At 50.8% G+C, this 112,338-nt stretch carries 115 protein-coding genes, 3 tRNA genes and 8 pseudogenes (1 of these 126 running past the window's edge); 55 read left to right on the top strand and 71 right to left on the bottom strand.

Annotated features, from left to right (window positions below):
- A pseudogene (locus OGY68_RS10460) lies at nucleotides 1-76 on the bottom strand (DNA polymerase V); the annotation flags it as partial.
- A gap of 75 nt (nucleotides 77-151) precedes the next feature.
- On the opposite strand from OGY68_RS10460, the gene OGY68_RS10455 reads away from it, so the two are divergent.
- Entirely contained in the window at nucleotides 152-394 is a 243-nt protein-coding gene (locus tag OGY68_RS10455) for a DinI family protein (protein WP_057069142.1), read from the top strand.
- 128 nt (nucleotides 395-522) lie between these two features.
- Here the strand turns inward: OGY68_RS10455 and OGY68_RS10450 are convergent, their stop codons facing one another.
- Nucleotides 523-1,056, bottom strand: coding sequence for a tail fiber domain-containing protein (locus tag OGY68_RS10450; protein WP_057069144.1), 534 nt, complete (start codon nucleotides 1,054-1,056; stop codon nucleotides 523-525).
- 1,476 nt (nucleotides 1,057-2,532) lie between these two features.
- Here OGY68_RS10450 and OGY68_RS10445 point away from each other — a divergent pair.
- The 3 genes from OGY68_RS10445 to OGY68_RS10435 all read left to right on the top strand — a co-directional run bounded on the left by OGY68_RS10445 (nucleotide 2,533) and on the right by OGY68_RS10435 (nucleotide 5,189).
- Nucleotides 2,533-3,732, top strand: coding sequence for a hypothetical protein (locus OGY68_RS10445; protein WP_149617943.1), 1,200 nt, complete (start codon nucleotides 2,533-2,535; stop codon nucleotides 3,730-3,732).
- Between the two features lie 88 nt (nucleotides 3,733-3,820).
- Nucleotides 3,821-4,057: an excisionase gene (locus OGY68_RS10440; RefSeq protein ID WP_047497692.1), complete on the top strand. Its 237-nt coding sequence runs from the start codon at nucleotides 3,821-3,823 to the stop codon at nucleotides 4,055-4,057.
- Nucleotides 4,047-5,189, top strand: coding sequence for a phage integrase Arm DNA-binding domain-containing protein (locus OGY68_RS10435; RefSeq protein WP_057068994.1), 1,143 nt, complete (start codon nucleotides 4,047-4,049; stop codon nucleotides 5,187-5,189). The genes OGY68_RS10440 and OGY68_RS10435 overlap by 11 nt, the downstream gene beginning before the upstream one ends.
- A 111-nt stretch (nucleotides 5,190-5,300) precedes the next feature.
- On the opposite strand, the gene icd is transcribed toward OGY68_RS10435, so the two are convergent.
- Entirely contained in the window at nucleotides 5,301-6,551 is a 1,251-nt protein-coding gene (gene icd / locus OGY68_RS10430; protein WP_057068992.1) for an NADP-dependent isocitrate dehydrogenase, read from the bottom strand.
- Between the two features lie 202 nt (nucleotides 6,552-6,753).
- On the opposite strand from icd, the gene rluE reads away from it, so the two are divergent.
- The 7 genes and pseudogenes from rluE (at nucleotide 6,754) to OGY68_RS10395 (ending at nucleotide 13,172) form a co-directional block, all read left to right on the top strand.
- Entirely contained in the window at nucleotides 6,754-7,377 is a 624-nt protein-coding gene (rluE, locus tag OGY68_RS10425; protein ID WP_003832405.1) for a 23S rRNA pseudouridine(2457) synthase RluE, read from the top strand.
- A gap of 44 nt (nucleotides 7,378-7,421) precedes the next feature.
- Nucleotides 7,422-8,351, top strand: a complete 930-nt coding sequence (locus OGY68_RS10420; RefSeq protein ID WP_057068990.1) for a hypothetical protein — start codon at nucleotides 7,422-7,424, stop codon at nucleotides 8,349-8,351.
- Between the two features lie 9 nt (nucleotides 8,352-8,360).
- Entirely contained in the window at nucleotides 8,361-8,822 is a 462-nt protein-coding gene (locus tag OGY68_RS10415) for an NUDIX hydrolase (RefSeq protein ID WP_057068988.1), read from the top strand.
- A 53-nt stretch (nucleotides 8,823-8,875) separates the two neighbouring features.
- Complete coding sequence (gene mnmA / locus OGY68_RS10410) at nucleotides 8,876-9,982, top strand: tRNA 2-thiouridine(34) synthase MnmA (protein ID WP_057068986.1); 1,107 nt, start codon at nucleotides 8,876-8,878, stop codon at nucleotides 9,980-9,982.
- A gap of 34 nt (nucleotides 9,983-10,016) precedes the next feature.
- Nucleotides 10,017-10,658 (top strand): high frequency lysogenization protein HflD, encoded by a 642-nt coding sequence (gene hflD, locus OGY68_RS10405; RefSeq protein ID WP_003832401.1) that lies wholly within the window; start codon nucleotides 10,017-10,019, stop codon nucleotides 10,656-10,658.
- A 3-nt stretch (nucleotides 10,659-10,661) separates the two neighbouring features.
- On the top strand, nucleotides 10,662-12,032 hold the full coding sequence (purB, locus tag OGY68_RS10400; protein WP_032943086.1) for an adenylosuccinate lyase: 1,371 nt from the start codon (nucleotides 10,662-10,664) through the stop codon (nucleotides 12,030-12,032).
- A gap of 468 nt (nucleotides 12,033-12,500) precedes the next feature.
- Nucleotides 12,501-13,172 (top strand): annotated as a pseudogene (locus OGY68_RS10395) (SOS response-associated peptidase).
- Between the two features lie 458 nt (nucleotides 13,173-13,630).
- Here OGY68_RS10395 and OGY68_RS10390 read toward each other — a convergent pair.
- On the bottom strand, nucleotides 13,631-13,903 hold the full coding sequence (locus tag OGY68_RS10390) for a hypothetical protein (protein ID WP_193409898.1): 273 nt from the start codon (nucleotides 13,901-13,903) through the stop codon (nucleotides 13,631-13,633).
- 79 nt (nucleotides 13,904-13,982) lie between these two features.
- Nucleotides 13,983-14,159: a YnfU family zinc-binding protein gene (locus OGY68_RS10385; protein ID WP_213083733.1), complete on the bottom strand. Its 177-nt coding sequence runs from the start codon at nucleotides 14,157-14,159 to the stop codon at nucleotides 13,983-13,985.
- Between the two features lie 156 nt (nucleotides 14,160-14,315).
- On the opposite strand from OGY68_RS10385, the gene OGY68_RS10380 reads away from it, so the two are divergent.
- A complete protein-coding gene (locus OGY68_RS10380; protein ID WP_057068998.1) occupies nucleotides 14,316-14,549 on the top strand; it encodes a YnaE/YdfK family cold shock protein in 234 nt (77 codons plus the stop codon).
- Nucleotides 14,550-14,568: 19 nt separating this feature from the next.
- On the opposite strand, the pseudogene OGY68_RS10375 reads toward OGY68_RS10380, so the two are convergent.
- Together OGY68_RS10375 and OGY68_RS10370 are read right to left on the bottom strand one after the other, a co-directional pair.
- Nucleotides 14,569-15,655: pseudogene (locus OGY68_RS10375) on the bottom strand (GH36-type glycosyl hydrolase domain-containing protein); the annotation flags it as partial.
- A 5-nt stretch (nucleotides 15,656-15,660) separates the two neighbouring features.
- A pseudogene (locus tag OGY68_RS10370) lies at nucleotides 15,661-15,864 on the bottom strand (cold shock domain-containing protein); the annotation flags it as partial.
- Between the two features lie 279 nt (nucleotides 15,865-16,143).
- Between OGY68_RS10370 and OGY68_RS10365 the strand changes: the two are divergent.
- From OGY68_RS10365 to OGY68_RS10355, 3 genes and pseudogenes are all read left to right on the top strand, one after another.
- Nucleotides 16,144-16,362: a cold shock domain-containing protein gene (locus tag OGY68_RS10365; RefSeq protein ID WP_057069014.1), complete on the top strand. Its 219-nt coding sequence runs from the start codon at nucleotides 16,144-16,146 to the stop codon at nucleotides 16,360-16,362.
- A 301-nt stretch (nucleotides 16,363-16,663) separates the two neighbouring features.
- A pseudogene (locus OGY68_RS10360) lies at nucleotides 16,664-16,891 on the top strand (hypothetical protein).
- Nucleotides 16,892-17,171: 280 nt separating this feature from the next.
- A complete protein-coding gene (locus tag OGY68_RS10355) occupies nucleotides 17,172-17,555 on the top strand; it encodes a nitroreductase family protein (protein WP_275382977.1) in 384 nt (127 codons plus the stop codon).
- A gap of 176 nt (nucleotides 17,556-17,731) precedes the next feature.
- Here the strand turns inward: OGY68_RS10355 and arsC are convergent, their stop codons facing one another.
- The 3 genes from arsC to OGY68_RS10340 are packed head-to-tail and all read right to left on the bottom strand — an operon-like array spanning nucleotide 17,732 to nucleotide 19,823.
- On the bottom strand, nucleotides 17,732-18,157 hold the full coding sequence (arsC, locus tag OGY68_RS10350) for a glutaredoxin-dependent arsenate reductase (RefSeq protein WP_057069011.1): 426 nt from the start codon (nucleotides 18,155-18,157) through the stop codon (nucleotides 17,732-17,734).
- 12 nt (nucleotides 18,158-18,169) lie between these two features.
- Entirely contained in the window at nucleotides 18,170-19,459 is a 1,290-nt protein-coding gene (locus OGY68_RS10345; protein ID WP_286617025.1) for an arsenic transporter, read from the bottom strand.
- 43 nt (nucleotides 19,460-19,502) lie between these two features.
- Entirely contained in the window at nucleotides 19,503-19,823 is a 321-nt protein-coding gene (locus tag OGY68_RS10340; protein WP_043017910.1) for a transcriptional regulator, read from the bottom strand.
- 85 nt (nucleotides 19,824-19,908) lie between these two features.
- Here OGY68_RS10340 and arsH point away from each other — a divergent pair, with 85 nt between their 5' ends.
- The 3 genes from arsH to dgcJ all read left to right on the top strand — a co-directional run bounded on the left by arsH (nucleotide 19,909) and on the right by dgcJ (nucleotide 22,926).
- Nucleotides 19,909-20,607, top strand: a complete 699-nt coding sequence (arsH, locus tag OGY68_RS10335) for an arsenical resistance protein ArsH (RefSeq protein ID WP_286617021.1) — start codon at nucleotides 19,909-19,911, stop codon at nucleotides 20,605-20,607.
- A 184-nt stretch (nucleotides 20,608-20,791) separates the two neighbouring features.
- On the top strand, nucleotides 20,792-21,064 hold the full coding sequence (locus OGY68_RS10330) for a zinc-binding dehydrogenase (protein WP_308463916.1): 273 nt from the start codon (nucleotides 20,792-20,794) through the stop codon (nucleotides 21,062-21,064).
- 281 nt (nucleotides 21,065-21,345) lie between these two features.
- Nucleotides 21,346-22,926: a diguanylate cyclase DgcJ gene (gene dgcJ, locus OGY68_RS10325; protein ID WP_286617019.1), complete on the top strand. Its 1,581-nt coding sequence runs from the start codon at nucleotides 21,346-21,348 to the stop codon at nucleotides 22,924-22,926.
- A gap of 65 nt (nucleotides 22,927-22,991) precedes the next feature.
- Here the strand turns inward: dgcJ and OGY68_RS10320 are convergent, their stop codons facing one another.
- From OGY68_RS10320 to OGY68_RS10300, 5 genes and pseudogenes are all read right to left on the bottom strand, one after another.
- Nucleotides 22,992-23,561 carry a DUF4376 domain-containing protein gene (locus OGY68_RS10320; RefSeq protein WP_128611849.1) on the bottom strand — a complete coding sequence of 190 codons (570 nt, stop codon included), beginning with the start codon at nucleotides 23,559-23,561 and terminating at the stop codon, nucleotides 22,992-22,994.
- Nucleotides 23,562-23,572: 11 nt separating this feature from the next.
- Complete coding sequence (locus OGY68_RS10315; RefSeq protein ID WP_286617016.1) at nucleotides 23,573-25,444, bottom strand: prophage tail fiber N-terminal domain-containing protein; 1,872 nt, start codon at nucleotides 25,442-25,444, stop codon at nucleotides 23,573-23,575.
- A gap of 53 nt (nucleotides 25,445-25,497) precedes the next feature.
- Nucleotides 25,498-27,504, bottom strand: a pseudogene (locus tag OGY68_RS10310) (phage tail tip domain-containing protein); the annotation flags it as partial.
- A pseudogene (locus OGY68_RS10305) lies at nucleotides 27,450-27,968 on the bottom strand (terminase large subunit domain-containing protein); the annotation flags it as partial. The pseudogenes OGY68_RS10310 and OGY68_RS10305, both read right to left, overlap by 55 nt.
- Nucleotides 27,965-28,462, bottom strand: coding sequence for a phage terminase small subunit P27 family (locus tag OGY68_RS10300; protein ID WP_003832359.1), 498 nt, complete (start codon nucleotides 28,460-28,462; stop codon nucleotides 27,965-27,967). The gene OGY68_RS10300 and the pseudogene OGY68_RS10305, both read right to left, overlap by 4 nt.
- A gap of 215 nt (nucleotides 28,463-28,677) precedes the next feature.
- Between OGY68_RS10300 and OGY68_RS10295 the strand changes: the two genes are divergently transcribed.
- Nucleotides 28,678-29,193 (top strand): hypothetical protein, encoded by a 516-nt coding sequence (locus OGY68_RS10295; RefSeq protein WP_103771375.1) that lies wholly within the window; start codon nucleotides 28,678-28,680, stop codon nucleotides 29,191-29,193.
- 135 nt (nucleotides 29,194-29,328) lie between these two features.
- On the opposite strand, the gene OGY68_RS10290 is transcribed toward OGY68_RS10295, so the two are convergent.
- Nucleotides 29,329-29,691 (bottom strand): HNH endonuclease, encoded by a 363-nt coding sequence (locus tag OGY68_RS10290; RefSeq protein WP_079224593.1) that lies wholly within the window; start codon nucleotides 29,689-29,691, stop codon nucleotides 29,329-29,331.
- 275 nt (nucleotides 29,692-29,966) lie between these two features.
- Here OGY68_RS10290 and OGY68_RS10285 point away from each other — a divergent pair, with 275 nt between their 5' ends.
- Nucleotides 29,967-30,506, top strand: coding sequence for a cytochrome b (locus tag OGY68_RS10285; protein WP_191212891.1), 540 nt, complete (start codon nucleotides 29,967-29,969; stop codon nucleotides 30,504-30,506).
- Between the two features lie 372 nt (nucleotides 30,507-30,878).
- Here OGY68_RS10285 and OGY68_RS10280 read toward each other — a convergent pair whose 3' ends face one another.
- The 6 genes from OGY68_RS10280 to OGY68_RS10255 form a co-directional block, all read right to left on the bottom strand.
- Nucleotides 30,879-31,052 carry a GnsA/GnsB family addiction module toxin gene (locus OGY68_RS10280; RefSeq protein ID WP_001100119.1) on the bottom strand — a complete coding sequence of 58 codons (174 nt, stop codon included), beginning with the start codon at nucleotides 31,050-31,052 and terminating at the stop codon, nucleotides 30,879-30,881.
- Nucleotides 31,053-31,255: 203 nt separating this feature from the next.
- Nucleotides 31,256-31,486, bottom strand: a complete 231-nt coding sequence (locus tag OGY68_RS10275; protein WP_000756041.1) for a hypothetical protein — start codon at nucleotides 31,484-31,486, stop codon at nucleotides 31,256-31,258.
- 73 nt (nucleotides 31,487-31,559) lie between these two features.
- A complete protein-coding gene (gene ymcF / locus OGY68_RS10270) occupies nucleotides 31,560-31,748 on the bottom strand; it encodes a cold shock small protein YmcF (protein ID WP_057069020.1) in 189 nt (62 codons plus the stop codon).
- Between the two features lie 10 nt (nucleotides 31,749-31,758).
- Entirely contained in the window at nucleotides 31,759-31,971 is a 213-nt protein-coding gene (gene cspG / locus OGY68_RS10265; RefSeq protein ID WP_000066494.1) for a cold shock protein CspG, read from the bottom strand.
- Between the two features lie 378 nt (nucleotides 31,972-32,349).
- Nucleotides 32,350-32,505, bottom strand: a complete 156-nt coding sequence (locus OGY68_RS10260; protein ID WP_080625038.1) for a DUF2514 family protein — start codon at nucleotides 32,503-32,505, stop codon at nucleotides 32,350-32,352.
- Nucleotides 32,506-32,542: 37 nt separating this feature from the next.
- On the bottom strand, nucleotides 32,543-32,746 hold the full coding sequence (locus tag OGY68_RS10255; protein ID WP_137378220.1) for a hypothetical protein: 204 nt from the start codon (nucleotides 32,744-32,746) through the stop codon (nucleotides 32,543-32,545).
- Nucleotides 32,747-32,881: 135 nt separating this feature from the next.
- Here OGY68_RS10255 and OGY68_RS10250 point away from each other — a divergent pair, with 135 nt between their 5' ends.
- Nucleotides 32,882-33,055 carry a YnfU family zinc-binding protein gene (locus tag OGY68_RS10250; protein WP_218116983.1) on the top strand — a complete coding sequence of 58 codons (174 nt, stop codon included), beginning with the start codon at nucleotides 32,882-32,884 and terminating at the stop codon, nucleotides 33,053-33,055.
- A 75-nt stretch (nucleotides 33,056-33,130) separates the two neighbouring features.
- Here the strand turns inward: OGY68_RS10250 and OGY68_RS10245 are convergent, their stop codons facing one another.
- Genes OGY68_RS10245 through OGY68_RS10230 form a run of 4 tightly spaced genes read right to left on the bottom strand, consistent with a single transcriptional unit; the run spans nucleotide 33,131 to nucleotide 34,665 of the window.
- Nucleotides 33,131-33,358 (bottom strand): hypothetical protein, encoded by a 228-nt coding sequence (locus tag OGY68_RS10245; RefSeq protein WP_191212892.1) that lies wholly within the window; start codon nucleotides 33,356-33,358, stop codon nucleotides 33,131-33,133.
- Entirely contained in the window at nucleotides 33,355-33,870 is a 516-nt protein-coding gene (locus tag OGY68_RS10240; RefSeq protein ID WP_249417968.1) for a DUF2514 domain-containing protein, read from the bottom strand. Before OGY68_RS10240 ends, OGY68_RS10245 begins: the two co-directional genes overlap by 4 nt.
- Nucleotides 33,867-34,415, bottom strand: coding sequence for a lysozyme (locus OGY68_RS10235; protein ID WP_191212893.1), 549 nt, complete (start codon nucleotides 34,413-34,415; stop codon nucleotides 33,867-33,869). The genes OGY68_RS10240 and OGY68_RS10235 overlap by 4 nt, the downstream gene beginning before the upstream one ends.
- Nucleotides 34,387-34,665 (bottom strand): phage holin, encoded by a 279-nt coding sequence (locus OGY68_RS10230; protein ID WP_003832349.1) that lies wholly within the window; start codon nucleotides 34,663-34,665, stop codon nucleotides 34,387-34,389. The genes OGY68_RS10235 and OGY68_RS10230 overlap by 29 nt, the downstream gene beginning before the upstream one ends.
- A 1,133-nt stretch (nucleotides 34,666-35,798) precedes the next feature.
- Here OGY68_RS10230 and OGY68_RS10225 point away from each other — a divergent pair.
- A complete protein-coding gene (locus OGY68_RS10225) occupies nucleotides 35,799-36,884 on the top strand; it encodes an FUSC family protein (protein WP_103771380.1) in 1,086 nt (361 codons plus the stop codon).
- Between the two features lie 805 nt (nucleotides 36,885-37,689).
- Here the strand turns inward: OGY68_RS10225 and OGY68_RS10220 are convergent.
- The 14 genes and pseudogenes from OGY68_RS10220 to OGY68_RS10155 all read right to left on the bottom strand — a co-directional run bounded on the left by OGY68_RS10220 (nucleotide 37,690) and on the right by OGY68_RS10155 (nucleotide 45,765).
- Nucleotides 37,690-38,535 (bottom strand): hypothetical protein, encoded by an 846-nt coding sequence (locus OGY68_RS10220; RefSeq protein ID WP_286617009.1) that lies wholly within the window; start codon nucleotides 38,533-38,535, stop codon nucleotides 37,690-37,692.
- A gap of 879 nt (nucleotides 38,536-39,414) precedes the next feature.
- Nucleotides 39,415-40,029, bottom strand: coding sequence for a hypothetical protein (locus OGY68_RS10215; RefSeq protein WP_286617007.1), 615 nt, complete (start codon nucleotides 40,027-40,029; stop codon nucleotides 39,415-39,417).
- 94 nt (nucleotides 40,030-40,123) lie between these two features.
- A complete protein-coding gene (locus OGY68_RS10210) occupies nucleotides 40,124-40,426 on the bottom strand; it encodes a Ref family recombination enhancement nuclease (protein WP_286617005.1) in 303 nt (100 codons plus the stop codon).
- 148 nt (nucleotides 40,427-40,574) lie between these two features.
- The gene (locus tag OGY68_RS10205) at nucleotides 40,575-40,754 is read right to left on the bottom strand and encodes a hypothetical protein (protein WP_286502903.1); all 180 of its coding nucleotides are present in this window, start codon (nucleotides 40,752-40,754) and stop codon (nucleotides 40,575-40,577) included.
- A gap of 133 nt (nucleotides 40,755-40,887) precedes the next feature.
- Nucleotides 40,888-41,124, bottom strand: coding sequence for a DinI-like family protein (locus OGY68_RS10200; protein WP_286617003.1), 237 nt, complete (start codon nucleotides 41,122-41,124; stop codon nucleotides 40,888-40,890).
- 515 nt (nucleotides 41,125-41,639) lie between these two features.
- Entirely contained in the window at nucleotides 41,640-42,122 is a 483-nt protein-coding gene (locus OGY68_RS10195; protein WP_286617001.1) for an ImmA/IrrE family metallo-endopeptidase, read from the bottom strand.
- Between the two features lie 17 nt (nucleotides 42,123-42,139).
- Nucleotides 42,140-42,493 (bottom strand): helix-turn-helix domain-containing protein, encoded by a 354-nt coding sequence (locus OGY68_RS10190; RefSeq protein WP_286616999.1) that lies wholly within the window; start codon nucleotides 42,491-42,493, stop codon nucleotides 42,140-42,142.
- A gap of 243 nt (nucleotides 42,494-42,736) precedes the next feature.
- Nucleotides 42,737-42,916 (bottom strand): annotated as a pseudogene (locus OGY68_RS10185) (hypothetical protein); the annotation flags it as partial.
- A complete protein-coding gene (locus OGY68_RS10180) occupies nucleotides 42,913-43,137 on the bottom strand; it encodes a hypothetical protein (RefSeq protein WP_286616997.1) in 225 nt (74 codons plus the stop codon). The gene OGY68_RS10180 and the pseudogene OGY68_RS10185, both read right to left, overlap by 4 nt.
- A complete protein-coding gene (locus OGY68_RS10175) occupies nucleotides 43,134-43,796 on the bottom strand; it encodes a hypothetical protein (RefSeq protein WP_286616993.1) in 663 nt (220 codons plus the stop codon). Before OGY68_RS10175 ends, OGY68_RS10180 begins: the two co-directional genes overlap by 4 nt.
- Before the next feature lie 21 nt (nucleotides 43,797-43,817).
- On the bottom strand, nucleotides 43,818-44,825 hold the full coding sequence (locus OGY68_RS10170; protein WP_502873529.1) for a phage replication protein O: 1,008 nt from the start codon (nucleotides 44,823-44,825) through the stop codon (nucleotides 43,818-43,820).
- Entirely contained in the window at nucleotides 44,822-45,064 is a 243-nt protein-coding gene (locus OGY68_RS10165) for a DUF4222 domain-containing protein (protein ID WP_016152708.1), read from the bottom strand. The genes OGY68_RS10170 and OGY68_RS10165 overlap by 4 nt, the downstream gene beginning before the upstream one ends.
- Nucleotides 45,065-45,076: 12 nt before the next feature.
- Nucleotides 45,077-45,553, bottom strand: coding sequence for a toxin YdaT family protein (locus tag OGY68_RS10160; protein WP_286502895.1), 477 nt, complete (start codon nucleotides 45,551-45,553; stop codon nucleotides 45,077-45,079).
- On the bottom strand, nucleotides 45,553-45,765 hold the full coding sequence (locus OGY68_RS10155; RefSeq protein ID WP_087051043.1) for a Cro/CI family transcriptional regulator: 213 nt from the start codon (nucleotides 45,763-45,765) through the stop codon (nucleotides 45,553-45,555). Before OGY68_RS10155 ends, OGY68_RS10160 begins: the two co-directional genes overlap by 1 nt.
- Nucleotides 45,766-45,843: 78 nt before the next feature.
- Here OGY68_RS10155 and OGY68_RS10150 point away from each other — a divergent pair, with 78 nt between their 5' ends.
- The 9 genes from OGY68_RS10150 (at nucleotide 45,844) to roxA (ending at nucleotide 54,464) form a co-directional block, all read left to right on the top strand.
- Entirely contained in the window at nucleotides 45,844-46,260 is a 417-nt protein-coding gene (locus tag OGY68_RS10150) for a helix-turn-helix domain-containing protein (RefSeq protein ID WP_087051044.1), read from the top strand.
- A 494-nt stretch (nucleotides 46,261-46,754) separates the two neighbouring features.
- Nucleotides 46,755-46,949 carry a hypothetical protein gene (locus OGY68_RS10145; protein WP_286502893.1) on the top strand — a complete coding sequence of 65 codons (195 nt, stop codon included), beginning with the start codon at nucleotides 46,755-46,757 and terminating at the stop codon, nucleotides 46,947-46,949.
- The gene (locus OGY68_RS10140) at nucleotides 46,942-47,127 is read left to right on the top strand and encodes a hypothetical protein (protein WP_286616987.1); all 186 of its coding nucleotides are present in this window, start codon (nucleotides 46,942-46,944) and stop codon (nucleotides 47,125-47,127) included. Before OGY68_RS10145 ends, OGY68_RS10140 begins: the two co-directional genes overlap by 8 nt.
- A 333-nt stretch (nucleotides 47,128-47,460) precedes the next feature.
- Nucleotides 47,461-49,257, top strand: coding sequence for a RecE-related exodeoxyribonuclease (locus OGY68_RS10135; protein ID WP_286616985.1), 1,797 nt, complete (start codon nucleotides 47,461-47,463; stop codon nucleotides 49,255-49,257).
- A gap of 283 nt (nucleotides 49,258-49,540) precedes the next feature.
- Nucleotides 49,541-49,756 carry an excisionase family protein gene (gene xisR / locus OGY68_RS10130; RefSeq protein ID WP_057068670.1) on the top strand — a complete coding sequence of 72 codons (216 nt, stop codon included), beginning with the start codon at nucleotides 49,541-49,543 and terminating at the stop codon, nucleotides 49,754-49,756.
- Nucleotides 49,756-51,042, top strand: coding sequence for a site-specific integrase (locus tag OGY68_RS10125; RefSeq protein ID WP_286502544.1), 1,287 nt, complete (start codon nucleotides 49,756-49,758; stop codon nucleotides 51,040-51,042). The genes xisR and OGY68_RS10125 overlap by 1 nt, the downstream gene beginning before the upstream one ends.
- 73 nt (nucleotides 51,043-51,115) lie before the next feature.
- On the top strand, nucleotides 51,116-51,787 hold the full coding sequence (phoP, locus tag OGY68_RS10120; protein ID WP_003846709.1) for a two-component system response regulator PhoP: 672 nt from the start codon (nucleotides 51,116-51,118) through the stop codon (nucleotides 51,785-51,787).
- Nucleotides 51,787-53,250: a two-component system sensor histidine kinase PhoQ gene (phoQ, locus tag OGY68_RS10115; RefSeq protein ID WP_008784442.1), complete on the top strand. Its 1,464-nt coding sequence runs from the start codon at nucleotides 51,787-51,789 to the stop codon at nucleotides 53,248-53,250. The genes phoP and phoQ overlap by 1 nt, the downstream gene beginning before the upstream one ends.
- 92 nt (nucleotides 53,251-53,342) lie before the next feature.
- Nucleotides 53,343-54,464: a [50S ribosomal protein L16]-arginine 3-hydroxylase gene (roxA, locus tag OGY68_RS10110; RefSeq protein WP_003030786.1), complete on the top strand. Its 1,122-nt coding sequence runs from the start codon at nucleotides 53,343-53,345 to the stop codon at nucleotides 54,462-54,464.
- 102 nt (nucleotides 54,465-54,566) lie between these two features.
- Here roxA and pepT read toward each other — a convergent pair whose 3' ends face one another.
- Nucleotides 54,567-55,793, bottom strand: coding sequence for a peptidase T (gene pepT, locus OGY68_RS10105; protein ID WP_020996480.1), 1,227 nt, complete (start codon nucleotides 55,791-55,793; stop codon nucleotides 54,567-54,569).
- A gap of 250 nt (nucleotides 55,794-56,043) precedes the next feature.
- On the opposite strand from pepT, the gene potA reads away from it, so the two are divergent.
- The 5 genes from potA to OGY68_RS10080 all read left to right on the top strand — a co-directional run bounded on the left by potA (nucleotide 56,044) and on the right by OGY68_RS10080 (nucleotide 60,515).
- Nucleotides 56,044-57,180, top strand: coding sequence for a spermidine/putrescine ABC transporter ATP-binding protein PotA (gene potA / locus OGY68_RS10100; RefSeq protein WP_003832287.1), 1,137 nt, complete (start codon nucleotides 56,044-56,046; stop codon nucleotides 57,178-57,180).
- Nucleotides 57,164-58,021, top strand: coding sequence for a spermidine/putrescine ABC transporter permease PotB (gene potB / locus OGY68_RS10095; RefSeq protein ID WP_057068651.1), 858 nt, complete (start codon nucleotides 57,164-57,166; stop codon nucleotides 58,019-58,021). The genes potA and potB overlap by 17 nt, the downstream gene beginning before the upstream one ends.
- On the top strand, nucleotides 58,018-58,797 hold the full coding sequence (gene potC / locus OGY68_RS10090; RefSeq protein WP_003030794.1) for a spermidine/putrescine ABC transporter permease PotC: 780 nt from the start codon (nucleotides 58,018-58,020) through the stop codon (nucleotides 58,795-58,797). Before potB ends, potC begins: the two co-directional genes overlap by 4 nt.
- A 27-nt stretch (nucleotides 58,798-58,824) precedes the next feature.
- Nucleotides 58,825-59,871: a spermidine/putrescine ABC transporter substrate-binding protein PotD gene (gene potD / locus OGY68_RS10085; protein ID WP_003030797.1), complete on the top strand. Its 1,047-nt coding sequence runs from the start codon at nucleotides 58,825-58,827 to the stop codon at nucleotides 59,869-59,871.
- 137 nt (nucleotides 59,872-60,008) lie between these two features.
- Nucleotides 60,009-60,515: a methyltransferase family protein gene (locus OGY68_RS10080; protein WP_048226888.1), complete on the top strand. Its 507-nt coding sequence runs from the start codon at nucleotides 60,009-60,011 to the stop codon at nucleotides 60,513-60,515.
- A 21-nt stretch (nucleotides 60,516-60,536) separates the two neighbouring features.
- Here OGY68_RS10080 and cobB read toward each other — a convergent pair whose 3' ends face one another.
- The 5 genes from cobB to lolC all read right to left on the bottom strand — a co-directional run bounded on the left by cobB (nucleotide 60,537) and on the right by lolC (nucleotide 65,512).
- Nucleotides 60,537-61,358, bottom strand: coding sequence for a Sir2 family NAD+-dependent deacetylase (gene cobB, locus OGY68_RS10075; protein ID WP_003832281.1), 822 nt, complete (start codon nucleotides 61,356-61,358; stop codon nucleotides 60,537-60,539).
- Nucleotides 61,359-61,373: 15 nt separating this feature from the next.
- Nucleotides 61,374-62,285, bottom strand: coding sequence for an N-acetylglucosamine kinase (nagK, locus tag OGY68_RS10070; protein ID WP_020996481.1), 912 nt, complete (start codon nucleotides 62,283-62,285; stop codon nucleotides 61,374-61,376).
- Nucleotides 62,286-62,374: 89 nt separating this feature from the next.
- A complete protein-coding gene (gene lolE, locus OGY68_RS10065; RefSeq protein WP_003030804.1) occupies nucleotides 62,375-63,619 on the bottom strand; it encodes a lipoprotein-releasing ABC transporter permease subunit LolE in 1,245 nt (414 codons plus the stop codon).
- Complete coding sequence (lolD, locus tag OGY68_RS10060; RefSeq protein ID WP_286616983.1) at nucleotides 63,619-64,320, bottom strand: lipoprotein-releasing ABC transporter ATP-binding protein LolD; 702 nt, start codon at nucleotides 64,318-64,320, stop codon at nucleotides 63,619-63,621. The genes lolE and lolD overlap by 1 nt, the downstream gene beginning before the upstream one ends.
- Nucleotides 64,313-65,512 (bottom strand): lipoprotein-releasing ABC transporter permease subunit LolC, encoded by a 1,200-nt coding sequence (lolC, locus tag OGY68_RS10055; protein WP_032934420.1) that lies wholly within the window; start codon nucleotides 65,510-65,512, stop codon nucleotides 64,313-64,315. The genes lolD and lolC overlap by 8 nt, the downstream gene beginning before the upstream one ends.
- Nucleotides 65,513-65,773: 261 nt before the next feature.
- Between lolC and OGY68_RS10050 the strand changes: the two genes are divergently transcribed.
- From OGY68_RS10050 to ldtC, 3 genes are all read left to right on the top strand, one after another.
- Nucleotides 65,774-66,838: an acyltransferase family protein gene (locus OGY68_RS10050; RefSeq protein ID WP_057068649.1), complete on the top strand. Its 1,065-nt coding sequence runs from the start codon at nucleotides 65,774-65,776 to the stop codon at nucleotides 66,836-66,838.
- A gap of 118 nt (nucleotides 66,839-66,956) precedes the next feature.
- Entirely contained in the window at nucleotides 66,957-70,403 is a 3,447-nt protein-coding gene (gene mfd / locus OGY68_RS10045; RefSeq protein ID WP_286616980.1) for a transcription-repair coupling factor, read from the top strand.
- Nucleotides 70,404-70,552: 149 nt separating this feature from the next.
- Nucleotides 70,553-71,518, top strand: a complete 966-nt coding sequence (gene ldtC / locus OGY68_RS10040; protein WP_032944376.1) for a L,D-transpeptidase LdtC — start codon at nucleotides 70,553-70,555, stop codon at nucleotides 71,516-71,518.
- An 86-nt stretch (nucleotides 71,519-71,604) separates the two neighbouring features.
- On the opposite strand, the gene bhsA is transcribed toward ldtC, so the two are convergent.
- A complete protein-coding gene (bhsA, locus tag OGY68_RS10035) occupies nucleotides 71,605-71,862 on the bottom strand; it encodes a multiple stress resistance protein BhsA (RefSeq protein ID WP_003030810.1) in 258 nt (85 codons plus the stop codon).
- A gap of 243 nt (nucleotides 71,863-72,105) precedes the next feature.
- Between bhsA and comR the strand changes: the two genes are divergently transcribed.
- On the top strand, nucleotides 72,106-72,741 hold the full coding sequence (gene comR / locus OGY68_RS10030; protein ID WP_008784432.1) for a TetR family copper-responsive transcriptional repressor ComR: 636 nt from the start codon (nucleotides 72,106-72,108) through the stop codon (nucleotides 72,739-72,741).
- Between the two features lie 254 nt (nucleotides 72,742-72,995).
- Entirely contained in the window at nucleotides 72,996-75,176 is a 2,181-nt protein-coding gene (locus tag OGY68_RS10025; protein ID WP_048214422.1) for a TonB-dependent siderophore receptor, read from the top strand.
- Between the two features lie 57 nt (nucleotides 75,177-75,233).
- Here the strand turns inward: OGY68_RS10025 and OGY68_RS10020 are convergent, their stop codons facing one another.
- The 8 genes from OGY68_RS10020 to hinT all read right to left on the bottom strand — a co-directional run bounded on the left by OGY68_RS10020 (nucleotide 75,234) and on the right by hinT (nucleotide 81,279).
- Nucleotides 75,234-75,773: a glycine zipper 2TM domain-containing protein gene (locus OGY68_RS10020; RefSeq protein WP_003030814.1), complete on the bottom strand. Its 540-nt coding sequence runs from the start codon at nucleotides 75,771-75,773 to the stop codon at nucleotides 75,234-75,236.
- 168 nt (nucleotides 75,774-75,941) lie between these two features.
- Nucleotides 75,942-77,246 carry an NADH-quinone dehydrogenase gene (ndh, locus tag OGY68_RS10015; protein ID WP_003832263.1) on the bottom strand — a complete coding sequence of 435 codons (1,305 nt, stop codon included), beginning with the start codon at nucleotides 77,244-77,246 and terminating at the stop codon, nucleotides 75,942-75,944.
- A gap of 236 nt (nucleotides 77,247-77,482) precedes the next feature.
- The gene (gene ycfP, locus OGY68_RS10010) at nucleotides 77,483-78,025 is read right to left on the bottom strand and encodes an alpha/beta hydrolase YcfP (protein ID WP_003030817.1); all 543 of its coding nucleotides are present in this window, start codon (nucleotides 78,023-78,025) and stop codon (nucleotides 77,483-77,485) included.
- A 21-nt stretch (nucleotides 78,026-78,046) separates the two neighbouring features.
- Nucleotides 78,047-79,072: a beta-N-acetylhexosaminidase gene (gene nagZ, locus OGY68_RS10005; protein WP_032943019.1), complete on the bottom strand. Its 1,026-nt coding sequence runs from the start codon at nucleotides 79,070-79,072 to the stop codon at nucleotides 78,047-78,049.
- 10 nt (nucleotides 79,073-79,082) lie between these two features.
- On the bottom strand, nucleotides 79,083-79,907 hold the full coding sequence (gene thiK / locus OGY68_RS10000; RefSeq protein ID WP_057066441.1) for a thiamine kinase: 825 nt from the start codon (nucleotides 79,905-79,907) through the stop codon (nucleotides 79,083-79,085).
- On the bottom strand, nucleotides 79,888-80,529 hold the full coding sequence (lpoB, locus tag OGY68_RS09995; protein WP_057066440.1) for a penicillin-binding protein activator LpoB: 642 nt from the start codon (nucleotides 80,527-80,529) through the stop codon (nucleotides 79,888-79,890). Before lpoB ends, thiK begins: the two co-directional genes overlap by 20 nt.
- A gap of 13 nt (nucleotides 80,530-80,542) precedes the next feature.
- A complete protein-coding gene (locus OGY68_RS09990) occupies nucleotides 80,543-80,917 on the bottom strand; it encodes a YcfL family putative periplasmic lipoprotein (protein WP_057066439.1) in 375 nt (124 codons plus the stop codon).
- A gap of 2 nt (nucleotides 80,918-80,919) precedes the next feature.
- Nucleotides 80,920-81,279: a purine nucleoside phosphoramidase gene (gene hinT, locus OGY68_RS09985; protein WP_003030826.1), complete on the bottom strand. Its 360-nt coding sequence runs from the start codon at nucleotides 81,277-81,279 to the stop codon at nucleotides 80,920-80,922.
- 349 nt (nucleotides 81,280-81,628) lie between these two features.
- Here hinT and fhuE point away from each other — a divergent pair, with 349 nt between their 5' ends.
- On the top strand, nucleotides 81,629-83,815 hold the full coding sequence (gene fhuE / locus OGY68_RS09980; protein ID WP_057066438.1) for a ferric-rhodotorulic acid/ferric-coprogen receptor FhuE: 2,187 nt from the start codon (nucleotides 81,629-81,631) through the stop codon (nucleotides 83,813-83,815).
- Nucleotides 83,816-83,837: 22 nt separating this feature from the next.
- On the opposite strand, the gene paaY is transcribed toward fhuE, so the two are convergent.
- The 13 genes from paaY to paaA all read right to left on the bottom strand — a co-directional run bounded on the left by paaY (nucleotide 83,838) and on the right by paaA (nucleotide 95,053).
- Entirely contained in the window at nucleotides 83,838-84,434 is a 597-nt protein-coding gene (gene paaY / locus OGY68_RS09975; RefSeq protein WP_057066437.1) for a phenylacetic acid degradation protein PaaY, read from the bottom strand.
- An 11-nt stretch (nucleotides 84,435-84,445) separates the two neighbouring features.
- Nucleotides 84,446-85,372: a phenylacetic acid degradation operon negative regulatory protein PaaX gene (paaX, locus tag OGY68_RS09970; protein ID WP_172111175.1), complete on the bottom strand. Its 927-nt coding sequence runs from the start codon at nucleotides 85,370-85,372 to the stop codon at nucleotides 84,446-84,448.
- 157 nt (nucleotides 85,373-85,529) lie between these two features.
- Nucleotides 85,530-86,849 (bottom strand): phenylacetate--CoA ligase PaaK, encoded by a 1,320-nt coding sequence (paaK, locus tag OGY68_RS09965; RefSeq protein ID WP_057066436.1) that lies wholly within the window; start codon nucleotides 86,847-86,849, stop codon nucleotides 85,530-85,532.
- A 28-nt stretch (nucleotides 86,850-86,877) separates the two neighbouring features.
- Nucleotides 86,878-88,083 carry a 3-oxoadipyl-CoA thiolase gene (pcaF, locus tag OGY68_RS09960; protein ID WP_057066435.1) on the bottom strand — a complete coding sequence of 402 codons (1,206 nt, stop codon included), beginning with the start codon at nucleotides 88,081-88,083 and terminating at the stop codon, nucleotides 86,878-86,880.
- Nucleotides 88,083-88,505 (bottom strand): hydroxyphenylacetyl-CoA thioesterase PaaI, encoded by a 423-nt coding sequence (gene paaI, locus OGY68_RS09955; protein WP_003832239.1) that lies wholly within the window; start codon nucleotides 88,503-88,505, stop codon nucleotides 88,083-88,085. Before paaI ends, pcaF begins: the two co-directional genes overlap by 1 nt.
- A complete protein-coding gene (gene paaH / locus OGY68_RS09950) occupies nucleotides 88,498-89,916 on the bottom strand; it encodes a 3-hydroxyacyl-CoA dehydrogenase PaaH (protein ID WP_286580568.1) in 1,419 nt (472 codons plus the stop codon). The genes paaI and paaH overlap by 8 nt, the downstream gene beginning before the upstream one ends.
- 3 nt (nucleotides 89,917-89,919) lie before the next feature.
- Nucleotides 89,920-90,708, bottom strand: a complete 789-nt coding sequence (paaG, locus tag OGY68_RS09945; protein ID WP_071444749.1) for a 2-(1,2-epoxy-1,2-dihydrophenyl)acetyl-CoA isomerase PaaG — start codon at nucleotides 90,706-90,708, stop codon at nucleotides 89,920-89,922.
- Nucleotides 90,709-90,710: 2 nt separating this feature from the next.
- The gene (gene paaF, locus OGY68_RS09940) at nucleotides 90,711-91,478 is read right to left on the bottom strand and encodes a 2,3-dehydroadipyl-CoA hydratase PaaF (RefSeq protein ID WP_057066432.1); all 768 of its coding nucleotides are present in this window, start codon (nucleotides 91,476-91,478) and stop codon (nucleotides 90,711-90,713) included.
- Nucleotides 91,475-92,545: a 1,2-phenylacetyl-CoA epoxidase subunit PaaE gene (paaE, locus tag OGY68_RS09935; RefSeq protein WP_057066431.1), complete on the bottom strand. Its 1,071-nt coding sequence runs from the start codon at nucleotides 92,543-92,545 to the stop codon at nucleotides 91,475-91,477. Before paaE ends, paaF begins: the two co-directional genes overlap by 4 nt.
- 7 nt (nucleotides 92,546-92,552) lie before the next feature.
- Nucleotides 92,553-93,050, bottom strand: coding sequence for a 1,2-phenylacetyl-CoA epoxidase subunit PaaD (gene paaD / locus OGY68_RS09930; protein ID WP_032943004.1), 498 nt, complete (start codon nucleotides 93,048-93,050; stop codon nucleotides 92,553-92,555).
- Between the two features lie 12 nt (nucleotides 93,051-93,062).
- On the bottom strand, nucleotides 93,063-93,818 hold the full coding sequence (gene paaC / locus OGY68_RS09925; RefSeq protein ID WP_057066430.1) for a 1,2-phenylacetyl-CoA epoxidase subunit PaaC: 756 nt from the start codon (nucleotides 93,816-93,818) through the stop codon (nucleotides 93,063-93,065).
- A 7-nt stretch (nucleotides 93,819-93,825) separates the two neighbouring features.
- Complete coding sequence (gene paaB, locus OGY68_RS09920; RefSeq protein WP_032943000.1) at nucleotides 93,826-94,113, bottom strand: 1,2-phenylacetyl-CoA epoxidase subunit PaaB; 288 nt, start codon at nucleotides 94,111-94,113, stop codon at nucleotides 93,826-93,828.
- 10 nt (nucleotides 94,114-94,123) lie between these two features.
- A complete protein-coding gene (gene paaA, locus OGY68_RS09915) occupies nucleotides 94,124-95,053 on the bottom strand; it encodes a 1,2-phenylacetyl-CoA epoxidase subunit PaaA (RefSeq protein ID WP_057066429.1) in 930 nt (309 codons plus the stop codon).
- Nucleotides 95,054-95,338: 285 nt separating this feature from the next.
- On the opposite strand from paaA, the gene paaZ reads away from it, so the two are divergent.
- Complete coding sequence (paaZ, locus tag OGY68_RS09910) at nucleotides 95,339-97,384, top strand: phenylacetic acid degradation bifunctional protein PaaZ (protein WP_057066428.1); 2,046 nt, start codon at nucleotides 95,339-95,341, stop codon at nucleotides 97,382-97,384.
- Nucleotides 97,385-97,466: 82 nt separating this feature from the next.
- Here paaZ and OGY68_RS09905 read toward each other — a convergent pair.
- A tRNA-Asn gene (locus OGY68_RS09905) sits at nucleotides 97,467-97,542 on the bottom strand.
- A gap of 160 nt (nucleotides 97,543-97,702) precedes the next feature.
- On the opposite strand from OGY68_RS09905, the gene OGY68_RS09900 reads away from it, so the two are divergent.
- Entirely contained in the window at nucleotides 97,703-99,190 is a 1,488-nt protein-coding gene (locus OGY68_RS09900; protein WP_003846749.1) for an EmmdR/YeeO family multidrug/toxin efflux MATE transporter, read from the top strand.
- A gap of 99 nt (nucleotides 99,191-99,289) precedes the next feature.
- Nucleotides 99,290-99,365: transfer RNA gene (locus OGY68_RS09895), tRNA-Asn, on the top strand.
- Nucleotides 99,366-99,983: 618 nt separating this feature from the next.
- Here OGY68_RS09895 and cbl read toward each other — a convergent pair.
- Both cbl and nac read right to left on the bottom strand, forming a co-directional pair.
- A complete protein-coding gene (cbl, locus tag OGY68_RS09890) occupies nucleotides 99,984-100,934 on the bottom strand; it encodes an HTH-type transcriptional regulator Cbl (protein ID WP_020996493.1) in 951 nt (316 codons plus the stop codon).
- 101 nt (nucleotides 100,935-101,035) lie between these two features.
- Nucleotides 101,036-101,953 (bottom strand): nitrogen assimilation transcriptional regulator NAC, encoded by a 918-nt coding sequence (nac, locus tag OGY68_RS09885; protein WP_008784390.1) that lies wholly within the window; start codon nucleotides 101,951-101,953, stop codon nucleotides 101,036-101,038.
- A 326-nt stretch (nucleotides 101,954-102,279) separates the two neighbouring features.
- On the opposite strand from nac, the gene OGY68_RS09880 reads away from it, so the two are divergent.
- From OGY68_RS09880 to OGY68_RS09835, 10 genes are all read left to right on the top strand, one after another.
- A tRNA-Asn gene (locus OGY68_RS09880) sits at nucleotides 102,280-102,355 on the top strand.
- 346 nt (nucleotides 102,356-102,701) lie between these two features.
- A complete protein-coding gene (locus OGY68_RS09875; protein WP_057066427.1) occupies nucleotides 102,702-103,685 on the top strand; it encodes an alpha/beta hydrolase in 984 nt (327 codons plus the stop codon).
- A 290-nt stretch (nucleotides 103,686-103,975) separates the two neighbouring features.
- Entirely contained in the window at nucleotides 103,976-104,497 is a 522-nt protein-coding gene (gene fecI / locus OGY68_RS09870; RefSeq protein ID WP_008784388.1) for a ferric citrate uptake sigma factor FecI, read from the top strand.
- Nucleotides 104,494-105,447 (top strand): ferric citrate uptake sigma factor regulator FecR, encoded by a 954-nt coding sequence (fecR, locus tag OGY68_RS09865; RefSeq protein ID WP_057066426.1) that lies wholly within the window; start codon nucleotides 104,494-104,496, stop codon nucleotides 105,445-105,447. The genes fecI and fecR overlap by 4 nt, the downstream gene beginning before the upstream one ends.
- Nucleotides 105,448-105,533: 86 nt before the next feature.
- Nucleotides 105,534-107,858, top strand: a complete 2,325-nt coding sequence (gene fecA / locus OGY68_RS09860; RefSeq protein WP_057066425.1) for a TonB-dependent Fe(3+) dicitrate receptor FecA — start codon at nucleotides 105,534-105,536, stop codon at nucleotides 107,856-107,858.
- A 73-nt stretch (nucleotides 107,859-107,931) separates the two neighbouring features.
- Complete coding sequence (locus OGY68_RS09855) at nucleotides 107,932-108,831, top strand: Fe(3+) dicitrate ABC transporter substrate-binding protein FecB (RefSeq protein ID WP_057066424.1); 900 nt, start codon at nucleotides 107,932-107,934, stop codon at nucleotides 108,829-108,831.
- Entirely contained in the window at nucleotides 108,828-109,826 is a 999-nt protein-coding gene (gene fecC, locus OGY68_RS09850) for an iron-dicitrate ABC transporter permease FecC (RefSeq protein WP_057066423.1), read from the top strand. Before OGY68_RS09855 ends, fecC begins: the two co-directional genes overlap by 4 nt.
- Nucleotides 109,823-110,779 carry a Fe(3+) dicitrate ABC transporter permease subunit FecD gene (gene fecD / locus OGY68_RS09845; protein WP_267439972.1) on the top strand — a complete coding sequence of 319 codons (957 nt, stop codon included), beginning with the start codon at nucleotides 109,823-109,825 and terminating at the stop codon, nucleotides 110,777-110,779. Before fecC ends, fecD begins: the two co-directional genes overlap by 4 nt.
- A complete protein-coding gene (fecE, locus tag OGY68_RS09840) occupies nucleotides 110,780-111,547 on the top strand; it encodes a Fe(3+) dicitrate ABC transporter ATP-binding protein FecE (RefSeq protein ID WP_057066421.1) in 768 nt (255 codons plus the stop codon).
- Nucleotides 111,548-111,925: 378 nt separating this feature from the next.
- Nucleotides 111,926-112,338, top strand: the 5' portion of a protein-coding gene (locus OGY68_RS09835; RefSeq protein WP_008784381.1) for a TetR/AcrR family transcriptional regulator. 190 nt of this gene lie beyond the right edge of the window; only the first 413 of its 603 coding nucleotides appear in the window; the start codon lies at nucleotides 111,926-111,928; its stop codon lies beyond the right edge, outside the window.

Raw genomic sequence — 112,338 nt, 5'->3', positions numbered from 1 at the left:
CGGTCTTCCGGCCATTTGGTTCCTGCTGTATCGAAGCATACCAGGCTATTTCAATATCGCTGCGTCGTGGCATCATCACGCCCTCTCTTGAATACTGCATAAAAACACAGTACAAATACTGTATATCCATCCAGTGAAGAGGCAATGAGCAATGTTCGTGGAACTCGTTTATGACAAAAGGAATTTTGATGGTCTGCCCGGTGCAAAAGATATCATTCTGGGCGAGTTAACCAGGAGGGTTCACCGGATCTTCCCCGATGCTGATGTTCGGGTAAAACCGATGATGACGCTGCCGGCGATCAACACTGACGCCAGCAAGCATGAGAAGGAACAGATAAGCCGTACTGTTCAGGAAATGTTTGAAGAGTCTGATATGTGGCTGGTTCCAGATTAAACGCCTTGAACCGTCATATTGCTTAAGTACAATCCGCCGTGATTGGCAATCATTCAATACTCGCACTATCGAACGTTCGCCAGTCGGCCGCAATCATGCTCTTGCATACGACATGGTTGCGGCGACCATCAATTTTGCTGGCTACCTTTCAGCGTCTCAATGACATTCTTCAGAGAAATGAGCTCAGACATTTGTTCCTTCATAGCTCTGCCCATATAAACCATAGCGCAGGCCATATCGGCCATAATGACATTGTTATCAAGGGCAAGGGTATCGTCTTTGAGACCAACCTCAATCTGATGGTCAACATATTCGTTACCGGACTCATCCACCCCAATAACGTCCTCAAAAACAGGTCCACCAGGCACTATCTTTACGTACTGCGGATCAACTTTAGTCAGATCCTGGGCAATAAGGCCAAAGCGCTGTGTATCCGACCCCTTATACTTAAACATGGTGGGTAACCACTGCATGACACGGTCGAAACTGTCTTTCCCATCCCGGTACTGGATATCTTTTTTCAGATCACGGTCTGAGGTCGCATTCTTTGCGAACACATACGCTCCCAGCCAGTTTGACCCTGATTCGTTCCATACATCAGTAGTGATATCACCAGACTGAGGATTGAATCTGAACATCCTGTGAAATCTGGCATCGCCCATAAAAGTAAGACTCCGTGGGGCCAAGAGTTGGCCCCCGTGGCAATGATACCAAGCGACAATCGGGTGCTATATCCTCCTGTTGATGAAGAGCCCCCAGAAACAATTGGAGCCCACCCCCCATCGTTTCCACCAATAATGGACGACCAGTAACGTGCGGTCCAGGGGCCGTCAACATCCCCCCAGCCACCCTGTTTGCACGAACCCCAAAAACCGCGTGGTGATTGTACAACTCCGCCATAACCAGACAGGAAGTTGAAGCGGTATGTGTTCGCTCCTGCTCCAAAACTATTCGCGATTAGAGCAATGGCATCCAGATAATTACCCGCACCTCGTATCCCGCCAAACTGATAGAACGAATTCCCCATCCACCCCTGCAGCTGGTTCATCATCCAGCCCAGTTCACCATCAACGTTATTCGACGTCAGTAAAATATCCTTCTTGACGCCTGCAGTGCTTTTGACGCCTGTACCCGACCCACCCGCCACCGAATTGACGCCACGAGAGCCAAGAACACTACCGAACGTAACATCCTGAGAGTTTCCCAAAGTGAGATTATCGCGGGCTGCATTTTTATCAGGTAGATCGGCCAGGGCCTGGCTTTTCAACAACGCATTATTGACCTGCTCAATAATGCTTTTCCATGATGGTCCGGTAGGGGAATTTCACGATGAATGCAGCACAACGCCGCAAGGCTTATCGCAAACACCCGAAAGTTGGGGACACTGTAATTTTACGAGGCATCCCTCGCCTAGTATTGGGTCCGTGTACGTTCAACAGCCTTACTGGCGAAGAGCGCAGTAAACCTTCGGTAAGCCGTGTCTGGGTTCAAATGACTGGCGGCTCAACAGCTGCACCACTCGTACGTAATTTAAAGTTTTAGCGATAAACAGGTTTCTTCGGGAGGGGTTACGGGCTGGAGTGACTACCAGCATCGACAGCTCTATCCGACGAAACGGAACCGTCTAACCCGCGGTTGTCGGTGAAAAGTACCGTAGGGATGCCAGCTAGTCACTGGCCCCCGCCCGAAGATACCTACCACCGCGCCTGATGTGGTTAAAAGCAGGCCAAAGCAATAACAAGTACTTCCCTGTTCTGGCGGCCCGGTGTTTTCCCACTTGTCCGGTAACCGCTAGCCTTTTTCAGGGCACAACAGAAAAGGGCATCACCGGGCGAGGGGCTCATAACCCAATTCACCCGGGCAAAAAGAAAGCGGTCTCTGCAAGCCGCCGACCAATGCAGGTGCCCTTCTCTGTTGTGTATGGAGAAAGTTTGACGGTGAATCAGTGGAAATCTTTATCGGGATATTTTAACCATAAGAGATATTGATCCCCTTCCTTGCAAACAGAGGGGATTTTATGAAGCAAAACAGGAAAATTGATCGTAAAATACCTCATCACTAAATGAAATATAAAAACTTTAATTAAATTAGGTATCGAAATGGGATTGTATAGCGATAAAGAAATAGTCAAGTCAATAATGGAAACTAATTACGTAATTAATAGAGATATTGTTAGATTCGAAAATATTTCCAAAAAATATCCCAAGAAAAAAGATAAAAATGCAACTTTATTCTATTCCACACTGGAATCAGCCTGGTTGACTTTTATATCAATAATAAATAACAACCCTCAACATTTAGATGAGAATACAGGATTTAATCAAGATAACATTCTCTCACACATGGAGTTCAGCATTAACGATTACAAGAAAGACAAGCTTGATTTCTTATCTACACTGCTAAGAGTATTATACGAGTACTATTTTTGGACAGGGCATCGTTTTGTAATCACGTCTAACTTTATCACAGATAGCACATTGACATTATTAGAAAATGCTTTCGAGAAAGATGGTAATAATTTGCAATTTTCTTGGATTAGAGATAAATTATCCATTTCCATCATGAAGTGGCTTCTGAATAACGATAAACTAACTGATGCCAGACGCTTTATATCAGATCTTGACTCAAACAAACAAAAAATCATTGATGATATTTCGAGCAACTTAGATGCGGCGATTAATAAAATCAACAACGATACTGAAGCATCTATATTGTTAATCTCAACTAACTATGATGATATAAAAAAGGCTATTGTAGATGGTAAGCTAGAAGCAGACTCTAACTTAAAATACGTTAAAGAATCGATTAATGAAATTAAGGCACTCGAGGAGCGCGTTAGAAACTTAAAATCAGAATATAATTTCGTAGGGCTAAGCTCTGGATTTAACAGAATAAAGGAAAAGAAAGAGAAGGAGCTTTCGACTACTGAAATGAATTATAAAAATCTTTTTGGGACAATATTTATCGCTCCAGTTATAGCAGTGATAATTCATTTTACCCTTCCTGAACTATATCCTAAAGATTATTCAGCAATCTTTATTTTATTCCCATTCATCACTATAGAAATGGCAATAATTTATTTTTTCAGGCTTTCATACTTGGAAGCAAAAGCTTTGAGAACTCAACTTATGCAGATTGATTTGAGGCTCAGTTTATGTGCTTTCATTGATGGTTATGTTGAATATAGAAGAAAAAATGATATAGCTATTGAGAAAGTTTTAGATTCTTTTGATGCCTTGATTTTTAGTCCAATACAAACCAATGAAAATAATATACCTGCAATGTTTGACGGACTTGAGGCTATTGCTGGTGTTGCTGAAAAGGTGATGAAAAAGTAATTACCATATTGAGCCTATTCACATACAAGTATCATCATAATCGTTGTCTATTAAAGCCCGGGTGCAGCCGGGCTGTATGGAGAAAATAATGTCGCGAATGATCCCCTTACTTGATTGGGCAAAAGAGGAATTTGGAGAGCAAGCACCAAGTGAACGCGTATTGAAAAAATATGCAAAGGGAAAAATGATGGTACCTCCAGCAATTAAGGTTGGTCGCTGCTGGATGGTTGATCGTAATGCCCGATTTGTAGGGATGCTTGTAGAACCGAAAATTCCGACTTCGGCCAGCCCAAGATTACAACGGATAATTGCTGATGGCTGCTAGACCACGCACTCACAAAATCCCAATCCCAAACCTGTACTGCAAGCTGGATAAGCGCACCGGTAAGGTTTATTGGCAATATAAACACCCTATTTCAGGTCGTTTTCACAGCCTTGGAACCGATGAATCCGAGGCTAAACAAGTCGCCACAGAAGCTAACATAGTCATTGCCGAACAGCGAACCAGGCAGATCCTGAGCGTTAATGATCGCCTGGCACGGATGAAAGGCAGGCGCACTGATATTACGGTTACTGAGTGGCTCGATAAATACATAGGCATTCAGGAAGAAAGGCTTAAAAATAACGAGCTCAAACCAAACTCCTTTCTTCAAAAAGGTAAGCCTGTTCGTTTATTCAGAGAACACTGCGGCCTGCAACATCTAAAGGATATTTCAGCTCTTGATATTGCAGAAATAACTGATGCCATTAAAGCCGAAGGCCACAATCGCATGGCTCAGGTAGTCAGAATGGTGCTCATAGATGTTTTTAAGGAGGCACAACATGCCGGACACGTTGCCCCCGGATACAATCCGGCGCAAGCCACTAAACAACCGAGAAACCGAATAACAAGGCAGCGTCTTTCCTTTGAAGAATGGAGCGTTATTTATAATACGGCGGAACAGCAGCAGCCCTATCTTCAGTGCGGCATGTTATTAGCCCTAATCACTGGCCAGCGTCTGGGCGATATATGCAATATGAAGTTCACCGATGTATGGGATGACATGCTCCATATCGAACAGGAAAAAACAGGTTCTCGTCTCGCTATTCCGTTAGATCTTAAATGCGAGGTGCTGGGCCTCACTCTCAGGGATGTTATTTCAAAATGTAGGGATGCGGTTGTCAGTAAATATCTTGTTCATTTCAGGCACACCACATCCCAGGCCAATAGAGGTGATCGGGTGTCGAGCAGCTGTCTGACATCCACCTTTAAAAAAGCCAGAGACAAAAGCGGCCTAGAGTGGAAAAACGGTACTCCACCAACTTTCCATGAACAGCGTCCTTTATCGGAGCGACTGTATCGTGAACAAGGTCTGGATACTCAGAAACTGCTGGGGCACAAGTCCAGAAAAATGACTGATAAATACAATGACGATCGAGGAAAAGACTGGGTCGTTGTTGGAGTGAAAGCAGGGTAAAACGAGGGAGGTTTTGGGGAAGAGTTTTGGGGAAGTTTTGGGGAAGAATTTTCGAGGGCACAAAAAACGGGAACCACTCGGCTCCCGTTCTCATACAACCCAGTATCTTGATTACATGTTTTCGATGATTGCGTCACCAAACTCTGAACATTTCAGCAGCTTAGCGCCTTCCATCAGACGTTCGAAGTCATAGGTTACGGTCTTGGCGTTGATCGCGCCTTCCATACCTTTAACAATCAGGTCAGCCGCTTCTACCCAACCCATGTGGCGCAGCATCATTTCAGCAGACAGAATGATGGAACCTGGGTTCACTTTATCCTGACCTGCATACTTCGGTGCAGTACCGTGGGTTGCTTCGAACAGAGCGCATTCGTCACCGATGTTTGCACCCGGCGCGATACCAATACCACCAACCTGTGCGGCCAACGCATCGGAGATGTAGTCACCGTTCAGGTTCATACAGGCAATCACGTCATACTCAGCCGGGCGCAGCAGGATCTGTTGCAGGAACGCATCGGCGATAACGTCCTTAACCACGATCTCTTTACCGGTTTTCGGGTTCTTGATTTTCACCCATGGACCGCCGTCGATCAGTTCACCACCGAATTCTTCACGCGCTAACTGGTAACCCCAGTCTTTGAACGCGCCTTCGGTGAACTTCATGATGTTGCCTTTGTGTACCAGGGTAACTGAATCACGATCGTTGGCGATGGCGTATTCAATCGCTGCGCGTACCAGACGTTTAGTCCCTTCTTCAGAACACGGTTTGATACCAATGCCGCAATGTTCCGGGAAGCGGATTTTCTTCACGCACATCTCTTCGCGCAGGAATTTAATCACTTTCTCAGCATCGGCAGAGTCAGCTTTCCACTCAATACCCGCGTAGATGTCTTCGGAGTTTTCGCGGAAGATGACCATGTCGGTCAGTTCAGGGTGTTTAACCGGGCTTGGTGTGCCCTGATAATAACGCACCGGACGCAGGCAGACATACAGGTCAAGTTCCTGACGCAGAGCTACGTTCAGAGAGCGAATACCGCCGCCAACAGGGGTGGTCAGAGGGCCTTTAATGGCAACACGATATTCACGAATCAGATCTAAGGTTTCAGCAGGCAGCCAGACGTCCTGGCCATAAACCTGAGTGGATTTCTCGCCGGTGTAGATTTCCATCCAGGAGATTTTACGCTCGCCTTTATAGGCTTTCTCGACAGCAGCATCGACAACTTTGATCATCGGTGGGGTTACATCAACGCCGATACCGTCGCCTTCAATGAACGGGATAATCGGATTTTCAGGAACGTTGAGTTTGCCGTTTTGCAGGGTGATCTTCTTACCTTCCGCCGGAACAACTACTTTGCTTTCCATTCACCTCTCCTTCGAGCGCTTCTGGTTCTGCTCGTCTGTCATCACGCTGCATGTGCGTTTGCGTCCTGCTACACGGATGCGTTAGAGCAACTTTTTGTTAATGATTTGTAATGAGCGTGTCAATACTACCCTATTGTTCGCCGCCATGAAAGACACTCGTTCTTAGGCTATAATGCGGCAATTGATATAATCTGAAAATACCATGCAAAAAACTTCTTTTAGAAATCACCGGGTTGAGCGATTCAGCTCACGACAAGTCACTAAGCAGCGTAAAGAAAACCAGCCAAAACGCGTGGTTTTGTTCAATAAACCCTACGATGTTTTGCCACAATTTACTGACGAGGCTGGCAGAAGCACGTTAAAAGATTTTATTCCCGTGCCGGGAATTTATGCGGCGGGCCGACTCGACCGGGACAGCGAAGGGCTTTTGGTGCTGACCAATGACGGCGCTCTGCAGGCGCGGTTAACGCAACCCGGTAAGCGTACCGGGAAAATTTATTACGTCCAGGTTGAAGGTGAGCCGACAGCAGAAGCGCTGGACGCCCTGCGTAACGGAGTAACGCTCAATGATGGCCCCACTCTACCCGCAGGCATTGAAGTAGTGGAGGAACCCGTATGGCTGTGGCCGAGAAATCCACCGATTCGGGAACGGAAAAACATTCCCACCAGCTGGTTGAAAGTTACCTTATATGAAGGTCGCAACCGTCAGGTACGTCGTATGACAGCGCATGTTGGATTTCCTACGCTGCGCCTCATCCGCTATGCCATGGGGGATTACACGCTGGAAAATCTTGCTAACGGCGAGTGGCGGGAACTGAAATCGTAACCGTATGGTTTAACGTGAGTGTTAACAGGGAAGAATGAAAAAAAATGGATAAGCAGCTTTTTGCAGCATTCATCCTGCTCGGCGTGTCACCGTTTTGTTCAGCAAAACTGGACTGTGAGACAATTGCCGGAACAGCAGCAGGAGAGGCAAACTACCTTTATGAGTCTGCCAAAGTAAAAACCGACTCACGCCTGCATTTCTATTCTGCACCAGCAACAGAGTGTCAACTCCCCGCGTTCATGGTCAATGGCGACACCGTCGAGGTACTCAGGAGTTCACAGCGCTACAAAAGCACGGGCATGCTTTCCAAAGATGAGCCTTATCGTTACGTACGTTATCGGGACGCTAAAGGAGCCTTCGCCACCGGCTGGGTCTCGGTAGATGGATTAACGCCGTTATCCAGTCCGCTTGCAGTAAGCGCGTCTTGCCAGACATGGGCAAATAAAGCGATGTCGCAGCGCGGGTTCTTACCCTCCTCCTCCGCAAACCACTATCAGGTAACAGGAGACACCCGCGCATGGTTCTATGCGATGCCAACCGAACAGTGTCGCAGCCCGTCCTTATTTTTAGTGCCCGGCGACCTCATCTCTGTACAAGAACAATCCAACGATGATTTTATGGAAGCGGTCTATTACACCACCGATCGCCAAATCATACGCGGTTGGTTAAAAAAGTCGCAGTTACAGGCTATAAACAGCGGTGACCACTATCGCGACGACATCAACCCGCTGTCGACAGAAAAGGCAACGAGAGTCGCCACCCTTGGGCTACGTCACGACCACCAATGTATCTTTTATGAAAGCTGGAATGCTAAAAAGGCCATTGAGATTATCGTGCGCGAGGATCATCAAACCGCATTGTGCCGTGGAGGGGCCGACCCACAAACGTCACCTCCCGTGGCTTATATCAGTATCGACAAGGCCAGCGGTGAAATTAGCTGGCCAGATGTTACCGAAGGTTTTGCTGAGGAATAAGGGGAAAACATGTTCAAACCGCACGTCACGGTCGCCTGCATTGTGCATGCAGAAGATAAATTCTTAGTCGTTGAAGAAACGATCAATGGTAAAGCCTTGTGGAATCAACCCGCAGGACACCTGGAAGCCGATGAAACGCTGGTGCAAGCCGCAGCACGCGAACTGTGGGAAGAAACGGGCATTAAAGCGCAGCCGCAGCATTTCATTCGTATGCATCAATGGATTGCGCCGGACAGAACGCCCTTTTTGCGTTTTCTTTTCTCTATCGAGCTTGCCAATATGTGCGCTACAGAACCCCATGACAGCGATATAGATTGCTGTCGTTGGGTCAGCGCAGAAGAGATTTTCTCTGCGTCAAACCTGCGTTCGCCGTTGGTTGCGGAGAGTATTCGCTGTTATCAGAGCGGACAGCGCTACCCACTGGCCATGATCGGCGAATTTAACTGGCCGTTTACAGAGGGTGTCAAGTAAAGGGCTGCGTGCTAGAATATGCCGCCTTGAAGTTCAATGTCGTGAGTATTCCTATGTCTGAAAGCCCAAAAAAAGTGATCGTCGGCATGTCCGGCGGTGTCGATTCCTCCGTTTCTGCCTGGCTGTTACAACAACAGGGCTATCAGGTAGAAGGCCTGTTCATGAAGAACTGGGAAGAGGACGATGGCGAGGAATACTGCACAGCGGCCGCCGACCTTGCGGATGCGCAGGCTGTCTGTGACAAACTCGGCATTGAACTGCATACCGTCAACTTTGCCGCAGAATACTGGGACAACGTCTTTGAACTTTTCCTTGAAGAGTACAAAGCGGGCCGTACGCCAAACCCGGATATTCTTTGCAATAAAGAAATTAAGTTTAAAGCCTTCCTTGAGTTTGCCGCCGAAGATTTAGGTGCCGATTACATCGCCACCGGTCACTACGTGCGTCGCGCGGATGTCGACGGCAAAAGCCGCCTGCTGCGTGGGCTCGATAGCAATAAAGACCAGAGTTATTTCCTCTATACGCTCGGCCATGAGCAAATCGCACAAAGCCTGTTCCCGGTCGGCGAACTGGAAAAACCGCAGGTGCGTAAAATTGCCGAAGATCTTGGTCTGATTACGGCCAAGAAAAAAGACTCCACCGGCATCTGCTTCATCGGCGAACGTAAGTTCCGCGAGTTTCTTGGTCGTTACCTGCCGGCTCAGCCAGGCAAAATCATCACCGTTGACGGCGAAGATATTGGCCAGCATCAGGGGCTGATGTACCACACTCTGGGTCAGCGTAAAGGTCTGGGTATTGGCGGAACGAAAGAAGGGACAGAAGATCCATGGTATGTGGTGGATAAAGACGTTGAGAACAACATTCTGGTTGTCGCTCAGGGTCATGAACATCCACGTCTGATGTCCGTTGGCCTGGTGGCGCAACAGCTGCATTGGGTCGATCGCGAACCGTTCACCGGCACCATGCGCTGCACGGTGAAAACCCGCTATCGTCAGACCGACATTCCGTGCACCGTTAAGGCACTGGATGCTGAGCGTATTGAAGTCATTTTCGACGAGCCAGTCGCGGCGGTCACGCCGGGTCAGTCGGCTGTCTTTTACAATGGCGAAGTGTGCCTCGGCGGCGGCATTATCGAACAACGATTGCCTCTGCCGGTATAATTACTTACACATTTGATACAAGGAAGCAGTGAACGTGGCAAAGAATTATTATGACATCACCCTCGCCCTGGCAGGCATTTGTCAGTCGGCACGCCTGGTGCAGGAACTGGCGCACCAGGGGCATTGTGATGCCGATGCATTACACGTTTCACTGAACAGTGTCATCGACATGAATCCCAGCTCTACGCTGGGCGTGTTTGGCGGCAGCGAAGCCAACCTGCGTCTTGGCCTTGAAACGCTGCTTGGCGTGCTGAACGCCAGCAGTCGTCAGGGACTGAACGCGGAACTCACCCGCTATACGCTAAGCCTGATGGTGCTGGAGCGTAAGCTGTCAGCGGCCAAGGGCGCTATGGACACGCTGGGAGACCGTATCAGCGGCTTGCAGCGCCAGCTGGACCATTTTGATTTGCAGTCAGAAACGTTGATGAGTGCGATGGCTGGCATTTATGTTGACGTCATCAGCCCACTCGGCCCGCGTATTCAGGTCACGGGTTCCCCGGCCATCCTTCAGAGCCCACAAGTACAGGCTAAAGTACGCGCTTCGCTGCTGGCTGGCATCCGTGCTGCCGTGCTCTGGCATCAGGTTGGTGGAGGCCGTCTGCAACTCATGTTTTCTCGTAATCGCCTGACGACTCAGGCAAAACAAATTCTTGCTCATTTAACCCCGGAGTTGTGATCTATGGAATTATCCTCACTGACCGCCGTTTCCCCTGTCGATGGACGCTACGGCGATAAAGTCAGCGCGCTGCGCGGGATTTTCAGCGAATACGGTTTGCTGAAATTCCGTGTACAGGTTGAAGTACGCTGGCTGCAAAAACTGGCCGCGCACGCAGCGATCAAGGAAGTTCCTGCTTTTGCTGCCGACGCAATCGGTTTCCTTGATGCGATCGTCGCTAACTTCAATGAAGAAGATGCTGCGCGCATCAAAACCATTGAGCGTACGACCAACCATGATGTGAAGGCAGTTGAGTATTTCCTGAAAGAGAAAGTGGCGGATATCCCGGAACTGCATGCTGTTTCCGAATTTATCCACTTTGCGTGTACCTCAGAAGACATCAACAACCTGTCTCACGCGCTGATGCTGAAAACCGCACGCGACGAAGTGGTTCTGCCGTACTGGCGTAAGCTTATCGACGCGGTGAAAGATCTGTCTGTACAGTATCGCGATATTCCTCTGCTCTCCCGTACCCACGGTCAGCCAGCCACCCCGTCTACGCTAGGCAAAGAAATGGCTAACGTGGCTTACCGTATGGAGCGTCAGTATCGTCAGCTCAACCAGGTTGAAATTCTTGGTAAGATCAATGGTGCAGTCGGTAACTATAATGCCCACATCGCTGCTTACCCGGAAGTTGACTGGCATCAGTTCAGCGAAGAGTTTGTCACCTCGCTGGGCATCCAGTGGAACCCGTACACCACGCAGATTGAGCCGCACGACTACATTGCCGAGCTGTTTGACTGCATCGCCCGTTTCAACACTATCCTGATCGACTTTGACCGCGATGTCTGGGGTTACGTGGCGCTGAACCATTTCAAACAGAAAACCATCGCGGGTGAAATCGGCTCTTCCACCATGCCGCACAAAGTTAACCCCATTGATTTCGAAAACTCCGAGGGTAACCTGGGTCTGTCTAACGCGGTACTGCAGCATCTGGCAAGCAAACTGCCGGTCTCCCGCTGGCAGCGTGACCTGACTGACTCTACCGTTCTGCGTAACCTGGGCGTAGGTATTGGCTATGCGCTGATCGCGTATCAGTCCACGCTGAAGGGCGTGAGCAAACTGGAAGTGAACCGCGATCATCTGCTGGATGAACTGGATCATAACTGGGAAGTTCTGGCAGAGCCGATTCAGACCGTGATGCGTCGCTACGGTATTGAGAAGCCGTACGAGAAGCTGAAAGAACTGACCCGCGGTAAGCGCGTTGACGCCGAAGGTATGAAGCAGTTTATCGACAGTCTGGCGCTGCCGGAAGAAGAGAAAACTCGCCTGAAAGCAATGACGCCTGCCAATTATATTGGTCGCGCCATCACCATGGTTGATGAACTGAAGTAATCTGTTTGATGCCGGAGCGCGCTTGCGCCTGTTCCGGCCTTCCGTTCATATCGTAGTAAGCCGGAAAGCATCAGCGCCTCCGGCTTTTTTATTGCCTGCGAGATTATCCCTTCCCCCGGTTTATTAAATGTTTATCCCCACAGCCACATAATCAGCGTTAGACTATAAAATTGATTTTGTAAATTCAGAAAATACAGCTAATTATCATAAAATCAATTAGTTAATAAAAAACCATCTTGGACAATTGCGGGCAATATGAGTCATTTCATCGCCCCAAATCATGCCCCAAACTAATTTTTGCCCCCAAATTTGCCCCCAAAAAAGTAAAAATGGGTAGTGGTCTATCGGACATTTAGCAACCTCGAGAAGCTAAAAGCCACAATGGAATATTGGTGATGTGGAGCTTCAAATCCTATCGTTCTAGTCAATATCCTATACTTTCGGTCTGACAGTTGGCTGGAGGTTTCTATGTGTGGGCGCTTTTCACAGTCAATGACACGCGAGGACTATCTCGCTCTGCTCGCTGAAAAAGCTGAACGTAATATCCCATATGACCCTGAACCAATAGGTCGATTCAACGTGGCGCCAAGCACAAAAGTTCTGCTGCTTAGCGAACGTGATGAACAGTTGCACCTTGACCCTGTTCTATGGGGATATGCTCCAGGATGGTGGGATAAGCCGCCGCTAATTAATGCACGATTTGAAACTGCGGCCACCAGCAGAATGTTTAAACCACTCTGGCAGCATGGTCGCGCAATTTGCTTTGCTGATGGCTGGTTTGAATGGAAAAAGGAAGGTGACAAGAAGCAGCCCTACTTCATTCATCGGGCCGATGACTAGCCGATATTCATGGCTTCGTTCGGCAGCACACCATTCGAACGTGGAGATGAAGCAGAAGGATTCCTGATAGTAACGGCTGCTGCCTACAAAGGATCGGTAGATATTCACGACAGGCGACCGCTGGTCCTGTCACCAGAAGCCGCTCGCGAATGGCTTAGGCAAGATGTAGGAGGGAAAGAAGCAGAGGACATCGTAGCCGACGGTTCCGTGCCGGCTGATAAATTTATATGGCACGCCGTGACGCGTGCCGTCTGGAATATTAAGAATCAAGGTCCAGAGTTAATAGAACCTATGCGTTGATGTACGATGCGACAGGGAAAAAACGTCTGCTTTGAGCGAAAAGCGGATCTTCAAATCCGAACAGATTCAATTGATTAACCTTGGCTGTCAGTTCCGCCATCGTTAACATGAAGCAGAACGAATAATTCCAGACCCCATTTTTAACAAATACGCAGTGGCAATAAAGATAAATTCTGGCTTCCGACAAGTAGAGTGATTCATTTGTATAAAAAGGCTTTGCCTTCCGGACGCTTATGAGTAAAAGTCTGTGTCATAAATTTCCTTAATGCTAATGAAGGTTGTAACGCAATAGGAAAGTAATGAGACAATTCGTCTTTAGCGATACATTTTGTTTTAGACAGTTTAAATCTGTCTATATTCAGAAAAAAAATAATTTTGCAATTACTGGTAAAGGATTTGAAGATCCAAGAATGAATTGTAAACCAGCAAAGTTGTGCCGTCACAAATTCATGGGCTTATCATTGATATTCAAGAAATCGTCTTCTTGATTCATCATCCTCAAGGTACTCAAAAGAAAGAAGGCGTATTGGGGTAAGTTTATAAAACCACTCGCAATCGTTTCGTTGAATAATTTCGCCAGGTTTGAAACATGTGCCTGATGCTTCCCGGATAATCGCATATTTACCATTACTAAATCTGACCCTGTGGATACAAAAAGGTTGACCGGCCTGCCCATGACAGCTTTTAGAAAGGATATGTCCTTCAATAAAAACAGATTTTTTAGATTTCATCATCATGTCCTCGACAACTGCAGTACAGGAGAAATGTTGTCATTTCCCGGCATCACTTACGCTAAGTGGCGGAGGCTGATCAGCCTCCGATACACCAGCATTCTGATGGTCTGAACAATAGCCCGCAGGCAGGGCACTCCAGAACCGCATCTTTTCTTAGTTTACCTGCTTTCTGATCAGCTCTGTATGCACATACCGGGCAGGCAACATGAACTGGTCTTTCTTTAAAGTGCCTGAGTCCTTTTGTATAAGACATAAATAAAGCTCTCTGAGGAATACAATAATTATTATACGCTTTAATATAATAATAACTCGCTTAAGTTATGTTGATTTATGACTGAACCAGAAGAGGAAAATATTGAAAATTGAACGTCTGATTTATGATACAATGCCCTTCCGTGAGAAATTTATGATGAAATCAGAAGACACCCTTGACTGGTACCCGGCACAGCTACCGCCAGTGAAAATTATTCTTGGCGAAGCCGTGCTGGCTGTGGGTAAACAGGGACGGCCGATTAATACCCGCACCTTGCTCGAATACCTTCAGGTCATGCAGGACAAACAACAAAGGCGGGATGACAAAATCGCCATGCAGACTGCAATTAATGTTCTCAGGGATAATCAGCGCATTAACGGCAGACGTTAATGCGCCTCCGGAATCAGTGTCAGTTCTGAATGATCTCAACCGTATGGTTTTGTCCATCATCCTTCAGCGGTGTCCTGTCATCAGGGAGGAGAACACCATCCAGTGTCACGCGATATTCTATATCGCCGCGTGAGACACTAATCTGATAATGGCTTTCGCCATATTGATAGGCCATAGAAAAAGAGGGCCACTCATCCGGTAACCGGGCATGAACAGTAAAGTCAGCGCCGGTGCGTTTTATCCCCAGTAATTCCCCGGTAAGTAAACGCCAGGCCAATCCTGCAGAACCGGTATACCAGCTCCATCCTGCACGTCCGGTATGGGGAGTGACGCTGTAGACATCAGCACTCATGACATAAGGCTCAGCTTTATAAATCCCGACAGAGCCCGCATTCAGAGTATGATTTATAGGGTTGAGCATTGACCAGAGTTGCCAGGCTCGTTCGGCATTCCCCATCCGGGCAAATGCCATCACGGCCCAGATGGCGCTATGAGTATACTGCCCTCCGTTTTCCCGTACACCGGGCAGGTACCCCTGTATGTAACCCGGATTTGGACCGTGTCCATCGAAAGGAGGTGTTAACAGTTTAATCAGTCCCCCTTCGTTATCCACAAGGTGCTTATCCAGCGCCTGCATGGCCTTTGCACACCACCCCGCACTCGCGGCCCCGGACAATACAACCCGCTTTGTGCAATCGCATCAATCCGGCAGTCCTGTAAGGCTTTCGAACCAAGGGGAGTACCATCGTCAAAATACCCGCGCCGGTACCATTCACCATCCCAGGCGTAGGCTTCGAGATTGCTTTGCAGGCGCAGAGCCTGTGAACGACACATCGAGGCGACACTTTCATCCAGCTTGCGATCCGCCAGTGCAGCAAACCGCTGCAAAATGTCGTACAGGAAGAAGCCCAGCCAGATGCTTTCACCTTTGCCTTCGATACCCCCCGGTTCATCCCGTCATTCCAGTCACCAGCCCCCAACAGCGGCAGACCATGCTCCCCAAACCGCAGTCCATGGCGAATAGCTTTGACACAGTGTAACCAGAGAGTCTCTTCGGTGTCGTTGATGACCAGCGTGTCATAGACAGACTCTTCACCAGGCTGAAGCGGGGGTAGATGTTCGCAGCCACTGGTCCCCTGAGACCGTTTATCCGACAAAATTCAATGCGACCTCCTGGGATGAGTAATTCTGATTTGAGGGAGTTAACGGCTGAAATGTGAAGCTGAACGTCTTTTCGACTATCAGAAGGGATGATGAGGCCTTTAACTCTAAGAATGTCATAACTTTTGACAATTCCTGTCATTTTATGGGACAAGTCAATTCCTTATTGAAAACAAGTAAGGACTATACATTGAAAATAGCATCCTGCCATTGTTAATTTCTTTACAGGACATCTGGAGGGCTAAAATATAATTTGCTTATTATGATTTCCCGTGCCTTAATGAATCCCATCAGTTCGATGTACAAACGAACGTTAAAAATTTTCCGGACAGTCCTCATTACCAGGCGTTATCGCTGATATCCCTCCTTTTGAGTCCATACGTTTAATACTATACGTTTACTATCAATACAATCATGTGTGACAGGAATCAGTATGACCTCAAGAATTACAGGCCTAGTAAAATGGTTTAACGATGACAAAGGGTTTGGCTTCATCTCTCCTCTTGATGGCAGCAAAGATATCTTTGTCCATTTTTCTGCACTTAATGGCGATAACTTTAAAACTTTATTTGAAGGACAGAAAGTTGAATTCGCCATTCACAGCGGTGACAAAGGTCCTGCTGCTGCAAACGTAATACTTTGCGATAAATAAATAATTGTGGATCTGCGATAACGATGAAGGATTATTCCAGAGTAGACAGATCCATAACTTAAATCAGATGAAAGTCGTGTATTCTTAATATCAGGTCAGCATATTTTTTCGCAATTATGAGTGTGCTGACCGATATGATGAAGTGCAGGACTGCTGCATAAAAGTCTGAAATTAGAAGCTAACTGCTTGTTAAATAATAAAATGCGTAAGAGGCGAGACTGCCTCCGAAAGCATCACGTCTTTGCTTTTACCTTAATGCCATCTGCCAGTTAACATTCACGCGAGAACAAGGTAATAGAATATGATAAAAGTCCTTGTTTTCTTTAATGCTGAATCCTGTAAAGTCATGACAGTTCTGGAAGGTATATCATCTATAAGGCAGGAATATCCAAACGGTTAAGAAGCACATCTTCGGATTATGTCTGCAAGTTTTCCTTCCTTAACTGGCGATCATGGTATTGTTTACGTGGCTTCTGACAGAGAGCTAACGTCACAGGAGATACTTAATGCGGCCAGGAAATATTTATAGCATTTTCGTTATGCTCTCTGCTTCACGTTTAATTGCATACTTACCTTATTTATCAGAAGCGAACAAAAAATGAGTTAATAACATTTATGGCCTGCTAACAGCAGGCTTTTTTTCACATTCAACTTTTTAGAACTTCCCTCTGAAAAGAGAGAATAATTCACTTTCCTCTGACAAAATGCAGGCTCTCTCGCCCTACCTACCATCTTGCCTTTTGTGAGAAATCTTACTAAGCGGCAGGGCTAATTAACTTATTGACTCTTCTGCTTTAAGTTCATCAGGTATGACTGATGCAACAAGACATAAGGATAAATGCGAGGATTTTGAGCAGCGTCGCGATGATTCACGTCGTAACCTGGAATTCTTTGGCGCGCCCCATGTTGTGCTGCTTATTATGCCAGAAGTGGGCGATAACATTCGTGTTGCGGGTGACATAGGTATGTACGCTCAGACGCTTCTGCTGTCTCTCACCGCTCCCGGGTTAGGTGGCATTCCGCAGAACATGCTGGGCTTTTATGCCGAAACCATCCGCAAAGAACTGCGTGTGGACCCAGCGTTGAAATTACTGTTCGGCATCTCTCTGGGCTACCCGGACCGGGATTACCCTGCAAATCAAGACAGAATTAATAAAGCGCCCCTCGGTGAGGGTGTCATCTTCCATCAATAACTGAAATGCTTTATTAAATGTACTGGCTAAGTGTCAGCCAGGATACCTAGAACTGAATAACATTCACAGCCCAATGTCCGCTTCTGGCACGAAGCGGAAAAATTACATGAGGCAGCGAGCGAAAACCGGACGCCCGCATAGCGTGAACAGGCGTCCGATATTTTGAAGTGTGCAGATTACTTAATCTGCTTCCCCGTTTCGTCAATAACCTTCTCGCCATCCTCTTTGGTAAACGCTCCTTTCTGACCTTCCGGTAGAATATCCAGCACTATTTCTGAAGGGCGGCAAAGACGAGTGCCAAGCGGCGTAACGACTACAGGCCGATTAATCAGGATCGGATGTTGAAGCATGAAATCAATCAACTGCTCATCACTAAATTTATCTTGATCAAGACCCAGGTGTTCATAAGGCTCAACATTCTTACGCAGTAATGCACGCACCGTAATTCCCATATCTGAAATAAGTTTAATAAGCTCATCACGGGTCGGAGGAGTATCAAGATAATAAATTATTGTCGGTTCGTTGCCGCTGTTGCGGATCATCTCCAGTGTGTTGCGTGAGGTGCCACAGGCCGGGTTGTGATAGATAGTTATGTTGCTCATATCAGTATCTCATTACAAAGTGACAGAGAGCCGCCACGCCAGCGCGGCCAGAGTGACAAACAGTACGGGCACAGTCATGACAATGCCGGTACGGAAGTAATATCCCCAGGTAATCGTTATATTTTTCTGGGAAAGCACATGCAGCCAAAGCAGGGTTGCCAGACTGCCAATCGGGGTGATTTTCGGGCCTAAATCGCAGCCGATCACGTTGGCATAAATCATTGCCTCTTTGACGACGTCAGACGCCGTACTTCCGTCAATAGACAGTGCGCCAATCAGCACCGTCGGCATATTGTTCATCACCGACGACAGGAACGCGGTCAGGAAACCGGTGCCTAACGTTGCTGCCCATAACCCCTTTTCTGCCAGCAGGTTCAGCACGTCAGACAGATACTCCGTAAGCCCTGCATTGCGCAGGCCATAGACCACCAGGTACATACCCAACGAAAAAATAACGATCTGCCATGGCGCACCGCGGAGGACTTTTCCGGTGTTGATGGCATGACCTCTTTTCGCCACTATAAACAGTATTGCTGCGCCACTAGCCGCTATCGCACTGACCGGGATCCCCAGAGGCTCCAGAACAAAGAAACCGACAAGCAGCAATAACAGGACAATCCAGCCCGCCCTGAACGTTGCCGGATCCTTTATCACACTGGCAGGCCTCTTCAGCAGCGAAACGTCATACGTCGCCGGAATGTCCCTGCGGAAGAAGAGATGCAGCATGACCAGAGTGGCCGCAATCGCTGCCACATCTACGGGGATCATAACGGAGGCATACTGTGTAAAGCCCAGACCGAAAAAGTCCGCCGAGACGATATTCACCAGGTTAGAAACAATTAGCGGCAGGCTGGCCGTATCTGCAATAAATCCTGCAGCCATGACAAACGCCAATGTCGTGCCCTGGCTGAATCCCAGTGCGAGCAGCATCGCAATTACAATCGGCGTTAGGATCAGCGCAGCGCCGTCATTGGCAAACAACGCAGCAACAGCGGCACCAAGCAAGACTATCCAGGTAAACAAAAGGCGGCCACGTCCGTTACCCCAACTGGAGACGTGCAGTGCGGCCCATTCAAAGAAGCCGGACTCATCGAGCAACAGGCTGATGATGATGACCGCAATAAATGCCGCTGTCGCGTTCCAGACGATATTCCAGACAACGGGAATATCAGCAATATGGATGACTCCGGTTCCCAGCGCCAGCGCAGCCCCGATACTCGCGCTCCAGCCAATACTCAGACCTCTGGGTTGCCAGATCACTAGTACCAGCGTCAGTAAAAATATACTCCCTGCCAAAAACATTTCAGACCCCGTTATATATGATTATGTATATATGTTTCCTGCCTCAGCAGGAGGTACAGGCCGACTTTGCCAACCATTCCCGCACATCCTCCCGAAGGCACAGCCAGGACGCCGTGATTGTCTCAGCGGCCCACGCCGGAATATGAGGTGACAGACGATAGTGGATCCATTTCCCTTCCCGACGATCAAGAACAAGCTTTGCCTCACGCAGGACTGCCATATGGCGTGATATTTTGGGCTGTGATTCGGCGGTAGCTGCACAGATATCGCACACGCACAGTTCTCCGGACTCCCGCAGAAGCATGACAATGGCGAGCCGTGTTTCATCTGACAGGATTTTGAAAAGCTGAACAGGTTGTAGCATTTTTCTCTCCGTTCCCTTTAGAATACACATATGGTAAATCATATGTATTAACTTTGAAATCATCTGCTCTCTCTGGAGGAAAAAAATGGAACAATTTCCTGCCCTGAATACTAAATGCTTTGATCAACACATCGCTGAACGCCTGAACATGCAGGAGCCACCACGGATTCTGATCCTGTATGGTTCATTGAGAGAGCGCTCCTACAGCCGCTTTGCCGCGGAGGAAGCCGGGCGCCTGCTGACGGCGATGGGCGCGGAGGTGAAACTGTTTAACCCCTCCGGTTTACCCCTGCCGGATGATGCGCCGGACACGCATCCCAAAGTCACCGAGCTGCGCGGTCTGGTCAGATGGTGTGATGGGATGGTATGGAGTTCTCCGGAACGACACGGTGCTATGAGCGCAGTCATGAAGGCGCAGATTGACTGGATACCCTTAAGTGAAGGTGCGGTTCGTCCTTCGCAGGGCAAAACACTTGCGGTAATGCAGGTCTGCGGCGGTTCACAGTCCTTCAATGCCGTGAACCAGATGCGTATTCTGGGTCGCTGGATGCGGATGTTTACGATCCCCAACCAATCCTCTGTAGCCAAAGCATGGCAAGAGTTCGACGAAAATGGACGAATGAAACCTTCTTCATGGTATGACCGCATCGTCGATGTAGCCGAGGAGCTGTTTAAAATCACGATGCTGCTTAAGGGACAAACCGGTTATCTTGCAGATCGTTACAGCGAGCGAAAGGAAAGCCAACAGGAGCTTTCATCCCGTGTCAATCAGGACAAAATATAACGTATATTTTTCGTGAATCCATACTGAATGAGCTTAACAACGTCCGCTATTGGCACAATGCAGCCCTCTTACCGGGGTCTTCGTAACCGCGGCTCCATCTGGATAAACTGAAACCCATTGAAACGGTACCGATGCTTTCAGGGGGCGACGTTGTGGGGACCACCGTTCGACTTTCGCGACGGTAATCACCACTGCGAACGCAGCAAAGCACGGTCGGGTTCGTCCTCTGGGTGCCGATCAAGCCATTGATTATATGACAGAGGATTTTGCTGCAGTTGCCACCAGCATCACCGATAACAAGGGCATTAATGTAATTCTCGAGTATATTGGCGCACCTTATTTTGGACGACACGTGAACGCACTCGATTTTGATGGTCATCTGATATGGACTGGCATTATGAAGGACATTAAAAACGCGAAAATCCCGATGGACCGAGTGCTGTACCGTCATCTTTAGATTATTGACACGGTATTCAAATCGCGTTGGATGGACGTAAACATGAAATGTCTCATCACTTTAAAAAACGCTGGTTAACCAGTTTAGGTAAGACGGACTGAGCCCGGTGATTGACAACGTTTTTACGCTGGTAGACACCAGTAAATCTCACCAGCGTATGGAAAACGGCATGAACACAGGAAAAATTATGTTGACGATGTAGGGGGGACACAAACAGGTTACTCTTCTGGCGTGTTGCAGAAGGGGAGGAAGCTTTGTCCCTGGAGGCATAACCCGCTAAGATGTCGTTGTTTGGTGCTACACTTGCTATTATTTTCAGGTGGTACAACAGGGAATTAGCCATCTTGTCCAGACAAAAATATATCAGTGCGATTGTCATGATCGTGGTTTGCACAACCTCACTATTTGCCGCGCTGGTTGTTCGTGAAGCGCAAGATTTACAGAGCTATATGGGGTATGTCGCTGAAAATGGGAAGTCGGCGCTTTTCCATGAAGAGTCCATTAACCAGAATATTGCCACCCGGCTTTCGCGGGAATTTTATAGCCGAATAGCCGATGCGCCCTTTGACGATACCGAACGAACAGTAATATGTCAGTACCTTGAAACCGAGGGTGATATTTACGGATTCAATCTGTTGAAGAAAAACAGGGATAACCTCGACGGCACCCTGCAAACCCGCAATAGATCGTGTAAAGAATGGGTGGGAGACATTGGCGCACTATCGGTTATTCACACCGCTGAGCGTGCAGCTCAGTCAAAGTACAGCTTTTCAAATTATACCGGTTATATGTTCAGGAACATCAGATACTATGTAGATCTTACTCATAACTATATTTATATTAATCAGCCAGTTAATACTCGCAACTATACCTTCAGTAACTGGCTCGTGGGTAATAATGGCCACATCAATATCGCTCGTAGCACACACACGATTTCGATTGATGACAATGCCCTGAAAGATCTGCTAAAGGGAGAAACTACGCTGTCTCATATTTATCAGGATGGCTATACCCGCAATAATATTATCAGCATGCTTACCCCGGTATATCTGGGTGATAAAGTAAAAGGCATTATGATTACAGACATCAACATTGACGATCTGGTGGTTTCGTTTAATACAGTCGATCGTCCGTTGTTATGGCAATTCCTTTCTTTGTATGTCACCGATAATGAAACCGGAAGCCATATTGTTTTCCATAAACCATATATCAAATCTTATGCTTTGATCAGTTATGAAGACTCGCTTACCCAGTATTACACCCTGCATGTGAAACTAGATGCTATCTACGTTATTGTTGCGAATTTATGGCTGTTACTGCTTTATCTTCTCGGAACCTGGGGATTATGCCGATATGCCCATAAACAATTAATCAGACAAACTTTGCTTTCTAGGGATAACGTGACGGACGCGATGACCGGACTGTATAACAGAAAAGTTATTACACCGGAACTGGAACATAAAATCCGCTCACTCGTTGACAGAGGTATCCCCGTCACGGTCATCGCAATTGACAGTGATGGACTCAAAAGAATAAATGACTCTTTCGGTCACCATATAGGCGATAAAGTGATACAGATGCTGGGGATGGCGCTGGGAAATGCCATTCGTAAAAGTGACTACGGTATCCGGCTTGGGGGCGATGAGTTCTGCCTTGTTCTTATCGATTATTCTCTGAATAAATTCCGTGATGTTATTACTCGGGCGCAGGAACAATTACTAGCGATTGACCCGGATAAACTGGTGGCATTTTCCTGGGGGGCATATCAACTGCTGCCAGGAGACACATTGGAAGTGGCGATGCTGAAAGCCGATGAGTTGCTTTATCAGCATAAACGGAGCAAGTACCCCGAGCGTAAGTGAGATGTTAGCTGTTACAGGCATTTAGACGTTTAGAAAGGTGAACCAGCACATTACTTCCTATCACGTTAGCCAACTGGATATTCAGCAATGGCATTAACATCTGTAAGTAACGCTACCTCCGATTTCATCTGCCTCTGCCGTTCGTGAATTCTGAAACCGTGTATCACCATTGCCTGCATCATCGCCGCCTCAAGCTGTTGCAGGAACGCAAAATTCACCGGAACATCGTGGTTATCTGCATCCGTCCAGAAGAATCCCTCCGGTAACTTTCCTGCACTGCCAGCCATAATCACGGGTACAAGACGCTCCTGCGATGCTTTGCCTCCATCCCACCGGCGATTGTCCAGTTCAAAAATAATGTTGGCGTTTTCCTGAACGTCCCGCCAGTTGCTGATTTCAGCCAGCTTCTGGTTGCGTAAATCCTCCACCATCTTGTCAGTCACAATAAAAGGGGCGACAGGACCATACTTTCCTGATTCAAGCTCGCTGTAGATACGGCGTCCATGCTCCTCAAAATCATTCGGACATGCAGTGAACGGCAGAAATTCATCAAACTCTGCAAATTTAACCCTGCAGTTAATTGCAGTATGTTCTTTATTCGCCCACTCAGGAGCCTGAATGCCCTCAATGTTCATACAATCTCCTTTTATGAAATTCGCTGAAAAAGACCTACATAATGCGAAGTAGTACCGTTTTGCCACTGGTTTGAGATAATGCCGCAAGCTCGCCACGTCCCCGGAAGAGGGTAGGGCCCATATTGAACACCCGACCTGTAGGCATCAATAGTGTATGTACTATAACGATCCGGTGGAAAAATAATGCCGCAAGCCTTGAGACTCCCCCCTGCAACGGTTGCGCCTGGGGCAAGAGGTGCTCCAACACTCATATATGCCAGCGCAAACGAACCTACAGCATGAAGAGCACCCGCTGGTGCGCCTGCTGGTCCCTGCGGCCCTTGCGGTCCCGTAGCGCCTGTTGCTCCATTTGCACCTGCTGGTCCTTGTGGTCCAGTAGCTCCTGTTGCCCCCTTAGCGCCTGCAGGTCCCTGTGGTCCCTGTGGTCCAGTTGACCCGGTATCCCCTTTATCTCCCTTATCCCCTTTTGCACCTGCCGGTCCCTGCGGACCTGCAGGGCCAGTTGGTCCTGTTGCCCCCGTTAACCCGGTATCTCCCTTGTCCCCCTTTTCACCTTTTGCACCTGCCAGCCCCTGCGGACCTGCAGGGCCAGTTGGTCCTGTTGCCCCCGTTAACCCGGTGTCTCCCTTATCCCCCTTTTCACCTTTTGCACCTGCTGGCCCCTGCGGACCTGGCGGACCACTGAGGTCTTCGCTTTCCTGTATCTCTTTAATGGTATCAGCGGCGGCTTTTGAGGCTGCATTCCTGGCCTGTTCAGCAAGGAGCTGTGCTTCATCCCTTGCCTGTCCACTTTCTTTCTCACTGGCAGCAGCAGCCTGTGCGCTGTTCCGGGCATTCAGGGCGTCTTCCTGAGCTTCATCGCGCAGCGTCAGGGCCTCATCTCTGGCCTGCTCTGCGCGAGTGGCACTCTCAGTGGCTGCATTTTGTTGATTCTCAGCAGTTTTCGCAGCCTGCAATGCTGATGCTTCACTTAAGGAAGCCGATTGTGCACTGCCTGCTGCCTCAGTCTCTGATTTAGCAGCCTTTTCACTGAACTCCCTGGCATGCAGTTCACTTATCGCTGCAGCTGCAGCGCTGTTATCCCCCTGTTCTGCAGCCTGTGTAGCCGTGAGGGCGCTTTCACGCACTGAGGTTTCAGATGCGGCTGCATTACCGGCATGCTCACCCGCTGTTTGTGCTGACGCAGATGCACTTCCGGCACTCCCTGCTGCAGACTGTGCCAAAGCGCCTGCCTCCTGCTGCGCTTTCTGTGCCGCATCAGCGGCGATCTTTGCCTTTCCGGCCTGTTCCGTCGCTGTCTGTGCCGACTTTGCCGCACTGTCAGCATCTGCACTGCTGGCCAGAACGCTCTGCGCGGTCTGTCGGGCATTATCTGCAGCAGACCGGGCAGAATCATCAGCAGCACCCGCAGAGAGTGCCGCCTGGCGCTGTGACTCTGCCGCAGCAGTTGCAGACAACGCTGTCGCGTCTTTACTCTGTTCCGCTGACTGTGCGGCCTGTTCGACTCGTTCCCTATCCTTCTCTGTTGCACCGCTCAAATCCACTACGCGTTTTACCATTTCCTCAAAACGTTTCATCACCTCCGGACGAAGGTCCGCGTCCTTTGGCGCATCGAGAAACGCATTCAGGGTATCCGGCGTATCGGTCGGGGCCACGTAAATATCGCCAGCCACTGAGGGAGGAAAACCTTCCCGCTGCAGTGACACACTGTAATAACCCGGTTCAGCCTCAATGCTGTAATGGCCGTTCGCGTCCGAAACAGAGGATGACATAACCTCCACAACAACGGTCGCGCTGGTTTTCTTCGCATTCAGTTGGATGATGCAGCCCTGTATCGGTTTCCCCGCTCCGTCTTTTAATACGCCAGAGATAAGTACTGCCATAATTCCTCCATAAAAAAAACGCCCGAATGAGCGCTCGTTTTGGGATTCAGTCATCAGTAAATGCTGATGCCTGTGCTGTTCTTCTTCACCACCATGACCAGTAGGTTACTGATAAAGGCAGGAGTATCGCCGCCGCCACCATTACCCTTGCTTGAAACCGTAAAGCTCATGGTCACATTTCCAGCTCCGGCAGGCATATCAATGACCGTACTGAATGATTTCGTTGGAATTGCGGGATATGCGTTGTATATCTCTCTGCCGTTGTGCTTCACAACAAGCCCACAATCTGTCCACCGGTCATTACTTGTGGCTGATTGCCCACTTGCTCCTGCAAAAGTGATGGGTGGAATAATTATCTGCCGATCAAAATCGTGATCATCCTGTATCTGGACCGTGAGGGTTCCATTCGGGTAACGCGGGGTACCGGGGAAAGCCCCTCCAACTGCTTTAACGATATCGCCAACAATCTTCTCTGCCCGCATCGTCCCCTTGATGATGCAGTTTTCCTCAATGGTCACATTGTTGAGAGCACCAGAGTTTGCACTGATATGGCCGCTGATATCCGCATTACGGGCGGTCAGCCTGCCGGCAGGCGTCAGCATAAAGGTCGGCGGGTTCCCGCCGCTGGTGATAGTGGGAGCCGTCAGATACTTGAGGAACACCTCGTTCATAAATATCTGATTCCCCTGAGCCACAAACATCGGGGTCTCATTGCCATTTGCCGGGTCGATAAACGCGATACGGTTTGCTGCCACCAGGAACTGGCTTACCTTCCCTTCTTCCGTGTCCTCCATGCTCAGGCCCAGACCAGCCACATAGTGCTTCCCGTCTTTGGTCTGCTCTATCTTCACGCCCCACATGGCATTCCATTTGCCGTTCGCGTCCTGCCATTCTTTCGAAAACTCATCCAGCCGGCTGGCGTTGTCTTCTGTCAGCCCCACCTTCTCCAGCAGCTCTTTCCCCAGATGACTTTCGGTGATTTCCCCTTTGAAGAAATCCAGGTAACCCGCCGCATCGTTGCTGGCCTGCCCTTTAGCCTCCACGAACGCCGACTTTCCGACCTGGTTCACGGCCCGGATATAGAAGTAATAGTCCTTGCCGGGTTTGATACTGCTGCTGGCCGCAATCCAGTACAACGCGGTGCCGAGATAACGCGCATCGGTTTCCACCTGGCGGATATCGGCGATTTTTTTATCCGTAAACCAGAATTCATACTGCACCGTGGGGTCGTATACCGCCTGGCGTGGGGTGGCTGTTATCTGAAAATAGCCGGGAGTCAACTCAACATAAGAAGGTTCTGCCGGTGCGGCGATGCTGAAATCCGTGCTGGCCGGATCGCCCTGCTGGCCCTGGCTGTTCACCGCCCGCACCGTCAGGGTGTAACGTCCCGGCGTCAGGTTACGGAAAGTATGCTCCGTTTTTGTCAGGGTCAGGCTGCTGGCCAGCCGGTCGCTGTTATCTTCCGCTTTCACCGTCAGGCGCAGGGAGAAGTTAACCCCCTTAACCACACGCGGGGTATCCCATCGCGCCCGCACCTGATACTGCCCCTCCTCTGCCAGAATCTCTGTGGTCAGGTGCTGCACGGCAGGCGGCGTATTCGTGATACCGGTGTCCGGTAACGGATCAAACGTCGCCCCGTTGTCCACGATGCTCGCTTTCTCCGGGACATGCTGTACGGCGGTAATGGCATACGTGCCGTCATCGTTTTCCCGTATGGCCACACAGCGAAACAGGCGCTGGCGCAGGTCCGGCAGTTTCAGCCCCCACACGCTGTACTCCGCCACGCCATCGGGTAACTGGCTGACGGTCACGGAGTCCGGGGTGGGGTGCGCGGTAACTGCGACGGTAACAGGCTGACCATCGCTGCCCACCAGGTTCAGCACCACATTGCCGCCTGCCGGTATCTCCACCTCACGGTCCAGCGTGAGCGTGCGCGTAAGGCTGTCGACCGACAGGATTCGTCCGCCCACGGTCACACCGGCATAATCACTGTCGCAGATCTCAATGATATCGCCGGGAACATGTCGCAGCCCCTCATCAGACGAGCTGGTCTGAATACTTCCCACGCCTGTTTTTCAGTTGTGGCCCCGGAATACACTTCGGCACCAAACTCGTTATCACAGGTAAAACAGTACAGCGCCACACCTGCCGATATTGCTGATTTTCCATTTTTACGCGGTATCTCCGTGTAAACCTCGCGAAATCGTCGAAGCTTCGACCCTTTCTGGACCCAGCCAAAGGCGCAGCACACAATAAACAGTTGCCATGCCTCCAGAGTGATCGGCATCCGCTTGAATGCCCAATCTCCTTTTGTATGTGGCAACAACTGGATAAATTTCGCGGCCTTTTCTGCCATGTCTTTATCGAAGCGGTAACGAAATTTCTTACTCTTTTCAGCCGCCATGTCATCGACATGACGCTGGCAGGCCTGAATGACAAACTGGCACGCCGGAATTTTCCCCCGCACAACGTTGCGGGCGTATTGATTCGCGGCGTTTACGTTGGGGTACGATTTCCGGCTCATGAGTTGATCATCTTCAGGAATGGGTTAGAGGTTTTCTTCTGTCCGGCAAGGCCGATTAGGCGTTGTCGACTGCTGGGATCAAGGCCAAGCATGGAGCCGGTAGAGCTCATCTCCGATTCCTGCTCTTTCTTTGCGGTTAGCTCAGGGTTTTTTATCTTCCCCCCCATAGCACCAGTGATAGTCAGCCCTTCTCTGGCGATATTTTTAACCGCCCTGCGCCAGAACTCATATGCAACACACCAGCGCTCAAGTACGGCAAGATCGGTAACACACAGTAATCCCTGTCCACATAATTCTTTCGTGGTCAGTTCCCACATGACGGCCGCCATTGGCAGACCATCATCCTCAGAAAACCAGTCAGGTGGTGCCACACCTTTAATCGGTGTGAATACAGGTTCCTCTTTATTCAGGGCTCGTTTGCCGGGGTTCCCTGCCAGCTCCTTGCGCGCCGTTGGCTTGGGGCGACGCCCGGAACGCCCCGCCGTTCCAGCCATAAGCGACACTCCTGGTTAAATTTCATTTTTCGCGGGTATAAAAATACGAGGAAGCGGGCAGTCCTAAAGCGCGAAAGGGGTCAGGGATTTGATCCCCCCTCCCCCCTTGAAGATGACAGCAAGAAAGCATGCAAAAGCAGATACTGGTCATCCATCAGGATGTTCAGCATAGTGTCTTCAGTTAATCTCAATAAATAAACGATGGAGTCTAAGAAATGGATAAAACTAGAAAATATGATAGAGCCTTACAACTTGAGATCCTCAACGCTCTTATAGATTGTGCTCCTAACTTTTTAAACAAGGCACAGGAGCGAGACCTCATTGAGAAGTTTGATAACTATGATCACTTTGTGGCGTGCATGCTATATCTTGAAATGCATGGTCTTGTTTCTACACCCTTCGTACGTAGCGAAACCATGGCTGGCGTTGATTTTATCTTCAACGCCCCATACTGCAACATTACAGAGAAAGGAATTGATTTTCTTCTTGATGATGGCGGCTTAAGTGCGATCCTTAAGGTTCAAACCGTTCGGTTACACAATGACACGATTGTTGCCCTTGAGGATATAATCCGTGTCGCAAATATATCTGAAGATCAGAAGAAGGGATTGATTTCAAAACTCCGAGAGCTTCCGGGAGACGCCATAAAACATTTGACCCTACAGTTACTGACTCAGGGGGTTCTGAATCTGCCGAACGCACTTCGACTAATTCAAACAACCCTCCAGTAGGGCTAAACTCGTCAGAGGGGCGAATTAACTCAAATTTGCCCCATCCCAATGTTTTACTTAAAAACACCCAAAATTCCTTCCGGGTATCTGCATGAATGTAGAAACTGTTCTTATGCATTACAGCAGTGAATATTATCATCGAATACGTTCTCTTGCTGTCTTTGCTCTGTGGCATTCCCAGCACAACGACTCAAGGTTGGAATCGTCATCAGTACCGCCATGAGCTTTTGGAATGATGTGGTCAACGCTTGCCGCTTTCTTCGCTATCCTCTGTCGGCGATGGTTCTGACACAGGTATTTATCACGCTGAAGGATACGCGCTCGTTTGATTTCCCAGAGTCGCCCATATCCACGTTCTTGCCTGCTCTTTCCCGACTGATAATTCCGCCAGCCGTCACCAGCATGCTGCTGTCGGTGTTGGTCACAATATCCGCTGACATCATTGGTGATTGCCGCACACCCTTTGTGTCGGCATGGGCGTTTAGCACGTGCTGGCATCGGCATAGTCCTGTTTGTTGGATACAAATTGTGTAATAGGCGGAAAGTAAAAATGAACCAGTAGTTGATTGAAAGTTCTCATAAATAGCGAGAATCTGCGCGGTTCTTGCCCCGTAACATCAAGGATTATCAGAAAGAAATAAAAATGAGAATTATTATCAAAACATTCAAGTGAGATCGCTGGAATAACAAACTCTTAATCTCTCAACAAAAATAAGGATTTGTTAAGCTTCATGATTTATGGTCGATGTAATACACCGTTTGAGGCAAGAATAATGGTCAAATTCTCAAAACTTCAGATTCGCTTACACTGGCTAACCCTGATATTAATAGCGATAACCTATGCAGCTATGGAGCTTCGTGGCTGGTTTCCCAAAGGCAGTAACACCTACCTTCTCATGAAAGAAACACATTACAATGTTGGGGTGTTTGTCTGGTTTTTAATGATAATACGATTAATTATTAAACATAAGTATCATGATCCAGCTATCACTCCCCCCCCACCAGCCTGGCAGATGATGGCTGCTAAAATAATGCATATCCTGCTGTACATTTCTTTTTTGGCTCTACCATTATTAGGTATTGCAATTATGGCTTACGGTGGAAAGGACTGGAGTTTCTTAGGTTTTAACGTTGCATCGTTCGTTAATCCTGACGGGGAAACAAAATCACTTATCAAAGATACTCACGAAACACTGGCAAACATCGGATATTTTTTAATCGCAGCGCATGCTGGTGCAGCGTTATTCCATCACTACGTCCAGAAAGATAACACTCTTTTGAGGATGATCCCTGATTGTAACGATAAGAAATAAATACAAATTTTAATGTTTAACATTACAGCAGGCACTCAGTGAATGTCTGCTGTAATGCCTGCTCAGTCAAGTTGAAGCACACCGTGTTCTTTTGAATCAGAGAATGCAACCAACCCAGTGTATTCGGAGATAGTGTTCCGTCATCAGCATCAAATGCTGAAATGGTTGCATGAAGAATCAAAAATGCTCCAAATCCCGCGCCGCTGCTGCCCCTCGATGGTCAGAATCGTCAAGGAGGACCCGTTAAAAGGTAAGCAGAAAATCTATGGTTAGAAGTGAAGGCTTTGACAACGCTCTAAATTTTATGACAGAAATAAAAAAGCATTACCTTTCAAGATAATGCTTTTTCACTCGAACTGAGTCTTATAACAATTAGATTAATGTGATTTTAATATCATAGCTTTCAAGACCAGTCATTTTTTCACGAGCATTAAACTGGATATCGGAAACTTCTTTTCCTGTCTTTTTTTTGAGTTCAATAATTTTTTTTGTGATGAATTCAGAAATATCCGCTTCAGTTTTTCTTTTTAAATCTTCGACGTTCATTGTTTACCCTCTTGATCTCTAACGTATCAACGCCAAGCATGTTACATTCCCCGTAGAGCACTTGTATAAGCGCTGATATGTTTAAAAGATAGAATAGAAAGACTCAATTATCAATAGTTTGCAGTACAATCTTCATGCAAAAGAGCTCGCGACCACACAAACCACTGTACTAAAATCCGGGTCGGTCACGAAACAACCAGATCTCATTTCAAAAGCTTCGAGGCTGCCTCGAGGATCTCTTCTGAACTGACATCACGATCAGAGGCTACATAAACTATTTTATGGTCTCCTGTCAGAGATGGAAATCCCGCTGACATCACGGGTAGGTGTGCTTTTTCCCCATTGGGAAACTCACGCATTATCGTAGTAATACCTTTCATTACGGTTACAACAACTGCAGGTTCTGCATTAAAAAAAACGATGACTTTTTTCATAATTTTACCGTGATGTCTCTTACAGAGATTGTCGGTTCAGCATACAAAAAAGGCTCCATAAGGAGCCTGAAATTTATTTTCTGAATTCTAAAGAAGACTGACCAGAACGAATGTACAGTGCAATATTATCAAATGTAATCATTGTTGATTTGCAAAAAATACATTTTGCTCCGAAAGGATTTTTTTCAGTAACATCAAAGTTTGACGTTCGGTACTGAGATCCGTGGCAACACGGACATCTGAAGTGAATATTATTAGTAATATCAGTTACCTTATACAGCCACGACATTAACTGCCGTGGGGCCTTTAGGTCCCTGTTCAACACTAAATTCAACTTCCTGATTCTCATTCAGCGTCTTGAAATCATTACTCTGGATAGCAGAGAAGTGAACAAACACATCTTTACTGCCATCTTTTGGAGTGATAAAACCAAAACCTTTTTCAGGATTAAACCATTTAACTAAACCAGTCATTTTATTAGACATAAACATTACCTTTATTGAGTAAGCCCTTGGGCAGAATGGTCCGAAAAAAATTATCAGAGAGAAAAGCTAACAAGGAAATCTCAACAAGAACAAGGAATAAAATTATTACAGCGACTGCTTCAGATAAATTCGTTACAAACCAGACATTCATTAACGCATGATTAACCAAACATAGCAAGGTTTAGTTTTGTAAGTAAATCTCAGTGGGTTTTGACCATAAAAATTAATTTAAATAGCTTAAATCGAAAATTATGTCATGCTGCGTAAGACCTTTATCTGTCACCCTAAGTTGTCAGGGATTTTGACTCAAGGAAGAGTCGTATTTCTTTCATAGTAAAAATTTACAAATTTATCCACGAAAACCGTCAACATCTTAATTTATAGATCTATTATTTTTTCTCTACGATTCATTGTTAGTATTTTTACGGACTCATAAATCCGCTCACATGTCATTCCTGCCCGGTAGTTTTCATCAGCGCGCTCAGCATTGTATCGAGCTTCTTCTGCCAGGCTTCCTGGCATGTCTACGAGCATTGTGGTGTCATGGCGGATGGAAAGTTTTGTTGATTCGTTAGTTATCGAGCTGTAGAACGCTATGCTCTAGCGACTCGGAATAGGCAATCAGCCCGGTGTACTCAGGGATAACCTCGCCATCATCCGCTTCGAACTCAGGGATTGTTCCGGTAGTGATGGTGTATTGTGGCTGGCCATCTTCTTTTGCGAAGGCCGCCAGGTCTTCAATCTGCTTAGCTGTAAGAACTACTGTATTGCTCATTCCTCAGTTGTTAAAAATCCCCGCTACTGTGAGGCTTGATTGATTATCGCTAACGATTACATCGTAACGGTTATAAAAGAAGCTATTAGCCAACATGTGGTGTATGGTTGTTAACCGCCCACCAGGACAATCAACATGTCGATACTCAAAGATATCAAGATGCGTACTTTACGCCATGTGAAAAGTACTTGTCCTCATTGCTCCCGCCAGTCAATGCACAGTCTGTCGAGAATAAAAAACAATATAACGTTAATTTGCCCCTTCTGTGGAAACATCTATCTTCCATCTGAAAGCAAACCAATAAAGTAACTGATTGAATACCAAATAAAACCCATACTCTCAGAATGTGGCAAAGCAGACATAACCTTTTATTGTTGTTCTCATTTAAGAGAATGTAACACCCAGAGTGGAGAGGGATTTTTCTTCTCCACAACGGCGATCAAGTTCAGCCACTGCATGCGGGCGTATGGCATCAAGAAAGGCGTTATCCTGAAAGGTAGACTGGATTGTCACACCAAATCCGGCACCACTTTCCAGTATGCTTTTCTGATGCTGTAGTTCTTTTATATCGTTATTGAGGTAATACGCTTCACCTAGGTTTTCTGCGTTCATCGCCTAACCCTGTTGTTGTTTGACTGCCTCACTGAGTCGTAAATGCGCTCACACGTCATTCCTGCCCGGTAGCGTTCGTCAGATCGCTCAGCATAATATCGAGCTTCTTCTGCAAGGCGTCCGAGCATGTCGGCGAGCACTGCGGCGTCGGCTCCGGCTGTTTTGCTTCTGACGGCAGTGGCAAGATCTGCGGTGTGCTTTGCGGCGTCCAGGCGGGAGGCAAGCTTTGTTGCTTCGGTACGCAGCTGGTTAACAGTGGCAGACAGACCAGCAGCAGTGGCAGCAGATTTAGCGGCTTGCACTTGTGCATCTTTTACAGCCTCATCACGGGCAATTATGCGCCCTTGCTCAATCATGCGGGCGGCGGTCTGCGCGTTCGCTGTTTGCGATGATTCCGCGCTGTCACGGTCAGCCCACTTCTTTTCCCAGCCGTGATTGCTCCATACGTTTCCGGCGATGAATGCGACAGCCACCAGCATCAAAATAACAATGAACTGATAGCGCAGGTTCACTTGTCTATCCCCCAGCACGTCAGCGCGCTTTCCTGGTCTCGTCGTTCAACCTGTCCGTAGCAGCCGTTTTTCTGGCCTTTGGTCAGACGGCAATCGCGGCCACCGTCTTTAATCCACCAGCGGATCGCCTCACATGCCCCTTTTGTATCTCCGGCGTTGATACGCTGGTAGAACGTTGACGGGAAGCATTTGCCTGGACCAATGTTATAAGGGCAGAAAGAAGCGATACCTGCCTTCTGCGGCTCACTCAACGGAACTTTTATATTTCGTTCAACCCATGCCAGCGCCTTGTCGCGTTCTATGCCGTTTACCTGGGCGCATTTCTCAGCAGACACCTTCATACCCTGCTCTACTGGCTTACCATCAACCATTGTGGCGCCACGGCAAATGGTCCAGATTCCGCCGCCGTCGCGATATGCTGTGAGGCTGTTACCCTCTTTCTCATCCAGAAACTGATCGAGAATAAGAGGTGCTGACGCACCGGCAAGAATCAAACTAACTACCGCTGTGCTCAGTTTATTCTTCAGCTTTGGTGACATTGCCATTAAGCCGGTCCTCCCTTTCCTTTTTCCTGTAGTACCAGTTCACTGCACAGGTGATAACAGTACATGCGATACCAACAATAATTGCCCAGTCGCTCAGGCTTAACCCTGCAATTCTGTCGGCCAACATCCAGGACACCTCTTTTGCTGTTTTTGCTGTTTCGGCATATGCCTTCGCTGATACACCGCAGCCGGTCAGCGTGGTTCCTGTTCCATATGAAAGTCTGCTGTAAATGGTGCTCATTCTGGTCATAGCCCTACCTCCGATTTTTCGGATGGTGTTGTGTGTGATTAAAGGGTCAGGCTTCACGGGCTGGATTTATCAACAAAGCACGTAGTGAGTGATACCCGTGAGCCTGAAAAAGAAGAGGCCGCCGTTTGGCAGCCTCGAATGATAATTGTCGTCTGTATCGGTAGATTGAGCAGTTCATAAAGTACATCTGCCATTAATCTCACCATAATGATGCAAAAATCCCATCACTGGTGCAATTGCACCGCTATAGATCCCGGTTGAAATATTATGAAATAATTAAATAATCAGTGAGCATGATTTTTTGTTTGTTGTTGACATTTAAATCTGCCATTAATTAACAACCAACTCTGTGGAGGATATTAATGCTTAAACTTTTCCATTATCATTCCCAATACTGGATATTTCTGGCTATTGCACTTTCTCTTTATACAGTTGCATTTCGATGATACGCATCGTTTAGTTGCATACCTTTTTCTGATATAACTTTATTTTATATAATGAGCTTTGGCTCAAACCTTAGCTCATAAAAAACATACAGCGATAAGAATATCAGACATTCTAATGTTAATACTCCCTCATTTCATAACTGCCTGTGTAATGTTATGTTTTATAAACTTTAAATCAATTTCGACTACAGACCCAAAGAATGAAGCTTCCCAAAGATTAATGCCACTGTCCAGAACAGTGCGACCGTTGACGCTGTAGTCATCAGAGCTGCTATTTTGTATTTGCTCATCCTGCATTTTACCCAGATACTGTTACCGATTTGAAATCGTCCAGAGACACCATTAAAGCAGATTTACCTGACCGAAGAAGGTACTTCATCTGAATCATGCTAACCATTTTCTGGAAACCACACAACAATTTAATAATGATTAAAGTCAACAAGTTAAATTTATGTCAGATTATCATTCAATCTGTTCTCTGCACTTATACTCATAATGATAATCCCAAAGATAGAATGAGTATTACAGAATGCTCCCATCTTAATCACTCAATTAGCAACTAATTAACAACAGTAAGCCTGAATAGCACGCAGCGGTTTTATAATTTAAAAAAGTAAGACTAGCTGTTTTTTTCAGTGTATACCTGAATATTCTTTATCGTTTGCTCTTAGTTAAAGACTTTAAACAATGAAAAAGAACATTTTTTCCGTTAAACGGAACAAACCGATAAGTCCATTAGAACTAAAGATCTACCGCAACTACCGTATAGTGCATGGGATACGAATTGCTGTAGCGTTCGTTATTACGTTCTTATTGATAAGAATGTTGAATTTGCCAGACCACTCGTGGCCCCTGATTACACTCGTAGTCGTCATGGGACCTGTAAGCTACATGGGTAACGTTATCCCCAGAGCACTTGAGCGAATGGCAGGAACTGTAGGTGGTGCGATTCTGGGGATCATTGCATTACACATTGAAATGTACTCTCTTACTCTGATGATGCTCTGGTGTGGATGCGCTGCTTTCCTTTGCGGCTATCTGGCCATGAGTAAACGCCCATATGCTGCATTACTTGTTGGGATAACGCTTGCCGTAGTCAGCAGTGCTCCTGCCGGGGACTTACAGACAGCATTATGGCGAAGCACCAATATTATTTTGGGATGTATTCTGGCTATGCTGTTTACCAGTATTTATCCCCAAAGAGCATTCATTAACTGGCGTATCCAACTTGCTGACTTTCTTGCTGACTACTTAAAAATCACTTCAGCCGGGGTCTCACGAAACGTTCTGAACCAACCCAGAATGACCGGGCTTCAAACACGTGCGTTAACTAATGTAGTCAAAATGCGTGGTCTGATTACACCAGTGAATAAAGAAACAAAGATTGCAAAGAGTCTGCTTGAGGAGATTCAGTCGATAACCCGAGATATGATAGCTGCCCAAAAATTTCAGATAAATGCCCACTGGGCATCGCGCGGCAGCCGGTTTCTGATATTGAACTCTCATACACTTTCCGACATGGAACAAATGACTCGCAACACTCTCAGTACGCTGGCTCATGCACTGCATGAAGGTAACCCGTCTCCAATAGCATCAAACAGCGAACGTCTTAATGAAATCACACAAGAGTTGCATTGCCTTTTACTCGCAAATGAAAGTGATGAGGTAATGGAAAGTGCCGTTCATGGATATGTCTGGTTAAGTATCCAGCTTGCAATCCAGCTTGAAGCACTATCAACCTTGATAACGAAAGCTCTGACAGAAAATAAATGATTTTATTGTTAATTATGTAACGTCAGCCCGAAAATGAAAGGCACCGAAAAATGTCGGTCTCCAGAACGCTAAGAGTCCGGGTTACCATAATCCAATGCCATTCAGAACAACAACCAGGGAAACAATAATTAGTGCAATGCCTATCGATAGGCTGAGCCCGATCACGGTATTTCTGAAAGGCATTTTCATAACGCTATCTCTCCACCACGATGATAACAGTATGACTGGTTTAAGTTCAGTTGTTGTGTCGAGTATCTCCCGGTGGTCCTTTGGTTGACAAACCATGCCCCGTAAGCGCTAAGCATGTCATTCACTGGCACTGTTTACTGTCAGTTTCACCCATCCGCTTGGGGAGGACTCATCACAACCACTTCAAAACGAGAGTGTTTACTAAATGCACTATTACTTTAGAACCAATAAGTAAACCCCGCAAACAAATAGCACTATTGCTCTAAAGGGGGATCATGCTTAACGGGCCGGATTTATCAACAAAGAATGTAGCGGATGCTTCCCGTGAGCCTGAGATGAAAAAGGCCGCCGTGCGGCAGCCCCGAAGTAAAATGGATTGTTTACATTGGTGAAGTAAGAGGACCTTCTAACACCTCTGCTTCACCGTTATGGCAAATGTCATCACCTCTTGTCAGATCACTGACAATCTTAACTGTTTTACCTGTAATGAATGATTAGCTCTAAATTACTTTTAGCTTGTAGCATAAACTTCATATTTTTATCTTGTGAAAACAAAATTGTCTTAACGGTACTTATAAACACCCCATCATTTATCAAAGAAATTCTTAAAAATTGATTACCCTCCGCCTTTAACTCTAACCCATTCATTTTTTAATAGTTTTTTTGATACTTTAATTAGTTCACTCGTGCAATTTAAAGATTCCGAATACTTTTCATTATAATTCTCTATTTCACCAGCATCATTTATCTTGAGTTGTAAACAACATAAATTTAATTTATTTACGCAATTAGTTACAAGTAAACCATCTTGCTCACTGTCATTAATCATCAAAAAAATATTATACTTTATACTATCCAGTGTGTTTTTTGCTTTCCTTACGGTCTCCAACCTTATATTAAACCTCTCTTGCACGTGTTTTAATCCATCATTATCCAAAGAGGTTTTTTGTTTTTTTTCATATCGTTTTAAACTTTTTTCATGAATATCTGCAATAATCATGTAATCAGCTAGAGCATCAAAATGGATAAAATATGCAGAGCAGTAATCTGCTATGTTTTTACGCAAGTCAACGATCCAACTTTGTCGATTAGCAGATATTACCTGAGCATTAATCGTCCTCTGGGCAATAGATGTCTGTAACTCGCGATCTTCTTTTAAAGAGGAGAACTGAGAGGAACGCTCTCCCATCATGAAAATATGTTGTTTTGCTCTCTCAGTCTGTAGAAATTTTTGTTGCTCTTGGCGCTCTTTCTTAACGTTTTTGGCATTCACATGGAACGTTCGCCACGCAATCAGCGCTGGAATAATCCCCCCCAAGAATGTAGCACCTACAGTAAGTGCCAGTTGGTTATAGTCCGTTGGAGTATCAATGGTCAGCTTAGGTAAAGAAGATAGTTTCAATAACAACTGGTCAACATTGCCAACTTCAAGAAGTTTGAAAGGTACGCCCTGCCACGACATGCTAAATCCTTTTCATATGTTAGAAAGACGAAAGCCAATATAGCATTTAATACATTAACTTTGGGAGATAAGCGCTGCTATCCCTTTACAAATACTACAGTCTGGATTAACAACAGGTACAGAATGTAAGATGCCTATAGAATTGCGCACTATCTTTATACCCCAAGCGATAAAGACTATGTGATATATGCCTACGATTTAGAGATATAAAAAGATCGGCGATATGACAGGGGTACTGGTGCAATGCACCTCGCGAATACCCCTGTCGTATCGCCGGAAAGCAAAAACCCCGCGCTGGCGGGGTTCTCGTTAAATTCAAATTGTTCGCTTTTCGTCGCTGCCATCGTGGCGCAGCTCTGCCAAGCATGAATTGATTATTCACTTTGTTGGCCCGTTTTCAAACGTTTTTACATCACAAAGCACTTATAGCTAATTCCCATCAACGTTTTGTACAAATATCATTCAACAAATGAGATGTTCGTTACAAAACGATCGTTTTGAACGATCGATAAATGAAAATCGATCTGTAATACCAATTTTAACTGTGTGGTTATCGCACGTAGACTCAGGGTCAAACCTAATAAATGGAATTATCATGAGCCTTTATCACTATTTGGCCATATATATCGCGGGCTTCATCGTAATGTTTGCTTTGTTAGTTCGTGGGGATCGAGTACATGGCCTCGAGTTTGACCTGGCTGATACGTTGATAACCTCCATTCTGTGGCCCTTCTACTCTGTGGCTATTATCTGTATTAAGATTTATGAGCGGTTTAAACAGAATCGTCAGTAATAGCCAGTTACCCCAGCTACTGACCGGGGTTTTTGTTTCGAATTACAGACTCATTAGTCTCCCGGTCAGCTCCTCTTTTGGTATGACTAACCATCCTCTAACCCAGCTCTCATCTGGTTACGAACCGCAAGGAATGTTTTTGCTCTGAATATTTCCAGGCACCATCGCACACGCTTTCTCGCCTCCCCGTCAGTTAACCATGGCGCAATCGCCTGCAGCTCCCGGGTTATGTCTGAAATTTTTTTTCGGGTGGTGTAATACTGAAGACCAACAACATAAACCGGATCGTTAATATCCAGCGCCTGCAATACGCATTGTTCAACAAAATCGACATCATCATTATGCAGGGCTTCATCAATTACACTGGCAGGTGACTGCGGCCAGAGAATACTGTGCGCCCTGTTCATTGCCTGCTGTCCACGGAATCCCTCCTCTCTAGCCTGATTTAACGCAACGGTGAATCGTTCGAGTGCCTTATCTGACCAGTTTCGTCCCTTAAGCACATTCCAGCACGCATGGCCCCGCGGCATACGGGGTGCAGTATTTCCTCCTACACCTTCGCCCCATGTAGTGAGCAGGGATTTAATCCATCCGGACTGGATCCCCGTCAGGAGAATGCATTTACCCAGCCAGCTTTTACGCGGCGCAGCTGCTGCTTTTTCAAATGCTGACTGCTTTAATCTGCGTTGCCGTGGTGTCATGCTGTTAGCTCCTCAACAATTATTCTCTCTGTTTCTCCCCATGATTTTGATACTCGAACACCATTAATCACGATTGGTGCGCAAACTCTAATCATCACCCAACTCCCCCCAGTTCGTAGAGAACCTGCACCAGCAACTCTGTTTCAGTACCGAAATTGTTTTCCCAGGACTGGCGCCCGGCATGAATGGCTATGCCGTATCCGCCCTGGCGATGATGGATTGAGCAAAGAGGAATGACTTTGAAATTGTCAGCGCACTGGCCAACTCCCTGACCAGTTCGGATGTGATGTATTTCTGCTGGGGTTTCACCCAGTTTCAGGTTTTTGCAGACAATACAGCCCAGCCCGGCTACGCGGGAAAGGTGAAGTTTTTCAGATTTATTTTTTGATCTGCTCATGCTGCACCACCAGCATGAACAAAGACACCGCTCACAAAGAAACGGTGTGAGTGGGGTAATTCAATTTTATGCGCCATCGTGATTTCCCGGTTGGCGCAGTGTTACTCCGCAGGCTGTTCAGACCCGTGTTTGAGTATAACCTAACTTATCAGGCATCTGAAACAGGAAGGCCAGCTTTCTTTCTTGCTTCTTCCAGAGCTCGCAAAGACGTCACAAATTCATCTTTGCGCAGCGCGAATCCCCTTTCTGCCCTGCCCTTTACGACATAAATCAGAACCGGGCCAGTATGCTCCGGCAGTCCGGGAATTAAATCATCCGGAATTTGCATGAGATGCCCCTTGCGGTGATATCCACACCGTTAAGCCAACGGAAATTGCGTCTTAGCTGTAGCGCGGCGCGCAACGAGAAATTTAGCAATCAGGCGTAACAAAATGGCGGCCAAGGCTGCCTGCGAGGGTTGATCAGTTAAAAAACCATTCATCCGCACTTTCCCACGTTTCCTGCAGGATTTCTTCAATACGTTTTTTATCGCTCTTTTCGCCTCCGATGACGCTTAGTCCATCAGAACCGGTTCGTCGTATCGTTAATTTACAGTCTGAATAGTCCTGGCTGATTCGACGAAAAAGTTCCTTTTCAAGCGCTGGCACAGCTCCTTTCGGAAGCTCCTTAGTGTGATCAATTGTAATTTCAATCTTCATGATTCCCTCCGCCTCGAAATACTGTACATTTATACAGCATACCTATTAAACCTCATATTCAAGTGGTTAATAGCACTTTCCGCCAAAGCCATGGCGTTGTATACACTAAGTTTTTCCGAATATTCAGAACTGATTAATAAAGAAGGTTGAAGCAGAATGAGCAAGAAAAAACCCGCCGAAGCGGGTTTTCTTTAATATTACGCAGCGCTCTGTTCAGAGCAATCACATACAGGAATCGGGAAAGGATGCCCCTTTCTCGCATAACGCATTACTCCATTGACACAAACGGAGTAGCGAAAAATGATTTCGCACGTCTTCCCGCATTTACTACAGGTTCCCATTGCCATAGCTTGAGTTTCCCTGCATACCTGTAAATCCACACAGGTTGCGCTTTGTTAGGAGAACCACTAAACTTCAGCTGTCTAAGAAGAGTGTCGTGGCTGGATTGCCTCCATACTCTGCGGAATGTGTTAGCGCACACTCCGCCCCCGAAAGCCCTGTTAGCGCAGGGCTTTTCAATAAAACTCAAAGCAAAGCTGTTTTGTCTGATAACCAAGCTTATCTAGCATTGTTTCTGCAAACAAATCCGCTTGCCATTCAGAATCTTCATTTATCTCTGGTTGTTTATTCGCAAAGTGTAAAACAGGTTTATGCTGAAGAAGCAAATGACCTAACTCGTGAAAAATAACGAACAAAGCCGACTGTTCTCCTGCACATGCCATTTCATAAATGTGGTTTGGTACCCTGATGGTTAAACTTTCTGGTTCACAGTGTCCGATAGTCAATCCCAGCGTCTCCTGAAACCATTCATCATCATCCATTGGATCAAGAACAATATTCCATTCAGAAAGCTGTTCCAGCGCAATATCAAATCTGCGTGGTCTACGTTTATATTTATATTTGCTTGTAAAACCTAATGCAAAACAGGCATTTACTGCTCTTAATTTAATATCAAGTTCATCTAAAGGACGAACACGCGTACCACGCATTTGATGCATAAAGATTACCTACATAATTATTTCTTATTAATTTCTGCGAGCAACTCAGCGAATTTTTTTAATTCATCATGAGTAAACTCCGATTTGGCAAATCCAGCCACTAGCATTTGTTGTTGCTTTGAGAGACCTTCAATTGGTACAGACTCGTTTGAAATGTTAGCCAATACATCTAAGTCCTCAATGTAATAGCCTTGCTCAGCGAAAAGCTCATTGATTGCCGATACCCACTTAGCAGGAATTTTTTTTGAGCCAGTTTCTAAACCACTTAAAAATGCAGAGGTTGTTCCCAAAGCCTTAGCCATAGTGAGTAAGGTGTACCCAGTATCTATCCTCGCTTTTCTGACGGCCTTACCGAATTCAGTGAGTGCCATAGTCCAATCCTCAGTTTGCTTATGTGTACAGGTTTGGTAATAACCGAACCTGTTAAATACCAAATGTTATGATGATAAATTTACCACACAACATAATTTTGTAAACCATTTTGGTTAATTTTTTTCTCAATATCGCTACTTCGATTCTAACCTTCGTGTTCTACCGAAACTAGCTGCTCTTTGATGTGCTGTGTTTCGGCTCAGGCCAGTGACGAGCCTTGTTTATCACCATCTTGGTATGCCTACCATCGCATTATCCTCTGCCATACGCTCGACCATGCAAACAGTGGTAGTCAGGGCGCATTCCCGGATGAAACTGTGAAGGTGTTGCTTACGCCGGTAAGGACTGTGTTTCGAGTCGCAGCGGCTTTTAAATTCGACGGTCCAGCGATGGATACAACGAGCGTTAAGTGATTTGCTCATTTCGATGCTCCCTGATTTGCTTTTTCAACCAGTTCAACCCACTGTGGTGCCAGCTTTTTTTCTGCCTGCGCGCGGCTGCCGGCCGGGCCGTTCAAACTCACACGGTAATGGTCATACGGGCATTTCAATCCGCCCCATACCCACTCCATATGGTTTGGCTTCAGCGCGTACTCAGGCATGTTCCCGCACTCCGGACAGCGTGGCAATTCGCTCTGTTTCATTGCGCCAGCTCCTGCACCAGCGCGCCATGTATGCGAATGCTGCGAACGGCTTCACGAAGTTTTTCCAGGTTGGCCAGCTTCGCTTTCGTGCGGCGAATTTCACTTGAGATACCGCGTACCGTTGGGATCAACAGATCATCAGGGCGGCTGACGAAAGCGGGGATTTCCTCGACAATTTCAGTGACGGATTTTTCTGGTACCGGTGGAGTTGATATCTCCGGTTCCCGTTGTGCAGAGCTTTTGTTTTTCACTGGTCCAGCAGCAGGCACCGAATAAACAAACTTACTGCCCACTTTTTCGCGAATGATCCGCCCTTTTGTCATGTGGTGGGTCAGCATTGGAGCCACACGTTTTGACTCAATACCTGCAAGTGTTGCCAGCTCAAGGGATGTCTGTGGTCCATGTTCCGCCAGTAATGCGATGACGTCGCTGACAGATACACTTGCCGGTGTTTTGCTGACAGAACTGGTCGCCGTGGGCTGTGATTTAACATCCCCGATACCAACTTTCCAGTACCCGTTCACCTGAATAACCTCGTTACGTTCTTCCTGCTCACGCAGCATCCCGATCACCGCCGCAGGCTCAATTTTCATGCGCGCCGCAATTTCACGGGCAGTCGCTTTTTCCATCGCTTTCAGTACGTCTAAAATGGTTTCCATAAAATTCTCCAGGTTAATTTTTTAGCCCCTGAAACCTTCAGGGATGGTGTTGTCTGGCACTGAAATGGCGTTAACATCCCGCTGTTGCGTGCTACCGCCAAGGCGGATAATTAATTCATCCCACTTTTCCCGTAGCTTTGAAGGGCTCAGAACGTTGCGACACCAGAACGGATCGCGTTGTACGCGTTTGAATAAATCGCAAATCTGGCGATGGGTGCGCCCGTCTATGCAGCGCATCAGGCGTATTTCGTTTGCCCAGGCATTCCAGTTAGGGTCTTTTGGGCGTGACAGTTCGCCGTCTGTCTCGGCGGCCTTCTCGTAAAGTTTTTTGATGCGGGAAAAAATCCACTCAGCGCACTGATGATCTTCTGGTGTGCCCCATTTGCCTTTTTGCTGTTCAGAAGATGATTTTTTTTCTTCGCCTGCGGATAAATCGACTTCCGGGGACGCAGTTCCCGGACAAGAAGAGATCTGTATGTATTTATCTGTTTTAAGATCTGTATAGAGAATAGATTCGGCTTGAGAGCCGTTTCCAGGATTCGGCTTTTGAGCCGTTTCCATTCGGCTTAAGAGCCGTTTGGGTTCGGCTTGAGAGCCGTTTCCATTCGGCTTAAGAGCCGAATCCAGAGCTGGCGGGAATATCAGGGCAATTAATGCCTCTTCATTGATGCGATAATGCATCTTTGGCGTACCATTTACCTTGCGTTTCTTCTCTTCGATAACACCAGGCAAATACTGGCTGAGTATTTTGCTCATTGCCTTGCGGATGACGTCCTCACTGGAGGCTCGAACTTCCGCAGCAATTACCGCATGCTCTTTGTAAAACCAGCCATTTTCGAGGTGGGATTTACCAGACCAGAACACCAGTTGATTCAGAATCGCCGCGAGTAAATGCTGTTGGCGGTCACCGGCGAAAAAATCCAGGTAAGGACAAGGGATCGTGATGCTGTTCCCCTGACCGGACATCGACTGGACAATCTCAAAAATTCTACTCACACAAAACTCCGTACCTGCTGTGCACTCTGTCATGACTGCACCTTCCTGAACTTGAGTTCAAACTCTCTCCGACCTGTCTCGCAGATGTCCTGATAGCCTTCGTATCGGTACATAACCCGAAGATGGGAAACTCTCATTACCGTAACCATGCGTCCGCGTTCGTTGCGGTATTTCATCCCCGGAATCAGTTCAGCGCTGCGATCGACTGTCTCCGCCGGTACTCTGTGCTTCATCGCTTTTTTCATGCGGTCTACTAATTCCTGGGCAAGCATGGGAGTCTCCTGTTACACCGCGTGCGTGCTGATATGTTTAAACTGGATACTGACGCCGGGAATGAGATCGGCCAGCGCCTGAATTGCCTCTGCCGTTTCTTTGCGGATTACCTGCACTGGCTTACCAGTCAGCACCGCGCTGGTCGCCTCTATGCACTCGCGGTTCGCAATGGCCACCAGGTTATGTAAGTCATGCTGACCAGCCAGCTCTGCATCCATCGCAGCTCTGATTGCTGGAGCCAGCGCAGCTGCCTGACCACGATAGTTCGGCGTGTCATTTCGAAATGCCCGCTGGATGATCTGCGTGTTGTTATGCAGGCGGCGTGCATACTCTGACGGGTCAACGATATCAGCCAGGCTGTCCAGCAAATCACCGTAGTGATGCGCTGTAATCAGCGGGACTATCTTTTTCCAGCCCCCCTTCCTGCCATCCTTCATCGCCCACTCTTCGAGCTCGAGGGCCAGCAATTTGATCTCATTGATTTTCATCAGTCAGACTCCCCCAAACGTTTTGCTTTAGCATGCTTGTCATAGATTTCGGGGTCATATTGCAGGGCGCCGTTAGAGGCGATTTGCAGTCTCATCGCGTTTTTTTCTGGTACCAAGTCACCCCATACGGAAACCGATGAAGCAGCCACGCCTGCTGCCTTTGCCGTTTTTGATTTACTTCCAAAATATTGAACTGCATCTTTTTTAAACACGACCGCGCCTCCTTAGGTTTTCCTAAGGAAAGTAGATCGTAGGGAAATTTAAGTCAAGAGAATTTAGAATTACCTAATATGGATAAAGAAACCTTCGGTACTCGTCTTTTAAGACGACGCAAAGAGTTAAAGCTTTCCCAGGCGGCCTTGGCCAAACTGGTAAAGGTTGCGCACGTAACCATTTCTCAGTGGGAGCGCGATGAAACTCAACCGGCAGGGAAGAGGTTATTCGCTCTGAGTAAAGGTTTACAATGTCCTCCAGCATGGCTTCTCTTTGGTGATGAAGCCCAGCTTCCCGGCGCTCCGTTACCATCAGAAGAGCAAAGAGAATTAACTGAGATCCAACTGGAACTGTTAGAGCTCTTTGATTCCCTCCCCGAATCAGATCAGATTGGCTTCCTTGAGGAGTTGCGTGCTCGCAACGAAAACAACAGCATCCGTCTTCAAGAGCTGTTAGAAGCAGAGAAGAGAAAAAGAAAAGCCCGCATAAAATAAACCAATAAACTCAACTCATAAAATCAATGAGTTATCTTTTCACGCCAAAATATTTAGATTTTTCTACAAAATAAAACTTGATAGAAAACTTAAGTTAACCTAAGTTTATCCCATCAAGTAACCACACGCAGTGATTACTCAGAATCAAAATGTTCCGCTGACCCTGGCGATACAGGGGAAAACAGATTTGAAGATTTAACGCAGCACAGGTGTCTTCGGGAGGGGTTACGGGCTGGAGTGACTACCAGCATCGACAGCTCTATCCGACGAAACGGAACCGTCTAACCCGCGGTTGTCGGCGAAAAGTACCGTAGGGGTACCAGCTGGTCACTGGTCCCCGCCCGAAGATACCTACCACCGCGCCTGATGTGGTTAAAAGCAGGCCAAAGCAATAAGAAGTAGAACCCTGTGCTTGCAGATGTGATTAGTTGCTGTGTGTGCCGCGTGGTCTTTGCCCATCTCCCACGATGGGCACCTTTTTTACCGGAGGGTTTATGAAAAATTCACAGCCAGTTATACCGGGCGGGGATCCTGATTTGGAAAGCTCAGTTAATAATTTTATTTACCAATTAAGAGCTCCTGCTTTTCGCGACCGCCTTACAGCTGAGCTCGAAGCACTGTACGAACAACAGAAAGCTACTCTCGATCACACTGAATCTCTGCTCAGGATGGTGCGTACCCATGGTTAAATTTACCAGCGACGATATTGCCCAGCGTACAGCTGAAGCTGAATATAAAAAAGCTGTGGCTGATATAACCGGTGTTCAAAAATACAAAGATGAGGCGGTGCTGGATATGTGCTTCATCAAAGTAATGTCAAAAATAGTTAACGACCAGAGGGTTAATATTAGCGAATTTTTACGCTGAACTTTTATTTACCCCCTTCGATAACTTTAAGCAATTAAGAGAGTTTTTATTTATGCCTTAACTGGCAGGGCTAACTACATCCATCAATGATGGCCTTGTCATAATCAGCCATGCAGGGAGGGTAAGTGACACTTGAGTGCTGTCCATATTGCAAAAAATGGAGTTCTGTTGACTCCATGTATAAATCAACAAAAAGAATGAATAAGAGAGTAGTGACTGCTTATTTCTGTAGCCTTGAGCATGCTATCTCCTACAAAAAAATTCATGAACCACGGCGCTGTAATTTAAGCAGAAGCAATGCGAGCCATTCACATAAACATTATTGAGGCTAATATGACAACTGGATTAAAAAAGTTTGGTGGGAGATTCGAACCGAAAAAAAGTGCGCTTGAAAAAGATAGTACGCTTCCGGTTTATGTTGCTTTTAAACAAGCCAAGAATAAAACAATAGCAAAAACATTACTGCATGCGGATTTTATACAGTTCGCGCCAGATTATGCTGATGATTATTTTGCTCCCAAGGTATGGGAAGTAAAGGAAGGAATGTTCTGCACTGTTGAAGGGCAGTTCTATACCGACCTCTTCACCGGTGACATTATCTGGAATGCTGAAAAAGGCGAACCAGAGCGCGTTATGGTTGAACCAGAGCTTGCTGGCGATAATGAACAACTTAATGCTGGCGCGCCGGAAGAGCAAATGAAACTGGTGAAAGAGCTGGATGTGCTGGCCCGCGCATACTGCCTTGCGGTGTTTGGTGCCATTGATGAAATCACCCCTTCTCAGTATGGCCAGTTAATCGACATGCTGAATGATGATGAATTTAGCCCTTTACGCGAACAGTCAGAGGGTCTTGCCAAAGAACCCCGCATTCTTGCCATGCTTCCTGAAAAACAGACCGAATGCCTGGCCTGGGTGCGTCAGAAGGCGCGCGACAATGCTAAATGGCCAGACTATAAAAACCTGTTTACCCAATGGGTTGATACCCCGCCCGATAAACGCGAGCCAATAAAGTGTGTTCAGAGTGGCACCAGGAGCAGTGACAAGCCAACCATGAGCGAACTTGCTACCAGACTGCGCTATCGCACAGCCATGGGAAAATTATCCCGATCCATGGATTTCGACGTGTGCAGCCCTCCAGTTAGCATTGAAATGCGCATCAATACCATGCTGTGCAGTAAAAATGTCGAGATTGATGACTGGTGTGCGCCATTTTCACGAACACCGGGTATTCATGATTATCACCCGGCTTCCATCGTGGCCATCATCAAAACCGCTGATGAAAAACTTCATATTTACCCTAGCGAACTTCGCCAATACATCGATAGCTGCATTGCGGGTTTTGACTGCGTTAATCCACCACAACTGGTCATTGATATTGCTTGCGGCCGTACGTCTGCCCCGCTGCCACAAAAGAATGATGGAGCAAAATCTGATGGTAAAACCGAACAGACGTTACAGGACGAAAATTTACCACCAGCAGTCTGCCCGGCTCGCGCTGCAGAACTCGACAGGGAACTGGATGCAGCATTTGCCAATAGCACCTCAAATGAGGGCGAAAAAACGGAAGTGACCGAACAGGAAGACGACCGACCACTTCTGGATGATCATGAAATTGAGATTGCCCACGCGCTGAATGACCTGCTGTCCGGACGTACTGACATTATGGGCAAAGAAGAAGCAGAAGGCGTTGTGGCATGCACTGGTCATATAATCGCTGACGTTCTTCCTCTGCTAATCATCGATATCGCCACCACTGAATTTTGTCTGTCGCCCAATTTCAGCGATGAAGAAGTTCATGATGTCGCAACGACAATTCTTGATAGCTGGTCTGATGATGCTGCCGTACGTCAGAAAATCGCCCTCGATGCGATCGTAGAATATCGTCGCCCGGAACCGCCAAAACCGGTGGTGATGGATCCTCCCGTGGTTACCGTTAAGCCGAAAAAGGAACCAGAAACAGTATTTGCGCCAAAACCTACCCCGATGGCCCTCACCTACCGCCAGCAACTGACGCTCGCAGCACTGCAAGGGATGTGTGCAAACCCGGCATACCGCGGTGATTTTGACGAATTGCCGCACATGGCCGCAGCGTTGGCCGCTGGGGTTATAAGTGCGGAGGTGGAGCAGTGACAGAGAATTTAACCGGCGATGAAGCCCTGATCCGTTCTCTGCACCTCTGTGATGATGGATGTGACTGGACGTCCTGGCATTTATGGCGAATGGGAGAACGCAGGCGCATAAGTGAACATGTTTTCACGCGGCCACCAGTTCTACAGCGCGCTATACAGCCGAGCATGAAACTCAAGAAAAAACGGTGCCAAAAACGAAAGGCAAAACCAACTACTGATTTTTGATTATCAATATTCGCCAGCTGCAGCATGTACTGTTGTGGCTGGCGGCATCGGAGTTATGTATGTCGCAACTCATTTTCAGCGAAGAGTGGATGGTTGAAGCGCGACTAACAGAAAAGACCGGCTTGTCTGAAAGACAAATTAAAAGTTATCGGTTGAATTTGTGGATCGAAGGCGTGCATTTCAAACATCTGACAGCTCTCGGGGAAACTAACAATTCTAAAGGTCTGCTTTGGTACAACTATCCAAAGATTAACCAATTAGTACAGGAAGCATGATGGACTTTCCAACCGGCGTTGAGCTGCATAATGGAAAAATACGGATCACATTTACCTATCGCGGCAAACGTTGCCGCGAAGTCCTTCGGGGCTGGACGGTGAACAGCAGCAACATCAAAAAAGCTGGAAATCTTCGCGCGCTCATAACAAGTGAAATACAGTTCGGTAAGTTCGACTATGCGAAACGTTTCCCGGAATCCAAAGCACTTAAGAAGTTCATCACAACCAAAAAAATCACCACGTTTAAAGAGTTGAGTGATTTTTTTACAGACACCAAAGCCTTAGAGGTATCTGGTGCAACACTGCTCTCGCTTACTTCGGTCGTAAATACGTTACTGCGTATAATCGGAGAAAATACCCGTCTGGTAGATATTGAGCATTCCGACATTTTGCATTACCGAAAGGAGTTATTGATCGGGACAATTATTAACCCGGCAATGCCGAATCTGGCCAGGCAGGGCCGCGCGCCCTCAACAGTCAATAAACAGATGGCAGTTTTATCAGAAATGCTTAAGCTCGCAAACCGAAGCCAGTTTATATTGCATGCTCCTTATGAAGGAGTGTCGCGACTCAAGTTATCTAAAAATGATCCCGACCCACTTTTACTTCATGAGTACCAGGCACTGATAGCCGCCCTTCCCCGTAGCCAGGCATTAATCATCATTGTTGCCGTACATACGGGGATGAGGCCGGGCGAGATATGCGCCCTGGCATGGGAAGATATTGATTTGGTAAAAGGTGAAATCCACGTATCCAGAAGTTTGACGAATAAGCGAGTATTTGTGCCTCCTAAGACAGATGCCGGAATAAGGACGATAACGTTGCTTAGACCTGCTCTGGATGCACTGAAGGAACAATACGAAATCACCGGCGCTAATCCGAAGCAAGAAATTCGATTTCACCATCGGGAGATCGGAAAAACTGAGCAGCAATCTCTTCGCTTCGTTTTTTCACCGACAGCATATTCGTCAAAAAAAGGCAGTTACTTCTCCAAGAACTCGATTGCCTATGGCTGGAAGCGAGGCACTAAACTTGCAAATATCCGCGAAAGGAATCCTTATCAGTCACGGCATACCTACGCATGCTGGACGTTGATGGCCGGAGCGAACCCGTCATTCATAGCGAGTCAGATGGGACATGAAGATGCGCGCATGGTGTACGAGGTTTACTCCAAGTGGATTGGCGACATGAACCAGGATCAGGTCAACATGCTGAACAATCAGATGCCAACAGCACTGCCCCCAGGGCGCCCCCACGGGCAGGGGAGCATGAGAAAAGTTATTTAATTTCATAGCGCTGCTTTCAATCCACATAATCAGCGTTAAACTATTCATACCATTATTTTAGGGAGAAACGATGATGCGCGTACTGGTTGTCGAGGATAATGCTTTATTACGCCACCACCTCAAGGTTCAGTTACAGGATTTAGGGCATCAGGTGGATGATGCAGAAGATGCGAAGGAAGCGGACTATTATCTGAATGAACATCTGCCGGATATCGCGATCGTTGATTTAGGACTCCCCGATGAAGATGGTTTGTCGCTGATCCGCCGCTGGCGCAGTAATGAGGTTTCGCTGCCGATTCTGGTATTAACCGCACGCGAAGGCTGGCAGGATAAAGTGGAAGTCCTCAGCGCCGGTGCTGACGATTACGTCACCAAACCGTTTCACATCGAAGAAGTGGCTGCGCGCATGCAGGCACTGATGCGCCGCAACAGCGGTCTGGCATCGCAAATTATCTCCCTTCCGCCTTTTCAGGTGGACCTCTCTCGACGCGAGTTATCCGTCAATGATGAAGTTATCAAGCTCACTGCGTTTGAATACACCATTATGGAAACGCTCATCCGTAATAATGGCAAAGTGGTCAGTAAAGATTCGCTCATGCTGCAGCTTTACCCGGATGCCGAGCTGCGCGAAAGTCACACCATTGATGTTCTAATGGGACGTCTGCGTAAGAAAATTCAGGCGCAATATCCGGACGACGTCATCACCACCGTGCGTGGTCAGGGATATCTTTTTGAACTGCGCTAATGAATAAACTATTGCGTCATTTTTTCCCGCTATCGCTACGGTTGCGCTTTTTACTGGCAACCGCAGGCGTTGTATTAGTGCTCTCGCTGGCCTACGGCATGGTTGCTCTGGTGGGCTACAGCGTCAGCTTTGATAAGACAACGTTTCGACTGCTGCGGGGTGAAAGTAATCTCTTTTATACCCTGGCAAAGTGGGAAAACGGCAAGATAAACGTCGAGTTGCCTGAAAATCTCGATATGCAAAGCCCAACAATGTCGCTGATCTATAACGAAAGCGGTGAGTTGTTGTGGGCTCAGCGCAATGTTCCCTGGCTGACGAAAAGTATCCAACCGGACTGGCTAAAAACGAACGGTTTTCATGAAATTGAAGCCAATGTAGACGCCACCAGCACTTTACTGGGCGAAGATCACTCCGCTCAGCAGCAGTTAAAAGAAGTCAGAGAAGATGATGACGACGCCGAAATGACCCACTCCGTGGCGGTGAACGTCTACCCCGCCACAGCCAGAATGCCGCAACTGACCATTGTGGTTGTCGACACTATTCCTATAGAGCTAAAGCGCTCGTATATGGTCTGGAGCTGGTTTATTTATGTGCTGGTCGCCAATCTGTTGCTGGTCATTCCGTTGTTATGGGTGGCTGCGTGGTGGAGCCTACGGCCGATTGAATCACTGGCGCGTGAAGTCCGTGAGCTTGAGGAACATCATCGTGAGATGCTAAATCCCGCCACCACACGCGAACTGACCAGCCTGGTTCGTAATCTCAATCGGCTTTTAAAAAGCGAACGTGAGCGCTACGATAAATACCGCACCACATTAACCGATCTCACTCATAGCCTGAAAACGCCACTGGCGGTACTGCAAAGTACGTTGCGCTCAATGCGTAATGAAAAGATGAACGTCAGCGACGCAGAGCCTATCATGCTGGAACAAATCAGCCGTATTTCCCAACAGATAGGCTATTACCTGCATCGCGCCAGTATGCGTGGCAGCAGTGCCCTACTCAGTCGCGAGCTGCACCCGGTCGCGCCGTTGCTGGATAAGCTCACCTCGGCGCTGAATAAGGTGTATCAGCGTAAAGGGGTCAACATTAATCTCGATATCTCACCTGAGATCAGCTTTGTGGGCGAACAGAATGACTTTGTCGAGGTGTTGGGCAACGTCTTGGATAACGCCTGTAAATATTGTCTGGAGTTTGTCGAGATTTCGGCGCAACTGTCTGAGGATCAGCTGCATATTCTGGTCGAAGACGATGGTCCTGGTATTCCGCAAAGCAAACGGGAAGTTGTGTTTGACCGCGGACAGCGCGTAGATACGCTACGTCCAGGACAAGGCGTCGGTCTGGCGGTGGCGCGAGAAATCACCGAACAGTATGACGGGCAGATTATTGCTGGTGATAGCCTGCTGGGTGGTGCGCGCATGGAAGTTATTTTTGGTCGCCAGCAGCCGGGCCAGAAAGACGAGTAATCGTCGCATGTAATAAATATGTACTGACTTCACGCTTGAGGTTAAGTATCCGTTATAATCGGTTGCAGATACCAGCCTGCGGGATGCTCACTATGGAATACCAACTCACACTTAATTGGCCCGATTTTCTTGAACGCCACTGGCAGAAACGCCCGGTGGTCTTAAAACGCGGGTTTAATAACTTTATTGATCCTCTTTCTCCTGACGAACTGGCTGGACTGGCAATGGAAAGCGAAGTCGACAGCCGACTCGTCAGCCATCAGGATGGTAAATGGCAGGTTAGCCATGGTCCCTTCGAAAGCTACGACCATCTTGGCGAGAACAACTGGTCTTTGCTGGTGCAGGCGGTCAACCACTGGCACGAACCTACCGCCGCGCTGATGCGCCCGTTCCGTGAATTACCGGACTGGCGTATCGACGATCTGATGATTTCTTTCTCTGTACCCGGTGGAGGCGTTGGCCCGCACCTGGATCAGTACGATGTATTTATCATTCAGGGAACCGGTCGTCGTCGCTGGCGCGTAGGCGAAAAGCTGCAGTTGAAGCAGCACTGCCCTCACCCGGATCTCCTTCAGGTCGACCCGTTTGAAGCTATCATCGATGAAGAGCTGGAACCCGGCGATATCCTGTACATTCCACCGGGATTCCCGCACGAAGGCTATGCGTTAGAAAACGCGATGAACTATTCGGTTGGCTTCCGTGCGCCAAACACTCGCGAGCTGATCAGCGGCTTCGCCGATTACGTTTTACAACGCGAACTGGGCAGCACCTATTACAGCGATCCTGATCTGCCACCGCGCGATCATCCGGCCGATGTTCTGCCGCAGGAGATGGATAAGCTGCGCGAAATGATGCTGGGCCTGATTAATCAGCCAGAACATTTCCAGCAGTGGTTTGGCGAGTTTATTTCTCAGTCTCGTCATGAGCTGGATATTGCCCCGCCGGAGCCACCGTATCAGCCAGACGAAATTTATGATGCCCTGAAACAAGGTGATGTGTTAGTGCGTCTGGGCGGATTGCGCGTATTGCGCATTGGCGACGACGTCTACGCTAACGGTGAGAAAATTGATTCACCGCATCGTCCTGCGCTGGAAGCGCTGGCCAGTCATATTGTGCTGACGGCTGAGAACTTTGAGGATGCGCTGGAAGATCCTTCTTTCCTTGCCATGCTTGCCGCGCTGGTCAACAGCGGGTACTGGTTCTTCGAAGGGTAATGCGGACTGTGCCTGATGCGACGCCATGCGTCTTATCAGGCCTACTGGAGTGAAATATTGTAGGCCGGATAAGCAAAGCGCCATCCGGCAACTACACATATTTTATTTTTGTTTCGCGGCCAATTCAGCAATACGCACAATCACCTGCACCGCTTTTTCCATTCCTTCCAGGGTTACAAACTCATGCTTACCATGATAGTTGTAGCCACCGGTGAACAGATTCGGACACGGTAATCCCATAAATGACAGCTGTGCGCCGTCAGTGCCGCCACGGATCGGTTTCAGCACAGGCTCAATATCACAATCGCGCATCGCCTGCTGGGCGATATCCAGCACATGCGGATGCTCAATCACTTTTTCGCGCATATTGTAGTAACTGTCTTCAATCACCAATTCGATATAACAGTCCGGGTGTAACCCTTTGCCGACCTTCTTGGCGATATCCATGATCTTACGTTTACGCGCTTCAAACTGCTTACGGTCAAAATCACGAATAATGTAGTGCATATCCGCCCGATCGACCGTCCCTTTCATGCTCGCCAGATGATAAAAGCCTTCGTAGCCTTCCGTCTTTTCCGGGCTTTCATCTGCCGGAACCTCTGCATGAATACGCGCTGCCAGCGACAGCGCATTCACCATCACCCCTTTTGCGGTGCCGGGATGCACATTGTTGCCAACAATTTTGATATTAACCGACGCGGCGTTGAAGTTCTCAAACTCCAACTCACCTACGCCACCACCGTCAACGGTATAGGCCCACTGCGCATCGAATGCCGCAACATCAAAATGCTTCGCCCCTTTACCCACTTCTTCGTCCGGCGTAAAGGCTACGCGGATATCACCGTGCGGAATATCTTTTTGGATAAGCACAGCCAGCGCGGTCATGATTTCCGCCACCCCTGCTTTATCATCCGCCCCCAGCAACGTTTTACCGTCTGTGGTGATCAGCGTCTGACCCAGAAGTTGATGCAGCACCGGGAACATCACCGGCGATAAAACTTCATCACCAATGCCTAACGCAATATCGCCACCGCGATAGTTTTCAACGATTTGCGGATTGACATTTTTACCGCTGAAATCCGGTGAGGTATCCACATGGGAAATAAAGCCGATCGCGGGAATATTGCCAGCAACGTTCGCGGGTAACGTTGCCATCAGCGTACCTTTTTCGCTCAGTGAAATATTAACCAGCCCCATCTCTTCGAGCTGTTGTTTGAGCAGTTGTAATAATTTCCACTGTCCTTCGGTGCTGGGAACCTGCCGCACGCCCGATTTTGATTGGGTGTCCAGCGACACGTAGTGTAAAAAACGCTCAAGTAGTTTATCCATGCAGTCACCCTCACTTTTTGTGACAACATTATCAATAAGCAACAAAAGACAAATATTGCGTCAGGTCACTTTTATCCCCGCAAGTGAGAATATTTCGCCCTGACATCCCCTCTGACTATAGGGCTAAGTCAGTAATTCGCAACAAGGATTGGCGATTACAATGGTTTGCCGTAGAATAACGGCCCTCATTAAGAGTCATCAAGGTGGTTAACCACAAACCCCGCATCGGTCAGCCATCCGTTGCGTTTACATGGGACAGAGTAAAAAATTGAATAAACAACCGCGTTCGCTTTCTCCACTGGTGCAATTAGCGGGAATTCGCAAAAGTTTCGATGGCAAAGAGGTGATTTCCAGCCTGGATTTGACCATCAATAATGGCGAGTTTCTTACGCTACTTGGCCCCTCTGGCTGCGGTAAAACAACCGTTCTTCGCCTGATTGCCGGTCTGGAAACGGTTGATTCCGGTCATATTTTGTTGGACAACGAGGACATCACTCACGTTCCAGCGGAAAATCGCTACGTGAATACCGTCTTCCAAAGCTATGCGCTATTCCCCCACATGACTGTGTTTGAAAATGTGGCCTTTGGTTTGCGCATGCAAAAAACGCCCGCAGCCGACATTTCTCCCCGCGTTACCGAAGCCCTGCGCATGGTGCAACTGGAAGAGTTCGCCCAGCGAAAACCGCATCAACTTTCCGGCGGACAGCAGCAGCGCGTAGCGATTGCCCGAGCAGTGGTCAACAAACCCCGCTTACTCTTGTTAGATGAATCCCTCTCTGCGCTGGACTACAAACTGCGTAAGCAGATGCAGAATGAACTGAAAGCACTGCAGCGTAAGCTTGGTATCACTTTTGTCTTTGTCACACACGATCAGGAAGAAGCGCTGACTATGTCTGACCGCATCGTGGTGATGCGCGATGGTAAGATTGAGCAGGACGGTACGCCGCGCGAAATCTACGAAGAGCCAAAGAATCTGTTTGTCGCCGGGTTTATCGGTGAGATCAATATGTTTAACGCCACGGTGATTGAACGTCTGGATGAACAGCGTGTTCGTGCTAACGTTGAAGGCCGCGAGTGCAATATTTATGTCAACTTCGCGGTAGTTCCCGGACAAAAGCTGCACGTCCTGTTACGCCCTGAAGATTTGCGCGTTGATGAAATCAACGATGATAATCATATCGAAGGCCTGATCGGCTACGTGCGTGAACGCAACTACAAAGGCATGACGCTGGAGTCGGTTGTAGAACTGGAAAATGGCAAGATGGTGATGGTCAGCGAATTCTTCAACGAAGACGATCCTGACTTTGACCACTCGCTCGACCAGAAAATGGCAATTAACTGGGTAGAAAGCTGGGAGGTCGTACTGGCTGATGAAGAGCACAAGTAAATTCCAGAGTGTGGTGATCTTCACCATTGTCGGTTGGCTTGTGTTATTTGTCTTTCTGCCCAACCTGATGATCATCGGCACCAGCTTTTTGACCCGTGACGACGCCAATTTCGTCAAAATGGTCTTTACGCTGGAGAACTATACGCGCCTGCTCGATCCGCTCTATTTTGAGGTACTGGTTCACTCCCTCAATATGGCGCTGATTGCCACGCTCGCCTGTCTAATACTCGGCTACCCGTTTGCCTGGTTTTTGGTGAAACTGCCGGAAAAAGTACGCCCGCTGCTGCTGTTCCTGCTGATTGTTCCGTTCTGGACCAATTCCCTTATTCGCATCTACGGACTCAAAATTTTCCTCAGCACCAAAGGCTATCTCAACGAGTTTCTGTTATGGCTCGGCGTTATCGATACACCCATTCGCATTATGTTTACTCCCAGCGCGGTGATTATCGGGCTGGTATACATCCTGCTGCCGTTTATGGTGATGCCGCTCTATTCCAGCATTGAAAAGCTCGATAAACCGCTGCTGGAAGCCGCACGCGATTTAGGCGCCAGTAAGCTTCAGACCTTCACCCGCATCATTATTCCGTTGACGATGCCGGGGATTATCGCCGGATGCCTGCTGGTCATGCTGCCCGCAATGGGGCTGTTTTACGTTTCCGACTTAATGGGCGGCGCGAAAAACCTGCTGATTGGTAACGTAATTAAAGTTCAGTTCCTGAACATCCGCGACTGGCCGTTTGGTGCAGCCACCAGCATTACACTGACCATCGTGATGGGTCTGATGCTGCTGATCTACTGGCGCGCCTCCCGCTTACTGAACAAGAAGGTGGAACTCGAATGATCGGTCGACTGCTTCGCGGCGGTTTTATGACCGCTATCTACGCGTATCTGTATATTCCAATCATCATTCTGATTGTGAACTCCTTTAACAGTTCGCGCTTTGGCATCAACTGGCAGGGTTTTACTACTAAATGGTACGGCCTGCTGATGAATAACGACAGCCTGTTGCAGGCGGCGCAGCACTCGCTGACGATGGCGGTGCTATCCGCCACCTTTGCCACCTTGATCGGCTCACTCACTGCGGTTGCGCTGTACCGTTACCGTTTTCGCGGTAAACCGTTCGTCAGTGGCATGCTGTTCGTGGTGATGATGTCGCCGGATATTGTGATGGCAATATCTCTGCTGGTGCTGTTTATGCTGATCGGCATTCAACTGGGCTTCTGGTCGCTGCTGTTCTCGCATATCACTTTTTGTCTGCCTTTTGTGGTGGTGACGGTTTACTCTCGCCTGAAAGGTTTTGATGTCCGCATGCTTGAGGCGGCTAAAGATTTGGGTGCCAGCGAAGTAACTATTCTGCGCAAGATAATACTGCCACTGGCTATGCCTGCGGTGGCTGCGGGTTGGTTGCTGAGTTTTACGCTGTCGATGGATGATGTTGTTGTTTCATCTTTCGTCACCGGACCGGGTTATGAAATTTTGCCATTAAAAATCTACTCAATGGTTAAAGTCGGCGTATCACCAGAGGTGAACGCGCTGGCGACCATTTTGTTGGTTCTGTCGCTGGTTATGGTGATTGCCAGCCAGCTTATTGCACGTGATAAAACCAAGGGCCGCTAAGGCCCTTAATTCAGGGGACGTTAAATGATGAAAAAATGGTCACGCCACCTGCTCGCGGCGGGTGCTCTGGCACTGGGCATGAGCGCCGCTCACGCGAATGACAACAACACGCTCTATTTCTATAACTGGACTGAATACGTCCCACCGGGTCTGCTGGAACAGTTCACCAAAGAAACCGGCATTAAGGTTATCTATTCGACCTACGAGTCGAATGAAACCATGTACGCCAAGCTCAAAACCTATAAAGACGGCGCATACGATTTGGTGGTTCCGTCCACCTATTACGTCGATAAAATGCGTAAAGAAGGCATGATCCAGAAGATCGACAAGTCGACGTTGACCAACTTCCACAACCTCGATCCGGAAATGCTCAACAAGCCGTTTGACCCAAACAATGACTACTCCATCCCGTATATCTGGGGTGCAACGGCCATTGGCGTCAACAGCGATGCTATCGATCCGAAAACCGTCACCAGTTGGGCCGATCTGTGGAAGCCGGAGTACAAAGGCAGTCTGCTGTTAACGGATGATGCGCGAGAAGTGTTCCAGATGGCGCTGCGCAAGCTGGGATATTCCGGCAATACCACCGATCCTAAAGAGATTGAAGCCGCCTATAACGAGTTGAAGAAGCTGATGCCTAACGTTGCGGCATTTAACTCTGACAACCCGGCCAACCCGTATATGGAAGGCGAAGTTAATCTGGGGATGGTGTGGAACGGCTCCGCGTATGTTGCGCGTCAGGCGGGCACACCGTTGGAAGTGGTATGGCCGAAAGAAGGTGGCATTTTCTGGATGGACAGCCTGTCTATTCCGGCTAACGCGAAAAACAAAGAAGGTGCGCTGAAGCTGATTAACTTCCTGCTGCGCCCGGACGTCGCGAAAGAAGTCGCAGAAACTATCGGTTACCCGACGCCGAACCTGGCAGCACGCAAGCTGTTAAGTCCTGAGGTCGCGAACGACAAAACGCTCTACCCTGACGCGGAAACCATCAACAAAGGGGAATGGCAAAACGATGTCGGTTCCGCCAGCGCTATCTACGAAGAGTATTATCAGAAGCTAAAAGCAGGACGCTAATACTCGTGCAACCCGGCAGGCGTCGCTGCGCCGGGTTGCTACCTGCCAATCCCTACTTTTTACGCCTTTCGGCTGATTCCCGCTCCCCAGTTTCTGGCTATGCTTACAGTATTCCAGGCCGGCTTCTGAGGCTTCCAATGACAACACTCTGGCTGCTACTTGAGTTGGCTAATCTGATCGTATTTACGCTGGTGATTCTCCCACGTAAGCAGCCGGTAAACGCTCGTCCTTTGCTGCCTGTCATCGCAACCCACCTGCTACGGCTCACCTTTTTAATACCGATCCTGGTTTTTGGTTATAGCCTGTTTTTCAGTCATCAGATTGGCCCGGTGGAGTGGGGATGTCTGATTTTGGCGATCGTAGGTAACGCGCTGGTCATCAAAGGAAAATGGGATTTGGGGGAGAGCCACACATGGACAGGCTACTATTTACCTCGTGCAAAAAGGGTTACGCGCGGCATTTTTGCCTGGATTGCGCACCCCATGTATACCGGAATTATTCTGGTGATTATCTCGTGCAGCCTGGTTTACATTACCCGACTACCCATATGGCTGAGCGCACTGGGGCTGATCTGTTGTTTTTACATCGTAGGATTTTTGATTATGGCGGCCCTGCGTGAGGACCGCCAGCTTGTACAGGCTTAAACAGTATTATCCGGATAGCCGTTACAGCCCTTTCAATAACTTCTCAACGAACTCAGGCACTACCTGGCTTGCCGGACCGTAATACTTCTCTTCAAACTCGCTGCCTACCTGGCTCGGTTCGAGATTGAGTTCTACCGTATGTGCCCCATGCAGTCGCGCCTCATGCACAAAACCCGCTGCCGGATAAACATGTCCCGATGTGCCAATCGCAATGAACACATCTGCCATTGCCAGTGCCATATAAATTTCATCCATACCCAGCGGCATTTCACCAAACCACACTACGTGTGGTCGCAGCGGTGCCGGAAACTGGCAGCAATGACATTTATCTTCCGGTGTCACATCGCCCGTCCATTCCAGAATCTGCCCGCTTTGCGAACAGCGAACTTTGAGCAACTCGCCGTGCATATGGATAACGTTCTGGCTGCCCGCACGCTCATGCAGATTATCAATGTTCTGCGTCACCAGTAAAAAACGATCGCCCAGCTCGGCTTCGAGTTTTGCCAGTGCGATATGCGCCGCGTTGGGTTGGATTTCAGGCTGCTGCAACTGATGGCGACGGGCGTTATAAAACGACTGAACCAGTTCCGGGTTTCGACTAAATCCTTCCGGAGTCGCAACGTCCTCTACCCGATGTTCTTCCCAGAGACCATCCGCCGCGCGGAATGTTCGAATTCCTGACTCAGCGGAGATTCCCGCTCCAGTCAGTACCAGCACTCTTGGTTTTTCCATCAATTCAGGCACCACTCTGTCTCTGAAAAAGATTCGTTGACGCAGGCGATCGCGCAAATGGCGTTTATTTTTACGAAAGCGGCTTAACCGATGACCCCGACGCGACAGCATAACAACCTCTTTGTATTAATCGGTAAGATGTAGGAAAGCAGCCCCGCGCATCCCGCCGGCATCACCGTGCCGTGCCTGCTCAATACGCGGTACCCGGGCAACCGGCAGCAGATGACGTGGCAGTCGATCCGCCAGTTGCGTCGTAATAGCGGTAAAATTCGACAAGCCTCCGCCAATCACCACCAAATCAGGATCGACGATAGTCAGGATATTCCCAAGACACACCGCCAGCAAATCCAGATAGCGTTCAACGTGGGCACGCGCGTGTTCATCACCCTGCTCCCACAGCGCGATAATTTCGCGGGCATCCAGCGGTTGATGGTAGTAATGCTGATACAACCACGCAAATCCACCGCCGGAAAGATAGCTTTCGATGCATCCCAGTTGACCGCATCCGCAGCGGCGCAGCGGGAAATCAAAGCCCATCAGCGTCAGCGCATCGACCGGCAAACGAATATGACCAAACTCACCGGTGATATAGCTGCGTCCGGTGATGGATTTCCCGTTAAGCACCAGGCCGCCGCCGACGCCCGTACCGAGAATCAACCCCATCACCAGCGGATATTGGGTGAACTCGTCATCCCAGGCTTCGGAGAGAGCAAAACAGTTCGCATCGTTATCCAGACGCACATCGCGGTCAAGGCGAGCGCTGAGATCGGCGCGGAGCGGTTTGCCACTGGCGGCAGGAACATTGGCCGCGTACAGCGTGCCGTCTTCGGTTTCCGGCATGCCCGGAATGCCGATGCCTACCGAACCTTTGATGCCGAACCGCTGATCCGCTTCCGTCACCAGATTGCAGACCGCATCAAGGAAAGCGTCGTAGCTGTCGCGAGGCGTAGGAACGCGAGTTTCCCATTGCAGACGACGTTGCTTATCAAACACGCCCAGCGCAATTTTGGTCCCGCCGATGTCAAATCCGTAATACATCACCGCTCCTTGATACACGTCATCCTTCAAGATGCCTCTGCGTTGGCTACGCCTTGATGCAGCATGAATGCTGTCGTGTATTATTGTTGTTATTGGCCGCTAAGTACTCTCGCAGGATCAATATTGCTGGCGCGACGCGCCGGATACCAACTTGCCAAAAGACTCAGCACGAGTGCTGTCACCAGCACGTAAATCACATCCAGCCAGTGTAATTCCGATGGCAGGAAGTCAATGAAATAGATATCGCCGGACAGGAACTGATGGCCGATAAGCGCCTCAATCCCGTTTATGATCGGCGTCAGTTGCAACGAAACAACCACCCCGATGACGACGCCTATCAGGCTACCGAACAGACCCGCCAGCAGGCCGTACCAGACAAAAATGGCACGGATCAACCCATCTTTCGCCCCGAGGGTTCTTAATACCGCAATATCGCCGCTTTTGTCTTTTACCGCCATCACTAACGTGGAAACGATATTAAAACAGGCCACGCCAATAACCAGCACCATAGCCAGATACATAATGGCGCGGATCATCTGAATATCGCGGTACATATAGCCGTAGGTGCCGATCCAGCTCTTGATGTAAACATAGTTATTGGTGACTTCACCCGCGTCCCGCACCAGCTTATTGGCGTTAAACACGTCGTTAACCTTCAGCGCGATCCCGGAAACGCTGGTTCCCATATCGAGATATTGCTGCGCATCTTCCATTGGGATCATGGCAAAGCTGTGATCGAGCTGACCGCTCAGTTGCAGGATCCCCGTCACGTGCAAACGCACGCGTTTAGGCTGCTGTAGCTTATGATCCGCACTGGCGTTAGGGATCATAATCGACACCCAGTCACCCTGCTTCACCTTCAGCGCATCGGCAATACCCTTACCAATGATGATTTGTTGTTCACCGGCTTTAAAATTATCCCAGGCGTGGTTTTGCACAAAGGATGGCAACGCGCTTAAACGCTGCTCCTGTTTCGGGTCTACGCCCTTCACTTGCACCGCGCGTAAGTTCGCCCCGCTCTCCACCAGTCCGGTAAAGTTGATATAAGGCGCCGCGGCGACAATACCCGGCACTTTTTGTACCTTGTCGAGCGCTTCCTGCCAGTTATTCCACGGCTGATTTACGGCTTCAATCTCTCCGTGTGGGACTACGGCCAGAATACGGTTGTTCAGCTCACGCTCAAATCCGTTCATGGCACTTAAACCGACGATCAACACCGCCACACCCAACGCGATGCCAACGGTAGATATCACCGAAATTAACGAAACCATACCGCCGCGCCGCCGACCACGGCTAAAGCGCAGACCAATCAATAACGATAAAGGCGAAGCCATTACTCAGCTCCCATCAGGCTCAGTTCAACCGTCAGGCGACCATCGCGCATTTCAAGCTGGCGACTCATCCGCTTCGCCAGTTGCAGATCGTGCGTCACCACCAGAAATGCCGTGCCCTGAGAGCGGTTCAGCTCACCCAGAAGCTCGAAAATGCTGTCCGCGTTACGCGCATCCAGGTTACCCGTTGGCTCATCCGCCAGGACCAGACGCGGGTTATTCACCAGCGCACGCGCGATGGCCACCCGCTGGCGTTCGCCGCCAGACAGTTCAGACGGGCGATGACTGGCACGATGATCCAGCCCTACCGCTTTCAGCATATCCCGTGCGCGCTCGGTGATTTCAGCCGGTTTTTTCTTGCCGATCAGCAGCGGCATCGCTACGTTTTCCAGCGCGGTAAAATCCGGCAGCAAATGGTGGAACTGGTAAATAAAGCCCAGCTTCTGATTGCGCAGTTCCGCTTTCGCCGCCGACGAGAGCTTGCTCATTGGCTGACCGCTAAAAATGACGTCGCCGGAAGTCGGGGTATCCAACCCACCTAACAGATGCAGCAACGTACTCTTGCCGGAGCCGGAGCTGCCGACAATCGCCATCATCTCACCTTCGCCGACGCAAAAACTGACATCGTGCAGTACATCGGTCTGCACAGTGCCTTCCTGATAGCGTTTGCACAGGTTGTCGCATTGCAACAGGATCTTATTCATAACGTAAAGCCTCAGCGGGTTGAGTGGCGGCAGCGCGCCAGGAAGGATAAAGCGTAGACAGCAGCGCGATGGCCATCGCCACCAGCGCAATGACGATAACCTGCAGCGGCTCGATAGCGACCGGCAGCGCAGCGCCATCCAGCAGCACACCAATAATTGGCATCAGATTGTTCAGTTGGCTGGCGAGCAAGGCACCCAGTACAGCGCCCAGCAGCGCGCCAATCACCCCGGCACTGGCCCCCTGAACCATAAACACCATCATTATCTGCCGCGGCGTTAGCCCCTGCGTTTGTAAAATCGCCACTTCCCCTTGCTTCTCCATTACCATCAGACCCAGCGAGGTAATAATATTAAAAGCCGCCACCGCCACGATCAGGCTAAGCAGCAGCCCCATCATGTTCTTTTCCATGCGCACGGCCTGGAACAGTTCCCCTTTGCGCTCGCGCCAGTCCTGCCATTTGGTGCCCTGCGGCAGCGTTTGCTGGCTCAGCGTGTCAACTTTTAACGGTTCGTTCAGCCACAGACGCCAGCCAGTGATATTACCCACCGGATAGCGCATCAGACGCGAGGCATCCTGAATGTTGGTCAGCATCTGGTAGCCATCGACTTCGCTGTTGGCGGCGAAAGTGCCAATCACCGTAAACAAACGCTGGCTCGGCAAACGCCCCATCGGCGTAAACTGGCTGGCCGAGGGCACCATCACACGGATTTGATCGCCACGGTTCACGCCCAACTGCCCGGCAAGTTGCTCGCCGAGGATGACATTATACTTACCCGGTTGCAGATCTGTTTGCTTCACATTGACCAGATACGGTGTTAACGGATCTTTTTGCGCCGGATCGATACCGAGCATCACGCCGACGGCAACGCTACGCGCGCTTTGCAGCACCACATCTCCCGTAGTTATGGGTGCAACGCGGTTGACGCCGTTCAACACCACCGCTTTTTCCGGCAGTTGTTGCGGGTTGAGGGAACCCTGTTCAGACGAGAGTACGGCCTGAGGCATCAGGCCAAGAATATTGTTTTGCAGCTCGCGCTCGAAACCGTTCATCACCGACAACACCGTGACCAGCGCCATTACCCCGAGAGTAATGCCTATGGTGGAGAGCCAGGAAACGAAGCGACCGAAGCGATCTGCTGCACGCCCACGCATATAACGCAGGCCGATGAATAGAGCGACAGGTTGGTACATGAAATCCGTCTGGTTGCTGTTAGCAAAGTCACGAGTATATAAGCGAAAGCGGAATGGGTAAATGACTGAACCGTAAGTGTTCGTCAGCACTATTCCTAAAAGTATAAATAAATCAATTCGCTAAAGTTGTCCCTCTTTCCTTCAGCCCGGGTCCCTGATCTTTATCTTAAAAAAACAAAATGCAGACAGTTACGCATTACAGCGCACAGCGGGTTGCGCAGGATGGCAGGCTATAGCCAACAATATGGATACGCCGTCTCGATGAAGAAAAAAGAACTATGGATTAATCAAATCAAAGGGTTATGTATTTGTCTGGTGGTGATTTACCACTCGGTAATCACGTTTTACCCGCACCTCACTACTTTTCAGCATCCGCTTTCAGAGCTGCTGAGCAAATGCTGGATTTACCTCAATTTGTACCTGGCGCCGTTTCGCATGCCGGTCTTTTTCTTTATTTCGGGGTATCTGATCCGTCGCTACATTGATAGCGTCCCGTGGCCCACCTGCGTGGATAAGCGGATCTGGAGCATTGCCTGGGTGCTGGTGCTTTGGGGAGTGGTGCAATGGCTGGCGTTAGTCGCGCTCAATAACTGGCTGGCCCCACAGCGCGATCTGAGCCATGCTGCCAACGCCGCGTATGCCGATTCGATCGCGGGTTTTACCCACGGAATGCTGACCGCCAGCACCAGCTTGTGGTATCTGTACGCGCTGATTGTCTATTTTGTTCTGTGTAAGATTTTCAGCCGCTGGGCGGTGCCGCTGTTGGCGTTATTTGTGGTGCTAAGCGTGGCGATCAATTTTGTCCCGACGCCGTGGTGGGGAATGAACAGCGTGATTCGCAATCTGCCCTGGTACAGCCTCGGTGCATGGTTTGGCGCAACGCTGATGGTGTGGATCAAGGAGGTGCCCCTGCGCCGCCATGCGGTCATTGTTCTGGTTAGCGCAATCGCCGCCGTCGTCGCGTGGCTGGCAAATGTCTCACTATTACTTTCTCTGCTTTCCATTGTGCTGATCATGAAGCTGTTTTATCAATTTGAGCAGCGCTTTGGTATGCGTGAGTCCGGCCCGTTAAGCGTGATTGGTGCCAATACCATCGCCATCTACACCACCCACCGTATTCTGGTTGAGCTGTTCAGCTTAACGCTAATCCCCAAAATCAATCATACCGCCTGGCCTGCATATGCGGAGCTGGCCCTGCTGCTGGTGTATCCGTTCGCCTGCCTGCTACTGTGCACCTTGTTTGGCCTGTTGGTACGTAAAATTTCACAAAAAACAGTGGCCGACCTGCTCTTTTCCCCGCCTTCTTTATCGGCTGTCTCGCGCTAACCCCTACGCGCTTTTTGCCCCCATCAGGGGGCGAATCAATTTGCTTATGAGAAACGATCACGGATAATAAAGAACATTGCTTATCAGATGTATATCTAAACGAGATCCTGACAACCGAATGCCTGAACAACATCGTTACACGCTCCCGGCGAAAGCTGGCGATCAGCGCCAGTTAGGTGAGCTTACCGGTGCCGCCTGCGCAACGCTGGTCGCCGAAATCGCCGAACATCACGCGGGTCCAGTGGTCCTGATCGCGCCGGACATGCAAAATGCGCTGCGTTTGCATGATGAAATTCGTCAGTTTACTGACCAGATGGTGATGAACCTGGCCGACTGGGAAACGCTACCCTACGACAGCTTTTCTCCCCATCAGGAGATTATCTCCTCGCGGCTCTCCACGCTGTATCAGCTGCCTGCCATGCAGCGCGGCGTGCTGATCGTTCCGGTAAATACACTGATGCAGCGCGTTTGTCCGCACAGCTATCTGCACGGTCATGCGCTGGTCATGAAAAAGGGCCAGCGATTTTCACGTGACGCTCTGCGTGAACAGCTGGACAGTGCGGGCTATCGCCATGTTGATCAGGTCATGGAACACGGCGAATACGCCACCCGCGGCGCACTGCTGGATCTGTTCCCGATGGGTAGCGAGTTGCCTTATCGCCTGGATTTCTTTGATGACGAAATCGACAGTCTGCGTCTGTTTGATACCGACACCCAGCGCACGCTGGAAGAAGTCGATGCCATTAATTTGCTTCCCGCACACGAATTCCCGACTGACAAAACGGCCATCGAGCTATTCCGCAGCCAGTGGCGTGATACCTTTGAGGTGAAACGCGACGCCGAACATATTTACCAGCAGGTCAGCAAAGGCACGTTACCTGCGGGTATTGAATACTGGCAACCGCTGTTTTTCAGCGAGCCGCTGCCGCCGCTGTTCAGCTACTTCCCCGCCAATACGTTATTGGTGAATACCGGTGATATCGAGACCAGCGCAGAACGCTTCCAGACCGATACCCTGTCGCGCTTTGAAAATCGCGGTGTTGATCCGATGCGCCCGCTTCTGCCGCCGGAATCGCTGTGGCTGCGGGTTGATGAGCTGTTTTCTGAACTTAAACGCTGGCCGCGCGTTCAACTGAAAACCGAGAGTCTGGCGAACAAAGCAGCGAATACTAACCTTGGGTTCCAGAAGCTGCCGGATATCGCCGTTCAGGCACAGCAAAAAGCGCCGTTAGATGCGTTACGTAAATTCCTTGAAGGCTTCACCGGTCCGGTGATTTTCTCGGTGGAAAGTGAAGGCCGCCGTGAAGCACTTGGCGAACTGCTCGCCCGTATCAAAGTGGCGCCGAAGCGGATATTGCGACTCGATGAAGCCGTAGATAACGGTCGTTATCTGATGATTGGCGCAGCTGAGCACGGCTTCATCGATAGCAAACGCAATCTGGCGCTGATTTGTGAAAGCGATCTGCTTGGGGAACGCGTGGCGCGCCGCCGCCAGGATTCTCGTCGCACCATCAACCCGGATACGTTAATTCGTAACCTCGCAGAGCTGCATCCCGGTCAGCCGGTGGTGCATCTGGAGCATGGCGTGGGTCGTTATGCCGGTATGACCACGCTGGAAGCGGGCGGCATCACCGGTGAATATCTGATGCTCACCTATGCCAACGACGCCAAACTGTACGTGCCGGTGTCGTCACTGCATCTGATCAGCCGCTATGCAGGTGGCGCAGAAGAGAATGCGCCGCTGCATAAACTTGGCGGCGATGCCTGGTCACGTGCCCGACAGAAAGCCGCTGAGAAGGTGCGCGATGTTGCGGCAGAGCTGCTGGATATTTATGCCCAGCGCGCGGCGAAAGAAGGCTTTGCCTTTAAGCATGACCGTGAACAGTATCAGCTGTTTTGCGACAGTTTCCCGTTTGAAACCACGCCTGACCAGGCGCAGGCGATTAACGCGGTACTCAGCGATATGTGTCAACCGCTGGCCATGGACCGACTGGTCTGCGGCGACGTCGGCTTTGGTAAAACCGAAGTCGCGATGCGCGCGGCCTTTCTCGCCGTAGAGAACCACAAGCAGGTTGCCGTGCTGGTGCCGACCACCCTGCTCGCACAGCAGCACTTCGACAACTTCCGCGACCGCTTTGCCAACTGGCCGGTACGCATTGAGATGTTGTCCCGTTTCCGTAGCGCCAAAGAGCAAGCGCAGATTCTGGAGCAAGTTGCCGAGGGAAAAATTGATATTCTCATCGGCACGCACAAACTGCTGCAAGCGGATGTGAAGTTAAAAGATCTGGGTCTGCTGATTGTCGATGAAGAGCACCGTTTCGGCGTGCGCCACAAAGAACGCATCAAGGCGATGCGCGCAGATGTCGATATTCTGACCCTGACGGCAACGCCAATTCCACGTACGCTCAATATGGCAATGAGCGGCATGCGCGATCTGTCGATTATCGCCACGCCGCCCGCTCGTCGTCTGGCGGTCAAAACCTTCGTGCGCGAATACGACAACCTGGTGGTACGCGAGGCGATCCTGCGTGAAGTTCTGCGCGGGGGACAAGTTTATTATCTGTTTAACGACGTCGAAAACATCCAGAAAACCGCTGACAGATTAGCAGAACTGGTGCCGGAAGCGCGTATTGGTATCGGTCACGGACAAATGCGCGAGCGCGAACTGGAACGCGTGATGAACGATTTCCACCATCAGCGTTTTAACGTGCTGGTGTGTACCACCATTATCGAAACCGGGATCGACATCCCCACCGCTAACACCATCATCATCGAACGAGCGGATCACTTCGGTTTAGCGCAATTACACCAGCTACGTGGTCGTGTGGGACGTTCTCACCACCAGGCTTACGCCTGGCTGCTGACGCCGCATCCGAAAGCAATGACCACCGACGCGCAAAAACGTCTGGAAGCCATCGCCTCGCTGGAAGATTTGGGCGCAGGTTTTGCGCTGGCGACCCACGACCTCGAAATTCGCGGCGCCGGGGAATTACTGGGTGAAGATCAGAGTGGTTCCATGGAAAGCATCGGCTTCTCACTGTATATGGAACTGCTGGAAAACGCGGTCGATGCGCTCAAAGAGGGACGCGAACCGTCGCTGGAAGATCTCACCAGCCAGCAAACCGAAGTTGAACTGCGCATGCCGTCTCTGCTGCCGGATGACTATATCCCGGATGTAAACACCCGACTGTCGTTCTACAAGCGCATTGCCAGTGCGAAAGGCGAAAACGAGCTGGAAGAAATTAAGGTCGAGCTGATAGACCGTTTTGGTCTGCTGCCCGACCCGGCTCGTACGCTGCTGGATATCGCCCGTTTACGCCAGCAGGCGCAGAAACTGGGGATCAGAAAGCTCGAAGGCAATGAAAAAGGCGGTACCATTGAATTTGCCGAGAAAAACCACGTCAACCCGGTCTGGCTGATTGGTTTACTGCAAAAGCAGCCGCAGCACTTCCGTCTGGACGGTCCAACCCGGCTGAAATTCATGCAGGAGTTGAGCGAGCGTAAAACGCGGATCGACTGGGTCCGCCAGTTTATGCGTCAGCTTGAAGAAAACGCCGTAGCATAGTGAACAGGCCGGGTGAGCACACCACTCACCCGGCCTGATGAATTTACAAACTCTTTGCACTTCCCTGCACTTCCCGACACAGCAAACAGCCATAATTCTCGTTTACTTTTACATAATAAAAACCACGTAAAAACAATGGATTTATGGTGATGTTAAACAATAAACGACTCTCTCGCTGGCTCGCGTTTTTTACGCTTGCAGCGACATTCGCGTTAGCACTTCCGGCTCAGGCAAACACCTGGCCGCTGCCGCCACCGGGAAGCCGTCTGGTGGGTCAGAATGCCGTTCACGTTGTTGAAGACAATGGCGGTTCTCTGGAAGCGATTGCGAAAAAGTACAATGTCGGCTTTCTCGCGCTGCTGCAGGCCAACCCTGGCGTTGACCCTTACGTACCACGTCCGGGCAGCGTTTTGACGATCCCGTTACAAACTCTGCTACCTGATGCCCCGCGCGAAGGTATTGTTATCAACCTCGCTGAACTGCGTCTTTATTATTACCAGCCGGGGACCAATTCGGTGACCGTGTATCCTATTGGTATTGGCCAGTTAGGTGGTGACACGCTGACGCCTACGATGGTAACCACCATCTCTGATAAACGCGCCAACCCCACCTGGACGCCGACGGCAAATATCCGCGCGCGATACAAAGCAAACGGGATTGACCTGCCTGCCGTTGTGCCTGCCGGTCCGGATAACCCGATGGGCCATCATGCGATTCGCTTAGCGGCATACGGCGGCGTGTACCTGTTGCACGGTACAAATGCTGATTTTGGCATCGGAATGCGCGTCAGCTCCGGCTGTATTCGTCTGCGCGACGGTGATATAGAAACCCTGTTCCGTCAGGTAACGCCCGGAACTAAGGTCAATATTATCAATACGCCGATCAAAGCATCCGTTGAGCCTAACGGCGTGCGCCTGGTGGAAGTACACCAACCGCTGTCCGAAAAAATCAATGACGACCCGCAACTGCTGCCGATCGTGCTGAACGCGTCCATGCAGACATTTAAAAATGCGGCGCAAACAGATACCGCCGTCATGGATCATGCGATGGAGATTCGCTCAGGCATGCCGGTCGATGTGACCCGTCATCATGACGTTGCTCAACAACCGCTGTAAACGTAGCGTATAAAAAAACCCCCGCTGGATTTTATTCCGCGGGGGTTTTTTATTTAACTCGCAGTGGCATTGCGATGGGTTAAATCTTATTTGTAGATAACAGCAGTTCCGTGAAGAGTGTTAGGACCGGTAACGGAAGTAATACGGAAAGACTTCGCACCCATCTCATCGGCTTTCTGCGCCAGTTGATCTTCCAGAGAACCTAGGTTAGTCCCCGCATTCGCAGAAATAGTACCGACTTTCTCTTGGCCCGCAGGAGTGGACTGAACTTCAACAGCGGCAAAGCTTGCAAATGACAGTGAGCTAAGAACAGCAGCGACAAACAGTGTTTTTACGTTTTTCATGATAGTGACCTTTAGCAGATGAATAGGTGTCGAAAAGATTAACTTAACGATCGATAGGTAAATCATAGATGTGATCCAGGTCACGCGTCAACATTTTTTTATAATGATCGTTATATAAAATATAAAGGTCTTATTTTTCATACTAATAGCTATAAATTATTTTTATCGTGAATCCGCTGGAGTGTGCAGTCGAATATTTTTATAATGGTTATTCAATAAACCCAACAAAGGTACATCGGCGCCATGACAACTGAAACGACAGGTTGTGCAAAAAAAAGCCGTGGCCGACCAAAAGTGTTCGACAGGGAAGCCGCGCTTGATAAGGCCATGACACTCTTCTGGCAGCACGGATATGAAGCGACCTCGCTCGCCGATCTCGTGGAAGCCACCGGCGCAAAAGCGCCCACGCTGTATGCGGAGTTCACCAATAAAGAAGGGTTGTTCCGTGCCGTACTGGATCGCTACATCACCCGCTTTGCGGCGAAACACGAAGCCCAGCTGTTTTGTGAAGAAAAAAGCCTTGAGTCCGCACTTGAAGACTATTTCACCGCTATAGCGACCTGCTTTACCAGCAAGGACACCCCGGCGGGATGTTTCATGATTAATACTTCTGCGACGCTGGCAGCCTCTTCCCGCGATATTGCGCACACGGTGAAATCCCGCCATGCAATGCAGGAACAGACGCTTACCCAGTTCCTTCACCAGCGCCAGCAACGAGGCGAAATTCCGGCCCATTGCGACGTGCAAAAACTGGCCGAATACCTGAACTGTATTTTACAAGGTATGTCGATCAGCGCCCGTGAAGGCGCAACGTTTGAAAAACTGATGCAGATCGCACACACAACTCTGCGGCTGTGGCCCGAACTCGTCAAAGCTTAACCCTTTCCCGCAATTCCCCCGCTGTACTCATACCACCGGGAGCTGATAAAGCCCCCGGTTAGATTCCCGTTCTATTGTCCCTACATTTCTCATTGTTTTCATCGTGTTACCCGATCATTTTTTGTAAAAAGTATTGATAACGACAATTATTATCAGCAATATTCGCATTTGTTTTAATGCCTGTTTCACAATGTAACCATCGGTTTCTCTACCGCTATAACAAAAACAGACCGACTTTTTTAAAAGGAATACAAATGCATAAGCGTCTCTGGGTGCTCAATCCTCTCCTGTTATCTTTAACTCTACCCGCTGTTGCGGCTGAGGAAGAGAACCTCATCGTCAGCGCCAACCGTAGCCAGCGCACAGTGGCAGAAATGGCGCAAACGACCTGGGTTATTGAAGGAAGCGAGATTGAACAACAGGTTCAGGGAGGTAAAGAGTTCAAGGATGTTCTTGCTCAGCTAATCCCAGGAATCGATGTTAGTAGCCAGGGACGCACAAACTACGGCATGAACATGCGCGGTCGCGCCATTGTCGTGCTAATTGACGGTGTCCGTCTGAACTCCTCGCGAACCGACAGCCGTCAGCTTGACTCCATTGACCCATTTAACATTGCGCACATTGAAGTCATTTCAGGCGCAACCTCTCTTTATGGCGGTGGCAGTACCGGCGGATTAATCAACATTGTCACCAAAAAAGGTCAGCCGGAGCGTGAAGTAGAACTCGAACTGGGGAGCAAAAGCGGCTTCAACAATAGCAACGATCATGATGAACGCGTTGCCGCGGCGGTGAGTGGCGGAACCGATCGCGCTTCCGGGCGTATGTCCGTCGCGTATCAACGATTTGGCGGCTGGTATGACGGTAATCACGATGCCCTGCTGCTCGATAACACCCAAACCGGGTTACAGCACTCCGATCGTCTGGACGTCATGGGCACAGGGACGATTGAACTTGACGACAACCGTCAGTTGCAACTGGTTACGCAGTACTATAAAAGTCAGGGGGATGACGATTACGGGCTGGATCTCGGCGAGAACATGTCCGCCGTGACCGGAAACGGCAAAGCATATACCAGCAGCGGACTGAATTCCGATCGTATTCCCGGCACCGAACGTCATCTTATTAGTCTGCAATATTCAGATGCAGATTTTTTTGGCCAGAACCTGGTCAGCCAAATCTATTACCGTGACGAATCGCTGAAATTCTACCCCTTCCCTACGCTCAGCAAAGGCAAAGTCACCAGTTTCTCCGCATCACAGCAGGACACCGACCAGTTTGGTGCCAAAATTACCCTCAACAGCCAGTTGATGGATAACTGGGAGCTGACGTGGGGTGTCGATGCCGATCACGAAACCTTCGACTCCAATCAGAAATTCTTCGATCTGGCCTGGTCCCTGCCCTCCGGCGGCATGGACAACCGTACCGCTTATACCACCGGGCGTTACCCCGGTTACAGCATCACCAACTTCGCGCCTTTCCTGCAAAACAGCTATGACATTAACGACATTTTTACCCTCAGCGGCGGCGTGCGCTATCAGTGGACCGAAAACAGGGTTGATGATTTCGTTGGCTATGCTCAACAGCAGGGAATCGCGACCGGGCTTGCGAACTCTGCCGATACCATTCCGGGCGGCAAAACCGATTACGATAATTTCCTGTTCAACGCCGGTATCCTTGCCCACCTGACCGACCGTCAGCAAACGTGGTTTAACTTTTCTCAGGGCGTGGAGCTTCCGGACCCAGGGAAATATTACGGTAACGGTACCTATTCGCTGGTTGGGGATCATTACCAGCTCCAGCGCAGCGTCAACGTGGCGGATTCACGTCTGGAAGGGATTAAAGTTAACTCGTACGAACTGGGGTGGCGCTACACCGGCGATAGTCTGCGCACGCAACTGGCCGCTTACTACTCGACTTCGGATAAATCGATCGTTATCAACCGTAGCGATATGACCATTAACGTTCAGCCCGACGATCGCCGCATTTATGGCCTTGAAGGTGCAGTAGATTATTTCATTGCGGACACGGACTGGAGTCTGGGTGGCAACTTCAACGTCATTAAATCGGAAGTGAAACAGAACGGTAAATGGCAAAAATGGGATGTCACGCTGGCCTCACCGTCCAAAGCAACCGCGTGGGTCGGCTGGGCACCAGAACCGTGGACCTTGCGCGTACAGAGCCAGCAAACATTTGATCTGACCGACGCCAGCGGTAACAAGCTGGATGGCTATAACACGATGGACTTTATCGGCAGCTATCAGCTCCCGTTGGGTAAACTGACCTTCAGCGTGGAAAACCTGCTGAATGAAGAGTACACCACACTGTGGGGACAACGTGCGCCACTGCTGTATAGCCCAACCTACGGCAGCCCGTCACTGTATGAATACAAGGGCCGGGGTCGTACATTTGGTCTGAACTACGCCTTAACCTTCTGATAAAAAAAGCCCCCCAGCCTGAGCGAATGGGGGGCTAATGTTCAGGATAATGCTATTTTACGCTTTGTTATTCAGTACCAACTGTCCGTTGTTATCCAACGGAATTTGCGCGCCGGGGTCCTTATCCATACGGATTTTCCCCTGCTGATCGCCAATTTTGTACGTCACGTCGTAGCCCAGCATCTTTTCAGATTTGTCATACACCGTTTTACAACGCTGCTGCGTGGTGGTGTAAGTATCGTTTTCCTGCATCGAACCCTGAATCTGGTTACCTGCATAGCCGCCGCCTAAAGCACCGGCCACGGTAGCAATATCTTTACCACGTCCACCGCCAAACTGATGCCCAATAACACCACCCGCAACCGCGCCCAGTACGGAACCCGCGATACGGTTTTCATCTTGTACCGGCTTGCGGTGGGTGACCGTTACGTTCCGGCACTCCTGACGCGGTGTTTTTACCGACTCTTTAATCGGTGTTGCAGAGACAACTTGCGCATACTGTGGGCCGCGCTCGAAAACGTTCAGACTGGCCACCGCTGCAACACCCAGCGCAGCAGCTACGCCAATCCCTATACCCGCCAACATTGATTTATTCACGGGACTTCCTCCTTTTTTGCTATTAGCAACAACTTTGCAACAGAAGGTAAGGAATGCCAATCAGATTACGGATGAAAATAGCGGGAGGTGGAGCGAAAGCGGAATGATTCAGACAACTCTGAAGGAAGGCGTCGGATGCGTAAAATCATCCGACGCCACAGGTCGATATTAATGCAGTTTCAGACGCGGGCGAATCACCCGGTTGATACTGCCGACCAGCATCATCAGGCCGGTTTTGAAGTAGCCGTGCAAAGCAATCTGGTGCATGCGGTACAGTGAGATGTACACAAAGCGCGCAATACGTCCTTCCACCATCATCGAACCACGGGTCAGGTTGCCCATCAGGCTACCCACGGTAGAGAAGTTAGAGAGCGAGACCAGAGAGCCGTGATCTTTGTACTGATACGCTTTCAGCGGCTTACCGTTCATCTGTGCCAGAATATTGTTCATCGCGCAGGTCGCCATCTGGTGTGCTGCCTGAGCGCGCGGAGGCACAAAACCGCCTTCCGGGCGAGCGCAGGAAGCGCAGTCGCCAATCGCGTACACGTCAGGATCGCGCGTGCTCTGCAGAGTTGGCTCAACCACCAGTTGGTTAATACGGTTCGTTTCCAGACCGCCAATGTCTTTCATAAAGTCTGGCGCTTTGATACCCGCCGCCCACACCATCAGATCGGCTTTAATGTATTCGCCATCTTTGGTGTGCAGTCCGCCTTCATCAGCGCTGGTTACCATCGTCTGGGTCAGTACGCGTACGCCCAGTTTGGTTAACTCATTATGCGCAGCACCGGAAATACGCGGCGGCAACGCAGGCAGAATACGCTCACCGGCTTCGACCAGCGTAACGTTCAGCGCGTCATTGGTCAGCCCTTTGTAACCATAGCTGTGCAGTTGTTTTACCGCATTGTGCAGCTCAGCGGAGAGTTCAACACCCGTCGCACCGCCGCCCACAATGGCGATATTCACTTTTCCGTTAGCGCCCAGATTCGCGGAATACTTCAGGAACAGATTCAGCATCTCCTGGTGGAAACGACGCGCCTGATGCGGGTTATCGAGGAAAATGCAGTTTTCTTTCACGCCAGGGGTGTTGAAATCGTTGGACGTACTGCCCAACGCCATCACCAGCGTGTCATACGGCACTTTACGCTCAGGAACCAGCAGCTCACCCTTCTCATCGCGCAGCTCAGCGAGAGTAATGGTCTTCGCTTCACGATCGATATCCACCACCGAGCCTAACTGGAACTGGAAGCCATGGTTACGAGCATGAGCCAGATAACTCAGCGCATCCACACCTTCGTCCAGTGAACCCGTCGCCACTTCATGCAGTAACGGTTTCCACAAGTGACTGTGGTTTCTGTCTACTAGTGTGATTTTGGCCTTTTTCTTACGCCCGAGTTTTTTACCCAGCTGCGTCGCCATTTCCAGTCCGCCAGCACCGCCGCCGACAATCACGATCCTTTTCAATGGTGTAGTCAACGTGACCCCCTCAAATTTATTAACCAATTGTTAATTAAAAGTTATGAGCATAACCTTTAATTAACAACAAGTTACGGTAATGAAAATGTTCTTCGAGAGTGAGAATAACACGAACGGTGCATTGGTCATACCAAAATTGATATGTATCAAGTTTTGATGCTGAAAAGATAGACAACCGGAACTTTAAGAACAAAAAAAACAGCCTGGCGGCTGTTTTTTTAAACGCTCAATAAGGATTAACCTAACGTCTTGAACGCTTTAATGCGCTGCAAATGCGGAGAGATATTCTTAAACTTATGCGTCTGCTCTTCGTCCCAGACTATCTCGTAAAAATGATGCAGCTCTTCCGACGAACGCTGACTGTTAAGCGCTTCATCATGACGTGACAGGATCACCAGGCAGCGATCGCGATTCTTCTCACGGAAATTGGTCACGCATTTTGTTGCGATGTCTGCATACTCCTCAGGTCTGTCGATTTTGCCTTCCATGTTCTCATACGGGAACAGGTTGGGATTAAACACTACCTGACGAATATCACACAGGAAACCAATCCGTTCAGCCCAATATCCCCCGAGCCCCACACCACAAATCAGCGGACGGTCATCCACATTCAGCTGCAGCATTTTGTCCACTTCTTTCAGCAGATGCTGCATATCATGTTTAGGATGCCGCGTACTGTAGCTAATCAGCCTGACATCCGGGTCGATGAATTGCAGCTGCAACACCTTCTCATGGTTGCCCGGGCTGTTAGAGTCAAAACCGTGTAAATAGATAATCATCGCATCCTCGCCAAACTTGCGTTAATGACCTGCTTTCTCTTCCTGCCAGCGCTCATGAAGTTGGTTAAGCTGAGCGCTTACCGTCTTCCAGCGTGCCGAGTCCATCAGTTCCTGACGTGAAAATGAACCTTTATGATACAAACGTGTAACACGTTCTGCATTGATCGGCGACAGATTATCTAACACACTGACCGCTCCCTTACGATTATTGCAGACCAGGATCATATCGCAACCTGCATCCAGCGATGCCTGTCCACGCTCCGCATAGCTTCCCATAATCGCCGCCCCTTCCATCGACAAATCGTCGGAGAAAATGACACCATCGAAGCCAAGCTCCTGGCGTAGCACCGTTTTCAACCAGTGAGGTGAGCCACTCGCCGGACGCGGATCGACATCACTGTAGATGACATGCGCAGGCATAATGGCATCCAGTTTGTTTTCCGTAATCAACGTCTGGAACACGGACATATCTTTCGCACGAATCTCGGCTTCTGGGCGTGGATCGGTTGGCGTTTCTTTGTGTGAATCCGCCGTCACCGCCCCATGTCCTGGGAAATGTTTACCGGTCGTTTTCATGCCAGCAGCATGCATCCCGTCAATGAAGCGGGTGGCCATCGCCAGCGCTTTTAGCGGATCGGCATGGTAAGAACGCTCGCCGATTGCCGCGCTGATATGGCCCACATCCAGCACGGGTGCAAAGCTGATATCAATGTCCATCGCGATCATTTCGCTGGCCATCAACCACCCTGCGTCCTGAGCCAGTTTGCCGCCTTCTTCCAGACCGTGCAACGCAGCAAAGGATTGAGCTGCAGGCAGGCGGGTAAAGCCCTCACGAAAACGCTGTACGCGTCCGCCTTCCTGATCTACAGCCACCACCAGATGGTTACGTGACGCAGCCCGGATCTGACGCACTAATTCACGCAGCTGTTCCGGGTCATGATAATTTCGGGTAAAGAGGATCAACCCACCTACCAGCGGATGTGCCAGAATCTCACGCTCTTCAGCGTCCAGCTCATACCCTTCGACATCCAACATTACTGGGCCCACACTGCTCTCCTTATCCTTTCATTGTTAGCTGCCGCCAGGTTTCATCGGCCAGCCTGATAAATTGTCGATCGCCGGTTTGCCGCCAACGATACTCAAACCACCCCGCCTTCAGCATCATTATCCAGGGTTGCCATTGTCTGACCTGTCGCCACAAAACGTCTGGCTCAATGTGCGCTCGTTGGGCGTAGGTGCTAACCAACTGTTGGTGCTGGGATTCATCGCTAACCCATACTGCCGCCAGTTCCAGGGCAATATCACCGTCTCCGGCGTATTCCCAGTCAATCAGCCGCAGTCCTGAAGTTGTACGTACGATGTTGTCACCGTGAACATCCATATGCAGCGGCCCCAGACGCAAAGGTCGAGGCTCACCTCGTTTCCTTAGCCTCTTCAGCGCGCGCAGCCAGCATGGTGTATGACGCGCCGGATCGCCACACTGCCAGTACTGTTCAAGAAGCGGAAGCAGGTTGATTCGCCAGCCCAATCGGGGTTGCTGGTGCAGATGATACAGTAAGCCTGCGAGTTCGTCGGCGTCCGGTAATCTGGATTCTACCTTACCGTGAAAAAACTCGACTGCCATCCACCCACGCGTATAAAAGTGAGGACGTGGCGCAAGGCTTTCTGGCAGGTGTTTTAGCGCATGATATTGGCGTAAGAAATGAGATTCCGGCGCGTCAGGGTCGTGATGGCAGCGCAGTACCAGCCGGTGGGAACGGTGTTCAATGATGCAGCTCCCGCCGCTCAGGCCGGTTTGGCTGGTTGCGACGGGATGATACTGCGGGAAATAGCGCGACAACACTTCGCCGCGCGTGAGTCTGTTATTGTTGCTGAACGGCACCTTTACCTGACCAGATTATCTCGCCAGTTTGTACCAGCATTAATTGCATTTGCAGCGCAGGCGAATTGACGTTGCCGGATGCGCTGGAATAAAGCACATACTGCGCGCCAACGTTACGGGCGATACCAATCGCTTTACTGCGCGTTCCCAGACTGTCATTCGGCGACAGACCTAACTGCTGTTTGGCGACAGCCAGCTGTTGGGCAGAAATCAGCGTAAACTTACCGTTATTCGCCAGCGCGTTACGTAAGGTTTCGGTGGCTTCACCCGCGTTCAACGAGCCGTTGGTGCGGTTATTCACGCTATCAACCAGCAGAACGCCGCCCGCTTTGACGCCGTCTGCCTGCAGCATTTTGCCGACCATCGGCTGCATAGCCCCGTTCCAGTCATAGTGACGTTGACGTGGCGTAGGCTGCGCCGTTTGGTCCTCATGCTCAATTGGGCCCGGCTGCTGCGGTATGCTTGGCACCGTTGGCACAACCGGCACCGGCTGTTGCGGCTGCGCAGGCTGTTCCGGTACCGGCTTCACTTCCTCTACCGGCGCGGGCTCACGTTGCACCACACAGCCTGAGAGAAACATCGCCAGCGCGGCAATCAGTGCGTAGCGATTCATTTTGTTCATCAAGATTCACCCCTTACAAATAAAGATAAAGTCTAACCTTGTGCGCCCCCAGAAAATTGGCGCTGCCGTACAGCGTCACCGACGAATGGGCCGGAATAATCACACTGCGTGGCGCTTCCAGAGGGTGCATTTCCAGCCCTCTGGCGTCATACCAGTAAAACCGATAATGAACGGTAACGGGTTCTTGCCTTTCGTTATAGAGTCGCGAGGATGCCGAGGCCTGTATATCAGACGTTGTTAACGTGGGCTGCTCTGCTGTAATACCCGCCGCCAGAATTGTTGATTCCATCACCAGCGACTGTTCATCACTTACCGGGATTTCAGGATGTGTTCGACAACCCGCCAGCAACAGCAAGCCCAGTGAAAGCGCAATGCATCCTCTGGTCATGCTTACAGACCTTTATGCGCAAGCATTGGGCCAAGCGCACGTCCACCCAGCAGGTGCATATGAATGTGATACACTTCCTGCCCCCCGTGGCGGTTGGTGTTCATGATTAAGCGGTACCCATCTGCAGCAATGCCTTCCTGCTCAGCAATTTTCGCCGCAACGGTGATCATGCGGCCCAATGCCTGTTCATGTTCCGCCGTCACATCGTTGACAGTTGGGATCAGAATGTTAGGAATGATCAGGATATGCGTTGGTGCCTGAGGGGAAATATCACGAAACGCAGTGACCAGTTCATCCTGGTATACGATATCCGACGGAATCTCACGACGAATAATTTTGCTGAATATAGTTTCTTCTGCCACGACGTTTTCCTTTTTCATTAACAGCCCAAGCGTTTTGCCATGCTACGCCGGGTAACTCTGCGAGTATAGAGTATGAGCGAGTTACTCACGCTCTTTCAACTTTAACCCTCGATTTTTTAAGCGAAAACCCCAGTCAGTGCTGCTCTTATAACCATTTCCCTGCGCTATTGCTCAAGCATAGTACTGAAACAATATTTCATTTATGCCGTAGCATCTGTTTACACATTGAGTGCTAATGCGTATATTTCGCATTTGTATTTACATGCGCATTTAATAATTTACAACCAAAGGGTTCATCACAACTACCGGTGATTTGAACTTAATATTGATAATTATCAAGGACTTTTCGATGTCTTTCACAACACTCAACGGGAATGTTCAACGCCAACCGGGCCTTGCCCCTTCTTTGCTGGCAGCATGCATCACGCTAGCGCTTTTACCTTCCACCAGCCTCGCAGCCCCTGCTGAAGAGACAGTGATCGTGGAGGGTTCTGCTCCAGCCGCATCCAGTGAGGAGCAGGATTACAGCGTTAAATCGACGACCGCTGGCACAAAAATGCAAATGACACAGCGCGATATTCCGCAATCGGTCAGCATTGTCAGCCAGCAACGCATGGAAGATCAGCAATTGCAAACGCTGGGCGATGTGATGGACAACACGTTGGGGATAAGCAAAAGCCAGGCGGATTCAGATCGCAGCAGCTATTACTCGCGCGGATTTCAGATTGATAACTATATGGTCGATGGGATCCCGACCTATTTTGAATCCCGCTGGAATCTCGGTGACGCCCTTTCTGACACCGCCCTTTTTGAGCGTGTCGAAGTGGTCCGTGGCGCAAACGGGCTAATGACCGGGACGGGTAACCCTTCAGCCTCCATTAACATGATCCGTAAGCATGCCACCAGCCGCGAGTTCACCGGTAATGTTTCAGCGGAATATGGCAGTTGGAACAAACAACGCTATGTGACCGATCTGCAAAGCCCGCTTACAGCAGACGGCAACGTGCGCGGCCGCATCGTGGCGGGTTACCAGAATAACGACTCCTGGCTTGATCGCTACAATAGCGAAAAAATGTTCTTCTCCGGGATTGTCGATGCCGATTTGGGTGACACCACCAGCCTGTCTGCGGGATATGAATATCAGCGCATTGATATCAACAGCCCAACCTGGGGTGGATTGCCGCGCTGGAATACCGATGGCAGTAAAAACAGCTACGACCGTTCGCGCAGCACTGCACCGGACTGGGCTTACAACGATAAAGACTTCAACAAAGTGTTTGTCACCATCAAACAACGTTTTGCCGATACCTGGCAGGCGACCATGAACGCCACCCACTCCGAGGTCAAGTTCGACAGTAAAATGATGTACGTCGATGCCTATGTTAATAAGGCCGACGGCACGCTGATTGGCCCATATGGTAACTATGGTCCGGGATATGACTACGTCGGAGGAACCGGCTGGAACAGCGGCAAACGTAAAGTGGATGCTGTCGATCTATTTGCCGACGGCGGTTACGATCTGTTTGGTCGTCAGCATAATCTGATGCTGGGCGGCAGCTACAGTAAACAGAATAACCGTTATGAAAGCTCGTGGGCGAACGTTTTCCCCAACGAAATCGGCAGCTTCTATACCTATGATGGTAACTTCCCTGAAACCAACTGGAACCCGCAGTCATTGGCTCAGGACGATACCACGCACATGAAATCGCTGTACGCCGCAACGCGTATTTCGCTGGCCGACCCACTGCATTTGATTGTTGGCGCACGTTACACCAACTGGCGTATCGACACCCTGACCTACAGCATGGAGCAAAACCACACCACGCCGTATGCGGGTCTGGTCTATGACATTGACGATAACTGGTCTACCTACGCCAGCTATACCTCAATCTTCCAGCCGCAGAACAAGCGCGACAGTTCCGGTAAATATCTCTCTCCGATCACCGGCAACAACTATGAGCTTGGCCTGAAGTCCGACTGGATGAACAGCCGTTTAACCACCACACTCGCGGTGTTCCGCATTGAACAGGATAACGTAGCGCAATCAACCGGCGTGCCAATCGCCGGTAGCAATGGCGACACGGCCTTTAAAGCGATGGATGGTACGGTCAGCAAAGGGGTCGAATTCGAGATTAACGGTGCGATCACTGATAACTGGCAGATGACGTTTGGTGCGACACGCTATGTTGCAGAAGACAACGAAGGCAATGCAGTAAACCCAAACCTGCCGCGGACCACGGTAAAACTGTTTACCCGTTATCGCCTGCCAGCCATGCCGGAACTGACCGTCGGCGGTGGAGTTAACTGGCAGAATCGTGTTTACAGCGATACGGTCACGCCTTATGGCACATTCCGCGCGGAACAAGGAAGCTACGCCCTGGTAGATTTGTTCACCCGCTACCAGGTAACAAAAAACTTCTCAGTGCAGGGTAACCTTAATAACCTGTTCGATAAAACCTACGACACGAATATCGACGGTTCTATCGTTTATGGTGAGCCGCGTAACGTCAGCGTTACCGCCAGCTATCAGTTCTGACACCGGGTATTGCGTAGAATCGCTAACTCGCTGACTTAGGTTGCAAATTCTCATCAAACTCCAGCCGCTTTCTGTCGGGTTCTACCGCAGTCAGCGGCTCCACTTCTGCAAGCGTCTGCTGACAGCGCTCCACCAGCACCTGATACTCGCGAGTGCCCTGTTTTTTCCACACCAGTTCCTGCTCAGTTAACATGCGAATCGCTTTCGCCGGGCTGCCGACAATCAGATGGTTGGCGGGCATCTCAGCGCGCGCTTTCACAAACGCCGAAGCACCAACGATACTGTTTTCACCGATGATCGCGCCATCGATAATCACCGCGCTCATGCCGATCAGCGCGTTACGCCCAATCACACAGCCGTGCAGAATCGCGCCGTGGCCGATATGTCCGTCCTCTTCCACCACCGTATCCTGGCCGGGAAATCCGTGCATCACGCAGTTATCCTGGATATTCGCCCCATCTTTAACCACGATACGCCCAAAATCTCCGCGCAGGCTGGCGTTGGGACCAACATAAACACCTTTGCCGAGAATGACATCGCCAATCAGCACTGCGGTTGGGTGAACATAGCTTTCTGCAGGAACTACCGGGATCATCCCGTCAATCTGGTAAATCGGCATGGCTTCTCCTGTTACACCTCGGCTAATCCGCCGAAGCGTTGATAATAGAGCGGACCCGGCGCGGGCAGTTCCCCCACCGAGCTCTCGCCTTTTTCGCTGACGAAAACCTGGGCGCCGGGCGCAACACGTTGATAAATATTAATGCACAGCTGACGCGCCGTCTGACCCAGCCAGTGAGCAGGCAACAATTCTTCCGGCAGCAGCGGATCTTTAAGCACAACCCGACGATAGAAGTGAATGAGCAACAGGCGGATCTGGAAGCAGCGCTCTGGCGTAAGTTCGTCCGGCCCGGCGTCACGCAGTAACGGTAACAACGGACGGAACAGCATGATAAACGCCTCGTACATGGCATTTTGTTCGGTTAAGTGCCAGCACCCTTCTACCCGCTCACGCAGCGCAGCGCGGGAGAGTGCCAACGGCGAATGCGCCTCAAAAACGATGACGTTTTCCGCTACCCCAGCTTCATGAAGCAGCGACTGTACGTCCGCCAGCTTTTGCGATGGCGACGCCAGCAGACTCGGCGCCAGTACGCCAAAACCTTGCCATAACAGCTGCTTTTTAACTTCGGCCAGGGTATTTTTCTCCAGCCCCTCCGACAGCAGCAGCAGCCAGGTACCGTCCCACTCAGGGGCACTGGCACGGTAGATTTTGCTCTCGGCGCGGCGCGTCAAGCGTAGCCCTTTATCACTCAGGCGGTAGAAACTGCGGCGGCCGATACGTACTACGTCCAGCCATTCTTCTTTATTAAGGCGAAACAGCGCGGTACGTACAAAACGTTCACCGAAGCCAAGCCCTTCCAGCAGCGCGGCAACGCTACCGAGCCAGACTTCTCCACCGCGTTGCGATAAACAGTCTCCGTAAAGCGAGGCGATAAGAGAGGTGCCGCTGACCGGCATTGCGGTTACCGCCTGCTGAATAAAACTATCGAGTTTTTCCATATGATTCATACTGTTGTCTTTTTTGTCCTTTTTGAATCATAGCACAGGATAATTTGCGCGATATGGCAGGAATTTGTAGGCCGGATAAGGCAACGCCGCCATCCGGCAACTTGTGCGCTCTCGCCTGGTGGCGCTGCGCTTATCAGGCCTACGAGTCTTAACCGTTGGCGGCAACTTTGCGCAGGTCGAACACCCGGCACGCCTTTCCTTCTGAGCGCGGGATGCTGCCGCAGTTAACAATGCTTACGTCCGTTGAAATACCGACCATCGACTTAATACGATGACGCAAATGATGGCAAATCTGGCAGCGCTGCTCATGGCTTAGCACCAGGCTACTCTCTTTAAGCTCCACGCGTACCGAAAGCGAATCAAGATGCCCTCGGCGATCCACTTCCAACTGGTAATGTGGAGCCAGATGTTCAATCTTGAGGATCTCTTCTTCCACCTGCGATGGGAAGACGTTGACGCCGCGAATAATCAGCATATCGTCGCTGCGCCCGCTAATGCGATCCATACGACGCATCGTGCGTGCGGTACCCGGCAGCAGGCGCGTCAGGTCGCGGGTACGATAACGAATGACCGGTAGCGCTTCTTTCGTCAGCGTGGTGAACAGCAGTTCGCCGTGCTCGCCGTCGGCCAGTGGCGTACCGTCATCCGGATTGACCACTTCCGGGAAGAAATGATCCTCCCATATTGTCGGACCATCACCCGTTTCGATGCACTCCATCGCCACGCCCGGCCCCATCACTTCCGAGAGGCCATAAATATCCAGCGCCGTAATACCCAGGCGACGTTCGATCTCCGCGCGCATCCCCGTTGTCCACGGCTCTGCGCCAAAGACACCGGTACGCAGCGAACAACCCCGCGCGTCACCGCCCATCTGGCGCTCCAGCTCTTCAATCAGGTTCAGACAGTAGGATGGCGTGACCATAATCATGTCAGGTTTGAAATCGCGAATCAGCTGCGCCTGTTTCTCGGTTTGACCGCCGGACATCGGGATAACCGTTGCCCCCAGGCGTTCCGCGCCGTAGTGCGCGCCCAGTCCGCCGGTGAAAAGGCCATAGCCATAAGCGACGTGGATTTTATCTTTCGCGGTACCGCCTGCGGCACGCAGCGAGCGGGCGACGATGTTAGCCCAGGTATCGATATCATTTTGCGTATAGCCCACCACCGTCGGTTTACCCGTGGTGCCGGATGATGCATGGATACGCACCACCTGCTCCATCGGTACCGCGAAGGTGTCGAAGGGATAGTTGTCACGCAGGTCCTGCTTGGTGGTGCAGGGAAACTTGCTCAGATCGCTCAGCTCACGGAAATCATCCGGGTGAACCCCCGCCGCGTCGAACTTACGGCGGTACATCGGGACATTTTCATAGGCGTGTTTTAACGTCCATTTCAGGCGCTCGGTTTGCAAAGCCTGTAATTCGTCACGCGATGCGGTTTCAATCGAATCTAATTTTGTTGTTGTCGTTGTCATTTTGTAGGGCACTCGCAGGTCAATTAGCTCACACTCGCTCAAGGATCATGGCAATGCCCTGACCCACGCCAATACACATCGTACACAGCGCATAACGTCCATTGCGTCGTTCCAGCTCCAGCGTTGCAGCCAGCGCTAACCGCACACCGCTCATCCCCAGCGGGTGACCTAAAGCGATAGCCCCCCCATTGGGATTCACGTGTTCTGCGTCATCTGCCAGTCCAAGCTGTCTCATCACACCCAACGCCTGGGCGGCAAAGGCTTCATTCAGCTCAATCACATCCATATCGTTGATATTCAGCCCGGCGCGCTCCAGCACTTTTCGTACCGCAGGAACTGGCCCAAGCCCCATAAACTTCGGCTCCACGCCCGCCGTCGCCATCGCGACAATGCGTGCACGTGGCGTTAGTCCCTGGGCCTTTATGTGTTGCTCGCTGGCTACGATCATTGCTGCCGCGCCGTCGTTCACCCCAGAGGCATTGCCTGCGGTGACCACGCCGTTCTTACGAAACGGTGTTTTCAGTTGTGCGAGTTGCTCCAGCGTGGTTTCTGCACGCGGATGTTCATCTTCACGTACTGCGCTAACTGCCCCTTTCTTGCCAATGATTTGTATCGGCACAATTTCCTGCGCCAGAATGCCGTCACGCTGGGCTTTCGCCGTGCGCTGCTGGCTGCGATACGCAAAGGCGTCCTGGTCCTCTCGGCTTATATTTAACAATTCAGCTACATTCTCCGCTGTTTCCGGCATGCTGTCAGTTCCGAATTGTTGCTGCATGAGCGGGTTCACAAAACGCCAGCCAATGGTGGTATCAAACATCTCTGCCTGACGCTGAAACGGCGCGGTCGCTTTGCCCATTACAAACGGCGCGCGTGACATTGACTCAACACCACCAGCGATCAGCAGGTCGGCATCACCGGCTTTGATCGTGCGAGCAGCGAAGCCGATCGCATCAAGCCCGGAGCCGCACAGACGGTTGATGGTCGTGCCGGCAACGCTGTGCGGATAACCCGCCAGAAGGGTCGCCATATGCGCCACGTTGCGGTTATCCTCGCCCGCCTGGTTGGCGCAACCGAAGATCACATCGTCAATAGCGCTGGGATCCAGGCGTGGATTGCGGTTGAGTAATTCACGCAACGGGATGGCCGCCAGATCGTCGGCACGCACGCCTGCCAGCGCCCCGCCGTAGCGACCAATCGGGGTACGAATACCGTCACAAATAAATGCGTCACGCATTAGACTTCTCCTGTAATCGTGCCACCGATGCGGTGGGATTTGCCGCGAAACAGAGCCACGGTTTTGTGTTGCTGATTGACAATTTCAATGTCGTAAACGCCAGTGAGTTTGCCTTGCTGCTTAACCCGCGCGGTGGCGGTCAGTTTGTCACCTGCAAAAGCCGGACGCAGAAAGTCGATACTGGCCGCTGAGGCTACTGCTGCCAGTCCCTGACTGTTGCAGGCGTAAGCAAAGGCGGTATCCGCCAGCGAGAACAGTTGCCCGCCGTGACAGGTCTGATGGCCATTCAGCTGCGACGGCGACACGGTCATGGTCATCTGCGAATAACCGTCGTCCATCTCAATAATTTCAATCCCCAGCGCCTGCGCGCAGGTGTCTTTCACATACATGGCGCGGGCGTTGCGCCAGGCTTCGTTACTCATGACGCATCTCCATCAGCGCTTTCTGGCGCAGCAGCGCACTCGGGCGATAGCGTTCTTCGCCGTAGTGCTGTTGTAGATTTTCCAGCAGACGCAGCACACGTCCCCAGCCGAGCGATTCGCCCCAGGCCAGCGGCCCGTGCGGGTAGTTGACCCCCAAACACATGGCGGTATCGATATCCTCGGCGCTGGCGACTCCTTTTTGCAGCGCATCCAGCGCTTCGTTCGCCAGCATCGCTACCGTGCGCCATACCAGCAGCCCTGGGTAGTCGGCAATACGCAGCACCTTTTTGCCCTGCTGCTGGAAGTAGTACACTGCTTTGTCGGTGGCTGAATCCGGGTTGGTTGGTGCGCTTGCCAGCACGACGGTGTCGCCCGCAGCATGGTCATACACCACCACCGGGCGCTGGTGCTGCACGCTTAAGGCCAGCGCGGTTTCACCGGTAGTTTCAAGGAGCAGCACATCATCCAGTTCAGTGACAACGTCACGCTTGATATTTTTTGCTGCATTTTCAGGCGCTACCGCTGCAACAGCCAGTTCAGGCGATACCTCAGCAGGCCAGCAATAGACGCCGTGGCCGCTCTTCTTGCCCAGACGCCCCGCCAGAGCGAGCTCCTGTTGCAGCAAAGACGGTAGAAAACGGCGGTCCTGCCAGAAAGCGTTAAACACCGAACAGGTCACGGCAAAGTTGACGTCCTGACCAATCAAGTCGGTCAGCGCCAGCGGTCCCATCGGGAAGCCGCCGCCGTCACACAGCGCCGCATCAATCACTTCCGCTGACGCAACCTGTTCTTCCAACGCGCGCCAGGCTTCAGCGTAGTACGGACGCGCCACGCGGTTGACAATAAAACCCGGCGTTGAGCGGCAGCGCACCGGCTGCTTGCCCCAGGCGATTACGCACTGGCAAAGCTGCTCGACTACCTCGGTTGAGGTGGCAAGGCCGCTCACCACTTCCACCAGTTTCATCACCGGTGCAGGGTTAAAGAAGTGCAGCCCCGCCACACGTTCCGGATGCTTCACTCCCGCCGCAATTGCGGTAATTGAGATCGACGAGGTATTACTGGTCAGCAGCGTTGACGGCAAACAGATCTCCGCCAACTGATTAAACAGCGCTTTTTTAATTTCCAGCCGCTCGGACGCGGCTTCAATCACCAGTTGTGCATCGGCAAGCTGATTCAGTTCAGTCGCGGGGGCGATCCGTCCCAGCAGCTCACTGGCCTGTTCCGCACTGATTTTTCCACGACCAACACGAACGTCGAGTCGCTGGCGAATACCCTCAATGGCGCGAGTAATCGCCTCAGCGGAAATGTCATACAGCAGGACCGAATGTCCGGCGCTGGCAGCCACCTCGGTAATACCTGCACCCATTGTTCCGCCGCCGATCACGGCAACGCGATGAAGAGTTTGCGTCATGGCTTATTTCCCGCTGAACTGTGGTGGACGTTTGCCGAGGAAGGCGCTGACCCCTTCGCGGTAGTCGTCGCTGCGACCGGCCATGCGCTGGTAGTCGCGTTCAAGCTCAAGCTGCTGATCCAGCGTGTTGGTTTCGGAAAGCTGCAAGGCTTTCTTAATCAGCCCTAGGCCATAGGTCGGCTGCGTCGCGAAATGGCGCGCCATGGTCAACGCGGTATCTTTCAACTCGGCATCGTCGACCACTTGCCAGATCATGCCCCACTGCGCGGCCTGTTCGGCGCTGAGGTTATCGCCAAGCATCAGCAAACCCACGGCGCGAGCGCGACCGGCTACGCGCGGCAGCACCCAACTTCCGCCGCAGTCCGGCACCAGACCGAGCTTGCTGAAGGCCATGACAAACTTCGCCGAGCGCGCGGCGAGGACGATGTCGCAGCCCAAGGCCAGCGTGGCACCGGCACCAGCGGCAACGCCGTTGACGGCACAGATAACCGGCTTCGGCAGCGCGGCTAAGCGGCGCACCAGCGGGTTGTAGAAGCGTTCCACCGACATGCCCAGATCCGGCGCGGGGCCGCTCGGGTCAACGTTACGGTCGTTCAGATCCTGTCCGGCGCAAAATCCGCGTCCGGCGCCGGTGATCAGCAGGCAACGAATGGTGTCGTCGCGCTCGGCCTGTTTCAGGCAATCGGCAAGCTGCTGGTGCATCACGTCGTTAAAGCTGTTGAGTCGGTCCGGGCGGTTCAGGGTGATAGTCATCACGCCCTGCTCCACTTCGCTGAGAATAAATGCGTCCACGATTAGCGTCCTTTAAATTCCGGTGTGCGTTTTTCTAAAAAGGCGCTGACGCCTTCACGACGATCTTCGGTGCCGCTCAGCAGCGTAAACAGCTGACGTTCCTGCACCAGACCGGCCTGGAGACCCACTTCTTGCGCAGCGCGTAGAGACTGTTTTGCCGCCCGCAGCGCCAGCGGTGAGTGACGGGCGATGGTCGCCGCCAGCTTGAGCGCGTATTCATCGGAGAGGTTCGCCGGGTGAATGTCACTCACCAGCCCGACCCGTTGCGCTCGTTCTGCATCAATGCTTTCACCGCTCAGCACCATTCGGCTGGCCAGCGCTTTGCCAACACAACGGATAAGCCGCTGCGTACCGCCCGCCCCTGGCATGGTGCCGAGAGTAATCTCCGGCAGGCCGAAGCGGGCGTTATCCCCTGCAATCACCAGGTCGCACAGCAGCGCCAGCTCGCAGCCCGCGCCCAGCGCGTAACCGTTAACCACCGCGATCAGCGGCTTGTTGAAGGCATCAATACGTGCCCACAGGCGAGGACGAATATCGTCGAAAGTGGCGGGCAGATCTTTTTCCGCCATTTCGTTGAGATCGGCTCCGGCAGCGAAGTAGCGCGGGTTGCCGCTAATCACGCAAACGCTGATGCTGGCGTCCGCCGCCGCGCTTTCCAGCGCGTCAGCAATCTGCGTTAGCAGCGCATTGTTCAGGGCGTTACGCGCCTGCGGACGGTTCAGGGTCAGTTGCAGTACACGGTCGTGACGGGAAATCAGCAGTTCGCTCATGCCATCCCCCGCGCATCGAAGTCGACCACTACGTCACCGCTGGTTGGCAGCGCCTGGCAGCTCAGCACATAGCCCGCCGCCAGTTCTTCGGCTTCAAGGCTATAGTTGGCGGCCATCGCCACCTCACCGCTGACCACCTTGCATTTGCAGGTGGCGCACACGCCGCCTTTACAGGCGAACGGCAGGTCAGCGCCCTGGCGCAGCGCGGCGTCGAGAATGCTGTCATCTTCCGCATTCAGTGAAATCAGGCGATCGCGCCCATCCTGACGAAGGGTGACCGTGCGGCCTTCCGCCTGCACGCCGGTGGCGCGTTTCACGCTGGTCCCCGGCGTATTGAAACGCTCAAGGTGAATGGATTTTTCCGCTATGCCCAGTTCGCGCAGTGCCACTTCGGCTTCATCCATCATTGCCGATGGGCCACAGATAAAGGCGTCGTCAAAGCGGCTGAAATCGAGCAGTTTTTTGCCCAGCGCACGCAGTTTGTCGCCGTCAATACGACCCTGTAGCAGATCGCTGTCCATCGACTCCTGACTGAACAGGTGCACCACCTGTAAACGCTGCGGATAGCGGTCTTTCAGATCGGCCAGCGCCTGACGGAACATCATGCTGTGGCTGCTGCGGTTGCCGTAGATCAGCGTGAACTGGCTGGCCGGTTCGGTCGTCAGCGTCGCTTCAATAATCGCCATCATCGGCGTAATGCCGGACCCGGCGGCAATCGCCAGATATTCGGCTTCGCGCTCGGCCTGCGGCTGGTAGCCGAAGTGCCCCTGCGGCACCATCACTTCCAGCGCCATACCCTGCTGGATATCCTGCTGGGCATAGCGGGAGAAACGCCCACCGTCGATAGCTTTAACTGCGACGCTAATTTCCGACGGCGAGCGGCTGCGACAAATGGAGTAACACCGACGCAGCTCTTCTCCACCGAGGTGAGCTTTCAGCGTCAAATGCTGGCCCGGTCGGAAGGCGTAGTCATTACGCAGCGCGTCGGGAATGGTGAAAGTGATGGTCACCGCATCGCGCGTTTCCGCTTCGACGTTGGCCACGGTAAGCGAATGAAATGTTGTCATCGCAACCTCAAATACATTTAAAGTAATCAAAGGGTTCACGGCAGCTGTCGCAGCGATACAACGCTTTACAGGCCGTGGATCCGAATTCGCTAATCAGCGAGGTATGGGTGCTGGCGCAGCGCGGGCACTGTACGTCAGTTGGCATTTCGGCATGACAGGCGTGGGCCTGCGGCGGGCTGATACCATACTGACGCAGGCGTTCGCGGGCGTCCGGGCTCATCCAGTCAGTGGTCCACGGTGGGTCAAGCTGCAGGACGATATGTACTGGCGTATAGCCGTGCTCCGCCATCACCATGCGAATTTCACCCAGTAGATGCTCGGTGGCCGGGCAGCCGGAGTACGTCGGCGTAAAGCCGATTACCCAGCCGTCGCCGCAGCGCTCAACGCTGCGTACCATGCCGAGATCGGTGATGGTCAGCACCGGCACTTCCGGATCGGAAATCGCACTTAACAGCCCCCAAACGGTGTGCACCTCTGGCGGTGCGATCGCGGTAAGACGTTGCATAGCCACCTCCTGCTACCACTGCTGCCCAGGATACGCACGCTGCAAGTACTGCATCTCGGCCAACATCGGCCCGAGATGTTCGCTGTGTAGCCCCTGCTTACCGCCGTTGCGAAACGCTGCCTCTTGCGGAACCTGTAAACCAGAATCAATCAGCGCAGTGTGTGCCGTCGTTTGCCATTCGGTTTGCAGTTCGCGCGGATCGACGGCAATGCCCTGCCTGGCCAGACCGATCTCCAGTTCGTCGGCAAGGAACAATTCGCCGGTGTAACGCCACAGATTGTCCACCGCCTTCTGCATCAGTTGCGCGGAGTAGTCAGTGCCATTCCCCAGTCGCTCCAGCCAGCCGCGACTGAAGCGCAGGTGATAACGCACTTCTTTCAGTCCTTTGGCAGCGATAGCCGCAATCTGCTTATCGCGGCTGTTAACCAAACGAGTGAACAGCGCCACATGCCAGACATCGATAAAGAACTGGCGAGCGATCGTGTCGGCAAAGTTGCCGTTAGGCTGTTCCACCAGCAACAGATTGCGGAACTGACGCTCGTCACGACCAAAAGCCAGCGTGTCTTCGTCGCCGCTACCCGCCAGTTCGGCGGCGTAGCTGAGGAAGTTGCGCGCCTGCCCCAGCAGGTCGAGGCCGATATTAGCCAGCGCCAGATCAATCTCCAGCTCCGGCGCATGACCGCACCAGGCACCCAGACGCTGAGCCAGCACCAGGCCGTTATCGCCCAGACGCAGAGCATAGGTTGCAACGGGATTCAGGTTATTCATCGTTGCCTCACATATGTTCCATGCCGTCCGGCACGGTGTAGAACGTGGGATGGCGATAGACTTTGCTCTCCGCCGGGTCAAAAAATTCACCGCGTTCTTCCGGCTGTGACGCAACAATTTCGCTGGCTTTCACCACCCAGATGGAGCAGCCTTCGCTGCGGCGTGTATAGGCATCGCGGGCATTTTCCAGCGCCATCTGGTCATCGGCGGCATGCAGACTGCCAACGTGACGGTGCGATAACCCTTGTTTGCTGCGGACAAAAACTTCGTATAACGGCCAGTATGTTTTGCTCATGACTCTCTCCTTACGCCGCGTCGCGGGCCTGTTGCTTTTCGGCGTGCGCCAGTGCGGCCTCGCGCACCCATGCCCCTTCTTCCCAGGCCTTACGCTTTGCGCCCAGACGTTCGTGGTTACAGACACCACGACCGTTGATGACCTCATTAAATTCCTGCCAGTCGATCTCACCGAATCGATATTTCCCCGTCGCTTCATCAAGCTTTAGGTCGGCGTCCGGCACGGTCATACCGAGGGTTTCTACCTGCGGGACCGTGTTATCAACAAAGCGCTGACGCAGTTCGTCGTTGGAGTGCAGTTTGATTTTCCACGCCATACTGCGGGCACTGTTCGGTGAGTTGTCGTCGTTCGGGCCAAACATCATCAACGCAGGCCACCAGAAACGGTTGATGGCGTCCTGCAGCATCTGACGCTGTTCCTCGCTACCGGTAGCCAGCGCCATACACGCTTCGAAGCCCTGACGCTGATGGAAGCTCTCTTCTTTGCAGATTTTGACCATCGCCCTGGCATACGGGCCGTAGGAGGTACGACACAGCGCCACCTGGTTAACAATCGCCGCGCCATCGACCAGCCAGCCGATCACACCGATATCCGCCCAGCTCAGGGTTGGGTAGTTGAAGATGGAGGAGTATTTCATCTGGCCGTCGAGCATCTTCTGGTACAGATCTTCACGCGCGCAGCCCAGTGTTTCCGCCGCGCTGTAGAGGTACAGACCGTGTCCGGCCTCGTCCTGTACTTTTGCGAGCAGAATGGCCTTACGCCGCAGCGTGGGTGCGCGGGTTATCCAGTTGCCTTCCGGCAACATGCCGACAATTTCCGAGTGCGCATGCTGGCCAATCTGGCGGATCAGCGTCTTACGGTATGCGTCCGGCATCCAGTCCTGCGGCTCGATGGCCGTTTCCTGCGCGATGCGCTGGTCAAAGCGTTGTTCTTCTGTCACGTCACCACCTTATGATTCCGATAATTTCAACAAATCAATATTTGTGAATCACTTTGTTTTATAAAAGTTACATCTTGGTTAAATAAAACCACAAATTTTGTTTACTGGTTTTGCGATACTTGTCGCAAATGGTTTTTGTTTATCCATTAATAACAGATAGATAACCAATGAAGGTAAAGTGTTCGCGATCTCACTGTTAATAAATTATTAAAATCTCGCTTGCATTTTGTGATTCATAAAAGAACTATTTAAAGAGATATTACGGAACACATCTGGAGATTAACGATGCAGCAGTTAGCCAGTTATTTATCCGGTGCCTGGCAGACAGGCCGGGGCCGCACCCGCACCATCCACCACGCCCTTACCGGTGAAGCGCTTTGGGAAGTGACAAGCGTTGGACTGGATATGGCGCAGGCGCGCCGCTTTGCTATTGAGCACGGCGGCAAAGCGTTACAGGCAATGAGTTTTATTGAGCGCAGCGCGATGCTAAAAGCGGTGGCGAAGCATTTAATGGAACTGAAAGCCGATTTCTATGCCATATCCGCGCAAACCGGAGCAACGCGCGGTGACAGCTGGGTCGATATCGAAGGCGGCATTGGCACGCTTTTCACTTATGCCAGTCTCGGTGGCCGCGAGCTGCCGGACGATACGCTGTGGCCGGAAGACGAACTGATCCCGCTCTCCAAACAGGGCGGTTTTGCCGCACGCCACGTGCTGACCTCCAAATCCGGTGTTGCCGTGCATATCAACGCCTTTAACTTCCCCTGCTGGGGTATGCTGGAGAAGCTGGCGCCAACCTGGCTTGCCGGGATGCCCGCCATTATCAAACCTGCAACCGCCACCGCGCAGCTCACTCAGGCAATGGTGAAAGCGATTATCGACAGTGGTCTGGTACCGAACGGCGCAATTAGCCTTATCTGCGGCGGCGCGGGTGACCTGCTCGATCACCTCGACAGCCAGGATGTGGTGACCTTTACCGGTTCTGCTCATACCGGACAGCAACTGCGCGTGCACCCCAATCTGGTGGCTAAATCGGTTCCTTTCACCATGGAAGCGGATTCACTCAACTGCTGTGTGCTGGGTGATGACGTCACCCCAGAACAGCCTGAGTTTGCATTATTTGTACGTGAAGTAGTGCACGAGATGACGACCAAAGCCGGGCAGAAATGTACCGCTATCCGCCGCATTATCGTGCCACAGGCGCAGGTGAAAGCGGTCAGCGAGGCGCTGATTACCCGTCTGCAAAAAGTGGTAGTGGGCGATCCGGCGCAGGAAGGCGTGAAGATGGGGTCGCTGGTGAATAACGATCAGCGTCAGGACGTGCAGGATAATGTGAATCGTCTGGTTGAAGCCGGGTGTGAGGTGCTGCTGGGTGGAAAAGCAGATCTGAGCACGGCTGGGGCTTTCTTCCCGCCAACGCTGCTGTTTTGTCCGCAGCCGGATGAAATTGCCGCGGTACATGCAATTGAAGCCTTTGGCCCGGTCGCCACGCTGATGCCGTATCAAAATACCGAGCATGCCATGACGCTGGCACGCGCCGGTGAAGGCAGTCTGGCAGGAACGTTGGTGACGGCGAGCGGCGAACTGGCGCGAGAGTTTATCCTCGGTGCGGCCCGCGCCCACGGGCGTATTCAGGTGCTGAACGAAGAGGCCTCGGTGGAATCGACCGGCCACGGATCTCCGCTGCCACAGTTGGTCCACGGTGGGCCTGGACGTGCAGGCGGCGGTGAAGAGCTGGGTGGTCTGCGCGCGGTGAAACACTACATGCAACGCACCGCCATTCAGGGCAGCCCAACCATGCTCGCGGCGGTAAGCCAACAGTGGGTGCGTGGCGCTCGGGTGGAGGAAGATCGTATTCACCCGTTCCGTAAATACTTCGAAGAGATCCAGCCGGGCGACAGCCTGCTGACGCCACGTCGTACACTGACCGAAGCGGATATCGTTAACTTTGCCTGCCTCAGCGGTGACCACTTCTACGCCCATATGGACAAGATTGCAGCAGCCGATTCCATTTTCGGCGAGCGCGTGGTGCACGGTTACTTCCTGATTTCCGCCGCAGCCGGTCTGTTTGTCGACGCGGGTGTCGGTCCAGTGATTGCCAACTATGGCATGGAAAACCTGCGCTTTATCGAGCCAGTTAAGCCGGGCGACACTATCCAGGTGCGTTTAACCTGCAAACGCAAAACGGTGAAACGTCAGCGAAATGCCGAAGAAAAAGCGACCGGCGTGGTGGAGTGGTCGGTGGAGATCTTTAATCAGCACCAGCAGGCGGTGGCGCTGTATTCCATTCTGACGTTGGTTGCGCGTCAGCATGGGGATTTCCCGGCGTAAGATTCCGGTGTAGCTTCGCTCGATCAGGCTTGAAACAAAAAGCAAAAAGCCTGCTTAGTTTCCTAAGCAGGCTTCTTAAATATGGCTCCTCTGACTGGACTCGAACCAGTGACATACGGATTAACAGTCCGCCGTTCTACCGACTGAACTACAGAGGAATCGTTGTGGAGGCTTATCTTAGCGGCGAAAAAATTTTTGTCAAACCCCATTTCCTCGAATGCGAATCAATTGATGCTTCTCTCAACAGTTTGTTGCATTTACAGACATTTTAAATAGAAAAAACTTTGCAGCTTTTTTGATTCTCCCTCATCATTTGAAATGAGGTTTCAACTTTCTTCGTTAAGGTCCACTTTGAACGTCTCCGCTGCCTTACGCCAGGTCGCTTCCCGCACGCCCTGGTATGCCAAACGCAAGAGTTATAAGGTTCTCTTTTGGCGCGAAATCACTCCGCTGGCTGTCCCCATTTTTCTGGAAAACACCTGTGTGCTATTGATGGGTGTTCTCAGTACCTTCCTGGTCAGCTGGTTGGGAAAAGAAGCGATGGCCGGGGTTGGACTCGCCGACAGCTTTAATATGGTCATCATGGCATTTTTCGCCGCCATCGATCTGGGCACCACCGTGGTTGTAGCATTTAGCCTCGGGAAACGGGATCGTCGACGGGCCAGAGCCGCGGCCAGACAATCACTGGTGATCATGACAATTTTTGCTACCGTGCTGGCAGCGGTCATTCACTATTTTGGTCAACAGATTATTGACGTTGTCGCAGGTGAAGCAACACCAGACGTTAAAGCTTTGGCACTCACCTATCTGGAGCTGACGGTGCTCAGCTACCCGGCGGCAGCCATTGCGCTGATCGGCAGTGGCGCACTACGTGGAGCCGGAAATACAAAAATACCGTTGTTGATTAACGGCGGCATGAACATCCTGAATATCATCATCAGTAGCATCCTGATTTACGGGATCTTTTCCTGGCAAGGTCTGGGATTTGTGGGAGCAGGCCTGGGACTGACCATTTCGCGCTACATCGGGGCGATTGCCATCATCTGGGTACTGATGATTGGTTTTAACCCCGCGCTGCGAATCCCCTTCAAAAGCTATTTTAAGCCACTCAATCTCGCCATTATCTGGGAGGTGATGGGGATCGGCATTCCGGCAAGTATCGAGTCAGTGCTGTTCAATGGCGGTAAACTTTTGACGCAGATGTTTGTTTCAGGCATGGGAACCAGCGTTATCGCCGGGAACTTTATTGCATTTTCTATCGCCGCGCTTATCAACTTACCGGGGAATGCTTTAGGTTCCGCGTCGACAATCATTACCGGCAGGCGTCTGGGAAATGGCCAGATTGCCCAGGCTGAAATCCAGCTACGGCATGTATTCTGGCTGTCGACGATCGGCCTGACGGCAATTGCCTGGTTAACCGCTCCTTTCGCCGGGGTGATGGCCTCATTTTATACCCACGATCAGGATGTAAAAGAGGTCATAGTCATCCTGATTTGGCTCAACGCAGCATTTATGCCGATATGGGCAGCCTCCTGGGTGTTACCAGCAGGCTTTAAAGGTGCACGAGATGCACGTTTTGCTATGTGGGTATCGATGCTGGGCATGTGGGGCTGCCGCGTAGTCGCGGGTTACACCCTGGGTATCGTATTAGGATGGGGAGTTGTCGGCGTTTGGTTAGGTATGTTCTTCGACTGGGCCGTGCGCGCCGCGTTATTTTACTGGCGTATGGTCACCGGCCGCTGGCTGTGGAAATACCCGCGCCCCGAACGCGAAAAGTGCATAAAACAACCGGTTGCGTCTGAATAAGCGGCGAAATGGGGAATATTTCAGCAAACGATCGCATTTATCCATTCAGGCTTTGACAACGCTGAGCGGCATCGCTAATATTCGCCTCGTTCAAACGATTCCTCTGTAGTTCAGTCGGTAGAACGGCGGACTGTTAATCCGTATGTCACTGGTTCGAGTCCAGTCAGAGGAGCCATATTTAAGAAGCCTGCTTAGGAAACTAAGCAGGCTTTTTGCTTTTCTGCGATCCCATTCGCCAGGTAGAGCGCTTCACTCCACACCAGGTTTTTCCATACTGCCGACGGGAGAATGTCCGTCTGCTTATGCAAAATGTCTCTATGATCCAATTCGTTAACGTCAGGGTTAAGTATCTTATCGTGCAACGACATCAGAATGAGACCCATACTTGCCCATGCCGATACTGCTGAAAGCAGCGCTAACCGCTTTATTAGTAATTCCACTGAGTACAATAGCCGGTGAGAAAGTCACGCTACGTTGCCCGGACAGAGGCTGGGCGGAGGTGACATTTCATTTGTTCCAGCACGTTAGTGTGCTGTGGGAAAACAATAGTTTTTATGTTTCCGATGCCCGGCGTAGTCAGAGTAATAAATTCTATACGTTTACCAATCGAGATGTTCTTTCGGTGAAGAATGGATTTCAGTTTATTTATGCGGATTCGGGACGGGCGGTGTCTTGTTCGATATTGTCGCGGGTGCCGACGCAGGATCTGAGGCTGGAGACCTTGAGGTAACGCAGCTTTCTACCCGCCATTCAGCGACGTCAGAGAAGCCCGTTCGCTCACGGGCTTTTGTAGTTAAATCTGATAATCAATCACCGCTTCATCTGGCTCCATCGCCTGGCGCTTAATTTCATCGACGGATAGCCCTGCATTGCATAGCTCGATGAATCGCCAGACGTAGTTGCGCTGCAGCTGTCCGCGTTTAAGCCCCAGCCAAACGGTATTTGCATCAAACAAATGCCGGGTATCCAGACGGGTTAAGGTCCCCTCTTCCTGCTCGCCGCTGGATTGCTCTGCCACCAGCCCAATCCCCAACCCCAGCGACACGTAAGTTTTAATCACATCCGAGTCCTGGGCGCTGAGAATAATATCCGGTATCAGCCCTTTGCGAGCAAATGCTTCATCGATGCGGGAACGCCCTGTAATCCCCTGACGATAGGTAATTAACGGCCAGTGAGCAATAGACTCCAGCGTGAGCGGAGAGGCTTTCACTAATGGATGGTCATTAGGAACAAGCAGGCTGTGGTGCCAACGAAACCAGGGAAAAGCCACCAACAATGGATCGCTGCTCAGCCGCTCACTGGCAATTCCGATATCTGCCCCGCCATTTTGTAGCAGGACATCAATCTCCTGTGGCGTACCCTGAATTAGTTCCAGACGCACCTCAGGGAACAGCTCACGAAAGGCTTTTATCACCGCAGGCAAGCTATAGCGTGCCTGGGTATGCGTGGTGGCAATCGTCAGTACGCCGGACGTGTCATTGGTAAACAGATCCGCCAGTCGACGAACATTACTGGCCTCATTCAGAATACGCTCGGCAATAACCAGCAAGGCTTTACCCGGTTCGGTCATGCCCAACAGGCGTTTACCGCGACGGATAAAAATCTCGATACCAAGTTCATCTTCAAGTTCACGAATGTGTCGGCTGACGCCCGACTGCGAGGTGTACAGTATATTCGCGACCTCTGTCAGGTTGTAATCCTGACGGGCCGCCTCGCGGATTATTTTAAGTTGCTGGAAATTCACGTTTCGCTCCGGGCACATCAGACATTACGCTATTGTTAAAGTCTGATGCCCGGCATAACAAATAATAAAAACCTGCATCTTATTCCTTGTGGGAATAAGGTTTAGCTGACCAGCTGCAGCTCGCGATTTTCCAGCGCCGGACGGCTGACCAGCGACAACAGGATCTCCTTCACGGCCTGCGCCTGGGGCGATAAACTCCCTCTGGCTGATACGTTCAACGATAATGGCAGATTCATCGATGGTGTTGTGATGCGCGCCATCCAGCCGTTCGCCGCATTGCATAATGAACGGGCGGCCGACTCAGGCAACACTGTGACACCCATACCACTGGCAATGGCGGCCGTTAGGGTGGAGATAGACTCAATTTCGCCAATCACTTTAGCCGTTAAGCGACGTAGCGAAAAAGCTTCATCCACGCGCAGGCGAACCGCGCTGTAATCCCGTGGCAAGAACAAATTCATCTGCGCCACTGCGGCTAAATCGACGCTTTGCCCCGGACACTCACGCGTGCCGACCAGGTACAGATCCTCTTTAAGCAACGGTTGACTGCTGATGCCCGCCACAGGAGAACGCTCATAGAGCACTGCCATATCTAATTGCCCGCTGAGCAGCTTGTCATTCAGCACTGCCCCACTGTTTTCATGCAAATAGACCAGCACATCAGGCAGTTCGGCACGTAGCGTCTGTAATAACGGCATGGTAATGGATGACGCGACTGTCCCCGGCGCAAGGCCGATAGAGACCTGTCCACTCAAGGTCTGGCCCACGTTATTAACCGCAAGTTGCGCCTGTTCGCACTGACGTAAAATCGTCCGGGCGTGGGTATATAGCACTTTTCCTGCTTCCGTCGGCGTGACGCCACGCTTGGTACGAATCAGCAATTGCTGATCCAGCTCACCTTCCAGCGTAGCGACCTGCTGGCTCAGCGCGGGTTGCGCAATGTGCAACACTTCCGCTGCCTGGGTCAGGCTACCAATATCGACGATTTTCACGAAATATTTCAGTCGTCTGAAGTTCATTTTGCCTCCTGTCGGAATACCAGAACCCGTGCTGGCAGTCATTAAATTCAGGATTGCAAGATGCTTGCCACTTTCGTCTAAAACGGTGTTTTACGGTTAAAGCCGCGTAAAGTCAGGAGTAAAAGCGAAGGAAGATCATTCTGCACACCTAAGTATCTCATTCAGGCTGCCCTGGAAGAGGTAGACACGCACCAGAATGGGGCAAAAGCATAAAAAGACGGAAAGATCGCCGCTTTGCTGATTTTGTCAGCAAACGAACACACAAATGTATTTACCCCTTTGACAAGCCTCACCACCCTCGCTAATATGCGCCTCGTTCAAACGATTCCTCTGTAGTTCAGTCGGTAGAACGGCGGACTGTTAATCCGTATGTCACTGGTTCGAGTCCAGTCAGAGGAGCCATATTTAAGAAGCCTGCTTAGGAAGCTAAGCAGGCTTTTTGCTTTTATGCCATTGCTCATTGCGCATATCAAAACCTCAACTTAGTCTGGCCAACACTTCATTCATAATAGCCGCAGGTATTTGTTCCAGACGCTTGCCGTTCCAGGCTTCCATATCAATAGACAGGAACAACAATGAGTTGAGATGTCCACTCTTCGCTCACAGTAGACTTTAAACTCACCCAGTACGTCCGCTCTGTGCCCAGAAGCGGCGTTTTCTATCACCGCTGATATATTAATCAATGTAGAGCAGGCCATATTTATAATATAAATTGACGGGTACGCTGAATTTTACAGGAACATCTCCAATGAATATTGCCGCCTCAATTGCCCTTTTGGGCGCTTGCCCATTTGTGAGTCTGGCGGCAGTACCGGTGACCTTTTCCGAAACTGCCCTGGATGCCGCAGGGCCAAAAGGCCCTTTGAAAGGCACGTTACTCACCCCAAATTCAAAACCAACAACCGTTGTTCTTATCGTTCCTGGCTCCGGGCCAACCGATCGGGATGGAAACAACCCGCTTGGTGTGAATGCATCGCCTTACCGACTTCTTGCTGAAGGCCTGGCTGCCAAAGGTTTTGCGACGCTTCGTATCGACAAACGTGGAATGTTCGCTAGCGCAATGGCCGTAGACGATGCCAATGCGGTGACGATTGCTGACTATGTTGACGACATTCGATCCTGGGTAGACGAGCTTAGACGTCACATGCACACTCCCTGTGTTTGGGTTTTAGGACACAGCGAAGGGGGCCTAGTCGCACTTGCCTCGGCTCAAGAAGAGAATGTGTGCGGTGTGGTTCTTATCGCAACGCCTGGGAGGCCGATGGGCGAGGTGTTGAGGGGGCAACTTAACGCTAATCCGGAAAATGAAATTCTATTAAAGCAGGCGCTGCCGATAATTGATGCTCTGGAGCATCGGCGGCGAGTCGATATTACGAATATTCACCCAGCACTGCTGGGTATCTTTAATCCTGCTGTTCAGGGGTTTTTGATCAATGAGTTTTCATATAATCCGGGTCATCTCATTTCGAGTATTTCCAAACCCGTGTTAGTGCTACAAGGGCAACGCGATCTCCAGGTGGAAGAAACGGATGCAAGACTGCTTAAGGCCGCGAATCCTCAAGCGTCCCTGGTTATACTGCCCAATATGAACCATGTTATGAAAGAGGTGACTTCGGACGATCGCAAAGCGAATATCGCGACATACGCTGAACCCGCGCTCCCCTTAGCTCCCGGTTTAATCGACTCGATTGAGCATTTCCTGATCCGCAACTCACTTTTTCCCGAAAAGTAACAGCTGCTCTGCTCTCGGTGTCCTCCCAAAAACGGTTTACTTTTAAAGAGTTCAGCATGCTTTAAAGCATTCGTCTGCTCCATGCTCACAGCAGACATGGTCAGATGTCATTCCAACTGTCACATGCCGGAAGCAGACTCCCCATCCCCATCCGATATCCACCTCATAACATTTTTATAAATAACAACGCATTAAGAAGTTCAACGTAATACAATTATATTTCTAATTGTAATGATAACCATTCTCATATTACTATAATCGCGTGATAATTAACTTTTGATACATTCCACATGTCTGACCACGCCACTACCACTGCTTCCTTTACGCTCGAGTCGCTTTATGGCGCACATCACGGCTGGTTGAAAAGCTGGCTGACGCGCAAACTCCAGTCCGCCTTTGATGCAGATGACATTGCCCAGGACACTTTTCTACGGGTAATGGGCAGCGACTCGCTCTCGACGATCCGCGATCCGCGCTCCTTTCTGTGCACTCTCGCCAAACGGGTGATGGTCGACCTGTTTCGCCGAAACGCGCTGGAAAAAGCCTATCTGGAGATGCTGGCGCTTATGCCGGAGGCGCTCGCGCCTTCCCCCGAGGAACGCGAGAGCCAGCTCGAAACCCTGCAACTCATTGACAGCATGCTTGACGGGCTGAACGGGAAAACACGAGAAGCGTTTCTGCTTTCGCAACTGGATGGTCTGACATACAGCGAGATCGCGCTGAAGCTCGGTATCTCCGTCAGCTCGGTGAAAAAGTATATGGCAAAGGCTATCGAACATTGTCTGCTGTTTCGTCTGGAGCACGGTCTGTGAACGCTTCTATCACCGATTCTCGCCGCCAGGCATTGCGCTCGGCATCGCACTGGTATGCTGTATTGAGCGGCGAGCGTGTCAGCCCACAGCAAGAAGCGCGCTGGCAACAATGGTACGAAGAGGACAAAGATCATCAGTGGGCCTGGCAACAGGTTGAAAACCTGCGCAGCCAGCTCAGCCGCGTACCGGGCGATGTTGCCAGCCGGGCGCTGCACGATACGCGCCTTACCCGTCGTCATGTCATGAAAGGGCTACTGCTGCTGCTCGGCTTGGGCGGCGGCTGGCAGCTCTGGCAGTCTGAAGCCGGTGAAGGTCTGCGCGCGGATTACCGCACCGCCAAAGGCGCGGTCAGCCATCAGCGGCTGGAAGATGGTTCTCTGCTGACGCTCAACACACAAAGCGCCGCGGACGTTCGTTTTGATACACGTCAACGCGCTGTCCATCTCTGGTACGGCGAAATTGCTATTACTACCGCAAAAGACGCGCAGCAGAGACCTTTCCGCGTTGTGACCCGCCAGGGCCAGCTCACCGCATTAGGCACAGAATTTACCGTCTACCAGCAGGACAACGTCACACGCGTTGTCGTTCAACAACACGCTGTTGAAGTCTTACTGGCAAATCGTCCGCAGGAAAAACGCATCGTCAGCGCTGGCGAGAGCCTGCAGTTTAGCGCGTCTGAATTTGGTGCAATAGCCTCAGCGGATGATGAAAGCGCCACCTGGACGCAGGGCATTCTGAGCTTCAGCGATAAACCTTTGAGTGAAGTGATTGCCACGCTGAGCCGTTATCGCAACGGCGTGCTGCGCTGCGATCCGGCTGTAGCCGGGTTACGCCTGAGTGGCACTTTCCCGCTGAAAAATACTGATGCAATCCTGGATGTTATTGCCAAGACTCTTCCAGTTAAAATTCAGTTAGTTACGCGATACTGGGTAAATATTTCCGCACTGTAAGAAAAATAATTCTCATTTCGATTGTCCTTTTTCCCCTTCTCATTCGACTCATAGATGAACACAACAAAAATGATGATGGAGAAGGTATGACGCCTTTACGCGTTTTTCGCAAAACAACACCTTTGGTTAACGCCGTTCGCCTGAGCCTGCTGCCGCTGGCCGGGCTGTCGTTATCCGCCTTCGCAGCGCAGGTTGATATTGCACCGGGTTCGCTCGACAAAGCCCTTAATCAGTATGCCGCGCTCAGCGGAATTACCCTGTCGGTTGACGCCAGCCTGACGCGCGGCAAACAGAGTAACGGTCTTCACGGTGACTACGACGTCGAAACCGGCCTGCAACACCTGCTGAACGGTAGTGGCCTGCAGGTGAAACCGCTGGGTAATAACAGCTGGACGCTGGAGCCCGCACCAACACCGCAAGAAGATGCCCTGACCGTGGTGGGCGACTGGCTGGGGGATGCGCGCGAAAACGACGTTTTCGAACATGCTGGCGCACGTGACGTTATCCGCCGTGAGGATTTCGCCAAAACCGGCGCAACATCCATGCGCGAGGTACTGAACCGCATTCCTGGCGTTACCGCCCCAGAAAACAACGGCACCGGTAGCCACGATCTGGCGATGAACTTTGGTATTCGCGGCCTGAATCCGCGCCTGGCCAGCCGTTCAACGGTGCTGATGGACGGTATTCCCGTGCCGTTTGCCCCTTACGGCCAGCCGCAGCTTTCACTGGCGCCCGTCTCACTCGGAAATATGGACGCCATCGACGTGGTTCGCGGCGGTGGCGCGGTGCGTTACGGGCCACAGAGCGTGGGCGGGGTGGTGAACTTTGTTACCCGCGCTATTCCGCAAGACTTCGGCATGGAAGCCGGCGTGGAAGGCCAGCTCAGCCCAACATCTTCACAAAATAACCCAAAAGAAACGCACAACCTGATGGTGGGCGGCACGGCGGATAACGGTTTTGGTACCGCCCTGCTTTACTCCGGTACACGTGGAAGCGACTGGCGCGAACACAGCGCGACCCGCATCGACGACCTGATGCTGAAAAGCAAATATGCGCCAAACGAAGTGCATACCTTCAACAGTCTGTTGCAATACTACGACGGTGAAGCTGACATGCCCGGCGGCCTGTCTCGCGCGGATTACGACGCCGACCGCTGGCAATCCACGCGCCCTTACGATCGCTTCTGGGGGCGCCGCAAGCTGGCAAGCCTCGGCTATCAGTTCCAGCCGGACAGCCAGCATAAATTCAATATTCAGGGCTTCTACACTGAAACCCTGCGCAGCGGCTACCTGGAACAGGGAAAACGCCTCACCCTTTCACCGCGTAACTACTGGGTACGCGGCATTGAACCACGCTACAGTCAGAGCTTTATGGTGGGTCCTTCCGCGCACGAAGTGGGCGTGGGATACCGTTATGTGAGCGAGTCGACGCATGAAATGCGTTACTACACGGCCACCAGCAGCGGACAACTGCCGTCCAGCGCCAGCCCTTACGATCGCGACACTCGTTCGGGCACCGAAGCGCACGCCTGGTATCTGGATGACAAAATCGACATTGGCAACTGGACTATCACACCGGGTATGCGCTTTGAACATATCGAGTCATACCAGAACAACGCCATCAAAGGCACACATGAGGAAGTAAGCTACAACGCCCCACTTCCGGCGCTAAACGTACTTTATCACCTGACTGATAGCTGGAATCTTTATGCAAACACTGAAGGCTCATTCGGCACCGTACAGTACAGCCAAATTGGCAAGGCTGTGCAAAGCGGCAATGTGGAACCGGAAAAAGCGCGAACCTGGGAGCTCGGAACCCGATACGACGATGGCGCGCTGACGGCGGAAATGGGGCTGTTCCTGATTAACTTTAATAATCAGTACGATTCCAACCAAACCAACGACACCGTTACTGCACGCGGTAAAACGCGTCATACCGGACTGGAAACTCAGACTCGCTATGATCTCGGCACATTGACGCCAACGCTCGACAACGTTTCAGTCTACGCAAGCTATGCGTATGTGAACGCTGAGATTCGCGAGAAAGGCGATACCTATGGCAATCAGGTGCCCTTCTCACCAAAACACAAAGGCACGTTGGGCGTGGACTATAAGCCGGGCAACTGGACCTTCAATCTGAATAGCGATTTCCAGTCCAGCCAGTTTGCGGATAACGCCAACACCGTTAAAGAGAGCGCTGATGGCAGTACCGGTCGCATCCCTGGCTTTATGCTCTGGGGCGCACGCGTAGCCTATGACTTCGGCCCGCAGATGGCAGACCTGAACCTGGCGTTCGGTGTGAAAAATATCTTCGACCAAGAGTATTTCACCCGCTCTTACGACGACAACAACAAAGGCATCTACGCAGGCCAGCCGCGCACGCTGTATATGCAGGGTTCGTTGAAGTTCTAAACCCCGTTTACCCGGCCTGCATGCTGTTTTGTAGGTCGGGCAAACGAAACGCCACCCGACGCAGGCAATTTACATGTTCACACCATTACGCACGCTATTCGCCGCTCTGCTGCTCACCGGCCATGCTTTTGCCGCCACGGTTCATGACGAACATGGCACCTTTACGCTTGATAAAACGCCACAACGGATAGTGGTGCTGGAACTTTCGTTCGCGGACGCACTGGCTGCTGTCGATGTCAGTCCGGTCGGCATTGCCGACGATAACGATGCCACACGCATTCTTCCAGAGGTTCGTGCCCATCTGAAACCCTGGCAGTCTGTCGGCACGCGTGCGCAGCCGAGTTTAGAAGCCATCAGCGCGCTGAAACCGGATCTGATCATTGCCGACAGCAGCCGCCATGCGGGTATTTACAACGCCTTACAGCAAATAGCACCTGTGCTGCTGCTCAAGTCTCGCAATGAAACCTACGCTGAAAATCTGCAATCTGCGGCCATCATCGGTGAAATTGTGGGTAAAAAAGCACAGATGCAGTCACGCCTGGCGCAACACCAACAACAGATGTCAGCGTGGGCCAGCCAACTGCCAAAAGACACGATGGTGGTGTTTGGTACGTCCCGGGAGCAGCAGTTCAACCTGCACACGCAGGAGACCTGGACCGGGGGCGTCCTGACCTCTCTGGGGCTGACGGTGCCTGCAGCTATGGCGGGTTCGTCTATGCCGTCCATCGGTCTGGAACAGGTGCTGGCGCTCAATCCGGCATGGCTGCTGGTCGCGCACTATCGTGAAGAGAGCATCGTGAAACGCTGGCAACAAGACCCGCTGTGGCAGATGTTAACTGCGGCGCAAAAACAACAGACGGCGTCGGTCGACAGTAACGCCTGGGCGCGGATGCGCGGCATTTTCGCAGCCGAACGCATTGCCAGCGACACGGTAAAAATCTTTCACCACCAGCCTTTATCCGATGTGAAATGACAGTTTTCAAACATCCAGCGCTACAGTGGGGTCTTCCCCTTGTCGCGCTTATCGCTATCTTCTGGCTGAGTCTGTTTTGCTACTCGGCCATTCCTGTTTCCGGCGTTGACGCCATTCACGCCCTGCTGCCAGGCCATACGCCGACGCTTCCACAAGCGCTGGTGCAAAACCTTCGTTTGCCGAGAGGCCTGGTCGCCATTTTGATCGGCGCAAGCCTGGCTCTGGCGGGAACGCTGCTGCAGACCCTGACGCATAATGCAATGGCCTCCCCTTCACTACTCGGTATTAACAGTGGCGCAGCGCTGGCGATGGCGCTTACCAGCGCCATCAGCCCTGTGCCCGTTGCGGGTTACTCTATCGCTTTTATCGCCGCCTGCGGTGGCGGCGTAAGCTGGCTGCTGGTGATGACCGCAGGCGGTGGATTTCGCCACATCCAGGACAGAAACAAACTGATCCTGGCGGGCATCGCGTTCTCGGCTTTCTGTATGGCCCTAACCCGCATCACCCTGCTGCTGACGGAAGATCACGCTTACGGCATTTTTTACTGGCTCGCGGGGGGCGTATCCCACGCACGTTGGCAGGAATTCTGGCAGCTTTTCCCGATGGTGGCGGTTGCTGTACCGGTGGTGTTGCTGCTGGCTAATCAACTGAACCTGCTTAACGTCAGTGACAGCACCGCCCGCACGCTGGGGGTGAATCTGCCGAAGCTCCGTTTGATCATCAATATTCTGGTGCTGCTTCTGGTCGGTACCTGCGTCAGCGTGGCAGGCCCGGTAGCGTTTATCGGTCTGCTGATGCCGCATCTGGCTCGCTTCTGGGTGGGATTCGATCAGCGCAAGGTCCTGCCGATGAGCATGATTATGGGCGCCACGCTGCTGCTGCTGGCGGATGTTCTGGCCCGAGCGCTGGCCTTCCCTGGCGAATTGCCCGCAGGAGCAGTAGTGGCGCTGATTGGTGCCCCCTGTTTTGTCTGGCTGGTCAGGAGGCGTGGATGAAAATTGCGATAGTCATTTTCATCGCCCTCGCGCTGGCAGGATTTTCGACTCTGTCATTGCAAATGGGGGTGATCGCCGTTCCCTGGCATGCCCTGCTAACCGACTGGCAGAGCGGGCGCGAATATCATTACGTATTAACGGCGTACCGCCTGCCGCGACTGCTGCTGGCGTTGCTTGTCGGTGCCGCCCTCGCGGTGGCAGGCGTTCTGGTGCAGGGGATCGTGCGTAACCCTCTGGCATCGCCGGATATTCTCGGCGTAAACCATGCCGCCAGCCTGGCCTCTGTGGGAGCACTGCTTCTCTTGCCGTCACTACCGGTGATTTCTCTGCCGCTGCTGGCCTTTGCCGGTGGCATGGCGGGCCTGATCCTGCTGAGAATACTGGCGAACACCAGCCAGCCGATGAAGCTGGCGCTCACGGGTGTTGCGCTCTCTGCCTGCTGGGCCAGCCTGACGGATTATCTGATGCTTTCGCGCCCGCAGGATGTGAACAGCGCCCTGCTGTGGCTGACCGGCAGCTTATGGGGCCGTGACTGGAGCTTTGTGAAAATAGCCGCCCCACTGCTGATTTTGTTTCTGCCGCTGAGTCTGCGCTTTTGCCGCGATCTCGACCTCCTGGCATTGGGCGATGCGCGCGCCACCACGCTCGGTGTGTCGGTGCCGCGTATTCGGCTCCAGGCTTTGCTACTGGCCGTCGCCATGACATCGACCGGCGTGGCCGTCTGCGGCCCAATTAGCTTTATTGGTCTTGTGGTGCCGCATATGGTGCGCAGCATTACTGGTGGACGTCACCGCTGGCTGCTGCCCGTTTCAGCCATGACAGGTGCGTTACTGCTGGTGGTTGCCGACCTGCTGGCGCGAATTATTCATCCTCCTCTGGAACTTCCGGCTGGCGTGCTGACCGCCATTATCGGTGCACCATGGTTTGTCTGGCTGCTTGTGAGAATGCGATAAATGACATTACGAACTGAAAATCTGACGGTCTGTTACGGGATAAACAAGGTGCTTGATGGCGTTTCACTCACCCTACCAGCGGGGAAGACAACCGCCCTGCTCGGCCCTAACGGCTGCGGGAAGTCAACGTTGTTAAACTGTTTTTCACGACTGTTAACACCGCAGTCCGGAGGCGTATTTCTCGGCGATAGTGCCATCAATACGCTCTCATCACGCCAGCTAGCCCGCAGGCTGGCGCTGCTGCCCCAGCACCATTTAACTCCCGAGGGGATCACCGTCCAGGAGCTTGTTTCGTACGGTCGCAACCCGTGGTTGTCACTCTGGGGGCGTCTCTCCGTTGAAGACAATACGCGGGTCCATGATGCTATGAACCAGACCCGGATCCAACATCTTGCCGACCGACGGTTAACCGATCTTTCTGGCGGTCAGCGACAGCGCGCATTTCTGGCGATGGTCCTGGCGCAGGATACGCCCGTTGTACTACTCGATGAGCCAACCACCTATCTCGATATCAATCATCAGGTGGAACTGATGCGGCTGATGGGCGAACTTCGGGCTCAGGGGAAAATGGTGGTCGCCGTGCTGCACGACCTTAATCAGGCCAGCCGGTACTGTGACCATCTGGTGGTCATGGCGAACGGACATGTTATGGCGCAAGGCACACCAGAAGAGGTGATGAACCCTGGATTGCTGAGAACCGTATTCAGCGTGGATACGGAGATACACCCCGAACCAGTATCTGGCAGGCCGATGTGTGTAGTGAGGTAGATGATACAGTCTGTAATGGTACCATGGCTTCAACAGGTCGCCTGTCATATCACTCACGCTGCGGTGACTTTACTCTGCCCTGTGAGTTCAATCGGTCGATGCAACGCTATCCTTAATCGAAGGGGGACGTTGGACGTTGGACGTTCGCTAGAATACGGCAGATTCCGGTGTGATGATTAACCATTACGCGTGGTTGCCGTTGTATCAACGTACTATCCTGGAAAGGATAAAATCCACACATCCCTCTATAGAAACGCATAGCAATTCATAAGAAAATCTGTCTGCGCGTCATCGCTGATTTATTTATGAAAATTATTTGACTGATCGTTCCATAATCAATATTATGCCGCCTCAACTCATTTCAAGTCCCACATCCCTATGAGTGCTGAAAAACCAACCTTTCCAGGTCGTCCACGAAAGTTCGAAGATCAGGATGTCATTGATGCTGCCGTCGCTGTTTTCAGCGCCAATGGTTATGCAGGCACCTCCGCGCAAGATTTATGCAATGGTACGGGATTAGGGCGGGGAAGCCTATACAATGCCTTTGGAAGCAAGCAAGCCCTGTACGAGCAAGCTTTGTTGCGCAGCCACGAACAAACTATGTCAGCACAGTTAACAATACTCACACAACCAGGTCTGGTAAAAGAGCGATTGCATACCCTTCTGCTCTGGGGTATTGCCGAAGATCTTTCTCAGCCAGAGCAACATGATGCGATGGTCTTATTTTCAGCCCTGGAGATGGGCAGTAAAGATGAAGCCGTTGCGAGCCTGAATAATGAATATCGTCAGCA

Source organism: Citrobacter sp. Cpo065 (assembly GCF_030332805.1).
GTDB lineage: Bacteria > Pseudomonadota > Gammaproteobacteria > Enterobacterales > Enterobacteriaceae > Citrobacter > Citrobacter portucalensis.
Note: the sequence above shows the minus strand (reverse complement) of the source record. Positions and strands in the feature narration are given on the sequence as shown.

Bases quoted from the DNA above. Each gene is read 5' to 3' on its own strand.
- fecA (WP_057066425.1), top strand. From the start codon at position 105,534: ATGACGCCTTTACGCGTTTTTCGCAAAACAACACCTTTGGTTAACGCC.
- fecE (WP_057066421.1), top strand. From the start codon at position 110,780: ATGACATTACGAACTGAAAATCTGACGGTCTGTTACGGGATAAACAAG.
- OGY68_RS10345 (WP_286617025.1), bottom strand. From the start codon at position 19,459: ATGTTTTTGGCAGGGAGTATATTTTTACTGACGCTGGTACTAGTGATC.
- lolD (WP_286616983.1), bottom strand. From the start codon at position 64,320: ATGAATAAGATCCTGTTGCAATGCGACAACCTGTGCAAACGCTATCAG.
- OGY68_RS10390 (WP_193409898.1), bottom strand. From the start codon at position 13,903: ATGAAATCTAAAAAATCTGTTTTTATTGAAGGACATATCCTTTCTAAA.
- potD (WP_003030797.1), top strand. From the start codon at position 58,825: ATGAAAAAATGGTCACGCCACCTGCTCGCGGCGGGTGCTCTGGCACTG.
- fhuE (WP_057066438.1), top strand. From the start codon at position 81,629: ATGTCTTTCACAACACTCAACGGGAATGTTCAACGCCAACCGGGCCTT.
- xisR (WP_057068670.1), top strand. From the start codon at position 49,541: ATGTCGCAACTCATTTTCAGCGAAGAGTGGATGGTTGAAGCGCGACTA.
- OGY68_RS10150 (WP_087051044.1), top strand. From the start codon at position 45,844: ATGGATAAAGAAACCTTCGGTACTCGTCTTTTAAGACGACGCAAAGAG.
- dgcJ (WP_286617019.1), top strand. From the start codon at position 21,346: ATGTCGTTGTTTGGTGCTACACTTGCTATTATTTTCAGGTGGTACAAC.
- OGY68_RS10290 (WP_079224593.1), bottom strand. From the start codon at position 29,691: ATGCCAGCACGTGCTAAACGCCCATGCCGACACAAAGGGTGTGCGGCA.
- OGY68_RS10280 (WP_001100119.1), bottom strand. From the start codon at position 31,052: ATGAACGTCGAAGATTTAAAAAGAAAAACTGAAGCGGATATTTCTGAA.
- OGY68_RS10380 (WP_057068998.1), top strand. From the start codon at position 14,316: ATGAAATCAGAAGACACCCTTGACTGGTACCCGGCACAGCTACCGCCA.
- OGY68_RS10125 (WP_286502544.1), top strand. From the start codon at position 49,756: ATGGACTTTCCAACCGGCGTTGAGCTGCATAATGGAAAAATACGGATC.
- paaK (WP_057066436.1), bottom strand. From the start codon at position 86,849: ATGACAACGACAACAACAAAATTAGATTCGATTGAAACCGCATCGCGT.
- OGY68_RS10245 (WP_191212892.1), bottom strand. From the start codon at position 33,358: ATGAACGCAGAAAACCTAGGTGAAGCGTATTACCTCAATAACGATATA.
- OGY68_RS10175 (WP_286616993.1), bottom strand. From the start codon at position 43,796: ATGGAAACCATTTTAGACGTACTGAAAGCGATGGAAAAAGCGACTGCC.
- phoQ (WP_008784442.1), top strand. From the start codon at position 51,787: ATGAATAAACTATTGCGTCATTTTTTCCCGCTATCGCTACGGTTGCGC.
- OGY68_RS10145 (WP_286502893.1), top strand. From the start codon at position 46,755: ATGAAAAATTCACAGCCAGTTATACCGGGCGGGGATCCTGATTTGGAA.
- OGY68_RS09855 (WP_057066424.1), top strand. From the start codon at position 107,932: ATGTTCACACCATTACGCACGCTATTCGCCGCTCTGCTGCTCACCGGC.
- OGY68_RS10025 (WP_048214422.1), top strand. From the start codon at position 72,996: ATGCATAAGCGTCTCTGGGTGCTCAATCCTCTCCTGTTATCTTTAACT.
- ycfP (WP_003030817.1), bottom strand. From the start codon at position 78,025: ATGATTATCTATTTACACGGTTTTGACTCTAACAGCCCGGGCAACCAT.
- OGY68_RS09875 (WP_057066427.1), top strand. From the start codon at position 102,702: ATGAATATTGCCGCCTCAATTGCCCTTTTGGGCGCTTGCCCATTTGTG.
- paaE (WP_057066431.1), bottom strand. From the start codon at position 92,545: ATGACAACATTTCATTCGCTTACCGTGGCCAACGTCGAAGCGGAAACG.
- OGY68_RS10250 (WP_218116983.1), top strand. From the start codon at position 32,882: ATGTCGATACTCAAAGATATCAAGATGCGTACTTTACGCCATGTGAAA.
- paaI (WP_003832239.1), bottom strand. From the start codon at position 88,505: ATGAGTAACGAAGCCTGGCGCAACGCCCGCGCCATGTATGTGAAAGAC.
- fecI (WP_008784388.1), top strand. From the start codon at position 103,976: ATGTCTGACCACGCCACTACCACTGCTTCCTTTACGCTCGAGTCGCTT.
- paaC (WP_057066430.1), bottom strand. From the start codon at position 93,818: ATGAATAACCTGAATCCCGTTGCAACCTATGCTCTGCGTCTGGGCGAT.
- OGY68_RS10450 (WP_057069144.1), bottom strand. From the start codon at position 1,056: ATGGGCGATGCCAGATTTCACAGGATGTTCAGATTCAATCCTCAGTCT.
- OGY68_RS10160 (WP_286502895.1), bottom strand. From the start codon at position 45,553: ATGAAAATCAATGAGATCAAATTGCTGGCCCTCGAGCTCGAAGAGTGG.
- fecC (WP_057066423.1), top strand. From the start codon at position 108,828: ATGACAGTTTTCAAACATCCAGCGCTACAGTGGGGTCTTCCCCTTGTC.
- arsH (WP_286617021.1), top strand. From the start codon at position 19,909: ATGGAACAATTTCCTGCCCTGAATACTAAATGCTTTGATCAACACATC.
- potA (WP_003832287.1), top strand. From the start codon at position 56,044: ATGGGACAGAGTAAAAAATTGAATAAACAACCGCGTTCGCTTTCTCCA.
- potB (WP_057068651.1), top strand. From the start codon at position 57,164: ATGAAGAGCACAAGTAAATTCCAGAGTGTGGTGATCTTCACCATTGTC.
- paaX (WP_172111175.1), bottom strand. From the start codon at position 85,372: ATGGAAAAACTCGATAGTTTTATTCAGCAGGCGGTAACCGCAATGCCG.
- OGY68_RS10165 (WP_016152708.1), bottom strand. From the start codon at position 45,064: ATGCTTGCCCAGGAATTAGTAGACCGCATGAAAAAAGCGATGAAGCAC.
- cspG (WP_000066494.1), bottom strand. From the start codon at position 31,971: ATGTCTAATAAAATGACTGGTTTAGTTAAATGGTTTAATCCTGAAAAA.
- OGY68_RS10420 (WP_057068990.1), top strand. From the start codon at position 7,422: ATGGATAAGCAGCTTTTTGCAGCATTCATCCTGCTCGGCGTGTCACCG.
- OGY68_RS10080 (WP_048226888.1), top strand. From the start codon at position 60,009: ATGACAACACTCTGGCTGCTACTTGAGTTGGCTAATCTGATCGTATTT.
- icd (WP_057068992.1), bottom strand. From the start codon at position 6,551: ATGGAAAGCAAAGTAGTTGTTCCGGCGGAAGGTAAGAAGATCACCCTG.
- pepT (WP_020996480.1), bottom strand. From the start codon at position 55,793: ATGGATAAACTACTTGAGCGTTTTTTACACTACGTGTCGCTGGACACC.
- paaZ (WP_057066428.1), top strand. From the start codon at position 95,339: ATGCAGCAGTTAGCCAGTTATTTATCCGGTGCCTGGCAGACAGGCCGG.
- lolC (WP_032934420.1), bottom strand. From the start codon at position 65,512: ATGTACCAACCTGTCGCTCTATTCATCGGCCTGCGTTATATGCGTGGG.
- OGY68_RS10385 (WP_213083733.1), bottom strand. From the start codon at position 14,159: ATGTCTTATACAAAAGGACTCAGGCACTTTAAAGAAAGACCAGTTCAT.
- OGY68_RS09900 (WP_003846749.1), top strand. From the start codon at position 97,703: ATGAGGTTTCAACTTTCTTCGTTAAGGTCCACTTTGAACGTCTCCGCT.
- OGY68_RS10455 (WP_057069142.1), top strand. From the start codon at position 152: ATGTTCGTGGAACTCGTTTATGACAAAAGGAATTTTGATGGTCTGCCC.
- paaF (WP_057066432.1), bottom strand. From the start codon at position 91,478: ATGAGCGAACTGCTGATTTCCCGTCACGACCGTGTACTGCAACTGACC.
- paaB (WP_032943000.1), bottom strand. From the start codon at position 94,113: ATGAGCAAAACATACTGGCCGTTATACGAAGTTTTTGTCCGCAGCAAA.
- OGY68_RS10285 (WP_191212891.1), top strand. From the start codon at position 29,967: ATGGTCAAATTCTCAAAACTTCAGATTCGCTTACACTGGCTAACCCTG.
- lpoB (WP_057066440.1), bottom strand. From the start codon at position 80,529: ATGAACAAAATGAATCGCTACGCACTGATTGCCGCGCTGGCGATGTTT.
- OGY68_RS10300 (WP_003832359.1), bottom strand. From the start codon at position 28,462: ATGGCTGGAACGGCGGGGCGTTCCGGGCGTCGCCCCAAGCCAACGGCG.
- OGY68_RS10355 (WP_275382977.1), top strand. From the start codon at position 17,172: ATGACTGATGCAACAAGACATAAGGATAAATGCGAGGATTTTGAGCAG.
- bhsA (WP_003030810.1), bottom strand. From the start codon at position 71,862: ATGAAAAACGTAAAAACACTGTTTGTCGCTGCTGTTCTTAGCTCACTG.
- OGY68_RS10190 (WP_286616999.1), bottom strand. From the start codon at position 42,493: ATGGCACTCACTGAATTCGGTAAGGCCGTCAGAAAAGCGAGGATAGAT.
- OGY68_RS10260 (WP_080625038.1), bottom strand. From the start codon at position 32,505: ATGCTCGTAGACATGCCAGGAAGCCTGGCAGAAGAAGCTCGATACAAT.
- OGY68_RS10210 (WP_286617005.1), bottom strand. From the start codon at position 40,426: ATGAGCAGATCAAAAAATAAATCTGAAAAACTTCACCTTTCCCGCGTA.
- rluE (WP_003832405.1), top strand. From the start codon at position 6,754: ATGCAAAAAACTTCTTTTAGAAATCACCGGGTTGAGCGATTCAGCTCA.
- OGY68_RS10170 (WP_502873529.1), bottom strand. From the start codon at position 44,825: ATGACAGAGTGCACAGCAGGTACGGAGTTTTGTGTGAGTAGAATTTTT.
- OGY68_RS10275 (WP_000756041.1), bottom strand. From the start codon at position 31,486: ATGAAAAAAGTCATCGTTTTTTTTAATGCAGAACCTGCAGTTGTTGTA.
- nac (WP_008784390.1), bottom strand. From the start codon at position 101,953: ATGAACTTCAGACGACTGAAATATTTCGTGAAAATCGTCGATATTGGT.
- OGY68_RS10135 (WP_286616985.1), top strand. From the start codon at position 47,461: ATGACAACTGGATTAAAAAAGTTTGGTGGGAGATTCGAACCGAAAAAA.
- OGY68_RS09990 (WP_057066439.1), bottom strand. From the start codon at position 80,917: ATGACCAGAGGATGCATTGCGCTTTCACTGGGCTTGCTGTTGCTGGCG.
- nagK (WP_020996481.1), bottom strand. From the start codon at position 62,285: ATGTATTACGGATTTGACATCGGCGGGACCAAAATTGCGCTGGGCGTG.
- OGY68_RS10255 (WP_137378220.1), bottom strand. From the start codon at position 32,746: ATGAGCAATACAGTAGTTCTTACAGCTAAGCAGATTGAAGACCTGGCG.
- mfd (WP_286616980.1), top strand. From the start codon at position 66,957: ATGCCTGAACAACATCGTTACACGCTCCCGGCGAAAGCTGGCGATCAG.
- OGY68_RS10140 (WP_286616987.1), top strand. From the start codon at position 46,942: ATGGTTAAATTTACCAGCGACGATATTGCCCAGCGTACAGCTGAAGCT.
- OGY68_RS10440 (WP_047497692.1), top strand. From the start codon at position 3,821: ATGTCGCGAATGATCCCCTTACTTGATTGGGCAAAAGAGGAATTTGGA.
- comR (WP_008784432.1), top strand. From the start codon at position 72,106: ATGACAACTGAAACGACAGGTTGTGCAAAAAAAAGCCGTGGCCGACCA.
- OGY68_RS10415 (WP_057068988.1), top strand. From the start codon at position 8,361: ATGTTCAAACCGCACGTCACGGTCGCCTGCATTGTGCATGCAGAAGAT.
- pcaF (WP_057066435.1), bottom strand. From the start codon at position 88,083: ATGCGTGACGCATTTATTTGTGACGGTATTCGTACCCCGATTGGTCGC.
- phoP (WP_003846709.1), top strand. From the start codon at position 51,116: ATGCGCGTACTGGTTGTCGAGGATAATGCTTTATTACGCCACCACCTC.
- OGY68_RS10435 (WP_057068994.1), top strand. From the start codon at position 4,047: ATGGCTGCTAGACCACGCACTCACAAAATCCCAATCCCAAACCTGTAC.
- OGY68_RS10215 (WP_286617007.1), bottom strand. From the start codon at position 40,029: ATGACACCACGGCAACGCAGATTAAAGCAGTCAGCATTTGAAAAAGCA.
- lolE (WP_003030804.1), bottom strand. From the start codon at position 63,619: ATGGCTTCGCCTTTATCGTTATTGATTGGTCTGCGCTTTAGCCGTGGT.
- OGY68_RS10220 (WP_286617009.1), bottom strand. From the start codon at position 38,535: ATGTCGTGGCAGGGCGTACCTTTCAAACTTCTTGAAGTTGGCAATGTT.
- OGY68_RS10340 (WP_043017910.1), bottom strand. From the start codon at position 19,823: ATGCTACAACCTGTTCAGCTTTTCAAAATCCTGTCAGATGAAACACGG.
- OGY68_RS10445 (WP_149617943.1), top strand. From the start codon at position 2,533: ATGGAAACTAATTACGTAATTAATAGAGATATTGTTAGATTCGAAAAT.
- paaY (WP_057066437.1), bottom strand. From the start codon at position 84,434: ATGCCGATTTACCAGATTGACGGGATGATCCCGGTAGTTCCTGCAGAA.
- mnmA (WP_057068986.1), top strand. From the start codon at position 8,876: ATGTCTGAAAGCCCAAAAAAAGTGATCGTCGGCATGTCCGGCGGTGTC.
- fecD (WP_267439972.1), top strand. From the start codon at position 109,823: ATGAAAATTGCGATAGTCATTTTCATCGCCCTCGCGCTGGCAGGATTT.
- OGY68_RS10320 (WP_128611849.1), bottom strand. From the start codon at position 23,561: ATGAACATTGAGGGCATTCAGGCTCCTGAGTGGGCGAATAAAGAACAT.
- cobB (WP_003832281.1), bottom strand. From the start codon at position 61,358: ATGCTGTCGCGTCGGGGTCATCGGTTAAGCCGCTTTCGTAAAAATAAA.
- OGY68_RS10230 (WP_003832349.1), bottom strand. From the start codon at position 34,665: ATGACCAGAATGAGCACCATTTACAGCAGACTTTCATATGGAACAGGA.
- OGY68_RS10180 (WP_286616997.1), bottom strand. From the start codon at position 43,137: ATGAAACAGAGCGAATTGCCACGCTGTCCGGAGTGCGGGAACATGCCT.
- OGY68_RS10295 (WP_103771375.1), top strand. From the start codon at position 28,678: ATGGATAAAACTAGAAAATATGATAGAGCCTTACAACTTGAGATCCTC.
- paaH (WP_286580568.1), bottom strand. From the start codon at position 89,916: ATGACGCAAACTCTTCATCGCGTTGCCGTGATCGGCGGCGGAACAATG.
- OGY68_RS10225 (WP_103771380.1), top strand. From the start codon at position 35,799: ATGAAAAAGAACATTTTTTCCGTTAAACGGAACAAACCGATAAGTCCA.
- OGY68_RS10235 (WP_191212893.1), bottom strand. From the start codon at position 34,415: ATGGCAATGTCACCAAAGCTGAAGAATAAACTGAGCACAGCGGTAGTT.
- OGY68_RS10050 (WP_057068649.1), top strand. From the start codon at position 65,774: ATGAAGAAAAAAGAACTATGGATTAATCAAATCAAAGGGTTATGTATT.
- arsC (WP_057069011.1), bottom strand. From the start codon at position 18,157: ATGAGCAACATAACTATCTATCACAACCCGGCCTGTGGCACCTCACGC.
- potC (WP_003030794.1), top strand. From the start codon at position 58,018: ATGATCGGTCGACTGCTTCGCGGCGGTTTTATGACCGCTATCTACGCG.
- OGY68_RS10205 (WP_286502903.1), bottom strand. From the start codon at position 40,754: ATGCAAATTCCGGATGATTTAATTCCCGGACTGCCGGAGCATACTGGC.
- OGY68_RS10365 (WP_057069014.1), top strand. From the start codon at position 16,144: ATGACCTCAAGAATTACAGGCCTAGTAAAATGGTTTAACGATGACAAA.
- roxA (WP_003030786.1), top strand. From the start codon at position 53,343: ATGGAATACCAACTCACACTTAATTGGCCCGATTTTCTTGAACGCCAC.
- OGY68_RS10195 (WP_286617001.1), bottom strand. From the start codon at position 42,122: ATGCATCAAATGCGTGGTACGCGTGTTCGTCCTTTAGATGAACTTGAT.
- OGY68_RS10315 (WP_286617016.1), bottom strand. From the start codon at position 25,444: ATGGCAGTACTTATCTCTGGCGTATTAAAAGACGGAGCGGGGAAACCG.
- ldtC (WP_032944376.1), top strand. From the start codon at position 70,553: ATGTTAAACAATAAACGACTCTCTCGCTGGCTCGCGTTTTTTACGCTT.
- purB (WP_032943086.1), top strand. From the start codon at position 10,662: ATGGAATTATCCTCACTGACCGCCGTTTCCCCTGTCGATGGACGCTAC.
- paaD (WP_032943004.1), bottom strand. From the start codon at position 93,050: ATGCAACGTCTTACCGCGATCGCACCGCCAGAGGTGCACACCGTTTGG.
- OGY68_RS10200 (WP_286617003.1), bottom strand. From the start codon at position 41,124: ATGAAGATTGAAATTACAATTGATCACACTAAGGAGCTTCCGAAAGGA.